The 114,877-nt window shown below is 55.9% G+C and carries 110 protein-coding genes, 5 tRNA genes, 1 pseudogene and 1 riboswitch (2 of these 117 cut by a window edge); of the genes and pseudogenes, 73 read left to right on the forward strand and 43 right to left on the reverse strand.

The features are described from left to right. The 5 genes in view from KW829_RS06755 to nei are tightly spaced (at most 18 nt apart) and all read left to right on the forward strand, a layout consistent with a single transcriptional unit that may run on beyond the window. Positions 1–527: the 3' portion of a type 2 GTP cyclohydrolase I gene (locus KW829_RS06755; RefSeq protein ID WP_010428682.1), read on the forward strand. It extends 217 nt beyond the left edge of the window; 527 of the gene's 744 nt are visible here — the last part of the coding sequence; its start codon lies off the left edge, out of view; it ends in the stop codon at positions 525–527. Between the two features lie 14 nt (positions 528–541). Beyond that, positions 542–1,198 (forward strand): 5-oxoprolinase subunit PxpB, encoded by a 657-nt coding sequence (pxpB, locus tag KW829_RS06760; protein ID WP_010428688.1) that lies wholly within the window; start codon positions 542–544, stop codon positions 1,196–1,198. Further along, complete coding sequence (pxpC, locus tag KW829_RS06765) at positions 1,192–2,124, forward strand: 5-oxoprolinase subunit PxpC (protein WP_218307886.1); 933 nt, start codon at positions 1,192–1,194, stop codon at positions 2,122–2,124. The genes pxpB and pxpC overlap by 7 nt, the downstream gene beginning before the upstream one ends. Further along, positions 2,111–2,851: a 5-oxoprolinase subunit PxpA gene (gene pxpA, locus KW829_RS06770; protein WP_010428694.1), complete on the forward strand. Its 741-nt coding sequence runs from the start codon at positions 2,111–2,113 to the stop codon at positions 2,849–2,851. Before pxpC ends, pxpA begins: the two co-directional genes overlap by 14 nt. Before the next feature lie 18 nt (positions 2,852–2,869). Next, positions 2,870–3,661 carry an endonuclease VIII gene (gene nei / locus KW829_RS06775; RefSeq protein ID WP_010428696.1) on the forward strand — a complete coding sequence of 264 codons (792 nt, stop codon included), beginning with the start codon at positions 2,870–2,872 and terminating at the stop codon, positions 3,659–3,661. A 99-nt stretch (positions 3,662–3,760) separates the two neighbouring features. Here the strand turns inward: nei and KW829_RS06780 are convergent, their stop codons facing one another. Next, positions 3,761–5,044 (reverse strand): citrate synthase, encoded by a 1,284-nt coding sequence (locus KW829_RS06780; protein WP_010428698.1) that lies wholly within the window; start codon positions 5,042–5,044, stop codon positions 3,761–3,763. Positions 5,045–5,683: 639 nt separating this feature from the next. On the opposite strand from KW829_RS06780, the gene sdhC reads away from it, so the two are divergent. The 8 genes from sdhC (at position 5,684) to sucD (ending at position 15,346) form a co-directional block, all read left to right on the forward strand. After that, positions 5,684–6,088: a succinate dehydrogenase cytochrome b556 subunit gene (gene sdhC / locus KW829_RS06785; RefSeq protein WP_020684965.1), complete on the forward strand. Its 405-nt coding sequence runs from the start codon at positions 5,684–5,686 to the stop codon at positions 6,086–6,088. Continuing rightward, positions 6,082–6,429, forward strand: coding sequence for a succinate dehydrogenase membrane anchor subunit (gene sdhD, locus KW829_RS06790; RefSeq protein ID WP_010428702.1), 348 nt, complete (start codon positions 6,082–6,084; stop codon positions 6,427–6,429). Before sdhC ends, sdhD begins: the two co-directional genes overlap by 7 nt. Then, on the forward strand, positions 6,429–8,195 hold the full coding sequence (sdhA, locus tag KW829_RS06795; protein WP_089598911.1) for a succinate dehydrogenase flavoprotein subunit: 1,767 nt from the start codon (positions 6,429–6,431) through the stop codon (positions 8,193–8,195). The genes sdhD and sdhA overlap by 1 nt, the downstream gene beginning before the upstream one ends. Before the next feature lie 15 nt (positions 8,196–8,210). Next, a complete protein-coding gene (gene sdhB, locus KW829_RS06800; RefSeq protein WP_010428707.1) occupies positions 8,211–8,927 on the forward strand; it encodes a succinate dehydrogenase iron-sulfur subunit SdhB in 717 nt (238 codons plus the stop codon). A gap of 223 nt (positions 8,928–9,150) precedes the next feature. Then, entirely contained in the window at positions 9,151–11,958 is a 2,808-nt protein-coding gene (gene sucA, locus KW829_RS06805; RefSeq protein ID WP_089598912.1) for a 2-oxoglutarate dehydrogenase E1 component, read from the forward strand. A 14-nt stretch (positions 11,959–11,972) separates the two neighbouring features. Then, a complete protein-coding gene (odhB, locus tag KW829_RS06810) occupies positions 11,973–13,193 on the forward strand; it encodes a 2-oxoglutarate dehydrogenase complex dihydrolipoyllysine-residue succinyltransferase (protein WP_089598913.1) in 1,221 nt (406 codons plus the stop codon). Positions 13,194–13,310: 117 nt separating this feature from the next. Continuing rightward, a complete protein-coding gene (gene sucC, locus KW829_RS06815; RefSeq protein ID WP_047347067.1) occupies positions 13,311–14,477 on the forward strand; it encodes an ADP-forming succinate--CoA ligase subunit beta in 1,167 nt (388 codons plus the stop codon). Further along, on the forward strand, positions 14,477–15,346 hold the full coding sequence (gene sucD / locus KW829_RS06820; RefSeq protein WP_008501094.1) for a succinate--CoA ligase subunit alpha: 870 nt from the start codon (positions 14,477–14,479) through the stop codon (positions 15,344–15,346). Before sucC ends, sucD begins: the two co-directional genes overlap by 1 nt. A gap of 83 nt (positions 15,347–15,429) precedes the next feature. Here the strand turns inward: sucD and KW829_RS06825 are convergent, their stop codons facing one another. Then, a complete protein-coding gene (locus KW829_RS06825) occupies positions 15,430–16,146 on the reverse strand; it encodes a GntR family transcriptional regulator (RefSeq protein ID WP_218307887.1) in 717 nt (238 codons plus the stop codon). A 170-nt stretch (positions 16,147–16,316) separates the two neighbouring features. Between KW829_RS06825 and mngA the strand changes: the two are divergent. The 20 genes and pseudogenes from mngA to pnuC all read left to right on the forward strand — a co-directional run bounded on the left by mngA (position 16,317) and on the right by pnuC (position 33,214). Beyond that, a pseudogene (gene mngA, locus KW829_RS06830) lies at positions 16,317–18,224 on the forward strand (PTS 2-O-a-mannosyl-D-glycerate transporter subunit IIABC). Positions 18,225–18,247: 23 nt separating this feature from the next. Then, positions 18,248–20,878 (forward strand): mannosylglycerate hydrolase, encoded by a 2,631-nt coding sequence (gene mngB, locus KW829_RS06835; protein WP_218307888.1) that lies wholly within the window; start codon positions 18,248–18,250, stop codon positions 20,876–20,878. Positions 20,879–21,553: 675 nt separating this feature from the next. Continuing rightward, positions 21,554–23,122, forward strand: coding sequence for a cytochrome ubiquinol oxidase subunit I (gene cydA / locus KW829_RS06840; protein WP_089598917.1), 1,569 nt, complete (start codon positions 21,554–21,556; stop codon positions 23,120–23,122). Positions 23,123–23,137: 15 nt separating this feature from the next. Continuing rightward, entirely contained in the window at positions 23,138–24,277 is a 1,140-nt protein-coding gene (gene cydB / locus KW829_RS06845; protein ID WP_010428732.1) for a cytochrome d ubiquinol oxidase subunit II, read from the forward strand. A 14-nt stretch (positions 24,278–24,291) separates the two neighbouring features. Further along, positions 24,292–24,405, forward strand: coding sequence for a cytochrome bd-I oxidase subunit CydX (gene cydX, locus KW829_RS06850; protein ID WP_003858598.1), 114 nt, complete (start codon positions 24,292–24,294; stop codon positions 24,403–24,405). Further along, positions 24,405–24,695, forward strand: coding sequence for a cyd operon protein YbgE (ybgE, locus tag KW829_RS06855; RefSeq protein ID WP_010428735.1), 291 nt, complete (start codon positions 24,405–24,407; stop codon positions 24,693–24,695). Before cydX ends, ybgE begins: the two co-directional genes overlap by 1 nt. A gap of 148 nt (positions 24,696–24,843) precedes the next feature. Then, positions 24,844–25,248: a tol-pal system-associated acyl-CoA thioesterase gene (ybgC, locus tag KW829_RS06860; RefSeq protein WP_003858593.1), complete on the forward strand. Its 405-nt coding sequence runs from the start codon at positions 24,844–24,846 to the stop codon at positions 25,246–25,248. After that, the gene (tolQ, locus tag KW829_RS06865) at positions 25,245–25,937 is read left to right on the forward strand and encodes a Tol-Pal system protein TolQ (RefSeq protein ID WP_089598919.1); all 693 of its coding nucleotides are present in this window, start codon (positions 25,245–25,247) and stop codon (positions 25,935–25,937) included. The genes ybgC and tolQ overlap by 4 nt, the downstream gene beginning before the upstream one ends. Before the next feature lie 3 nt (positions 25,938–25,940). After that, positions 25,941–26,369: a colicin uptake protein TolR gene (tolR, locus tag KW829_RS06870; RefSeq protein WP_003858589.1), complete on the forward strand. Its 429-nt coding sequence runs from the start codon at positions 25,941–25,943 to the stop codon at positions 26,367–26,369. 28 nt (positions 26,370–26,397) lie between these two features. Next, positions 26,398–27,624 carry a cell envelope integrity protein TolA gene (gene tolA / locus KW829_RS06875; RefSeq protein ID WP_089598920.1) on the forward strand — a complete coding sequence of 409 codons (1,227 nt, stop codon included), beginning with the start codon at positions 26,398–26,400 and terminating at the stop codon, positions 27,622–27,624. Positions 27,625–27,759: 135 nt separating this feature from the next. Continuing rightward, positions 27,760–29,052, forward strand: coding sequence for a Tol-Pal system beta propeller repeat protein TolB (tolB, locus tag KW829_RS06880; protein WP_089598921.1), 1,293 nt, complete (start codon positions 27,760–27,762; stop codon positions 29,050–29,052). Positions 29,053–29,087: 35 nt separating this feature from the next. Continuing rightward, positions 29,088–29,609 carry a peptidoglycan-associated lipoprotein Pal gene (gene pal / locus KW829_RS06885; protein WP_003858578.1) on the forward strand — a complete coding sequence of 174 codons (522 nt, stop codon included), beginning with the start codon at positions 29,088–29,090 and terminating at the stop codon, positions 29,607–29,609. Positions 29,610–29,618: 9 nt separating this feature from the next. Continuing rightward, complete coding sequence (cpoB, locus tag KW829_RS06890) at positions 29,619–30,413, forward strand: cell division protein CpoB (RefSeq protein WP_010428743.1); 795 nt, start codon at positions 29,619–29,621, stop codon at positions 30,411–30,413. A 161-nt stretch (positions 30,414–30,574) separates the two neighbouring features. Beyond that, positions 30,575–30,650: transfer RNA gene (locus KW829_RS06895), tRNA-Lys, on the forward strand. Positions 30,651–30,676: 26 nt separating this feature from the next. Next, positions 30,677–30,752: transfer RNA gene (locus tag KW829_RS06900), tRNA-Val, on the forward strand. Positions 30,753–30,755: 3 nt separating this feature from the next. Next, positions 30,756–30,831 (forward strand) — tRNA-Lys (locus KW829_RS06905). A gap of 147 nt (positions 30,832–30,978) precedes the next feature. Beyond that, positions 30,979–31,054, forward strand: a tRNA-Lys gene (locus KW829_RS06910). Between the two features lie 23 nt (positions 31,055–31,077). Then, positions 31,078–31,153, forward strand: a tRNA-Lys gene (locus tag KW829_RS06915). 275 nt (positions 31,154–31,428) lie between these two features. Beyond that, a complete protein-coding gene (nadA, locus tag KW829_RS06920) occupies positions 31,429–32,472 on the forward strand; it encodes a quinolinate synthase NadA (RefSeq protein ID WP_182402593.1) in 1,044 nt (347 codons plus the stop codon). 22 nt (positions 32,473–32,494) lie between these two features. After that, positions 32,495–33,214, forward strand: a complete 720-nt coding sequence (gene pnuC / locus KW829_RS06925) for a nicotinamide riboside transporter PnuC (RefSeq protein ID WP_010428749.1) — start codon at positions 32,495–32,497, stop codon at positions 33,212–33,214. On the opposite strand, the gene zitB is transcribed toward pnuC, so the two are convergent. Together zitB and KW829_RS06935 are read right to left on the reverse strand one after the other, a co-directional pair. Further along, positions 33,211–34,146, reverse strand: a complete 936-nt coding sequence (zitB, locus tag KW829_RS06930; RefSeq protein WP_089598925.1) for a CDF family zinc transporter ZitB — start codon at positions 34,144–34,146, stop codon at positions 33,211–33,213. The two genes, pnuC and zitB, sit on opposite strands and share 4 nt — an antisense overlap. Positions 34,147–34,245: 99 nt before the next feature. After that, positions 34,246–34,626, reverse strand: a complete 381-nt coding sequence (locus tag KW829_RS06935; RefSeq protein WP_029485008.1) for a YbgS-like family protein — start codon at positions 34,624–34,626, stop codon at positions 34,246–34,248. 304 nt (positions 34,627–34,930) lie between these two features. Between KW829_RS06935 and aroG the strand changes: the two genes are divergently transcribed. After that, entirely contained in the window at positions 34,931–35,983 is a 1,053-nt protein-coding gene (aroG, locus tag KW829_RS06940) for a 3-deoxy-7-phosphoheptulonate synthase AroG (protein ID WP_010428756.1), read from the forward strand. A 61-nt stretch (positions 35,984–36,044) separates the two neighbouring features. On the opposite strand, the gene gpmA is transcribed toward aroG, so the two are convergent. The 7 genes from gpmA to modE form a co-directional block, all read right to left on the reverse strand. After that, entirely contained in the window at positions 36,045–36,797 is a 753-nt protein-coding gene (gene gpmA, locus KW829_RS06945; RefSeq protein ID WP_089598926.1) for a 2,3-diphosphoglycerate-dependent phosphoglycerate mutase, read from the reverse strand. 275 nt (positions 36,798–37,072) lie between these two features. Further along, positions 37,073–38,116 (reverse strand): galactose-1-epimerase, encoded by a 1,044-nt coding sequence (gene galM, locus KW829_RS06950; protein WP_218307889.1) that lies wholly within the window; start codon positions 38,114–38,116, stop codon positions 37,073–37,075. Beyond that, complete coding sequence (gene galK, locus KW829_RS06955) at positions 38,110–39,258, reverse strand: galactokinase (RefSeq protein WP_089598928.1); 1,149 nt, start codon at positions 39,256–39,258, stop codon at positions 38,110–38,112. Before galK ends, galM begins: the two co-directional genes overlap by 7 nt. Positions 39,259–39,261: 3 nt before the next feature. Next, complete coding sequence (gene galT, locus KW829_RS06960; RefSeq protein WP_218307890.1) at positions 39,262–40,308, reverse strand: galactose-1-phosphate uridylyltransferase; 1,047 nt, start codon at positions 40,306–40,308, stop codon at positions 39,262–39,264. A 9-nt stretch (positions 40,309–40,317) separates the two neighbouring features. Then, positions 40,318–41,334 (reverse strand): UDP-glucose 4-epimerase GalE, encoded by a 1,017-nt coding sequence (galE, locus tag KW829_RS06965; RefSeq protein WP_218307891.1) that lies wholly within the window; start codon positions 41,332–41,334, stop codon positions 40,318–40,320. Positions 41,335–41,535: 201 nt separating this feature from the next. After that, entirely contained in the window at positions 41,536–43,008 is a 1,473-nt protein-coding gene (gene modF, locus KW829_RS06970; RefSeq protein ID WP_218307892.1) for a molybdate ABC transporter ATP-binding protein ModF, read from the reverse strand. Between the two features lie 67 nt (positions 43,009–43,075). After that, positions 43,076–43,864 (reverse strand): molybdenum-dependent transcriptional regulator, encoded by a 789-nt coding sequence (gene modE / locus KW829_RS06975; protein WP_218307893.1) that lies wholly within the window; start codon positions 43,862–43,864, stop codon positions 43,076–43,078. 127 nt (positions 43,865–43,991) lie between these two features. On the opposite strand from modE, the gene KW829_RS06980 reads away from it, so the two are divergent. The 4 genes from KW829_RS06980 (at position 43,992) to modC (ending at position 46,842) form a co-directional block, all read left to right on the forward strand. Further along, entirely contained in the window at positions 43,992–44,141 is a 150-nt protein-coding gene (locus KW829_RS06980) for an AcrZ family multidrug efflux pump-associated protein (RefSeq protein ID WP_218307894.1), read from the forward strand. A 177-nt stretch (positions 44,142–44,318) separates the two neighbouring features. Beyond that, positions 44,319–45,092 (forward strand): molybdate ABC transporter substrate-binding protein, encoded by a 774-nt coding sequence (modA, locus tag KW829_RS06985; RefSeq protein ID WP_218307895.1) that lies wholly within the window; start codon positions 44,319–44,321, stop codon positions 45,090–45,092. Beyond that, positions 45,092–45,781 carry a molybdate ABC transporter permease subunit gene (gene modB, locus KW829_RS06990; RefSeq protein ID WP_010428783.1) on the forward strand — a complete coding sequence of 230 codons (690 nt, stop codon included), beginning with the start codon at positions 45,092–45,094 and terminating at the stop codon, positions 45,779–45,781. Before modA ends, modB begins: the two co-directional genes overlap by 1 nt. A gap of 2 nt (positions 45,782–45,783) precedes the next feature. Further along, positions 45,784–46,842, forward strand: a complete 1,059-nt coding sequence (gene modC / locus KW829_RS06995) for a molybdenum ABC transporter ATP-binding protein ModC (RefSeq protein WP_218307896.1) — start codon at positions 45,784–45,786, stop codon at positions 46,840–46,842. On the opposite strand, the gene KW829_RS07000 is transcribed toward modC, so the two are convergent. Further along, complete coding sequence (locus KW829_RS07000) at positions 46,843–47,661, reverse strand: pyridoxal phosphatase (protein ID WP_218307897.1); 819 nt, start codon at positions 47,659–47,661, stop codon at positions 46,843–46,845. A gap of 140 nt (positions 47,662–47,801) precedes the next feature. Here KW829_RS07000 and pgl point away from each other — a divergent pair, with 140 nt between their 5' ends. Further along, a complete protein-coding gene (gene pgl, locus KW829_RS07005; protein WP_100165258.1) occupies positions 47,802–48,797 on the forward strand; it encodes a 6-phosphogluconolactonase in 996 nt (331 codons plus the stop codon). A 443-nt stretch (positions 48,798–49,240) separates the two neighbouring features. Next, on the forward strand, positions 49,241–49,330 hold the full coding sequence (gene tisB / locus KW829_RS07010; protein ID WP_023332440.1) for a type I toxin-antitoxin system toxin TisB: 90 nt from the start codon (positions 49,241–49,243) through the stop codon (positions 49,328–49,330). Positions 49,331–49,383: 53 nt separating this feature from the next. Here the strand turns inward: tisB and KW829_RS07015 are convergent, their stop codons facing one another. Further along, a complete protein-coding gene (locus KW829_RS07015) occupies positions 49,384–50,667 on the reverse strand; it encodes a putative acyl-CoA thioester hydrolase (protein ID WP_218307898.1) in 1,284 nt (427 codons plus the stop codon). Between the two features lie 223 nt (positions 50,668–50,890). Between KW829_RS07015 and hutI the strand changes: the two genes are divergently transcribed. The 5 genes from hutI to hutH all read left to right on the forward strand — a co-directional run bounded on the left by hutI (position 50,891) and on the right by hutH (position 57,136). Then, positions 50,891–52,114: an imidazolonepropionase gene (gene hutI / locus KW829_RS07020; protein WP_218307899.1), complete on the forward strand. Its 1,224-nt coding sequence runs from the start codon at positions 50,891–50,893 to the stop codon at positions 52,112–52,114. Continuing rightward, a complete protein-coding gene (hutG, locus tag KW829_RS07025; protein ID WP_218307900.1) occupies positions 52,111–53,049 on the forward strand; it encodes a formimidoylglutamase in 939 nt (312 codons plus the stop codon). The genes hutI and hutG overlap by 4 nt, the downstream gene beginning before the upstream one ends. Before the next feature lie 19 nt (positions 53,050–53,068). Further along, positions 53,069–53,803, forward strand: a complete 735-nt coding sequence (locus tag KW829_RS07030; protein WP_218307901.1) for a histidine utilization repressor — start codon at positions 53,069–53,071, stop codon at positions 53,801–53,803. A 127-nt stretch (positions 53,804–53,930) separates the two neighbouring features. Further along, entirely contained in the window at positions 53,931–55,616 is a 1,686-nt protein-coding gene (gene hutU, locus KW829_RS07035; protein WP_089598939.1) for a urocanate hydratase, read from the forward strand. Next, positions 55,616–57,136, forward strand: coding sequence for a histidine ammonia-lyase (hutH, locus tag KW829_RS07040; protein ID WP_218307902.1), 1,521 nt, complete (start codon positions 55,616–55,618; stop codon positions 57,134–57,136). The genes hutU and hutH overlap by 1 nt, the downstream gene beginning before the upstream one ends. Before the next feature lie 102 nt (positions 57,137–57,238). On the opposite strand, the gene KW829_RS07045 is transcribed toward hutH, so the two are convergent. Both KW829_RS07045 and bioA read right to left on the reverse strand, forming a co-directional pair. After that, on the reverse strand, positions 57,239–57,715 hold the full coding sequence (locus KW829_RS07045; protein WP_008501131.1) for a kinase inhibitor: 477 nt from the start codon (positions 57,713–57,715) through the stop codon (positions 57,239–57,241). A gap of 48 nt (positions 57,716–57,763) precedes the next feature. Beyond that, positions 57,764–59,071 carry an adenosylmethionine--8-amino-7-oxononanoate transaminase gene (bioA, locus tag KW829_RS07050; protein ID WP_218307903.1) on the reverse strand — a complete coding sequence of 436 codons (1,308 nt, stop codon included), beginning with the start codon at positions 59,069–59,071 and terminating at the stop codon, positions 57,764–57,766. A gap of 68 nt (positions 59,072–59,139) precedes the next feature. On the opposite strand from bioA, the gene bioB reads away from it, so the two are divergent. Genes bioB through bioD form a run of 4 tightly spaced genes read left to right on the forward strand, consistent with a single transcriptional unit; the run spans position 59,140 to position 62,767 of the window. Continuing rightward, positions 59,140–60,180, forward strand: coding sequence for a biotin synthase BioB (bioB, locus tag KW829_RS07055; RefSeq protein WP_218307904.1), 1,041 nt, complete (start codon positions 59,140–59,142; stop codon positions 60,178–60,180). Beyond that, on the forward strand, positions 60,177–61,334 hold the full coding sequence (gene bioF / locus KW829_RS07060) for an 8-amino-7-oxononanoate synthase (protein ID WP_218307905.1): 1,158 nt from the start codon (positions 60,177–60,179) through the stop codon (positions 61,332–61,334). Before bioB ends, bioF begins: the two co-directional genes overlap by 4 nt. Continuing rightward, complete coding sequence (bioC, locus tag KW829_RS07065; protein WP_218307906.1) at positions 61,318–62,073, forward strand: malonyl-ACP O-methyltransferase BioC; 756 nt, start codon at positions 61,318–61,320, stop codon at positions 62,071–62,073. The genes bioF and bioC overlap by 17 nt, the downstream gene beginning before the upstream one ends. Continuing rightward, positions 62,066–62,767 carry a dethiobiotin synthase gene (gene bioD / locus KW829_RS07070; RefSeq protein WP_218307907.1) on the forward strand — a complete coding sequence of 234 codons (702 nt, stop codon included), beginning with the start codon at positions 62,066–62,068 and terminating at the stop codon, positions 62,765–62,767. Before bioC ends, bioD begins: the two co-directional genes overlap by 8 nt. On the opposite strand, the gene KW829_RS07075 is transcribed toward bioD, so the two are convergent. Beyond that, positions 62,730–63,452: an ABC transporter ATP-binding protein gene (locus tag KW829_RS07075; RefSeq protein ID WP_010428831.1), complete on the reverse strand. Its 723-nt coding sequence runs from the start codon at positions 63,450–63,452 to the stop codon at positions 62,730–62,732. The two genes, bioD and KW829_RS07075, sit on opposite strands and share 38 nt — an antisense overlap. A 752-nt stretch (positions 63,453–64,204) precedes the next feature. Between KW829_RS07075 and uvrB the strand changes: the two genes are divergently transcribed. Beyond that, the gene (uvrB, locus tag KW829_RS07080) at positions 64,205–66,220 is read left to right on the forward strand and encodes an excinuclease ABC subunit UvrB (RefSeq protein WP_120158384.1); all 2,016 of its coding nucleotides are present in this window, start codon (positions 64,205–64,207) and stop codon (positions 66,218–66,220) included. Positions 66,221–66,294: 74 nt separating this feature from the next. On the opposite strand, the gene yvcK is transcribed toward uvrB, so the two are convergent. Beyond that, positions 66,295–67,203, reverse strand: a complete 909-nt coding sequence (gene yvcK / locus KW829_RS07085) for a uridine diphosphate-N-acetylglucosamine-binding protein YvcK (protein ID WP_010428835.1) — start codon at positions 67,201–67,203, stop codon at positions 66,295–66,297. Positions 67,204–67,428: 225 nt separating this feature from the next. Then, a riboswitch (molybdenum cofactor riboswitch) is annotated at positions 67,429–67,562 on the forward strand. Here yvcK and moaA point away from each other — a divergent pair. From moaA to KW829_RS07115, 6 genes are all read left to right on the forward strand, one after another. Further along, positions 67,550–68,539: a GTP 3',8-cyclase MoaA gene (moaA, locus tag KW829_RS07090; protein WP_100165247.1), complete on the forward strand. Its 990-nt coding sequence runs from the start codon at positions 67,550–67,552 to the stop codon at positions 68,537–68,539. Its footprint overlaps the riboswitch before it by 13 nt. Before the next feature lie 24 nt (positions 68,540–68,563). Further along, positions 68,564–69,076, forward strand: coding sequence for a molybdenum cofactor biosynthesis protein B (gene moaB / locus KW829_RS07095; protein WP_010428839.1), 513 nt, complete (start codon positions 68,564–68,566; stop codon positions 69,074–69,076). A 3-nt stretch (positions 69,077–69,079) separates the two neighbouring features. Beyond that, on the forward strand, positions 69,080–69,565 hold the full coding sequence (gene moaC / locus KW829_RS07100; RefSeq protein ID WP_089598948.1) for a cyclic pyranopterin monophosphate synthase MoaC: 486 nt from the start codon (positions 69,080–69,082) through the stop codon (positions 69,563–69,565). Then, entirely contained in the window at positions 69,558–69,803 is a 246-nt protein-coding gene (gene moaD, locus KW829_RS07105; RefSeq protein WP_218307908.1) for a molybdopterin synthase sulfur carrier subunit, read from the forward strand. Before moaC ends, moaD begins: the two co-directional genes overlap by 8 nt. Before the next feature lies 1 nt (position 69,804). Further along, positions 69,805–70,257, forward strand: coding sequence for a molybdopterin synthase catalytic subunit MoaE (gene moaE / locus KW829_RS07110; protein ID WP_010428844.1), 453 nt, complete (start codon positions 69,805–69,807; stop codon positions 70,255–70,257). Positions 70,258–70,321: 64 nt separating this feature from the next. Continuing rightward, on the forward strand, positions 70,322–71,029 hold the full coding sequence (locus KW829_RS07115) for a Bax inhibitor-1/YccA family protein (protein ID WP_010428846.1): 708 nt from the start codon (positions 70,322–70,324) through the stop codon (positions 71,027–71,029). 114 nt (positions 71,030–71,143) lie between these two features. Here the strand turns inward: KW829_RS07115 and KW829_RS07120 are convergent, their stop codons facing one another. From KW829_RS07120 to KW829_RS07130, 3 genes are read right to left on the reverse strand one after another with little or no spacing between them, the layout of a single operon-like run. Continuing rightward, positions 71,144–72,106, reverse strand: a complete 963-nt coding sequence (locus KW829_RS07120) for a YbhN family protein (protein WP_010428847.1) — start codon at positions 72,104–72,106, stop codon at positions 71,144–71,146. Continuing rightward, positions 72,106–73,344: a cardiolipin synthase ClsB gene (gene clsB, locus KW829_RS07125; RefSeq protein ID WP_010428848.1), complete on the reverse strand. Its 1,239-nt coding sequence runs from the start codon at positions 73,342–73,344 to the stop codon at positions 72,106–72,108. Before clsB ends, KW829_RS07120 begins: the two co-directional genes overlap by 1 nt. Further along, positions 73,341–74,102 carry an endonuclease/exonuclease/phosphatase family protein gene (locus KW829_RS07130; RefSeq protein ID WP_042715005.1) on the reverse strand — a complete coding sequence of 254 codons (762 nt, stop codon included), beginning with the start codon at positions 74,100–74,102 and terminating at the stop codon, positions 73,341–73,343. The genes clsB and KW829_RS07130 overlap by 4 nt, the downstream gene beginning before the upstream one ends. Positions 74,103–74,235: 133 nt before the next feature. Here KW829_RS07130 and KW829_RS07135 point away from each other — a divergent pair, with 133 nt between their 5' ends. Continuing rightward, the gene (locus tag KW829_RS07135; protein ID WP_089598953.1) at positions 74,236–74,646 is read left to right on the forward strand and encodes a YbhQ family protein; all 411 of its coding nucleotides are present in this window, start codon (positions 74,236–74,238) and stop codon (positions 74,644–74,646) included. On the opposite strand, the gene KW829_RS07140 is transcribed toward KW829_RS07135, so the two are convergent. Genes KW829_RS07140 through cecR form a run of 5 tightly spaced genes read right to left on the reverse strand, consistent with a single transcriptional unit; the run spans position 74,608 to position 80,248 of the window. After that, positions 74,608–75,714, reverse strand: a complete 1,107-nt coding sequence (locus tag KW829_RS07140) for an ABC transporter permease (RefSeq protein ID WP_218307909.1) — start codon at positions 75,712–75,714, stop codon at positions 74,608–74,610. The two genes, KW829_RS07135 and KW829_RS07140, sit on opposite strands and share 39 nt — an antisense overlap. A 9-nt stretch (positions 75,715–75,723) precedes the next feature. Continuing rightward, positions 75,724–76,857 (reverse strand): ABC transporter permease, encoded by a 1,134-nt coding sequence (locus KW829_RS07145; RefSeq protein ID WP_089598954.1) that lies wholly within the window; start codon positions 76,855–76,857, stop codon positions 75,724–75,726. After that, the gene (locus tag KW829_RS07150) at positions 76,847–78,586 is read right to left on the reverse strand and encodes an ATP-binding cassette domain-containing protein (protein ID WP_218307910.1); all 1,740 of its coding nucleotides are present in this window, start codon (positions 78,584–78,586) and stop codon (positions 76,847–76,849) included. The genes KW829_RS07145 and KW829_RS07150 overlap by 11 nt, the downstream gene beginning before the upstream one ends. Beyond that, a complete protein-coding gene (gene hlyD, locus KW829_RS07155) occupies positions 78,579–79,574 on the reverse strand; it encodes a secretion protein HlyD (protein WP_218307911.1) in 996 nt (331 codons plus the stop codon). Before hlyD ends, KW829_RS07150 begins: the two co-directional genes overlap by 8 nt. After that, positions 79,571–80,248: a transcriptional regulator CecR gene (gene cecR, locus KW829_RS07160; RefSeq protein ID WP_218307912.1), complete on the reverse strand. Its 678-nt coding sequence runs from the start codon at positions 80,246–80,248 to the stop codon at positions 79,571–79,573. Before cecR ends, hlyD begins: the two co-directional genes overlap by 4 nt. Before the next feature lie 207 nt (positions 80,249–80,455). On the opposite strand from cecR, the gene rhlE reads away from it, so the two are divergent. The 4 genes from rhlE to KW829_RS07180 all read left to right on the forward strand — a co-directional run bounded on the left by rhlE (position 80,456) and on the right by KW829_RS07180 (position 83,719). After that, on the forward strand, positions 80,456–81,841 hold the full coding sequence (rhlE, locus tag KW829_RS07165) for an ATP-dependent RNA helicase RhlE (protein ID WP_089598958.1): 1,386 nt from the start codon (positions 80,456–80,458) through the stop codon (positions 81,839–81,841). Positions 81,842–82,592: 751 nt separating this feature from the next. Then, positions 82,593–82,820 (forward strand): YoeB-YefM toxin-antitoxin system antitoxin YefM, encoded by a 228-nt coding sequence (yefM, locus tag KW829_RS07170; protein ID WP_010428866.1) that lies wholly within the window; start codon positions 82,593–82,595, stop codon positions 82,818–82,820. A gap of 129 nt (positions 82,821–82,949) precedes the next feature. Continuing rightward, positions 82,950–83,402: an STM2901 family protein gene (locus tag KW829_RS07175; RefSeq protein WP_010428868.1), complete on the forward strand. Its 453-nt coding sequence runs from the start codon at positions 82,950–82,952 to the stop codon at positions 83,400–83,402. Further along, positions 83,402–83,719, forward strand: a complete 318-nt coding sequence (locus KW829_RS07180; protein WP_010428870.1) for a DUF1493 family protein — start codon at positions 83,402–83,404, stop codon at positions 83,717–83,719. Before KW829_RS07175 ends, KW829_RS07180 begins: the two co-directional genes overlap by 1 nt. Before the next feature lie 24 nt (positions 83,720–83,743). Here the strand turns inward: KW829_RS07180 and KW829_RS07185 are convergent, their stop codons facing one another. Beyond that, positions 83,744–84,226 carry an Hcp family type VI secretion system effector gene (locus KW829_RS07185; RefSeq protein ID WP_010428872.1) on the reverse strand — a complete coding sequence of 161 codons (483 nt, stop codon included), beginning with the start codon at positions 84,224–84,226 and terminating at the stop codon, positions 83,744–83,746. A 306-nt stretch (positions 84,227–84,532) separates the two neighbouring features. Beyond that, positions 84,533–84,871, reverse strand: coding sequence for a hypothetical protein (locus KW829_RS07190; RefSeq protein ID WP_010428876.1), 339 nt, complete (start codon positions 84,869–84,871; stop codon positions 84,533–84,535). 391 nt (positions 84,872–85,262) lie between these two features. Between KW829_RS07190 and dinG the strand changes: the two genes are divergently transcribed. After that, positions 85,263–87,440 (forward strand): ATP-dependent DNA helicase DinG, encoded by a 2,178-nt coding sequence (gene dinG / locus KW829_RS07195; RefSeq protein WP_218307913.1) that lies wholly within the window; start codon positions 85,263–85,265, stop codon positions 87,438–87,440. Here dinG and KW829_RS07200 read toward each other — a convergent pair. The 5 genes from KW829_RS07200 to KW829_RS07220 are packed head-to-tail and all read right to left on the reverse strand — an operon-like array spanning position 87,427 to position 92,782. Next, positions 87,427–87,927: a fimbrial protein gene (locus tag KW829_RS07200; protein ID WP_218307914.1), complete on the reverse strand. Its 501-nt coding sequence runs from the start codon at positions 87,925–87,927 to the stop codon at positions 87,427–87,429. The genes dinG and KW829_RS07200 overlap by 14 nt on opposite strands. A 10-nt stretch (positions 87,928–87,937) precedes the next feature. Further along, complete coding sequence (locus tag KW829_RS07205) at positions 87,938–88,948, reverse strand: fimbrial protein (protein ID WP_218307915.1); 1,011 nt, start codon at positions 88,946–88,948, stop codon at positions 87,938–87,940. Then, positions 88,945–91,488 (reverse strand): fimbria/pilus outer membrane usher protein, encoded by a 2,544-nt coding sequence (locus tag KW829_RS07210; RefSeq protein WP_218307916.1) that lies wholly within the window; start codon positions 91,486–91,488, stop codon positions 88,945–88,947. Before KW829_RS07210 ends, KW829_RS07205 begins: the two co-directional genes overlap by 4 nt. 26 nt (positions 91,489–91,514) lie before the next feature. Next, positions 91,515–92,189: a molecular chaperone gene (locus KW829_RS07215; protein ID WP_218307917.1), complete on the reverse strand. Its 675-nt coding sequence runs from the start codon at positions 92,187–92,189 to the stop codon at positions 91,515–91,517. A 59-nt stretch (positions 92,190–92,248) separates the two neighbouring features. After that, on the reverse strand, positions 92,249–92,782 hold the full coding sequence (locus tag KW829_RS07220; RefSeq protein WP_218307918.1) for a fimbrial protein: 534 nt from the start codon (positions 92,780–92,782) through the stop codon (positions 92,249–92,251). A 220-nt stretch (positions 92,783–93,002) separates the two neighbouring features. Here KW829_RS07220 and ybiB point away from each other — a divergent pair, with 220 nt between their 5' ends. Continuing rightward, positions 93,003–93,965, forward strand: a complete 963-nt coding sequence (gene ybiB / locus KW829_RS07225; protein ID WP_089598964.1) for a DNA-binding protein YbiB — start codon at positions 93,003–93,005, stop codon at positions 93,963–93,965. Between the two features lie 114 nt (positions 93,966–94,079). Here ybiB and ybiJ read toward each other — a convergent pair whose 3' ends face one another. From ybiJ to mcbA, 3 genes are all read right to left on the reverse strand, one after another. Further along, entirely contained in the window at positions 94,080–94,340 is a 261-nt protein-coding gene (ybiJ, locus tag KW829_RS07230) for a DUF1471 family protein YbiJ (protein WP_029485014.1), read from the reverse strand. A 285-nt stretch (positions 94,341–94,625) separates the two neighbouring features. After that, on the reverse strand, positions 94,626–94,892 hold the full coding sequence (locus tag KW829_RS07235; protein WP_010428900.1) for a DksA/TraR family C4-type zinc finger protein: 267 nt from the start codon (positions 94,890–94,892) through the stop codon (positions 94,626–94,628). A gap of 126 nt (positions 94,893–95,018) precedes the next feature. After that, positions 95,019–95,282, reverse strand: coding sequence for a DUF1471 family periplasmic protein McbA (gene mcbA / locus KW829_RS07240; protein WP_010428903.1), 264 nt, complete (start codon positions 95,280–95,282; stop codon positions 95,019–95,021). A 243-nt stretch (positions 95,283–95,525) separates the two neighbouring features. Here mcbA and rlmF point away from each other — a divergent pair, with 243 nt between their 5' ends. Then, positions 95,526–96,437: a 23S rRNA (adenine(1618)-N(6))-methyltransferase RlmF gene (gene rlmF / locus KW829_RS07245; RefSeq protein ID WP_089598965.1), complete on the forward strand. Its 912-nt coding sequence runs from the start codon at positions 95,526–95,528 to the stop codon at positions 96,435–96,437. 45 nt (positions 96,438–96,482) lie between these two features. Here the strand turns inward: rlmF and ybiO are convergent, their stop codons facing one another. The 6 genes from ybiO to rhtA form a co-directional block, all read right to left on the reverse strand. Beyond that, the gene (gene ybiO / locus KW829_RS07250) at positions 96,483–98,696 is read right to left on the reverse strand and encodes a mechanosensitive channel protein (protein WP_218307919.1); all 2,214 of its coding nucleotides are present in this window, start codon (positions 98,694–98,696) and stop codon (positions 96,483–96,485) included. 125 nt (positions 98,697–98,821) lie between these two features. Then, positions 98,822–99,544 (reverse strand): glutamine ABC transporter ATP-binding protein GlnQ, encoded by a 723-nt coding sequence (gene glnQ, locus KW829_RS07255; protein ID WP_089598967.1) that lies wholly within the window; start codon positions 99,542–99,544, stop codon positions 98,822–98,824. Further along, positions 99,541–100,200 carry a glutamine ABC transporter permease GlnP gene (gene glnP, locus KW829_RS07260; protein WP_010428919.1) on the reverse strand — a complete coding sequence of 220 codons (660 nt, stop codon included), beginning with the start codon at positions 100,198–100,200 and terminating at the stop codon, positions 99,541–99,543. The genes glnQ and glnP overlap by 4 nt, the downstream gene beginning before the upstream one ends. Before the next feature lie 92 nt (positions 100,201–100,292). Next, positions 100,293–101,036, reverse strand: coding sequence for a glutamine ABC transporter substrate-binding protein GlnH (glnH, locus tag KW829_RS07265; protein WP_010428921.1), 744 nt, complete (start codon positions 101,034–101,036; stop codon positions 100,293–100,295). A 361-nt stretch (positions 101,037–101,397) separates the two neighbouring features. Beyond that, positions 101,398–101,901, reverse strand: a complete 504-nt coding sequence (dps, locus tag KW829_RS07270) for a DNA starvation/stationary phase protection protein Dps (RefSeq protein WP_010428924.1) — start codon at positions 101,899–101,901, stop codon at positions 101,398–101,400. 300 nt (positions 101,902–102,201) lie between these two features. Further along, the gene (rhtA, locus tag KW829_RS07275) at positions 102,202–103,089 is read right to left on the reverse strand and encodes a threonine/homoserine exporter RhtA (protein WP_010428927.1); all 888 of its coding nucleotides are present in this window, start codon (positions 103,087–103,089) and stop codon (positions 102,202–102,204) included. Positions 103,090–103,442: 353 nt separating this feature from the next. On the opposite strand from rhtA, the gene ompX reads away from it, so the two are divergent. Then, complete coding sequence (gene ompX / locus KW829_RS07280) at positions 103,443–103,961, forward strand: outer membrane protein OmpX (protein WP_010428930.1); 519 nt, start codon at positions 103,443–103,445, stop codon at positions 103,959–103,961. A gap of 120 nt (positions 103,962–104,081) precedes the next feature. Here ompX and KW829_RS07285 read toward each other — a convergent pair whose 3' ends face one another. Then, positions 104,082–105,665 carry a phosphoethanolamine transferase gene (locus KW829_RS07285; protein WP_010428932.1) on the reverse strand — a complete coding sequence of 528 codons (1,584 nt, stop codon included), beginning with the start codon at positions 105,663–105,665 and terminating at the stop codon, positions 104,082–104,084. A 279-nt stretch (positions 105,666–105,944) separates the two neighbouring features. Then, a complete protein-coding gene (mntS, locus tag KW829_RS07290; protein WP_042718971.1) occupies positions 105,945–106,073 on the reverse strand; it encodes a manganase accumulation protein MntS in 129 nt (42 codons plus the stop codon). Positions 106,074–106,256: 183 nt separating this feature from the next. On the opposite strand from mntS, the gene mntR reads away from it, so the two are divergent. From mntR to KW829_RS07330, 8 genes are all read left to right on the forward strand, one after another. Next, a complete protein-coding gene (gene mntR / locus KW829_RS07295) occupies positions 106,257–106,730 on the forward strand; it encodes a manganese-binding transcriptional regulator MntR (RefSeq protein WP_010428939.1) in 474 nt (157 codons plus the stop codon). Further along, positions 106,727–107,836 carry an anion transporter gene (locus KW829_RS07300; protein WP_218307920.1) on the forward strand — a complete coding sequence of 370 codons (1,110 nt, stop codon included), beginning with the start codon at positions 106,727–106,729 and terminating at the stop codon, positions 107,834–107,836. The genes mntR and KW829_RS07300 overlap by 4 nt, the downstream gene beginning before the upstream one ends. Positions 107,837–107,937: 101 nt before the next feature. Beyond that, positions 107,938–109,032, forward strand: a complete 1,095-nt coding sequence (locus KW829_RS07305) for an HlyD family secretion protein (protein ID WP_010428945.1) — start codon at positions 107,938–107,940, stop codon at positions 109,030–109,032. Beyond that, a complete protein-coding gene (locus tag KW829_RS07310) occupies positions 109,029–110,600 on the forward strand; it encodes a DHA2 family efflux MFS transporter permease subunit (protein ID WP_042718973.1) in 1,572 nt (523 codons plus the stop codon). Before KW829_RS07305 ends, KW829_RS07310 begins: the two co-directional genes overlap by 4 nt. Then, entirely contained in the window at positions 110,600–112,123 is a 1,524-nt protein-coding gene (locus tag KW829_RS07315) for an efflux transporter outer membrane subunit (RefSeq protein WP_218307921.1), read from the forward strand. Before KW829_RS07310 ends, KW829_RS07315 begins: the two co-directional genes overlap by 1 nt. Before the next feature lie 102 nt (positions 112,124–112,225). Next, the gene (locus KW829_RS07320) at positions 112,226–113,266 is read left to right on the forward strand and encodes an aldo/keto reductase (protein ID WP_218307922.1); all 1,041 of its coding nucleotides are present in this window, start codon (positions 112,226–112,228) and stop codon (positions 113,264–113,266) included. 149 nt (positions 113,267–113,415) lie between these two features. Next, positions 113,416–114,792 carry a glycoside hydrolase family 1 protein gene (locus tag KW829_RS07325; RefSeq protein ID WP_218307923.1) on the forward strand — a complete coding sequence of 459 codons (1,377 nt, stop codon included), beginning with the start codon at positions 113,416–113,418 and terminating at the stop codon, positions 114,790–114,792. Positions 114,793–114,843: 51 nt separating this feature from the next. After that, positions 114,844–114,877, forward strand: partial view of a PTS sugar transporter subunit IIC gene (locus tag KW829_RS07330; RefSeq protein ID WP_218307924.1) — the beginning only. The gene runs 1,289 nt beyond the window's last position; 34 of the gene's 1,323 nt are visible here — the first part of the coding sequence; its start codon is at positions 114,844–114,846; its stop codon lies beyond the right edge, outside the window.

Below are 114,877 nucleotides of genomic sequence, written 5' to 3' on the forward strand. Positions count from 1 at the left end.
CTATTATTCGCGGCATGAAGCGCAACCGCCTGAAAACATTGCTGGCAAATGACATCAACCTGTACGGTTATCACCTGCCGCTGGATGCGCACCCGGAACTGGGTAACAACGTGCAGTTAGCGCAATTGCTGGGTATTACCGTGATGGGGGAAATCGAACCGCTGGTGCCGTGGGGCGAACTGGCGATGCCGGTTCCGGGTCTCGAGCTGGCGTCGTGGATCGAAGCGCGCCTCGGACGTCGTCCGCTGTGGTGTGGCGACACGGGACCCGATACCGTGAAGCGTGTGGCCTGGTGCACCGGGGGCGGGCAGGGCTTTATCGATAGCGCCGCGCGTTTCGGCGTTGATGCCTTTATCACGGGGGAAGTGTCTGAGCAGACGGTTCACTCCGCCCGCGAGCAAGGGCTCCATTTTTACGCGGCAGGTCACCATGCAACGGAACGAGGCGGCATTCGCGCCCTCAGCGAGTGGCTGACGGAAAATACCGATCTGGATGTGACCTTTATTGATATTCCCAATCCGGCCTGATGAGAGGTGCCCGAGTGCAGAGAGCGCGTTGTTATCTTTTGGGTGAAACCGCCGTCGTACTGGAGCTTGAACCCCCGGTCACGCTTGCCACGCAAAAGCGTATCTGGCGGCTGACGCAGCGTCTGGCCGATATACCTGAAGTGGTTGAAACCATTCCGGGCATGAACAATATCACCGTCGTGCTGCGCAACCCGCACACGAAAGCCCTGGATGCCATCGAACGCCTGCAGCGCTGGTGGGAAGAGAGCGAAGCGCTGGAGCCAGAATCACGTGCCATTGAGATCCCGGTCGTCTATGGCGGCACGGGGGGGCCGGATCTTGGCGTTGTGGCAGCACACTGCGGCTTAACAGAAAAGCAGGTGGTTGAGTTGCACAGTTCGGTTAACTACGTGGTCTGGTTCCTGGGGTTTCAGCCCGGCTTCCCGTATCTGGGCGGATTGCCTCCCCAACTGCATACGCCGCGTCGTGCCGAACCGCGTCTGAGCGTACCGGCGGGGACGGTGGCTATCGGCGGCGAGCAAACTGGCGTTTATCCGCTGGCATCGCCCGGCGGCTGGCAGCTTATTGGGCACACGGCTACGCCGTTATTTGAACCCGGACGGGAGACGCCAATACTCCTGCGTCCCGGCGATACCCTTCGCTTTATCCCGCAAAAGGAGGGGGTATGTTAACGCTTATTCGCGCAGGGCTTTACACCTCTGTGCAGGATGCAGGCCGATTTGGCCTGCGTCAGTCCGGCGTGAGCTATTGTGGTGCGCTGGACAGGCCTGCGCTGGAGATTGCTAACGTGCTGGTGGGCAACCCCGGCAGTACGGCCGCGCTCGAAATTACGCTCGGCCAGTGTGTGATTGAGTTTGGTCAGGAGACCTGGTTTGCCTTAACCGGCGCAGGCTGTGAGGCCACGCTGGATGGTAAAGCGGTGTGGACCGGCTGGCGGCTGCGGGCGAAAGCCGGACAGCGTCTGACGCTCAAGCGTCCGCTACACGGTGTGCGTAGCTATCTCGCGGTGGCTGGCGGCATTGACGTGCCGGAGGTGCTGGGCTCATCCAGTACCGATCAGAAGGCGGGCATCGGCGGGCATGAAGGGCGTCTGCTGCGCGACGGCGACCGGCTGGCAATCAAGCCCTCCGCGCGCCATTTCTCGACCACGCAGGGCGTAAAGCAGTTGCTGTGGGGAAACCAGATCCGCGCCTTACCGGGGCCGGAATATCATGAGTTTGACGAGGCTTCCAAAGAGTCCTTCTGGCGCTCGCCGTGGAAGCTCAGCCCGCAGAGTAACCGTATGGGCTACCGCCTGCAGGGGCAGCCGCTGACCCGCACGACGGTCCGGGAACTGCTCTCCCACGGGTTATTGCCGGGGGTCATTCAGGTGCCGGGCAACGGTCAGCCCATCGTGTTAATGAACGATGCGCAAACCACGGGTGGATACCCGCGAATTGCCTGCATCATTGAAGCGGATCGCTACCATCTGGCGCAAATTCCTCTCGGGCAGCCGATTCACTTCGTGCAGTGTTCACTGGAGGAGGCGCTTAAGGCGCGGCAGGATCAGCAGCGTTATCTCGAACAGCTGGCGTGGAGGCTTGATGGTAAAGATTGATTTAAATGCCGATCTGGGCGAGGGCGGAAGCGCAGATGCTCAACTGATGATGCTGGTCTCCTCGGTCAATATCGCCTGTGGCTTTCACGCGGGCGATGCGCAAACCATGCTGGAGAGCGTGCGTAATGCCATCAAAAACGGCGTCGCGATTGGCGCTCACCCCAGCTTCCCTGACCGGGAGAACTTTGGCCGCACGGCGATGGATCTGCCGCCGGAGACGGTCTACGCTCAGGTGCTCTACCAGATTGGTGCGCTGGAGGCGATGGTGCGCGCTGAGAACGGTGTTATGCGCCACGTGAAGCCGCACGGCATGCTCTACAACCAGGCGGCGAAAGCCCCGGCGCTGGCGGACGCTATTGCCCGCGCGGTGCGGGACAGTAATCCGCAGCTTATCCTTGTAGGTCTGGCCGGTAGCGAACTGATTCGCGCCGGGAAGCGGCTGGGGCTGACTACGCGTCAGGAAGTCTTTGCCGACCGCGGTTATCAGCCCGATGGCAGTCTGGTCCCTCGCACGCAGGCTGGCGCGCTGATAACCGATGAAGGTAAAGCGCTGGCGCAGACGCTGGAGATGGTGTGTGCCGGGCGGGTGACCGCCGTGGACGGAACACTGGCAAACGTTCAGGCCGATACGGTGTGTTTACACGGCGACGGCGAGCATGCGCTTCAGTTCGCGCGCCGCTTGCGGGCGGCGTTCTCTGAAGAGGGCATTCTGGTCAGCGCAGAATAATCATGAAAGGACAATAACATGCCAGAAGGTCCGGAGATCCGCCGCGCGGCGGATAGCCTGGAGGCGGCGATAAAGGGCAAACCGTTGACGAATGTGTGGTTTGCTTTTCCTCAGCTAAAACCGTTTGAATCACAGCTGGTGGGGCAGACGGTGACCCATATTGAAACGCGCGGCAAGGCCTTACTTACGCACTTTTCCCATAACCTGACGTTATATAGCCATAACCAGCTGTACGGCGTCTGGCGAGTGGTGGAGGCGGACGAGCAGCCGCAAACCACCCGCGTACTGCGCGTCAGGCTGCAAACGGCGGATAAAGCAATCCTGCTTTACAGCGCGTCGGATATCGAAATGTTAACGCCGGAGCAACTGCTCACTCACCCGTTTCTGCAGCGGGTTGGGCCGGACGTGCTGGACATGCGCCTGACGGCAAACGATGTTAAAGCCCGCTTGTTATCCCCCAAATTCCGCAACCGGCAATTTTCCGGGTTATTGCTCGATCAGGCGTTCCTGGCAGGGTTAGGTAACTATCTGCGGGTGGAAATTCTGTGGGAAGTGGGGCTGGCGGCGCAGCATAAAGCGTCTCAGCTGAATGATGAACAGCTGGAGGCGTTATCCCACGCGCTGCTGGATATTCCGCGGCTGTCGTACAACACGCGCGGCGTGGTGGATGAGAACACGCATCACGGGGCGCTGTTCCGGTTCAAGGTGTTTCATCGGGCGGGAAAGAAATGCGAAAGGTGTGGTGGCATTATTGAGAGAACCACGCTCTCTTCACGACCGTTTTACTGGTGTCCCGGGTGCCAGATGTAAAAGTAAAACGGTAACCCTTAGGTTACCGTTTTTAGTGTTTTCACCCTCTCCCTGTGGGAGAGGGCCGGGGTGAGGGCATCAGGCCGCACCCAACGTCTTTTAGCGCTTAATATCAGACTTAAAATCACGCTGCTCGTAGCCGGTATACAGCTGACGAGGACGGGCGATTTTCATGCCTTCGCTGTGCATTTCGTTCCAGTGCGCAATCCAGCCTACGGTACGGGCCATGGCGAAGATCACGGTGAACATGGAAGACGGAATGCCCATCGCTTTCAGGATAATGCCAGAGTAGAAATCGACGTTCGGGTAGAGTTTCTTCTCGATGAAGTACGGGTCGTTCAGCGCGATGTGTTCCAGCTCCATCGCCACTTCCAGCAGGTCATCTTTGGTACCCAGCTCTTTCAGCACTTCATGGCAGGTCTCACGCATGACGGTCGCGCGTGGGTCGTAGTTTTTGTAAACACGGTGACCGAAGCCCATCAGGCGGAAGGAGTCATTCTTGTCTTTCGCGCGACGCACGAACTCAGGAATGTGCTCAACGGTGCTGATCTCTTCCAGCATCTTAAGTGCCGCTTCGTTCGCGCCGCCGTGCGCCGGTCCCCACAGGGAGGCGATGCCCGCAGCGATACAGGCGAACGGGTTCGCGCCTGAAGAGCCTGCGGTACGGACGGTGGAGGTCGAAGCGTTTTGTTCGTGGTCAGCGTGCAGGATCAGAATACGATCCATCGCGCGTTCCAGTACCGGGTTCACTTCGTACTCTTCGCACGGCGTGGAGAACATCATGCGCAGGAAGTTACCCGCGTAGGAGAGGTCGTTACGTGGATACACAAACGGTTGGCCGATGGAGTATTTGTAGCACATCGCCGCCATGGTAGGCATTTTGGACAGCAGACGGAACGCCGCGATATCGCGGTGACGCGGGTTATTCACGTCAAGGGAGTCGTGGTAGAACGCCGCCAGCGCACCGGTAATCCCACACATCACCGCCATCGGGTGAGAGTCACGACGGAACGCATGGAACAGACGGGTAATCTGCTCATGGATCATAGTGTGACGGGTCACGGTGGTTTTGAATTCATCGTACTGCGCCTGCGTTGGTTTTTCGCCGTTCAGCAGGATGTAGCACACTTCCAGATAGTTGGATTCGGTGGCTAACTGATCGATGGGGAAGCCGCGATGGAGCAGGATACCTTCGTCACCGTCAATGTAGGTGATTTTGGATTCGCAAGATGCGGTAGAGGTAAATCCAGGGTCAAAGGTGAAAACTCCTTTGGAACCCAGCGTACGGATATCAATAACATCCTGACCGAGCGTGCCTTTTAGCACATCCAGTTCAATAGCAGTGTCACCACCCAGGGTGAGCTTTGCCTTTGTATCAGCCATTTACGGTCTCCTTAGCGCCTTATGCTTAAGACTGCGCTTTACCGGATTTGCTTTCAGCTGTTAATCACCGTTACCAGATTGTTATTTGGCTTACCGCTCAGCTCACGAGGACAAACCAGGGTACAGAGCTATGGCGCCTTGCAGGTAAACGAATGAAATATCAGTGAAACAACAGCAAATCAGCGTTTTTGCAGTCCGAATTATTCAAACCTGTATATCACTAATAACTGTCCTGATAACTTCGGTCAATACCATCACACTGTTACATAACTATTTGTCAGGTGAAAGTGAGACCTCATAACTTTTGCGCATTATATGCCTTTTCTGCTGACGTTTGTAACAATATTGTTTAACATTTGTCAAATCAGATGATTAAAAATTAAAAAGATGTTGTTATCGTGACCCTGATCACTGTTCCAGAGAAAACCCGACAAACTGTATGTAGGTTAATTGTAATGATTTTGTGAACGGCCTATACTGCCGCCAGGTCTCCGGAACACCCTGCAATCCCGAGCCACCCAGCGTTGTAACGTGTCGTTTTAGCATTTGGAAGCAATGTTTTGCATGACGCGCAGTTATAGAAAAGGAACGCTGCTTGACCCGCATCGCAGTCCGGAGGAAGGAAACAATAAGAACAGCATGTGGGCGTTATTCATGATAAGAAATGTGAAAAAACAAAGACCTGTCAATCTGGATCTCAAAACGATCCGGTTCCCTGTAACAGCAATAGCGTCCATTCTGCACCGTGTATCCGGTGTGATTACGTTTGTGGCGGTCGGTATTCTGCTGTGGTTGCTGGGCACCAGCCTCTCTTCTCCTGAAGGATTCCTCCAGGCCTCTGCCATCATGAACAGCTTCTTCGTGAAATTCATCATGTGGGGCATTCTGACCGCGCTGGCGTACCACGTTGTGGTGGGTGTTCGCCATATGCTGATGGACTTCGGCTACCTGGAAGAGACATTCGAAGCCGGGAAACGCTCCGCTAACATTTCATTTGTGATCACTGTCGTGCTTTCACTTCTCGCAGGAGTTCTCGTATGGTAAGCAACGCCTCCGCATTAGGACGCAACGGCGTACATGACTTCATCCTGGTCCGTGCTACCGCCATCGTTCTCACCCTTTACATCATCTATATGATCGGTTTCTTCGCGACCAGCGGCACGCTGACGTGGGAAATCTGGAGCGGGTTCTTCGGATCTGCCTTCACCAAAGTGTTCACCCTGCTGGCGCTGTTCTCCATCCTTATTCATGCCTGGATCGGCATGTGGCAGGTGTTGACCGATTACGTTAAACCACTGGCGATTCGCCTTCCTCTGCAGCTGGTTATTGTTGTTGCCCTGGTGGTTTACGTTATTTATGGATTCGTTGTGGTGTGGGGTGTGTAATGAAACTGCCAGTCAGAGAATTTGATGCTGTAGTGATTGGTGCGGGTGGCGCAGGTATGCGTGCCGCACTGCAAATTTCCCAGAGCGGCCAAACCTGTGCGCTGCTCTCTAAAGTGTTCCCAACCCGTTCGCACACCGTGTCTGCTCAGGGCGGTATCACCGTTGCGCTGGGTAATACCCATGAAGATAACTGGGAATGGCACATGTACGACACGGTAAAAGGTTCCGATTACATCGGTGACCAGGACGCCATCGAATATATGTGTAAAACCGGCCCGGAAGCGATTCTGGAGCTGGACCATATGGGTCTGCCGTTCTCCCGTCTGGAAAATGGCACCATCTATCAACGTCCGTTTGGCGGCCAGTCGAAAGATTTCGGCGGCGAGCAGGCGGCACGTACTGCGGCAGCGGCTGACCGTACCGGTCACGCACTGCTGCACACGCTCTATCAGCAAAACCTCAAAAACCACACCACTATCTTCTCCGAGTGGTATGCGCTGGATCTGGTGAAAAACGCCGATGGCGCAATCGTCGGTTGTACCGCACTGTGCATCGAAACCGGTGAAGTGGTTTACTTCAAAGCCCGCGCTACCGTGCTGGCGACCGGCGGCGCAGGCCGTATTTATCAGTCCACCACCAACGCCCACATCAACACCGGTGACGGTGTCGGTATGGCTATCCGCGCGGGCGTGCCGGTGCAGGATATGGAAATGTGGCAGTTCCACCCAACCGGTATCGCCGGTGCAGGTGTTCTGGTAACAGAAGGCTGCCGCGGTGAAGGCGGTTATCTGCTGAACAAGCACGGCGAGCGCTTCATGGAGCGTTATGCTCCGAATGCGAAGGACCTGGCGGGTCGTGATGTGGTGGCGCGTTCCATCATGATCGAAATCCGTGAAGGCCGCGGCTGTGACGGCCCATGGGGTCCACACGCGAAGCTGAAACTCGACCATCTGGGTAAAGAGGTGCTGGAATCCCGTCTGCCGGGTATCCTGGAACTGTCCCGCACCTTCGCACATGTCGACCCGGTGAAAGAACCGATTCCGGTTATCCCAACCTGCCACTACATGATGGGCGGTATTCCGACCAAAGTGACCGGTCAGGCGCTGACCGTGAACGAGCAGGGCGAAGACGTGGTTATTCCTGGCCTGTTCGCGGTAGGCGAAATTGCCTGCGTATCCGTACACGGCGCAAACCGTCTGGGCGGCAACTCCCTGCTGGACCTGGTGGTGTTTGGTCGTGCAGTGGGTCTGCATCTGCAGGAATCCATTGCCGAGCAGGGCGCACTGCGTGATGCAACCGATGACGAAATTGATGCCTCTCTTGCGCGCCTCAACCGCTGGAACGGTAACCGTAACGGCGAAGATCCGGTGGAAATCCGTAAAGCGCTGCAGGAATGCATGCAGCATAACTTCTCGGTATTCCGCGAAGGTGACGCGATGGCCAAAGGCCTTGAACAGCTGAAAGCGATCCGCGAGCGTCTGAAAAATGCCCGTCTGGACGATACCTCAAGCGAGTTCAACACCCAGCGCGTAGAGTGCCTGGAGCTGGATAACCTGATGGAAACCGCTTACGCCACTGCGGTGTCGGCAAACTTCCGTACCGAAAGCCGTGGCGCGCATAGCCGCTTCGACTTCCCGGATCGTGATGACGAAAACTGGCTGTGCCATTCCCTGTATCTGCCAGAGTCGGAATCCATGACGCGTCGTAGCGTCAACATGGAACCGAAACTGCGTCCGGCGTTCCCGCCGAAGATTCGTACTTACTAATGCGGAGACAGGATAATGAAACTCGAATTCTCAGTTTATCGTTATAACCCGGATGTAGACGACGCTCCGCGTATGCAGGATTACACCCTGGAAGCGGAAGAAGGTCGCGACATGATGCTGCTGGATGCCTTAATGCAGCTGAAAGAAAAAGATCCAACGCTGTCGTTCCGCCGCTCCTGCCGTGAAGGGGTCTGTGGCTCTGACGGTGTGAACATGAACGGCAAAAATGGTCTGGCCTGCATCACGCCAATTTCAGCGTTGCAGCGTCCTGGTCAGAAAATTGTTATCCGTCCTCTGCCAGGCCTGCCGGTCGTGCGTGATTTGGTGGTAGACATGGGGCAATTCTATGCACAATATGAGAAGATTAAGCCTTACTTATTGAATAATGGGCAAAATCCACCCGCTCGTGAGCACCTGCAGTCTCCTGAGCAGCGTGAAAAACTCGATGGGCTGTACGAGTGTATTCTCTGCGCATGTTGTTCTACGTCCTGCCCGTCGTTCTGGTGGAACCCGGACAAGTTTATCGGCCCGGCCGGTCTGCTGGCTGCCTATCGCTTCCTGATCGATAGCCGCGACACCGAAACCGATAACCGTCTGGAAGGACTGAGTGACGCTTTCAGCGTATTCCGCTGCCATAGCATCATGAACTGCGTCAGTGTGTGTCCTAAGGGGCTAAACCCGACGCGCGCCATCGGCCATATTAAGTCGATGCTGCTGCAGCGCAGTGCGTAAGTAGTGAGAGGGGAGCGCTGTTCCCCTCACCCTAACCCTCTCCCACAGGGAGAGGGAACAGATTGCAGAAACCTTTAAAAACTGCCCTGAAGTTTAGACAGTTTCTAAAGGTTCCTTCGCGGGCCAAATGAAAAGAGCTCGCAGGTGAACCCCGGCACGTACACGTGGTGTGCGTGGTAGTTTCTACGGCGAAAGTAAGCATAAAAATGCTTAAGGGATCACGATGCAGAACGGCGCAATGAAAGCCTGGCTGGACTCTTCTTTCCTTTCTGGTGCGAACCAGAGCTGGATTGAACAGCTCTATGAAGACTTCTTAACCGATCCTGACTCAGTGGACGCAAACTGGCGTTCCATGTTCCAGGAGTTGCCTGGCACGGGAGTCAAACCGGATCAATTCCACTCCAAAACACGTGATTATTTCCGCCGTCTGGCGAAGGATGCCTCACGTTACTCTTCTGCGATTTCCGACCCTGACACCAATGCGAAGCAGGTTAAAGTCCTGCAGCTCATCAACGCTTATCGCTTCCGCGGTCACCAGCATGCGAATCTCGATCCGCTGGGACTGTGGCAGCAGGAACGTGTGGCCGATCTCGATCCGGCGTATCACGATCTGACCGAGGCCGATTTCCAGGAAAGCTTTAACGTAGGTTCCTTTGCCATCGGCAAAGACACGATGAAGCTGGGCGAACTGATTAACGCGCTCAAGCAAACCTACTGCGGCTCCATCGGCGCGGAATACATGCACATCACCTCTACAGAAGAGAAACGCTGGATCCAGCAGCGTATCGAATCCGTGGCGGGCCACGCGACATTCTCCGCTGACGAGAAAAAACGTTTCCTCAGCGAACTGACTGCAGCAGAAGGCCTTGAGCGCTATCTGGGCGCGAAATTCCCGGGTGCAAAACGCTTCTCGCTGGAAGGTGGTGACGCGTTAGTGCCAATGCTGAAAGAGCTGATTCGCCACGCGGGCAACAGCGGTACCCGTGAAGTGGTACTGGGCATGGCGCACCGCGGTCGTCTGAACGTGCTGGTCAACGTGCTGGGTAAAAAGCCGCAGGACCTGTTCGACGAATTCGCGGGCAAACACAAAGAACACCTCGGCACCGGCGACGTGAAGTACCACATGGGCTTCTCGTCTGATATCGAAACCGAAGGCGGTCTGGTACACCTGGCGCTGGCGTTTAACCCGTCGCACCTTGAGATCGTTAGCCCGGTGGTGATCGGTTCCGTGCGTGCGCGTCTGGATCGTCTGGACGAGCCGAGCAGCAACAAAGTTCTGCCAATCACCATTCACGGTGATGCGGCGATTACCGGTCAGGGCGTGGTTCAGGAAACCCTGAACATGTCGAAAGCGCGTGGTTACGAAGTGGGCGGTACCGTTCGCATTGTGATCAACAACCAGGTGGGCTTCACAACCTCTAACCCGCTGGACGCGCGTTCTACCCCATACTGCACCGACATCGGTAAGATGGTGCAGGCGCCAATCTTCCACGTGAATGCGGATGACCCGGAAGCGGTCGCTTTCGTCACCCGTCTGGCGCTCGACTTCCGTAACACCTTTAAACGCGACGTGCTGATCGACCTGTTCTGCTACCGCCGTCACGGCCACAACGAAGCTGACGAGCCAAGTGCAACCCAGCCGTTGATGTATCAGAAAATCAAAAAACACCCGACCCCGCGCAAAATCTATGCTGACAAGCTGGAAGCGGACAAAGTGGCGACGCTGGAAGATGCGACCGAGCTGGTCAATCTTTACCGCGACGCGCTGGATGCGGGTGAATGCGTAGTGAAAGAGCTGCGCCCAATGAACATGCACTCCTTTACCTGGTCGCCGTACCTCAACCACGAGTGGGATGAGAGCTACCCGAACAAGGTCGAGATGAAGCGCCTGCAGGAGCTGGCTAAACGCATCAGCACCGTACCGGACGCTATCGAAATGCAGTCTCGCGTAGCGAAAATCTACGGTGACCGTCAGGCCATGGCGGCAGGCGAGAAGCTGTTCGACTGGGGCGGTGCAGAAACCCTGGCCTATGCGACCCTGGTTGACGAAGGTATTCCTGTTCGTCTGTCCGGTGAAGATGCGGGCCGTGGTACCTTCTTCCACCGTCACGCTGTTGTTCACAACCAGTCCAACGGTTCAACTTACACCCCGCTGCAGCACGTGCACAACGGTCAGGGCCAGTTCAAGGTCTGGGACTCCGTGCTGTCTGAAGAAGCGGTACTGGCCTTCGAATACGGCTACGCCACCGCAGAACCCCGCACCCTGACCATCTGGGAAGCGCAGTTCGGTGACTTCGCCAACGGTGCGCAGGTGGTTATCGACCAGTTCATCTCCTCCGGCGAGCAGAAGTGGGGCCGCATGTGTGGTCTGGTGATGCTGCTGCCGCACGGTTATGAAGGACAGGGTCCGGAGCACTCTTCCGCGCGTCTGGAACGTTATCTGCAGCTCTGTGCCGAGCAGAACATGCAGGTTTGCGTGCCGTCTACCCCGGCTCAGGTGTACCACATGCTGCGTCGTCAGGCGCTGCGCGGTATGCGCCGTCCGCTGGTGGTGATGTCACCAAAATCTCTGCTGCGTCATCCGCTGGCTGTTTCAAGCCTGGATGAACTGGCCAACGGCACCTTCCTGCCAGCCATCGGCGAGATTGACGAACTGGATCCGAAGGGCGTGAAGCGTGTCGTGATGTGTTCTGGTAAGGTTTATTACGACCTGCTGGAACAGCGCCGCAAGAACGATCAGAAAGATGTCGCCATCGTGCGTATCGAGCAGCTTTATCCGTTCCCGCATCAGGCGATGCAGGATGTGCTGAAACAGTACGCTCACGTACATGATTTTGTCTGGTGCCAGGAAGAGCCGCTCAACCAGGGCGCATGGTACTGCAGCCAGCATCATTTCCGTGAAGTGATTCCATTTGGGTCTGCTCTGCGTTATGCAGGTCGCCCGGCCTCCGCCTCTCCGGCGGTAGGGTATATGTCCGTTCACCAGAAGCAGCAACAAGATCTGGTCAATGACGCGCTGAACGTCGATTAATTAAAGGATACATAATGAGTAGCGTAGATATTCTTGTTCCCGACCTGCCTGAATCCGTAGCAGATGCGACCGTCGCCACCTGGCACAAAAAACCGGGCGATGCCGTTAAGCGCGATGAAGTGCTGGTAGAAATCGAAACTGACAAAGTGGTACTGGAAGTACCGGCTTCGGCGGATGGCGTTCTGGACGCGGTGCTGGAAGATGAAGGTACCACCGTCACCTCTCGTCAGATCCTGGGTCGCCTGCGTGAAGGCAACAGCGCGGGCAAAGAGTCCAGCGCCAAGTCTGATGAGAAAGCCTCTACCCCAGCGCAGCGCCAGCAGGCGTCTCTGGAAGAGCAAACCAACGACGCACTGAGCCCGGCGATCCGTCGTCTGCTGGCTGAGCACAACCTGGACGCGGCAGCCATTAAAGGCACCGGTGTGGGTGGACGTCTGACGCGCGAAGATATCGAAAAGCACCTGGCGAAAGCGCCTGCGAAAGCAGAAGCCAAAGCCCCTGCGGCAGCACCGGCAGCGCAGCCTGCTCTGGGCGCACGCAGCGAAAAACGCGTGCCGATGACTCGCCTGCGTAAGCGTGTGGCCGAGCGTCTGCTGGAAGCAAAAAACTCCACCGCGATGCTGACTACCTTCAACGAAGTAAACATGAAGCCAATCATGGACCTGCGTAAGCAGTACGGCGACGCGTTTGAAAAACGTCACGGTATCCGTCTGGGCTTTATGTCCTTCTACGTGAAGGCGGTGGTTGAAGCGCTGAAACGCTACCCGGAAGTGAACGCCTCTATCGACGGCGATGACGTGGTTTACCACAACTACTTCGACGTCAGCATGGCGGTTTCTACCCCGCGTGGCCTGGTGACCCCGGTTCTGCGTGACGTAGATACCCTGGGCATGGCTGATATCGAGAAAAACATCAAAGAGCTGGCTGTGAAAGGCCGCGACGGCAAGCTGACCGTAGACGATCTGACCGGCGGTAACTTCACCATTACCAACGGCGGCGTATTTGGTTCGCTGATGTCTACCCCGATCATTAACCCGCCGCAGAGCGCGATCCTGGGTATGCATGCCATTAAAGATCGCCCTATGGCGGTAGACGGTAAAGTTGAGATCCTGCCGATGATGTACCTGGCGCTCTCTTACGATCACCGCCTGATCGACGGCCGCGAGTCCGTGGGCTTCCTGGTAGCGATTAAAGAGCTGCTGGAAGATCCAACGCGTCTGCTGCTGGACGTCTAGTCACGTTTTAGCGTCACCTGCCCTGTAGGCCGGATAAGCGTAGCGCCTTCCGGCACACACACCGCGCCGGTCTACAGGTTTGAAGATAACGATTACCCTGAAGGATGGATAGAACACATGAACTTACATGAATATCAGGCCAAACAGCTGTTTGCCCGGTATGGCTTACCGGCTCCGGTGGGTTATGCCTGTACTACCCCGCGTGAAGCAGAAGAAGCCGCATCTAAAATCGGTGCCGGCCCGTGGGTAGTTAAATGTCAGGTTCACGCTGGTGGCCGTGGTAAAGCGGGCGGTGTGAAGGTTGTTAAGAGCAAAGAAGAAATTCGTGCGTTTGCTGAACATTGGCTCGGCAAACGTCTGGTGACGTACCAGACAGATGCAAACGGCCAGCCGGTTAACCAGATCCTGGTTGAAGCGGCGACCGACATCGCGAAAGAGCTGTACCTGGGCGCGGTTGTTGACCGTAGCTCCCGTCGCGTAGTGTTCATGGCGTCTACCGAAGGCGGCGTGGAAATCGAAAAAGTGGCGGAAGAAACCCCGCACCTGATCCACAAAGTGGCTATCGATCCGCTGGCGGGCCCAATGCCTTACCAGGGTCGCGAGCTGGCGTTCAAACTGGGCCTGGAAGGCAAGCTGGTTCAGCAGTTCACCAAAATCTTCATGGGTCTGGCGAACATCTTCCTGGAGCGCGATCTGGCGCTGATCGAGATCAACCCGCTGGTGATCACCACCCAGGGCGACCTGATCTGCCTCGATGGCAAGCTGGGCGCTGACGGCAACGCGCTGTTCCGCCAGTCCGATCTGCGTGAAATGCGCGACCAGTCTCAGGAAGACCCGCGTGAAGCACAGGCTGCACAGTGGGAGCTGAACTACGTCGCGCTGGATGGCAACATCGGCTGCATGGTTAACGGTGCGGGCCTGGCAATGGGCACCATGGACATCGTTAAGCTGCACGGCGGTGAGCCAGCAAACTTCCTCGACGTAGGCGGTGGCGCAACCAAAGAGCGCGTAACCGAAGCGTTCAAAATCATCCTCTCTGACGACAACGTGAAAGCTGTTCTGGTGAACATCTTCGGCGGTATCGTACGTTGCGACCTGATTGCCGACGGCATCATCGGTGCGGTAGAAGAAGTGGGTGTTAACGTACCGGTTGTTGTGCGTCTGGAAGGTAACAACGCTGAACTCGGCGCGAAAAAACTGGCTGACAGCGGCCTGAATATTATTGCAGCGAAAAGTCTGACGGATGCAGCTCAGCAGGTTGTTGCCGCAGTGGAGGGGAAATAATGTCAGTTTTAATTAATAAAGATACCAAGGTTATCTGCCAGGGCTTCACCGGTAGCCAGGGGACATTCCACTCCGAACAGGCGATTGCCTACGGTACGCAGATGGTTGGCGGCGTAACGCCAGGCAAAGGCGGCACCACGCACCTGGGCCTGCCGGTGTTCAACACCGTGCGTGAAGCGGTAGAAGCGACGGGCGCAACCGCGACCGTGATCTACGTTCCAGCGCCGTTCTGCAAAGACTCCATTCTGGAAGCGATCGACGCAGGCATCAAACTGATCATCACCATCACCGAAGGTATCCCGACGCTGGATATGCTGACCGTGAAGGTGAAGCTGGATGAAGCGGGCGTGCGCATGATCGGCCCGAACTGCCCAGGCGTGATCACCCCGGGCGAATGCAAAATCGGCATCATGCCGGGTCACATTCATAAGCCGGGCAAAGTGGGCATCGTTTCCCGTTCCGGTACGCTGACCTATGAAGCGGTTAAGCAGACTACCGATTACGGCTTCGGCCAGTCCACCTGTGTGGGCATCGGCGGTGACCCAATCCCGGGTTCTAACTTCATCGACATCCTGAAGCTGTTCCAGGAAGATCCGCAGACCGAAGCGATCGTGATGATCGGTGAGATCGGCGGTAGCGCTGAAGAAGAAGCGGCTGCGTACATCAAAGAGCACGTGACCAAGCCTGTTGTGGGTTACATCGCGGGTGTGACCGCTCCGAAAGGCAAGCGTATGGGTCACGCAGGCGCAATCATCGCCGGTGGTAAAGGTACGGCTGATGAGAAATTCGCAGCGCTGGAAGCCGCAGGCGTGAAGACCGTTCGCAGCCTGGCGGATATCGGCGAAGCACTGAAATCCATCATTAAGTAAATCCTCTCTGCGCCCTGAATGGGGCGCGTTGAAATAAAAAAATGTCCGTTTCGACATGGTTGGCCGCTGTAAAGCGGCCTTTTTTATTGCCTGCGTTTGGCGACAAGCGTGAACTTGTAATCGTCGGTATTGAACACGTTGCGGCTGTATTCAAATACCCGTCCGTCCTTCAGAAACCCGCGCGAGACTTTTTCCAGGATCGGTTTCGCCGGATCGAGCGACAGCGCGACAATCGCCTCTTCTGACGGCATGATCGGCACCAGTTCCTGCTCGCTGCGATCGATAACCAGCTTTTTGATCTGCTCAACGTAGTGGTATTTCGAATTCTCCATCACTTCCCAGGTGAGGTCGGGGAACATCGCCAGCGGCATCCACGTTTCTTCCAGATTCACCGGTTTGTGTTTGATAAAGCGGACGCGTTTGACGTGCCAGACTTTATCGTCCGGGTTGATCGCCAGCCTTGCTGCGAGCCTCTCATCGGCTTTCACCACTTCGAAGACGCTGACGTCGCTGTGCGTATCGACGTTTCGGTCCGCCAGCTTTTCGTAAAAGCCGGTGAGCTGGTAAATGTCGTAGTTAACGCGCTCTTCTTTTACGTAGGTGCCGCTGCCCTGAATGCTCTCGACGATCTGCTCTTCCGTAAGCAGTTTCAGCGCCTGTCTCACCGTTACACGGCTCACGTTGAACGCCTCCTGAAGGCTGGATTCCGTCGGTAACGCATCGCCAGGTTTTAACTCACCCGTATTGATTTTCTCGCGAAGCGCATCGGCTATCTGCCGGTACATCGGTTTGTTACCCATAGAATCTGCCTTTCTAATACCTTTTCACGGAATTATGCCTTCAGCGTAAAATTTGTAAATAATACAATTTAAATACAAATTTGCATTGTTAGTGAAAGTGATCACATAAATGTATTGCATTGCCTGCCACAATTGCCGCCAGACAATAACAAGTTACGTGTGAGGATCTTATGAACCTGACGACTCTGACCCACTCCAGCGCTGTCTGCGTGCAGGCGCACTATGCCAGCCCTGATGAGGCAATTCGCCAGCTTACGATGCGACTGGTGGCGCTGGGCAAAATTACCGATGGTGATGCATTTCTGGCGGAGGTCTACCGTCGTGAATCTCAGGGGCCGACCGCACTGGGAGAAGGGCTGGCTGTCCCGCATGGTAAATCGAGCGCGGTGAACGAAGCGGCTTTTGCAGTTGCTACGCTGAGCGAACCGCTGGAGTGGGAGGGGGTGGACGGCCCTGAAAACGTTGAGCTGATCGTCCTGCTTGCCATCCCGCCTGCTGAAGCCGGATCCACGCATATCCAGGTACTGACGGCGCTGACGTCTCGCCTGGCAGATGATGCACTCCGGGAACGCGTTATGGCTGCAGCGACGGCGGAGGATCTGCTTGATGCGCTGAACGGTGGCTCGCAGGAAGACGAGGTTGCCACATTGTTGAATGCACCAACCGTCATCTGCGTCACCGCCTGTCCAGCCGGGATTGCCCATACCTAAATGGCAGCCGAGTACCTGGAAAAAGCGGGACGTAAGCTGGGCGTCAACGTTGTGGTCGAAAAGCAGGGGGCGAATGGCATTGAGGGGCGCATCACCGCGCAGCAGTTGCAGGAGGCCAAAGCGTGTATCTTTGCCGCAGAAGTGGCGATCAAAGAGAGAGAGCGTTTTCAGGGGATCCCCGCCATTTCCGTGCCCGTCGCGGAACCCCTGCGCCATGCTGAAGCGCTCATTGAGCGCGCGCTGGCATTACCGTCTTCGTCTGAAGCACTTCCCGGACAGGCAGAAAAAAAGAGCGTTAAGACGGAGCTCAAGCAGGCGCTCCTTAGCGGTATCTCCTTTGCGGTGCCGCTGATCGTCGCCGGCGGGACGGTGCTCGCCGTGTCGGTACTGCTGGCACAAATCCTTGGCCTGCAGCACCTGTTCGACCAGGAAAACTCATGGCTGTGGATGTACCGCAAGCTTGGCGGCGGCATGCTCGGCATTTTGATGGTCCCTGTTCTGGCAGCCTATACCGCTTACTCGCTGGCGGATAAACCCGCGCTGACGCCGGGCTTTGCGGCCGGTCTTGCGGCCAATATGATCGGCTCCGGTTTTCTGGGGGCTATCATCGGCGGGCTGATTGCGGGTTACCTGATGCGCTGGGTGAAAAATCACATTCGCCTGAGTAGCCGCTTCAACGGTTTTTTAACCTTTTATCTCTATCCGGTTATTGGCGTACTGGGGGCGGGCAGCCTGATGCTGTTTGTGATCGGTGAGCCGGTGGCTTGGCTTAATACTACGCTCACCGCCTGGCTTAACGGTTTGTCCGGCGCGAATGCGCTGCTCCTGGGGGCGATCCTCGGGTTTATGTGCTCATTCGATTTGGGTGGCCCGGTCAACAAAGCCTCTTACGCGTTCTGCCTGGGCGCGATGGCTAACGGGGTATACGGTCCCTATGCCATCTTTGCCTCCGTCAAAATGGTGTCGGCCTTCACCGTCACGGCGTCAACGTTGCTGGCACCGAAACTGTTTAAACCGTTTGAAATTGAAACCGGTAAATCCACCTGGCTGCTTGGCCTCGCGGGCATCACCGAAGGGGCGATTCCGATGGCGATTGAGGATCCGCTTCGCGTCATTGGTTCATTTGTGCTCGGCTCCATGGTAACAGGCGCGATTGTCGGCGCGATGGGGATCGGGTTGTCCACGCCGGGGGCCGGTATTTTCTCTCTCTTTTTACTTCACGATGCCGGGTTGAGCGGTGTGGTTGCGGCGGCGGGCTGGTTTGGCGCGGCGCTGGTGGGTACCGCAATCTCCACCTTTATTCTGCTGCTCTGGCGACGCCAGGCGGTGAAAAAGGGCAACTACGTCACTGAAGACGCCATACCGTAACAACGCACAAACAGGAAACGAAGATGAAAGCTGTATCTCGCGTTCATATCACGCCGCATATGCACTGGGACCGTGAGTGGTACTTCACCACCGAAGAGTCGCGTATTCTTCTGGTCAATAATATGGAAGAGATCCTGACCCGTCTGGAGCAGGATGACGAGTATAAATATTATGTCCTCGATGGACAGACGGCGGTGCTGGAGGATTATTTTGCCGTCGTGCCTGAAAACCGCTCGCGGGTGAAAGCGCTTGTGGAGCGCGGAAAGCTGATTATCGGCCCCTGGTATACCCAGACCGATACCACAATTGTCAGCGGTGAGTCGATTGTCCGCAATCTTATGTACGGCATGCGCGACTGTATGGCGTTCGGCGAGCCGATGAGGATCGGCTATCTACCGGATTCGTTTGGTATGTCCGGCCAGCTACCGCATATTTATAACGGGTTTGGCATTACCCGCACGATGTTCTGGCGCGGCTGCTCGGAACGACACGGGACCGACAAAACCGAGTTTCTCTGGCAGAGCCAGGACGGCAGTGAAGTGACGGCGCAGGTACTGCCGCTGGGCTACGCGATTGGTAAGTACTTACCGGAGGACGAAGCAGGGCTGAGAAAACGGCTCGACAGCTATTTCGAGGTACTGGAAAACGCCTCCGTTACCAAAGAGATTTTACTGCCCAACGGTCACGACCAGATGCCGCTGCAGCAGAATATTTTCGCGGTGATGGATAAGCTTCGTGAAATCTATCCCCAGCGTCAGTTCGTGATGAGTCGGTTTGAAGAGGTGTTTGATTATATCGACGCGCACCGCGACGAACTGGCGACGCTGAAAGGAGAGTTTATCGACGGGAAATACATGCGTGTACACCGCACTATCGGCTCCACGCGCATGGACATTAAAATCGCCCATGCGCGTATCGAGAACAAAATCGTCAATATCCTCGAGCCGCTGGCGGCGCTTGCCTGGACGCTGGGCTTCGACTACCACCACGGCCTGCTGGAGAAGATGTGGAAAGAGATCCTCAAAAACCATGCTCACGACAGCATCGGCTGCTGCTGCAGCGATAAGGTGCACCGCGAGATTGTCTCCCGCTTTGAGCTGGCTGAGGACATGGCGGACAACCTGGTGCGCTTCTATATGCGCAAGATTGTCGACAACATGCCGCAAAGCGACGCCGATAAGCTGGTGATGTTCAACCTGATGCCCTGGCCGCGTGAAGAGGTGATGAACACCACGATCCGGCTGCGGGCCAGCCAGTTCAGACTGCGGGATGAAAAAGGCAACGAGATCCCCTATTTCATTCGCAGCGCGCGCGAACTCGACCCCGGCCTTATTGACCGGCAGATTGTCCATTACGGCAATTACGACCCGTTTATAGAGTTTGATATTCAGCTCAGCCAGATACTGCCATCGATGGGCTACCGTACGCTGTATATCGAGCCGAACGTGGCCGGAAAGGTGCTCCCGGCGGTGAAAAATGCCGAATCCTTACTTGAAAATGCCTTCTGGCAAATTGACTTAAACGATGACGGTACGCTGCGCTTGCGCGATAAAGAAAGCGGGCTTATTTATGACCGCGTACTGGAAATCGAAGAGAGTTCGGACGATGGGGATGAGTACGACTACTCGCCTTCCCGGGAAGAGTGGAGGCTCACGTCAGCGCAGGGCGAGCATGAGGTTAAGGTCACGCACGAAGGCTGGCAGAGCAGGGCGGCTATCCGCCATCGGATCGCCGTTCCGGCAAATCTGGATGAACGCGCGGCGCGCCAGCGAAACGGCTCACTCAATGTAGAGTTTGACGTCACGCTTAGCCATAACAGCAGGCGTATCGATGTGGCCGTGCGTCTGGAAAACCAGGCTAACGACCACCGCGTTCGCGTACTGATCCCAACGCCGTTTATGACAGAGGACGTGTTAGCGGATACGCAGTTTGGCTCGCTCATTCGGCCGGTGCAGGACGCGGCGATGGCAACCTGGCATGAGGAGGGCTGGAAAGAAGCGCCGGTTCCCGTCTGGAATTTACTCAACTATGCCGTCCTGCAGGAAAAGCGCAACGGGCTGGCGCTCTTCACCGAGGGACTGCGCGAGTTTGAAGTGGTGGGCGATGACAAAAAAGCATTCGCCTTAACCTTGTTGCGCGGCGTGGGGCTGCTCGGGAAAGAAGATTTGCTGTTGCGTCCAGGCAGACCTTCGGGGATCAAAATGCCTGTTCCTGACTCTCAGGTTCGCGGGCCGTTAACCTGTCGCTTTAGCCTCTTCAGCTTTAGCGGTACGCCAGAAAACGCGGGCGTCGCACAGCAGGCTAAATCGTGGTTAACACCGGTGCAGTGCTATAACAAAATTCCCTGGGATGCGATGAAACTGAATCGCGCGTCGTTTATCACGCCGGAAAGTTACAGTCTGTTAGCGCTTTCGCCAACGGGATGCGTGCTCAGTGCGCTCAAAAAGGCTGAAGATCGTGATGAGCTCATTCTCCGCCTGTTCAACCCTTCGGCGTCCAGCGTATGTGACACGACGTTATCCATGAATCCAACGGTGAAACGGTGGCGCGAAACGGACATGAACGAACGGATAATGGATCGGTGTGAAGAAGAGGGTATTGTCGGGGGATTCAGGCCGGGGCAGTCGCGAACCTTTAGTATTCTATTCGCCTGAACCAGCGAGACAAAAAGGCTGCAGAGAAGGCGGCCTTTTTTCATTAAATAGTCACACTGCGGTGTTAACTTATGGGGTGTCAAAAGTAAATTAAATGTAATTTCGGAGGGTTGCGTAAATGCAATGGAAAAATAACCTGGCCCGACTACGCTTTATTGTTTGTCCCCCGTTGAAATCTTGTTTTCTTTCGCGTTAATTAAAATCACTTCTGTTTATATTTTTTCCCGTCTTCGATAACCAATCTCATCTTTGCATGCACATATCATTAACATGGTTTTTACCATTCTCACCATGATTAAACATGGTTAACATCAATGGTTGTTTTTGATTTAAATCAAAGTTTAATCCTTGGAAAATCTCATCAAAAGGCGCTAAATTGTCCCGGATCAAAATGGCCGAAAAGTGGTAATTTTGCTATAAATTGATCGTCGTCGAAAAACGTAAATGTGATTCAATAAAAACCTGTTTATTGTAAGGGTTTTGCAGCGTATTATATTTGCGGGATCAATTTGAGTTTTTTATTAACCTATTTGTAACCTGACGTCATCGTTTTTATCCTTCTCCAGGGTAATAACGACGACAAGGATGCGAATAATTTGTATTGGGGCATGCGTGTGGATCTCTCTCTGACGGGGTTCACTCTCGGAGTCTTCATGCGATGAGCAAGGAGTCATAATGTTAGACGTAGTCGAACTGTCGCGCTTACAGTTTGCCTTGACCGCGATGTACCACTTCCTGTTTGTGCCACTGACGCTCGGTATGGCGTTCCTGCTGGCCATCATGGAAACGGTTTACGTCCTCTCCGGCAAACAGATTTATAAAGATATGACCAAGTTCTGGGGCAAGTTGTTTGGTATCAACTTTGCACTGGGCGTGGCAACCGGTCTGACCATGGAGTTCCAGTTCGGGACTAACTGGTCTTACTATTCCCACTATGTAGGGGATATCTTCGGTGCGCCGCTGGCCATTGAAGGTCTGATGGCCTTCTTCCTCGAATCCACCTTTGTAGGTCTGTTCTTCTTCGGTTGGGACCGTCTGGGTAAAGTCCAGCATATGGCGGTAACCTGGCTGGTGGCATTAGGCTCTAACCTGTCCGCGCTGTGGATCCTGGTGGCGAACGGCTGGATGCAGAACCCAATCGCATCCGATTTCAACTTCGAAACCATGCGCATGGAGATGGTCAGCTTTGCTGAGCTGGTCCTGAACCCGGTTGCTCAGGTTAAATTCGTTCACACCGTGGCTTCTGGCTATGTGTGCGGTGCGATGTTCGTACTGGGCATCAGCTCTTACTACATGCTGCGCGGTCGCGACTTCGCTTTCGCAAAACGCTCCTTTGCTATCGCAGCAAGCTTCGGTATGGCGGCAATTCTGTCTGTTATTGTTCTGGGTGATGAATCCGGTTACGAAATGGGCGACGTGCAGAAAACCAAGCTGGCCGCTATTGAAGCAGAATGGGAAACACAACCGGCTCCGGCGGCATTTACCCTGTTCGGTATTCCCGATCAGGAAGCGCAGGAAAACCGCTTCGCCATTCAGATTCCTTATGCGTTGGGCATCATCGCCACTCGCTCCGTCGACAAACAGGTGACTGGCCTGAAAGATCTGATGGTGCAGCACGAAGAGCGTATCCGTAACGGGATGAAAGCCTACTCGCTGCTGGAGCAACTGCGCGCCGGTTCAACCGATCAGGCCGTTCGCGATCAGTTTAACGACGTGAAGAAAGACCTGGGTTACGGCCTGCTGCTGAAACGCTATACCCCGAACGTCTCCGACGCAACGGAAGCGCAAATCCAGATGGCAACCAAAGACTCAATTCCACGCGTTGCACCGCTGTACTTCGCGTTCCGTATCATGGTGGGCTGCGGCATCATCATGCTGCTGATTATCGCGGCATCCTTCTGGTCCGTGATTCGCAACCGTATCGGTGAGAAAAAATGGCTGCTGCGCACCGCGCTGTACGGTATTCCTCTGCCATGGATCGCTATCGAATCCGGTTGGTTTGTTGCGGAGTATGGCCGTCAGCCATGGGCAATCGGTGAGGTGCTGCCAACGGCAGTCGCGAACTCGTCCCTGACTGCGGGTGACCTGATCTTCTCCATGCTGCTGATTTGCGGTCTGTACACCCTGTTCCTGGTGGCTGAACTGTTCCTGATGTTCAAGTTCGCGCGCCTTGGCCCAAGCAGCCTGAAAACCGGTCGCTATCACTACGAGCAGTCTACCGCGACTACTCAGCCGGCACGCTAAGACAGGAGTCATCAAATGATCGATTATGAAGTATTGCGTTTTATCTGGTGGCTGTTGATTGGCGTTCTGCTGATCGGTTTTGCGGTCACTGATGGTTTCGACATGGGTGTAGGGATGCTTACCCGTTTCCTCGGTCGTAATGACACCGAGCGTCGAATTATGATCAACTCCATCGCCCCTCACTGGGACGGTAACCAGGTGTGGCTGATCACCGCGGGTGGCGCGCTGTTCGCTGCCTGGCCGATGGTCTACGCGGCTGCGTTCTCTGGCTTCTACGTGGCGATGATTCTGGTGCTGGCGTCTTTATTCTTCCGTCCGGTAGGCTTCGACTACCGTTCCAAGATTGAAGATACCCGCTGGCGTAACATGTGGGACTGGGGCATCTTCATCGGTAGCTTTGTTCCGCCGCTGGTGATTGGCGTGGCATTCGGTAACCTGCTGCAGGGCGTACCGTTCCACATCGATGAATATATGCGTCTTTACTACACCGGTAACTTCTTCCAGCTGCTGAATCCGTTTGGTCTGCTGGCAGGTGTTGTTAGCGTGGCGATGATCATTACTCAGGGCGCGACCTATCTGCAGATGCGTACTGTGGGTGAACTGCACCTGCGTTCCCGTGCAACGGCTCAGGTTGCGGCGCTGGTCACTCTGGTTTGCTTCGCTCTGGCCGGTGTGTGGGTGGTGTATGGTATCGATGGTTACGTGGTGACGTCTGCGATCAACCATGTTGCGCCGTCTAACCCGCTGACTAAAGAAGTCGCGCGTCAGGCGGGTGCCTGGATGGTGAACTTCAACAATACCCCTGCTCTGTGGGCTATCCCGGCGCTGGGCGTACTGTTGCCACTGTTGACCGTGCTGACCTCTCGTCTGGAAAAAGGCGCTCTGGCGTTCGTGTTCTCTTCACTGACACTGGCGTGCATCATCCTGACGGCAGGTATTGCGATGTTCCCGTTCGTCATGCCATCCAGCACTATGATGAATGCTAGCCTGACCATGTGGGATGCAACCTCCAGCCAGCTGACGCTGAACCTGATGACCTATGTTGCCTGCGTGTTCGTACCGATTATTCTGCTCTACACCGCCTGGTGTTACTGGAAAATGTTCGGTCGTATCACCAAAGAACATATCGAAAGTAACACCCACTCTATGTACTAAGTAAGGAGCTGAATATGTGGTATTTCGCATGGATTTTAGGGACGCTTCTTGCCTGCGCATTTGGTGTCATCACTGCCCTGGCGCTTGAGCACGTCGAAGCGACCAAAGCGGGTGAAGAAAAACACTAATGAATATTATCGCAACGTTATATGCGGTAATGGACAAGCGCCCGTTACGGGCGCTTTCTTTAGTGATGGCATTACTGCTGGCGGGCTGCATCTTCTGGGACCCGTCGCGCTTCGCGGCAAAGACCAGCGAACTTGAGATCTGGCACGGCTTCCTCATCATGTGGGCGGTGTGCGCAGGGGTCATTCACGGCGTGGGCTTTCGTCCGAAAGCCGTTCACTGGCAGGGAATTTTCTGCCCGCTGATTGCCGATTTGGTTCTCCTTGCTGGTCTGATTTTCTTCTTCTTCTGAATAAGAAATGTCCTATAACGATATGGGCTTACCCGAGCCCATAAAAATTTACTCTCCGTTTACTTTCTCCCATTCCAAACCATCATTCCCGCGCGTATAGTAGCGAAGTTTAAAAGCTCTAACTTTTGTTGCATTACTGGGATGTAAAGTGAATACAACGCTGTTTCGATGGCCGGTTCGTGTCTACTACGAAGATACCGATGCCGGTGGTGTGGTCTACCACGCCAGCTACGTTGCTTTTTATGAACGGGCACGCACAGAGATGCTGCGCCATCATCACTTTAGTCAACAGGTGCTGTTGGCTGAGCGAGTTGCCTTCGTGGTACGCAAGATGACGCTTGAGTATTTTGCGCCTGCCAGACTCGACGATATGCTCGAAGTCCAAACTGAAATTACATCAATGCGCGGAACCTCACTGGTTTTCACGCAGCGGATAGTCAATGCAGAGAACACCGTACTGAACTCAGCTGAAGTACTGATTGTTTGTGTTGATCCAACCATAATGAAGCCTCGTGCGCTTCCTAAGTCTATTGTCGCGGAGTTTAAGCAGTGACTGACATGAATATCCTTGATTTGTTCCTGAAGGCTAGCCTTCTGGTTAAACTTATCATGTTGATTTTGATTGGTTTTTCAATCGCATCCTGGGCCATCATTATCCAGAGAACGCGTATTCTTAATGCCGCTGGCCGTGAAGCCGAAGCGTTTGAAGACAAGTTCTGGTCGGGTATCGAACTTTCTCGTCTGTACCAGGAAAGCCAGGGGCGCCGTGATAATCTTTCAGGCTCCGAACAAATTTTCTATAGCGGATTCAAAGAGTTTGCCCGCTTACATCGCGCGAATAACCACGCGCCCGAAGCGGTAGTAGAAGGTGCGTCGCGTGCGATGCGCATTTCCATGAATCGCGAACTGGAAACCCTTGAGACGCACATTCCGTTCCTTGGCACTGTGGGTTCCATCAGTCCGTATATCGGTCTGTTTGGTACCGTGTGGGGGATTATGCACGCCTTTATCGCATTAGGCGCGGTGAAGCAGGCGACGTTGCAGATGGTTGCGCCGGGTATCGCTGAAGCACTGATTGCGACCGCTATCGGTCTGTTTGCGGCAATCCCGGCGGTTATGGCTTACAACCGTCTGAACCAGCGCGTGAACAAACTGGAACTGAACTACGACAACTTTATGGAAGAGTTCACCGCGATTCTGCACCGTCAGGCGTTTACCAGTACCGAGAGCAACAAGGGGTAAACCATGGCCAGATCGCGTGGACGAGGTCGTCGCGAGCTCAAGTCCGAAATCAATATCGTTCCACTGCTGGACGTACTGCTGGTACTGCTGCTGATCTTTATGGCGACAGCGCCCATCATTACCCAGAGCGTGGAAGTTGATCTGCCGGATGCGACAGAATCACAGGCGGTAAGCACCAATGACGATCCTCCGGTCATCATTGAGGTTTCCGGTGTAGGGCAGTACAGCGTAGTGGTCGAGAAAGATCGTATGGATCAACTGCCGCCCGAGCAGGTTATTGCTGAAGCGCAACGACGCCTGGAGTCAAATCCGAAAACGGTCTTCTTAATCGGTGGCGCAAAAGACGTGCCTTACGATGAAATTATTAAAGCGCTGAACTTGCTACATAGTGCGGGCGTTAAGTCTGTTGGCTTAATGACTCAGCCTATTTGATCATCTGCGTAGTTTTTGGGAACCGATAGTGTCAAAGGCAACCGAACAGAACGACAAGCTTAAGCGAGCGATAATCGTCTCCGCAGTACTGCACGTTATTCTTTTTGCAGCGCTGATCTGGAGTTCGTTCGACGAGCACATTGATGCATCAGCTGGCGGCGGTGGGGGGGCTTCCATCGATGCCGTCATGGTGGATCCCGGTGCGGTAGTGCAGAACTATAATCGTCAGCAACAGCAGCAGGCGAGCGCAAAACGTGCTGAAGAGCAGCGTGAAAAACAGGCGCAACAGCAAGCGGAAGAACTGCGTGAAAAGCAGGCCGCGGAGCAGGAGCGTCTGAAGCAGCTTGAGAAAGAGCGTTTGCAGGCGCAGGACGCGGCGAAAGAGCAGGCTGAGCAGCAGAAACAGGCTGAAGCCGCAGCGAAGAAAGCGCAAGAACAGCAGAAACAGGCGGAGGAGGCTGCGGCCAAAGCCGCTGCGGATGCGAAAGCACAGGCAGATGCGCAGGCTAAATTAGCCGCAGACGCTGCGAAGAAAGCCGCTGCTGACGCTCAGAAGAAAGCTGAAGCGGAAGCCGCGAAGAAAGCCGCTGCCGATGCTCAGAAGAAAGCTGAAGCGGAAGCCGCGAAGAAAGCCGCTGCTGATGCTCAGAAGAAAGCCGAAGCGGAAGCCGCGAAGAAAGCCGCTCAGGAAGCAGAGAAGAAAGCTGCTGCCGAGAAAGCCGCAGCTGAAAAAGCGGCCGCCGCAGAAAAAGCCGCAGCCGATAAAAAAGCTGCAGCCGCGAAGGCCGCTGCCGATAAGAAAGCAGCCGCCGAAAAAGCCGCTGCGAAAAAGGCTGCTGCCGCTGAAAAAGCTGCCGCTGCTGCAGGCGTTGACGATCTGCTGGGCGATCTCAGTTCAGGTAAGAATGCACCGAAAACGGGTGGCGGAGCGAAAGGAAACAACGCAGCGCCGTCTGGAAGTGGTAACACTAAGAGTAACGGTGCATCAGGCGCTGAAATCAACGGTTATGCCGCGCAGATTAAATCCGCTATCGAAAGCCGATTTTATGATGCGTCTTCCTACACCGGTAAAACGTGTACGCTGCGTATAAAACTGGCGCCGGATGGGATGCTGCTCGATATTCAGTCTGAAGGTGGCGATCCAGCCTTATGTACTGCTGCACTGGCTGCAGCGCGTCAGGCGAAGATGCCAAAACCGCCTTCTCAGGCCGTGTATGAAGTCTTTAAAAATGCGCCACTGGACTTCAAACCTTAAGTTACATTTTCCCCCGTGCAAACGGGGGAAAATAGACCAGGTTTAGTCACAGGGTTCAGGTAGTTTTGTCTATTTGAGTTTGTTAACATTCTGCTAAATTATCGTGGGTAAGGTTACCCAGATAAGGGAGATATGATGAAGCAGGCATTACGTGTAGCATTTAGTTTTTTAATGCTGTGGGCAGCTGTGCTGCATGCAGAAGTACGTATCGAGATCACCCAGGGGGTGGACTCGGCGCGCCCAATCGGCGTTGTTCCGTTCCAGTGGGCTGGCCCGGGTGCGGCGCCTGAAGACATCGGCGGCATTGTAGCCGCTGACCTGCGTAACAGCGGCAAATTCAACCCATTAGATCGTTCTCGCCTGCCACAGCAGCCGGGCACCGCGCAGGAAGTACAGCCTGCGGCGTGGTCTGCGCTGGGTATTGATGCGGTCGTGGTCGGTCAGGTAACGCCTGCCCCAGACGGTGGCTACAACGTGGCTTATCAGCTGGTCGATACCGGCGGTGCGCCAGGTACCGTTTTGGCTCAGAACACTTATAAAGTGAACAAGCAGTGGCTGCGCTATGCGGGCCACACCGCAAGTGACGAAGTGTTTGAGAAGCTGACCGGTATTAAAGGTGCATTCCGTACTCGTATCGCTTACGTGGTTCAGACCAACGGCGGTCAGTTCCCGTATGAGCTGCGCGTTTCTGACTACGATGGCTACAACCAGTTCACCGTTCACCGTTCTCCACAGCCGCTGATGTCACCGGCGTGGTCTCCTGATGGTTCCAAACTGGCCTACGTAACCTTCGAAAGCGGTCGTTCTGCGCTGGTTATCCAGACGCTGTCTAACGGTGCCGTGCGTCAGGTTGCGTCGTTCCCACGTCACAACGGTGCGCCTGCGTTCTCTCCGGATGGCTCAAAACTGGCCTTTGCCCTGTCTAAAACCGGTAGTCTGAACCTGTACGTGATGGACATCGGTTCTGGTCAGATTCGTCAGGTGACGGATGGCCGTAGCAACAACACCGAACCAACCTGGTTCCCGGACAGCCAGAACCTGGCCTTCACGTCCGACCAGGCCGGTCGTCCACAAGTTTATAAAGTGAATATCAACGGCGGAGCGCCGCAGCGTATTACCTGGGAAGGTTCTCAGAACCAGGATGCTGACGTCAGTGCCGATGGTAAAACGATGGTAATGGTTAGTTCTGCGGGTGGTCAGCAGCACATTGCCAAACAAGATCTGGTAACGGGTGGCGTGCAAGTTCTCTCGTCAACGTTCCTGGATGAAACGCCAAGTCTGGCACCTAACGGCACGATGGTAATCTACAGCTCTTCTCAGGGGATGGGATCTGTGCTGAATCTGGTTTCTACAGATGGGCGTTTCAAAGCGCGTATTCCGGCAACTGATGGACAGGTAAAATCACCTGCCTGGTCGCCGTATCTGTAAATAATAATTAATTGATTACTAAAGGAATCTTAGAAATGCAACTGAACAAAGTGCTGAAGGGGCTGATGATCGCTCTGCCTGTAATGGCAATCGCAGCGTGTTCTTCTAACAAGAACGCAAGCAATGACCAGAGCGGTGAAGGCATGATGGGTGCCGGCACCGGTATGGACGCTAACGGCAATGGCAACATGTCTTCTGAAGAGCAAGCGCGTCTTCAGATGCAGCAGCTGCAGCAGAACAACATCGTTTACTTCGATCTGGATAAATACGACATCCGTTCTGATTTCGCTGCGATGCTGGATGCTCACGCTAACTTCCTGCGTAGCAACCCGTCTTACAAAGTCACCGTAGAAGGTCACGCGGACGAACGTGGTACTCCAGAGTACAACATCTCCCTGGGTGAACGTCGTGCTAACGCTGTTAAAATGTACCTGCAGGGTAAAGGCGTTTCTGCTGACCAGATCTCCATCGTTTCTTACGGTAAAGAAAAACCTGCAGTACTGGGTCACGACGAAGCGGCTTACTCCAAAAACCGTCGTGCCGTACTGGTTTACTAAGAGAATGGCATGAGCAGTAACTTCAGACATCATCTCATGAGTCTGTCGTTACTGGTTGGAATAGCGGCCCCCTGGGCCGCTTTTGCTCAGGCACCAATCAGTAGTGTCGGCTCAGGCTCGGTAGAAGACCGGGTCACTCAACTCGAGCGTATTTCTAACGCTCACAGTCAGCTTTTAACCCAACTCCAGCAGCAGCTTTCCGATAACCAAAATGATATTGACTCCCTTCGCGGCCAGATCCAGGAAAGCCAGTATCAGTTGAACCAGGTTGTGGAACGCCAGAAGCAGATCTTGCTGCAGATGGATAGCCTGAGTAGCGGTGGTGCAGCAGCACAGCCTGCAGCGGGCGACCAAAGCGGTGCAGCAACAGCGACACCTGCTCCGACAGGAGATGCGTCAGCCTCTTCAGGCGCGCCTGTACAGAGCGGTGACGCGAATACTGACTACAACGCGGCTATCGCCCTGGTACAGGACAAATCTCGCCAGGACGACGCTATCGTTGCGTTTCAGAACTTCGTGAAGAAGTACCCTGATTCCACTTACCAGCCAAATGCGAACTACTGGCTCGGTCAGCTGAATTACAACAAGGGTAAAAAGGACGATGCGGCGTTTTATTTTGCCTCAGTGGTGAAAAATTACCCGAAATCGCCAAAAGCGCCGGATGCGATGTATAAGGTCGGCGTGATCATGCAGGACAAAGGTGACACTGCGAAGGCCAAAGCAGTGTATCAGCAGGTTGTCACAAAATTCCCGGGTACCGAAGGTGCCAAACAGGCGCAAAAACGTCTGAGTTCGATGGGATGATTATCGCATGACCAGAAATCGTGTTATTTCTGGTCGTGCCGCATGATTCGTAAGCAGTTAAGTGATCTTCATCGAAATTTTTGTTGCGCAGAATTCTTAAATCAGTAATATATGCCGCCGTTGCCACGGGATATCAAACAACGTGAAAACAGCGTAAAAGTGGGTCGTTAGCTCAGTTGGTAGAGCAGTTGACTTTTAATCAATTGGTCGCAGGTTCGAATCCTGCACGACCCACCACTTAACGCAAACCAGTAGTACAGAGTGGGTGATTAGCTCAGTTGGTAGAGCATCTCCTTTACACGGAGGGGGTCGGCGGTTCGAGCCCGTCATCACCCACCACTCGGGTCGTTAGCTCAGTTGGTAGAGCAGTTGACTTTTAATCAATTGGTCGCAGGTTCGAATCCTGCACGACCCACCAATTTTAATGTCTTACTCGAGACATTAAACGTGAAGGATAACGTTGCTTCAGCAACGGCCCGTAGGGCGAGGCGAAGCCGAGTCATCCTGCACGACCCACCACTTTCCGGTGGTACCGAGTAAAAATCTTCGAAGTCAGCACCCGAATGGGTCGTTAGCTCAGTTGGTAGAGCAGTTGACTTTTAATCAATTGGTCGCAGGTTCGAATCCTGCACGACCCACCACTTCGAAGAAAAAATCCCGCAAGGGGTCGTTAGCTCAGTTGGTAGAGCAGTTGACTTTTAATCAATTGGTCGCAGGTTCGAATCCTGCACGACCCACCAGTGTAGAAAGGCGCCCTAAAGGCGCCTTTTTGCTATCTGCAGATCCTGAGCCTAAAACACACTGCCTGATGGCGCTGCGCTTATCAGGCCTACGAACAAAGTAGGTCGGGTAAGGCGAAGCCGCCACCCGACAAATGCTATGTGCACCTATACCCGGTGACTTTTCTTCTCAAATTCGCTATCTTGTTTAGTATATAAAACACAATTGCCGACCGTTTTGCTATGTTGCGCAAAATAAAGGCAATATTGTTAAGCCAGTAAAACGAGAAGCCATAATGAGTGTGATGTTTGATCCCGAAGCCGCAATCTATCCGTTTCCGCCAAAGCCTGTCCCGCTGAGTCTGGATGAAAAGCAGTTCTACCGCGAGAAGATCAAGCGTCTTCTCAAAGAACGAGATGCGGTAATGGTGGCCCATTACTACACCGACCCGGAAATCCAGCAGCTGGCGGAAGAGACCGGCGGATGTATTTCTGACTCACTGGAGATGGCACGCTTCGGGGCAAAACATCCCGCTTCCACGCTGCTGGTCGCTGGCGTGCGCTTTATGGGTGAAACGGCAAAAATTCTCAGCCCGGAAAAAACTATTCTGATGCCGACGCTCAACGCAGAGTGTTCTCTCGATCTCGGCTGCCCTGTTGAGGAATTCACCGCGTTCTGCGATGCCCATCCTGACCGCACCGTGGTGGTCTATGCCAATACGTCTGCGGCGGTAAAAGCCCGCGCAGACTGGGTGGTGACCTCCAGCATCGCCGTTGAACTGATTGAACATCTGGATAGCCTGGGCGAGAAAATTATCTGGGCGCCTGACCGCCATCTCGGTAATTACGTTCAGAAGCAAACAGGCGCAGATGTTCTCTGCTGGCAGGGCGCGTGTATCGTTCACGACGAATTTAAGACTCAGGCGCTGACGCGTATGAAGGCGCTGTACCCGGAAGCGGCCATTCTGGTGCATCCAGAGTCGCCTCAGTCGATTGTCGATATGGCCGATGCGGTTGGCTCAACCAGCCAGCTTATCAACGCGGCCAGGACGCTGCCGCATAAGCAGCTTATCGTGGCTACCGATCGCGGTATCTTTTACAAAATGCAGCAGGCGGTGCCGGAAAAAGAGCTACTCGAAGCGCCAACCGCAGGCGAGGGGGCAACGTGCCGCAGCTGTGCGCACTGCCCGTGGATGGCGATGAACGGCCTGAAAGCGATTGCCGAAGGGCTCGAGACGGGCGGGGCAGCGCATGAAATTCATGTTGATGCGGCGTTGCGGGAAGGTGCGTTAATTCCGCTTAACCGCATGCTGGATTTTGCGGCTACACTACGTACTTAACTTATTCAGAACCGGGGAAAAGATGGATTTTTTTAGCACGCAGAACATTTTGGTTCATATACCGATTGGTGCGGGTGGCTATGACCTGTCATGGATTGAAGCCGTTGGCACGCTGGCGGGGTTACTCTGTATTTGGCTGGCGAGCCTGGAGAAGATCAGCAATTACGCGTTCGGGCTGATTAACGTCACGCTGTTTGCGATTATCTTCTTCCAGATCCAGCTCTACGCCAGCCTGCTTTTGCAGCTTTTTTTCTTTGCCGCCAATATTTACGGCTGGTACGCGTGGTCGCGTCAAAACAGCCAGCAGGAAGCCGAGTTGCAGATCCGCTGGCTGCCGCTGCCGAAAGCCATCGCCTGGCTTGTCGCCTGCGTGGCGGCCATTGGTCTGATGACCGTTTATATCAACCCGGTGTTTGCGTTTCTGACGCGCGTTGCCGTTTCGGTCATGTCCGGACTCGGTTTGAGTGTCACGATGCCTGAACTCCAGCCGGATGCCTTCCCGTTCTGGGATTCTTGCATGATGGTGCTGTCGATTGCGGCGATGATCCTGATGACCCGAAAATATGTCGAGAACTGGCTGCTGTGGGTCATCATCAACGTCATTAGCGTGGTGATTTTCGCCCTGCAGGGCGTCTATGCCATGTCGCTGGAATATCTGCTGCTAACCTTCATTGCCCTGAACGGCAGCCGTATGTGGATTAACAGCGCGCGTGAGCGAGGCTCTCGCGCGCTTTCCCACTAATGGTGATGATGTGAATGGCCGGACTGCGCCTCGTTCAGGTGGCAGTCTGGCCCACTACAGGGCTGATACTCCATCTGGATCGTTGAATGCGCAATCTCATAGTGATGCTCCAGAAAATGCTGGATACGTTCAAGCAGCGCGTCGTGATCGTGGGGTGGGATCACCTGAACGTGCAGCGTCATCACCGGCTTTTCGCCGACCAGCCACACGTGAACGTGGTGGACGTTTCGCACCTCCGGAATCGAGCGGCTCAGATTTCGTCTCAGCTCACCAATGTCAATTGACGTGGGGGCACCTTCCAGCAACTCATTGACGCTCTCTTTCAACAGCCGCCAGGCGCTGCGTAGCACCAGACAGGAGACGAGCACCGAAAGAATCGGGTCGATGGGTGTCCATCCCGTCCCGAGAATAATCAGCGCAGCCACAATCGCCCCAACGGAGCCGAGCAGATCCCCCAGAACATGCAATGCCGCGGCACGCACATTGAGATTCTTTTCCCCGCTGCCGCGATGCAAAATCCAGAACGCCAGAATATTGGCTATCAGACCCGCTATTGCGATCACCATCATGGTGATTCCGGCGACGGGCTGCGGGTGTCTGAAGCGCTGAACGGCTTCCCAGACGATCAGGATGGTAATTACCACCAGCGCAATTGCGTTAACGAAAGCGGCAAGCGTAGTGAGCCTGAGCCAGCCAAACGTGTGGCGAGCATTGGGTGGACGGCGTGAGAACTGGACGGCGAGCAGAGCAAACAGCAGGGCAGCCGCATCGGTAAGCATGTGTCCCGCATCTGCCAGCAGGGCCAGAGAACCTGAGATTATCCCCCCAATGACCTCGATAACCATAAACGTTGCCGTGACGCCAAACGCCAACAGCAGCCGTTTGGCATTCTCATCGCCGGAGGTGGGGGAAGGGGAGTGTGTGTGTGCCATGTCATCTTTCCTGATTTGTTATTATTTTTAGTGTAGCGTTTTTAAGAGCTTAAATAAAAAAGGAGAGCACGCGCTCTCCTTTATTCAGATTACTCAGCGTTACTGCGTGGTACCGTCAGTTTTGGTATCCGCATCACTGCCAACTTTGTCATTTGGATCCGGACAGCGGCCGTCTTTACACATGGAGTTTTTGTGCACTTCATCTTTGGTCATGCCGTCGTGATTCATCGTGCCAGAGTCCGTACCATTGGGATGTAGCATGGTGCCGCCGGTTTGGGTATTTCCGGAATTGATTTGGCTGTTATCGACATTATTTGGTGCGATGTTTTGTTTAGCATCAGGGGCGACCTGGCCAGCAGCGGCGGCTGCATTAGCATCGCCGTTGCTGTCTGATGAGCCCGTGTCCGCGGCCAGGACGCTCCCGCTTGCCAGGGTGAGTGTGGCGGTCAGAAAGAGAGTTGCCAGTTTCGTCATTTTCATCATGCTGCTCCTGTTCTTTTCGTTATGCTGGATAACATTCTCCAACAGTGCATCGTGTTCAAAGGCGAAAGATTCCAGCATACGGACTTACGTCAGTATGGAATCGTGTTTAATCACACAAAAATGGTTGTTACAGTTAAAAAGCTTAGGTTAGATCTCATTTTTCGCTATTTTGTGGCGATTTTTAGGCGAATTCCAGGAATTATCTGCGTGAAGTGTAAAAGCCCGTTTACACTTCCTGGCCGACAAGTTAGATTGAAAGCATTGCTTTCACTACTAAAGATATGGCAAAGCCGGAAAGAAGATGAATTATCAGAACGACGATTTACGCATTAAAGAGATCAATGAGTTATTACCTCCAGTAGCACTCCTTGAAAAATTCCCCGCCACTGAAAATGCTGCCAATACGGTGTCTCATGCCCGCAAAGCGATCCACAAGATCCTGAAAGGCAGCGACGATCGTCTTCTGGTGGTGATTGGCCCGTGCTCTATTCACGACCCTGCGGCCGCGAAAGAGTATGCTGCCCGCCTGCTCACCCTGCGTGAAGAGCTGAAAGGCGAGCTGGAAATCGTGATGCGCGTCTATTTTGAAAAACCGCGCACCACCGTGGGCTGGAAAGGGCTGATTAACGATCCGCATATGGATAACAGCTTCCAGATCAACGACGGGCTGCGCATTGCCCGCAAGCTGCTGCTGGAAATCAACGACAGCGGCCTGCCTGCCGCGGGTGAGTTCCTGGACATGATTACGCCACAATACCTGGCAGACCTGATGAGCTGGGGCGCAATTGGTGCCCGCACCACGGAATCTCAGGTTCACCGCGAGCTGGCGTCCGGCCTCTCTTGCCCGGTTGGCTTTAAAAACGGCACTGACGGCACCATTAAGGTGGCTATCGACGCCATAAACGCAGCGGGCGCGCCGCACTGCTTCCTCTCCGTGACGAAATGGGGTCATTCCGCAATTGTGAACACCAGCGGTAACGGCGACTGCCATATCATTCTGCGCGGCGGCAAAGAGCCGAACTACAGCGCAAAACACGTGGCAGAAGTGAAAGTGGGGCTGGAAAAAGCCGGACTGTCGCCGCAGGTGATGATCGACTTCAGTCACGCCAACTCCAGTAAGCAGTTTAAAAAGCAGATGGAAGTGGGGGCAGACGTTTGCCAGCAGATCGCCAGCGGTGAGAAAGCGGTGATCGGGGTGATGATTGAAAGCCATCTGGTTGAAGGTAACCAGAATCTGGAAGGCAGTGAACCGCTGGTTTACGGTAAGAGCGTCACCGATGCCTGCATTGGCTGGGACGATACCGACGCCATCCTGCGTCAGCTGGCGAATGCGGTAAAAGCGCGTCGCGGCTGAGTCCTCAGGCACAAATAAAAAAGCGCGGAAGGCTCCGCGCTTTTTTTATGCCTTGCGAAAATTACTTCGCTTTACCCTGGTTCGCGACAGCCGCTGCTTTCGCTGCGATCTCGTCCGCGTTACCCAGATAGTAATGTTTGATTGGTTTGAAGTTTTCGTCGAACTCATACACCAGCGGTACGCCGGTTGGGATGTTCAGCTCGAGGATTTCGTCTTCACCCATGTTGTCCAGGTATTTCACCAGCGCACGCAGGGAGTTACCGTGAGCGGCGATGATCACGCGCTCACCGCTTTTCAGGCGTGGCAGAATGGTTTCATTCCAGTAAGGCACAACGCGGTCGATGGTTAGCGCCAGGCTTTCAGTTTGTGGCAGTTCTGCGTCGGTCAGTTTAGCGTAACGTGGGTCGTGACCCGGGTAGCGCTCGTCATCTTTGGTCAGCTCAGGCGGGGTTACCGCGAAGCCGCGACGCCACTGTTTAACCTGCTCGTCGCCATATTTCTCAGCGGTTTCCGCTTTGTTCAGACCCTGCAGCGCACCGTAGTGACGCTCGTTCAGTTTCCAGGATTTCTCAACCGGCAGCCAGGCCTGATCCAGTTCGTCCAGCACGTTCCACAGGGTGTGGATGGCACGTTTCAGCACAGAGGTGTAAGCAAAATCAAAGGTGAAGCCTTCATCCTTCAGCAGTTTACCTGCCGCTTTGGCTTCGCTTACGCCTTTCTCAGACAGATCAACGTCGTACCAACCGGTGAAGCGGTTTTCGTTGTTCCACTGGCTTTCGCCGTGGCGCACCAGAACCAGCTTAGTTACAGCCATATCGTACTCCTCATAAGCTTTATTGAATGATAACAATTCTCATTATATTGCCGTGGACGTGCCAGCAGCAACGCTTAACCCTAACCATAGCGAAAATAGTCTCTGAGTGTAAGATGCTTGTGAATCCAGGGTTATGATTTTGTCTGCGATCGGCGGTATTTTCAGCAAGACGAGCAGAAAAAAGCCCTCGCTGTGAGGGCTGACATTTTTTGCCGAATGGTGCTTCGCTTATCCGGCCTACCCGTAGGCCCGTGCAAGCGTAGCGCCGCCGGGCATTAAGCGCGCGGAGTGAAATGATACTCTGTGACGCTAACGTACTCTTCGCCGGGGCGCAGCACGCTGTCCGGCTGCGGCCATTCCGGATGATTCGGGCTGTCGGGCAGAAACTCGCTTTCCAGCGCCAGCCCTTGCCAGTCGCTGTACTCCTCGTGCTCGCGCGCCGTCGTGCCGCCGAGGTAGTTGCCTGAATAGAACTGCAGGGCAGGGGCGGTGGTATAGACCGTCATCTGCAGTTTCTCATCCGCAGACCAGACCTGTGCGGCAGGTTGTTTCACATCACCTTTGGCCTGCAGCAGGAAAGCGTGGTCGTAACCTTTCACCTTGCACTGATCGTCATCGCTCAGGAAATCCTGGGCGATAGTTTTCACGCTGCGGAAGTCAAAGCTGGTCCCGCTCACCTCTTTCAGCCCCTGATAAGGAATACCCATCTCATCAACCGGCAGATATTCATCCGCCAGGATCTGTAGCCTGTGGTTACGCACGTCGCACTGGTTACCGTCCAGGTTGAAGTACGCATGGTTAGTCAGGTTGACCGGACATGGCTTGTCGATCGTCGCACGGTATTCAATGGCGATACGGTTGTCGTCGGTCAGCGTAAAGCGCGCAGAAGCGATAAGGTTCCCCGGGAAGCCCTGATCGCCATCAGGTGAATCCAGCGAGAGCAGCACTTCCCCGTCGTTTTGACGAACAATCTTCCAGCGGCGTTTATCAAACCCGTCCGGTCCGCCGTGCAGCTGGTTCTCACCCTGGCTTGGCAGCAGGGTGTACTGCACGCCGTCGAGTTCAAAACGGCTCTTCGCGATACGGTTAGCATAGCGCCCAACGGACGCGCCCAGATAGGCGGACTGATTAATATACTGCTCAGGCGAGGCGCAGCCGAGCAGAGTCTCGCGTACGCTGCCGTCCGGCATCGGTACGCGGGCAGAAAGCAGGGTGGCACCCCAGTCCATCAGCGTAACGACCATCCCCGCGCTGTTGCGCAGGGTTAACAGGCGATACGGCAGACCATCCGGTGCAAGGGTAGGTGTTTCGTTTAGCACTGTCCGGCTCCTTGTGATGCTTTACAAACATAGAAGGTTTCTTTGATACCCGTTTTTGCTTCGTACTGCTTCGCCACGGCGTCCTGTACGGCAGGGACCAGCTCTTCAGGCACCAGCGCAACGATGCAGCCGCCAAAACCGCCGCCCGTCATGCGCACGCCGCCTTTGTCGCCAATGGTGGCTTTGACGATGTCCACCAGGGTGTCGATCTGCGGAACGGTGATTTCAAAATCATCGCGCATGGAGGCGTGAGATTCCGCCATCAGCTCACCCATGCGTTTCAGATCGCCTTTCGCCAGTGCGGACGCGGCTTCAACGGTACGGGCATTTTCCGTCAGCACGTGACGAACGCGTTTGGCGACAATCGGATCCAGCTCATGCGCCACTTTGTTAAATTCATTGAGCGTGACGTCGCGCAGGGCAGGCTGCTGGAAGAAGCGGGCGCCGGTTTCGCACTGTTCGCGGCGGGTGTTGTACTCGCTGCCCACCAGCGTGCGTTTGAAGTTGCTGTTGATAATTACCACGGCCGCGCCTTTTGGCAGGGGAACGGCTTTGGTGCCAAGCGAACGGCAGTCGATCAGCAGAGCGTGTTCTTTTTTGCCCAGCGCGGAGATCAGCTGGTCCATGATGCCGCAGTTACAGCCCACGAACTGGTTTTCCGCTTCCTGACCGTTCAGGGCGATTTGCGCGCCATCCAGCGGCAGATGATAAAGCTGCTGGAACACGGTTCCCACGGCGACTTCCAAAGACGCAGAGGAGCTTAAGCCCGCACCCTGCGGCACGTTGCCGCTGATCACTAAATCCGCACCGCCAACGTTTTTGTTACGCTTCTGCAGATGCTTCACCACGCCGCGCACGTAATTAGACCACTGCTGGCTGTCGTGCGTCACAATCGGGGCATCGAGGGAAAATTCGTCCGTCTCATTACCGTAATCTGCCGCAATCACGCGGACTTTACGGTCGTCGCGCTTCGCGCAGCTGATGACGGTCTGGTAATCGATGGCGCACGGCAGCACGAAACCGTCGTTATAGTCGGTGTGTTCACCGATCAGGTTAACGCGGCCAGGCGCCTGGATAACGTGGGTGGCAGGGTAGCCAAATTTCTCAGCAAACAGGGATTGTGTTTTATCTTTCAGACTCATTTTTTAGACTCCTGATTCGCGATAATGGACGTCGCTAACGGCACACAGACGTTCTGCCGCCTGTTCCGCCGTCAGGTCACGCTGGGTTTCCGCCAGCATTTCATAGCCCACCATAAATTTACGCACCGTCGCAGAGCGCAGCAGCGGCGGATAGAAATGGGCGTGGAGCTGCCAGTGTTGATTCTCTTCGCCGTTAAACGGGGCGCCGTGCCAGCCCATGGAGTACGGGAAGGAGCACTGGAAGAGGTTGTCGTAACGGCTGGTCAGCTTTTTCAGCGCCAGGGCAAGGTCGTCACGCTGCGCCTCGCTGAGATCGGTAATGCGCTTCACGTGCGCTTTCGGCAGCAGCAGCGTTTCAAACGGCCAGGCGGCCCAGTAAGGGACGACGGCCAGCCAGTGTTCGGTTTCCACCACGGTGCGGCTACCGTCGGCCAGCTCGCGCTGCGTGTAATCCACCAGCATCGGGGAACCGTTTTCCGCGTAATACGCTTTCTGCAGACGGTCTTCACGCTCGGCTTCGTTGGGCAGGAAGCTGTTCGCCCAGATCTGGCCGTGCGGGTGCGGGTTAGAGCAGCCCATCGCCGCGCCTTTGTTTTCAAACACCTGCACCCATGGATAGCTCTGCCCCAGCTCTGCGGTTTGCGCCTGCCAGGTGCTGACCACCTCTTTCAGCGCGTCCACGCTCAGCTCCGGCAGCGTTTTGCTGTGATCGGGCGAGAAGCAGATCACGCGGCTGGTCCCGCGCGCGCTTTCGCAGCGCATCAGCGAATCGTGGCTTTCCGGCGCGTCCGGGGTGTCGGTCATCAGGGCGGCAAAATCGTTGGTGAACACGAAGGTGCCTTTGTAGTCCGGGTTTTTATCCCCGGTGACGCGCGTGTTGCCCGGACAGAGGAAGCAGTCCGGGTCGTGCTGTGGCAGCGTCTGTTTTGCAGGCGTCTCCTGCGCCCCCTGCCAGGGGCGCTTGGCGCGATGCGGAGAGACCAAAATCCATTGCCCGCTTAGCGGGTTAAAACGACGATGCGGGTGATCGACGGGATTAAATTGCGTCATGACGGATCCTTAGTCCGGATAGCCCTGCGGATGGCGTGACTGCCAGTGCCAGGTATCCTGTGCCATTTCATCAAGCGTGCGGGTAACACGCCAGTTAAGCTCTTTATCGGCTTTGGTGGCATCGGCCCAGTAAGCAGGCAGGTCGCCATCACGACGCGGGGCGAAGTGGTAGCTCACCGGCTTACCGGAGGCTTTGCTGAAGGCGTTAACCACGTCCAGCACGCTGCTGCCGACTCCGGCGCCGAGGTTGTAAATATGCACGCCCGGTTTGTCAGCCAGCTGCTGCATCGCCGTCACGTGGCCGTCTGCCAGATCCATCACGTGGATGTAGTCACGCACGCCGGTGCCGTCTTCGGTAGGGTAGTCATTGCCAAAAATCGCCAGCGAGTCGCGGCGGCCTACGGCGACCTGGGCGATGTACGGCATCAGGTTATTCGGGATGCCCTGCGGATCTTCACCCATATCTCCCGACGGATGCGCGCCGACCGGGTTGAAGTAACGCAGTAGCGCGATGCTCCACTCCGGCTGTGCTTTTTGCAGGTCGGTCAGGATCTGCTCCACCATCAGCTTGCTTTTGCCGTACGGGCTTTGCGGGGTGCCGGTCGGGAAGCTTTCAACGTAAGGGATTTTGGGCTGATCGCCGTAGACGGTGGCGGAGGAGCTAAAGATAAAGTTTTTGACGTTCGCTGCGCGCATGGCGGAAATGAGACGCAGGGTACCGTTGACGTTGTTATCGTAATACTCGAGTGGTTTCGCAACGGATTCACCGACGGCTTTCAGACCCGCGAAGTGGATCACTGCTTCGATGGCGTGGTCGTGAAGGATCTCGGTCATCAGCGCTTCGTTGCGGATGTCGCCTTCCACGAAGGTCGGCTGTTTTCCACCAAGACGTTCAATCACCGGCAGCACGCTGCGCTTACTATTGCACAGGTTATCGAGGACGATCACATCGTGACCATTTTGCAGCAGCTGCACACAGGTATGACTTCCTATGTAACCGCTACCACCTGTTACCAGAACTCGCATAATTCGCTCCATTGGGCTTATGGTATGTAATAACCATAGCATAACAGAGACGCGAAAAGTGTGACATGGGATAAAATAGTGGAATCGTTTACACTCAGTTTTACACTCGCTTTTTCAATGACTGATGACATTCTAGATCAAAGGGATAGCGATGTATTGATGCAAGTTATCTGAAAAAGCGGAGGGCAGTGCCCTCCACGATTAATCGATTTTGCTGAGAAGGTAGCGATAGCGCTCGCCGTCGGGGACAAACTCAAGGCGATGCGTGATACAGGAGGGCGCATCTTCGGCATGGTGTGAAACGAACAGCAATTGCGTTTCGCCCTCACTAATGAGGATATCGACAAAGCGACGGACCAGCTGGCGGTTTAGCGGATCCAGCCCCTGAAGCGGTTCGTCGAGAATCAACAGCGTCGGGTGTTTTACCAGCGCGCGAACAATGAGTGCCAGGCGCTGCTGTCCCCACGACAGGCTATGGAACGGCGCGTCAGCAACCTGGCTGTCCATGCCCAGAATATCCAGCCACTGCTGAACCAGCTTGTGCTGTCTGTCCGACACCGCCTGATAAATGCCGATGGAGTCGAAATACCCGGAGAGGATCGCGTTGCGCACCGTGGTACTGACGCGGTAATCCAGATGCAGGCTGCTGCTGACGTAGCCAATGTGCTTTTTGATATCCCAGATGGTTTCACCGCTGCCGCGACGTCGGCCAAACAGCGTCAGATCGTTGCTGTAGCCCTGCGGGTGATCGCCGGTTACCAGGCTCAGCAGCGTCGATTTCCCCGCGCCGTTAGGGCCGACGATCTGCCAGTGTTCGGCGGGATTAACCGTCCAGCTAAGGTGGTTCAGGATCGGCCGATCATCATAGGAGACCACGCCGTCGCGCAAAACGATAAGGGGCTGGTGAGGATCGAGCCCGTGGCGTGCCGCCGGGGCGTCGGGCTCCGGAAGCGCGATACCGTCCAGTTTTTCGCTGTGCGCTAGCTGAGCAATCAGCGCCTGCCTGAGCAATGCGGATTTTTCCCCGGTTTCGGCCAGATTGCAGTCTGCCAGCACGCCCGCGTTCTGCACGAAATCCGGAATTTCATCAAAGCGGTTAAGCACCAGTACGATGGTGTAACCATCCTGATTAAGCGTTCCTAACAGGGCGGCCAGCTGGGCACGGGAGTGCACATCCAGCCCGTCGAACGGCTCATCCAGAATCAGCAGTTCCGGCTGGCTCATCAATGCCTGGCACAGCAGCGTTTTGCGCGTCTCGCCGGTGGAAAGGTATTTGAAGCGCCGGTTCAGCAGGGCGGAAATGCCAAACTGCTCCGCCAGCTGTTGGCAGCGCTCTGGGTTTTTGACCTCGTCCTGAATAATTTCTGCTGTGGTGCGACCGGTATCATCTTCACCCGGGCTGAGCAGGTCGGTGTTGTTGCGCTGCCACTCATCGCTCACCAGCTTCTGGAGCTGTTCAAACGACAGGCGCGTCAGGCGGGTGAAGGTGTTCTGGCGTTCGCCTTTAAGCTGGGTTAGCTCTCCGGCCAGAGCTCGCGCCAGCGCTGATTTGCCGCTGCCGTTGGTTCCCACAAACGCCCAGCTTTCGCCTGCGCGCAGCGTTAAATCAGGAAGGGTCAGCGTTCGGGTATCGCTAAGACGAAACGTGCCTTGCGAAATATGCAATGATGACATGATGTATCCCATTTTTTGCAGCGATAGATGTCAGGGATACTGGCTGTCGGCGCGATTGTCAATGCACTCAGCACAATGTGGCGATAATCACCCGGTCAGCGTTGAAATATGCGGTAACGACAGCACCTTCTTCTAAACCGTTCGCCTCCGCAGCGGGGAGCGTCGCGCAGAGAGGTTGCCCATCCGACAGCGTCATCAGTACTTCGCACTGTTCTTCGCCGCGTTCGATATGGCTGATGGTGCCCTGCAGCTGGTTATCTGCACCACTGGCCTGCTCCGGGTTGCGCGTAATGCTGACCCACGGCGCTTTGAGCAGCACCAGTACCTCTTTGCCTTCGTCCAGACCAAGGCGCTGCCCGCTCTGCGCGGTGATCGCGGCTTTCAGACGAGTAGTCCCATCCGCAAGCAGGATGTCGATATGCTGCTGCACCTGAGCGTCGTCACGAGCCGTGACCTTGCCAAACCACTGATTGCGGGCGCTGGTCTGCAGTGAAAAACGTGAAATGGCGGCCAGCAGACTGTCCAGCGGGACGTTGTCATCATCGCTCAGTACATCGAAGGCTTTTTGCTGGATCTGCGCCAGAAGATCGTAGAGCTGGATCAGACGCTGCCCGTAACGCGTCAGGACGGCTCCACCGCCGCCTTTGCCGCCTGTTGCACGGTCGACCAGCGTTTGCTCGCTCAGGGTGTTCATCTCATTGATGGCATCCCAGGCGCTTTTGTAGCTGATGCCCGCGTTTTTGGCACCCTGGCTAATCGAGCCTGTTTGTTCTATTTGTTTAAGCAGGGCGATACGTCGCGGGTCGGCAAAAAGCTTTTGCTGAAGTCGTAAGGTGAGGAGAATTTCGGCCTGCATAACAGTGTCCTGGCAAAAAGTGTATTGTGACCCAAATGGCGCAGGGCGCAAAGTGCACCGCACAAAAGGGGATGTTTTTCTCACTTGAAAGGGTAGAATAAGCCGTTCACAATAACTGGAGAAAACCATGTTAGAGTTGTTGAAAAGTCTGGTATTCGCGGTAATCATGGTACCAGTAGTGATGGCCATCATCCTCGGTGCCATCTACGGCCTGGGTGAAGTGTTCAACTTCTTTTCGAACATTGGTCACCGAGACCAGGCAAAAAAGCAGCATTGATTCCCTCCAAAACGCCCGGTTAACCCGGGCGTTTTGCTCTCAAGTATTTCTTTCCATCGCCGATATCTTTCTTAGCAACAGGCCGTTTACTCATTAATCGGTACCATTTAACGCTGGGATCTCCCTGACGATACCGTTATATTGGTATGTATATAACGATACTCACAGGAGCTACAAATGGCACGTACATGGGTACGCCTTTTCGCAGGGGCAACGCTGACGCTTTCACTTACCGGACACGCGCTGGCGGACGACGGTAAAATTACGGTCTTTGCGGCGGCGTCGTTGACCAATGCGATGCAGGACATCGCCGCTGAGTATAAAAAAGAGAAGAACGTTGATGTGGTCTCGTCGTTTGCTTCCTCTTCGACGCTGGCGCGCCAGATAGAAGCGGGTGCACCGGCCGATCTGTTCATCTCTGCCGACCAGAAGTGGATGGACTACGCGGCTGAGAAAAAATCGATTGATACAGCAACCCGCGAAACGCTGCTGGGGAATAGCCTGGTGGTCGTTGCGCCGAAAGCCAGCGCTCAGGGCGATCTCACCATCAACAAGGCGACCAACTGGACCCGCTTGTTGAACGGGGGGCGTCTGGCGGTGGGCGATCCGGAACATGTGCCTGCCGGGATTTACGCCAAAGAAGCGCTGCAAAAGCTGGGTGCGTGGGAAAGCCTGTCTCCGAAACTGGCCCCGGCGGAGGATGTTCGCGGCGCGCTGGCGCTGGTAGAGCGTAACGAGGCCCCGCTGGGGATCGTTTATGGCTCTGATGCCGTTGCCAGCAAAGGGGTGAAAGTGGTTGGTACGTTCCCGGAAGACTCGCACAAGAAAGTGGAATATCCTGTTGCGATTGTTGATGGACATAAAAATGCGACCGTGACGGCCTTCTATGACTATCTGAAGGGGCCAGACGCGTCTGCGATCTTTAAACGTTATGGATTTACGACTCACTGATGATATTGACCGATCCTGAATGGCAGGCTGTGCTGCTGAGCCTTAAAGTCTCTTCCCTCGCGGTTGCGCTGAGTTTGCCCTTTGGGATCTTCTTTGCCTGGTTACTGGTTCGCACCCGGTTTCCGGGCAAAGCCCTGCTTGATAGCGTTCTTCATCTTCCCCTTGTGTTACCACCCGTGGTGGTCGGTTATCTTCTGCTCGTCTCGATGGGGCGACGCGGTTTTATCGGCGAGAAGCTCTACGACTGGTTTGGGCTGACGTTTGCTTTTAGCTGGCGCGGCGCGGTGCTGGCGGCGGCGGTGATGTCATTCCCGCTGATGGTGAGGGCTATCCGCCTCGCGCTTGAAGGCGTGGACATGAAGCTCGAACAGGCGGCACGCACGCTGGGAGCCGGGCGTTTACGCGTCTTCTTTACCATCACGCTTCCGCTCACGCTGCCGGGAATTATTGTCGGAACGGTGCTCGCGTTTGCCCGTTCGCTCGGCGAGTTCGGCGCGACCATCACCTTTGTCTCGAACATTCCCGGCGAAACGCGAACCATCCCGTCCGCAATGTATACCCTGATTCAAACCCCTGGCGGTGAGGGAGCGGCGGCGCGTTTGTGCATCATCTCGATAGTTCTGGCGCTGGCTTCTCTACTGGTATCTGAATGGCTGGCCCGGCTTAGCCGCGAGCGAATGGGGAAATAAGCATGCTTGAACTCAATTTCACCCAGACGCTGGGAAACCATACCCTGACGCTTAACGAGACGCTACCGGCTAGCGGCATTACCGCCATATTTGGCGTTTCCGGTGCGGGGAAAACGTCGCTGATTAATGCCATCAGCGGCCTGACGCGCCCGCAGTCCGGGCGTATTGTCCTGAATAACCGCGTTTTAAATGACGTAGAAAGTAAGGTCTACCTCTCTCCGGACAAACGCCGCATTGGTTACGTTTTTCAGGATGCGCGACTATTCCCGCACTACAGCGTGCGCGGCAACTTGCGCTACGGTATGGCGAAAAGCATGGCTACGCAGTTTGATAAGCTGGTGGCTCTGTTAGGCATTGAACCGCTGCTGGACAGGCTACCTTCCTCGCTCTCGGGCGGTGAGAAGCAGCGCGTGGCGATAGGGCGTGCCATTTTGACCGCGCCGGAGCTGCTGCTGCTGGACGAACCGCTTGCCTCGCTGGATATCCCGCGCAAGCGTGAGCTGCTGCCGTATCTGCAACGTCTGGCGCGGGAAATCAATATTCCGATGCTCTACGTGAGCCATTCCCTGGATGAGATTTTGCATCTGGCAGACAAGGTGCTGGTGCTGGAGGAGGGCTGCGTGAAGACCTTCGGCAGCCTGGAAGAGGTGTGGGGCAGCAGCGTGATGCACCCGTGGCTCCCGAAAGAGCAGCAGAGCAGTATCCTGAAAGTGAGCGTACTGGAACACCATCCGCACTACGCGATGACTGCGCTGGCGCTGGGCGATCAGCATCTTTGGGTCAATAAGATCGACAAACCGTTACAGTCCGCGCTGAGAATTCGCATCCAGGCGTCGGACGTCTCGCTGGTGCTGCAGCCGCCGCTGCAAACCAGTATCCGAAATATTCTGCGCGCCAAAGTGGCCGAGTGTTTTGACGATAACGGGCAGGTGGAAGTGAAGCTTGAGGTTGGCAGCAGGACGCTCTGGGCGCGCATCAGCCCGTGGGCCAGGGATGAGTTAGGCATCAAGCCCGGCCTGTGGCTTTACGCGCAAATCAAGAGCGTCTCGATCACCGCCTGATTACAGCAGGTGGGTATAAATGTACTGCGCGATGCTGTCGGTGGTGTTATCGCCGATCACCACGTTAGCGCGCGCTTTGACCGCGTCGTCGGCATTGCCCATCGCCACGCCCGTTCCTGCGGCTTCCAGCATGCTGATGTCGTTGTAGTTATCGCCAAAGGCGATCACATCCTGCATCGACCAGCCCTGAGATTCCACAAACTGCGTCAGGCGTTTGCCTTTGCTGTTACCTTTGCGGGCAATATCCACCTGATCGTGCCAGGACCATTCGCACTCCAGACCCAGCGTCTCCTCGACGTGCTTCGCGAACGCATTCAGTTTGGTGGTGTCTTCATCCGTCAGGGCGAATTTCCAGATAGCCTCAACGTCCTGTGCCGCCTGACGCAGAGAGGAAACCTGCGTAAAGACGGGGCGCTGCGCTTCTGGCAGGGAAAGCGCCCAGTTGCTGGTGCGTACCACATGGCCGGTCGGGCGCTCGTACATCATCGCGTTATCCACGTACATCAGGCCGTGAATGGCGTGCTCATCCAGCAGATCAATTAATTGCAGCGCCTGAGGAACCGGCAGCGGATCGGATGCCAAAACCTTTTTTGCATGATAATCATACAAATAGGTGCCGTTACAACAAATTGCAGGTGTATCTAACGTCAGTGCCTGATAAAAAGGATGAATGGCAACGTGATGTCGACCCGTTACGATAAGGAGTTGATATCCCACTTCCTGCGCGCGCTTAAGCGCTTCAAGAGAAGAGGGGAGCAGGGTTTTCTGAGGGGTAAGTAATGTTCCGTCTAAATCCAGTGCAATCACACGCGAGGTCATTTGTTCTTCCGGGTTAATGTTGAATTTTAGGTCTCAGGGGATGTTACACCGAGAGTAAATCGCTGCAAAATTCCTGGCTAAAATTCAGCATTCACCGTTAAAAATAATCACTTTCACGTGCAGTGAGGAAAGGAGTATTCATGAAACAAACCGTTTATACCGCCAGTCCTGAAAGTCAGCAGATCCACGTCTGGCGTTTGAATGCAGAAGGTTCGCTCACGCTGGTTCAGGTTGTTGATGTTCCGGGGCAAGTACAGCCAATGGTCGTCAGCCCGGATAAACGTTTTCTCTATGTTGGCGTGCGCCCCGAGTTCCGCGTGCTGGCGTACCGTATCTCCCCCGATGATGGCGCACTGACCTACACCGCCGAAGCACCGCTGCCGGGTAGTCCTACCCATATCTCTACCGATCGCAAAGGGCGCTTCATCTTCAGCGGTTCCTATAATGCGGGCTGCGTCAGCGTGACCCGTCTTGAGGAGGGTATTCCGGTGGATACTGTCGAGGTGGTGGAAGGGCTGGAAGGCTGCCACTCGGCGAATATCTCCCCGGACAACCGTACGCTGTGGGTGCCTGCCCTGAAGCAGGATCGCATCTGCCTGTTTACCCTGAGCGATGACGGGCATCTGGTGGCACAAAACCCTGCCGAAGTGACGACAGTAGAAGGCGCGGGTCCGCGCCATATGGTCTTCCACCCGAATCAGCAATATGCGTATGTGGTTAACGAACTGAACAGCTCAGTAGACGTGTGGGAATTGAAAGATCCACACGGTCAGATTGAGTGCGTGCAAACGCTGGATATGATGCCGTCTGACTTCTCCGACACCCGCTGGGCGGCCGATATCCACATTACGCCGGATGGTCGTCATCTGTACGCGTGCGATCGTACCTCCAGTCTGATTACCGTCTTTAGCGTCTCTGAAGATGGCAGCGTGTTGGCGATTGAGGGCTTCCAGCCAACGGAAACCCAGCCGCGCGGGTTTAATATCGATCACAGCGGCAAATACCTGATTGCGGCGGGGCAGAAATCCCACCATATCGCGCTGTATGAAATCAAAGGCGAGCAGGGGCTGCTGGAAGAGAAAGGGCGTTATGCCGTCGGCCAGGGGCCAATGTGGGTAGTGGTAAACGCTCACTAAGCGGCTAAAAACAAAAAACCTCGCGAATGCGAGGTTTTTTTATGCCCGGTGGTAGCCGGGTGAGCACATCAAAACATAACCAACCTGATCATCATAATATTGGCTTAAGGCGATGTAAATTCATCGTCAACAAAGAAAAGAGAATACGGAATGATCAGAAATTAGTAATTATAGAATAATCATTTGCTTAGGTGATATTACTTTATAAATTCCTAAACTGATTTTATCTGTTTTTATGTACAGTGGTGATTTGATATCATTCTGTCCGTTGGTTTGATGTGCTGCAGTTCCGCAATTCAGGCTCCTTTTTAAGTCCTGGCTGTCGGGTGGTGCCGACGGTGCCTAAACTGCGGAGCACCTCAAAACATAACCAACACACCTCTGGTGACAGGCAGCGGAAAGGTAAATCAGAGGAGAAGTGCTCTATACCAAAGGAGTGGCGTATGAGCGGTGTGGAATGGGCAATTCTGTTCCTGCAACTCATGGTTGCGATTATGCAACTATTGGATGCGTATCTTAAGTTTGGTGCCTGACGCATTCAGTCGCAGTAAAAAGGGGGATTAAAACTCCCCCTTTTACTCTCATCTTACTGCTTCTGTTCAGCAACCACTTTGCTACCCACACCGCGGTTGTTGTATTCCCACATGCGGTTGAAGCTAGCGTCGTTCAGGTTGCGCTGCACGTTCCCTTTATCATCCACCGCACCGGTATTGCCGGAGAACGGACGTTTGGAGATCGCGGCATCAGCCCACGGCTTCGCCATATTGAAGCCTTCATTGATCACGCTGTCGCGGATCACGACCTGGCCGTTAGTGGCAGAGTCCACATCCAGAGAGCGGCCCAGCTGCGCCACGCCGTCACCGGCAGCATTAAAGCGGCTGTTCACGGCCAGGAAGCCGAAGAAGAGGTTCGACTGGGTTGCCGGCGCAAACACATAACCTTCCTGCTGCGTACGCGAGTTCACCACGCGGAAGTCGGTGTTATCAAACACCACTGCGCCACGACCAGAGACCAGATCCACGTCGCCTTCAACGTAGCTGTTGGTCACCAGGGTACGGGTCAGGCGGTTATTTTGCAGGGTGTTCTGCACACCGCTATTGGTCACGAAGAAGGTGTTCTGGCGACCCAGAATATTCACGTTATTAATCTGTACCTTGTCGCCATCGCTGCGCAGAGCAACGGCCTGATGATTACCCGCGTCAACGCTGTCACCCAGGGTATTTTGAATGGTCAGGTTCTGCAATTGCAGACCGTTATTCTGCGACCAGACCACCGCTGAGCACATCACGCCAATGGTGGCGGCGCGCTTGCTCTGGCAGTTATCAAACATATACCACGCAGGTTTACCCGGCATGTATTTACCGGCCGGGTTCACAAGGTGACGCCAGGTGGTGGTGTCGATTTCGGAATCAATCGCCAGGCCAATTTTCACGTCGAGCGCTTTTTCGCCCAGACCATAAATCGTAATGCTGCCCGGCGCCGCTGGTACGTAAACGGTACCTTCATATTCACCTGGCAGGATCGCAATGTACTGACGCGATGCGCTGTGTTTAGTGATAGCCGCGTCAACTGCCGCCTGGATAGAGGTATGGGTCACGCCCTGCGCCCCAGCCGGCCCTACAACGAAGTTTGGCTGTTTTGGCAGAGTAATAGAAGACGGCGTCCACGGTGCTGCATTGGGATCCATCGCCGTGAAGTAACGCGCCTGGGTGAAGTTTTTCGCTTCATCGGCGGACAGAATCGGACGAGATGAGGTCCCCGGCGCAACCTGCTCAGAAGGTCGCTGATCCGGCGGGGTTGAGCTGCAAGCGGATAAAGTCACGCCAAAGGCAAGTGCTAACGCCAGACGGGAAATCCTGGAAATGTTCAAGGTGAAGCTCCTGGGTATGCAAGTCTTAACGGGATAGACGAAATAGCCTGCTTTTTTATACTAAGTTGAGCGAAACGGGAAGATAAAAAGGGTAAAAGTTGCGTTTTTACCCTCAGGGGGCGGGGAAGTCATCACAAATAAATAACATTTTCCATGAATGCGGTTGACACCAGACAGCAGATGAAAATAAATGTCTATACAACCCATGACAAGTGGAATCCCCATGCAGCAGCTTCATCCCGACGATGTGATATGGCGAAATGCGCGGCTGGCAACAATGGTTGCTGGCGAGCCGGAACCTTATGGCCTGAAAGAACAACACGCTCTGGTGGTCAGGGGCCAAACCCTTCTGGCCGTTGTTCCAGAGTCTGAACTGCCTTCCGGACACCGTCACAGCGTCGATCTTCAGGGACGTCTGGTCACGCCAGGCCTGATTGACTGCCATACCCATCTGGTGTTTGGCGGCGACCGCGCGGCGGAGTGGGAGAAGCGTCTGAACGGTGTCTCTTACCAGGCCATCAGCGCGCAGGGAGGCGGGATTAACGCCACCGTGACGGCGACGCGCAGCAGCTCGCCGGAAACCCTGCTAGAACTGGCGCAACAGCGGCTCCAGCGTCTGATGAATGAAGGTGTGACGACGGTAGAAATCAAATCGGGATACGGGCTAAACGCCGAAGCCGAAGAGAAGATGCTGCAGGTCGCGCGCCAGCTGAGCCTCAATAATCCAATTGATATCAGCCCAACGCTGCTGGCGGCCCATGCGGTTCCGGCGGAATACCGGCAGGATCCGGATGCGTACCTCACACTGGTCTGCGAGCAGATCCTGCCCACGCTGTGGCAAAAAGAGTTATATGAAGCAGTCGATGTGTTTTGTGAAAACGTCGGCTTTACCCCGTCGCAAACCGAGCGCCTCTTCCAGGCTGCTACCGCGCTCGGTATCCCGGTGAAAGGGCACGTCGAGCAGCTGTCGAATCAGGGCGGCGCGGCGCTGGTCAGCCGATACAAGGGGCTTTCTGCCGATCACATTGAGTATCTCGATGACGCAGGCGTACAGGCGATGGCGGAAAGCGGCACGGTTGCCGTCCTGTTGCCGGGTGCGTTCTATTTCCTTCAGGAGCGTCAGCGTCCGCCGGTTGAAAAGCTCAGAAAACAGGGGGTCCCGATGGCTGTCGCCACAGACTACAACCCCGGCACCAGCCCGTTCGCCAGCCTGCACCTGGCGATGAACATGGCCTGCGTCCAGTTCGGCCTCACGCCGGAAGAGGCCTGGGCTGGCGTAACGCGACACGCGGCGCAGGCGCTGGGGCGCGGCGCCACGCACGGGCAATTAAAGGCCGGATACGTGGCGGATTTTATCGTCTGGGATGCAAAAAATCCGGTAGAAATGGTTTATGAACCGGGACGTAATCCTTTGTATCAACGCATCTTCCGGGGGAAAACACGATGACACTGTGGCGGTCCACATCACCGCAGATCTGGCAGGGGCGCGACGACAGCGCTGAAGCCACTCATGCAAAACGCATTTTCCAGACTATTCAGCAACGTGAAGCGTTTTCACCTGCCCCTTCAGGCATTGGCCTGATAGGTTTTGAATGTGATGAAGGGGTGAAGCGCAATCACGGCAGACCCGGCGCGGTGCAGGCACCCGATACACTTCGCCGGGCGCTCGCGAACATGACAAGCCATCAGGGACATGAGCGGCTTGTGGATATGGGCTCAATTTATCTCGAGGGCACAGATCTTGAAGCCGCGCAGCGGGCATTAAGCGATGCGGTGGTGCAATGCCAGCAGTCCGGGATGCGCACGCTGGTGTTCGGTGGCGGGCATGAAACCGCGTGGGCGCACGGCCGCGGCGTGCTGGACGCTTTCCCGGACGCGCGGGTTGCCATTATCAACCTTGATGCCCATCTCGATCTGCGCAAAGCCGATCAGGCCACGTCAGGCACGCCGTTTCGCCAGTTGGCGAATTACTGCGATGAGCGCGGGCGGGAATTTCAGTACGCCTGCTTTGGCGTGAGCCGGGCGGCGAACACGCTGGCGCTGTGGGATGAGGCGGAACGTCTTAACGTCACGCTGGTGGAGGATCTGCATTTCAGGCGTGATGCGCTCTCCATACTGGAAAAGGTGCTGGCGCAGGCCGATCGCGTTTATCTCACGATTGACCTGGACGTTCTCCCTGCTGGAGAAATGCCCGCCGTCTCAGCCCCTGCGGCACTGGGCATACCGGCGCTGGATCTTATGCCGGTCATCGAACGCATCTGCTGTAGTGGAAAACTGCAGGCCGCCGATCTGGTAGAATTTAACCCGCAGTACGACCGCGATGGGCAAGGCGCAAAACTTGCCGCCCGTCTGGCCTGGCAAATTGCTCACTGGTGGGCATAACACTATTCAAGGAGTCACGATGTTTTCACGCTCACCTCTGCCGCCGTCGAGCCCTCCCGCGCCTTTCTACGAAAAGGTGAAGCAGGCCATTAGCGAAAAAATTGCCACCGGCGTCTGGCGGCCGCACGACCGCATTCCCTCGGAGGCCAATCTGGTGGCGCAGTTTGGTTTTAGCCGCATGACCGTCAACCGGGCGCTGCGTGAACTGACCGACGAAGGGCTTCTGGTACGCCTTCAGGGCGTGGGGACGTTTGTGGCGGAACCAAAAGGGCAGTCAGCCCTGTTTGAGATCCGTAGTATTGCCGATGAGATAACCTCGCGAAATCACCAGCACCGCTGTGAGGTGCTGGTGCTCGAAGAGACTCAGGCCAGCGCCGAGCAGGCCGTAGAGCTGAATGTGAAAGAGGGAAGCCGCATTTTCCATTCGGTGATGGTGCATTTTGAGAACGACATTCCGGTGCAGATCGAAGATCGCTGCGTGAACGCTGAACGGATCCCGGACTATCTGAACCAGGATTACACCCACACCACGCCGCATGCGTATCTCTCGCTCGTCGCCCCGCTGACGGAAGGGGAGCACATTGTGGAGGCGGTTCGCGCCACGCCGCAGGAGTGTGAGTTGTTGCGCATCAAAGAGCACGATCCTTGCCTGCTTATTCGCCGCCGCACCTGGTCATCCTCGCAGATTGTGTCGCATGCCAGACTGCTGTTTCCCGGTAACCGTTACCGGCTGCAGGGCCACTTTATGTCATAAGTTTTATAAGCGTGATCGCTAACGCAATATAACAAAATTGTATCTTTTTTGTTAAATCCGACCTTGTGTGTGCTTGTCTATACAAGTATATCTTAATGCATCATCTGTCCCGTATGAGGAGCACACAATGTCGTCAGGTAAATACCGCCAGCAGGACGTTCGCGCGCCGCGCGGCACCACGCTTACCGCCAAAAGCTGGCTCACCGAAGCACCGCTGCGCATGTTAATGAACAACCTTGATCCTGAGGTGGCGGAAAATCCCCACGAGCTGGTGGTCTACGGCGGCATTGGCCGCGCCGCGCGCAACTGGGAGTGCTATGACGCCATTGTCGAGTCCCTCACCAACCTTGAAACTGACGAAACTCTGCTGGTGCAGTCCGGCAAGCCGGTTGGCGTATTCAAAACCCACAAAAACGCGCCGCGCGTGCTGATTGCCAACTCTAACCTGGTGCCGCACTGGGCCACCTGGGAACACTTCAACGAGCTTGATGCGAAAGGGCTGGCGATGTATGGCCAGATGACCGCCGGGAGCTGGATCTACATCGGCAGCCAGGGGATAGTGCAGGGCACATACGAAACCTTCGTGGAAGCCGGTCGCCAGCACTATAACGGCTCGCTGAAAGGCCGCTGGGTGCTAACCGCCGGTCTCGGCGGCATGGGCGGCGCACAGCCGCTGGCTGCCACGCTTGCCGGTGCGTGCTCACTGAACATTGAGTGCCAGCAGAGCCGCATTGATTTCCGTCTGCGTACCCGTTACGTCGATGAACAGGCAACCGATCTGGACGACGCGCTGGCACGCATCAAAAAATACACTTCCGAAGGCAAAGCGGTGTCGATTGCCCTGTGCGGCAACGCGGCGGATATTCTCCCGCAGCTCGTCGCCCGCGGCGTGCGCCCGGATCTGGTCACCGACCAGACCAGCGCCCATGACCCGCTGCACGGTTACCTGCCAAAAGACTGGACGTGGGAAGAATATCAGCAGAAAGCAGAAACCGACCCGGAAGGCACAGTACTTGCGGCTAAACGCGCCATGGCGGAACACGTTTCCGCGATGCTGGCCTTTAGCCAGATGGGCATTCCGACCTTTGATTACGGCAACAACATCCGCCAGATGGCGAAAGAGATGGGCGTAAGCAACGCCTTCGACTTCCCGGGATTCGTTCCGGCCTATATCCGCCCGCTGTTCTGCCGCGGCATCGGTCCGTTCCGCTGGGTTGCCCTGTCCGGCGACCCGGAGGACATCTACAAAACTGATGCCAAAGTGAAGGAGATCGTCGCCGACGACGAACACCTGCATCGCTGGCTGGACATGGCTCGCGAGCGCATTAACTTCCAGGGCCTGCCGGCGCGTATCTGCTGGGTAGGGCTAGAGTGGCGGCAAAAACTCGGCCTCGCCTTTAACGAAATGGTGCGCAGCGGTGAAGTCTCTGCGCCGATTGTCATTGGCCGCGACCATCTGGACTCCGGCTCCGTCGCCAGCCCGAACCGCGAAACCGAAGCCATGCGCGACGGTTCGGATGCGGTCTCCGACTGGCCATTGCTGAACGCCCTGCTGAATACCGCCAGCGGCGCGACCTGGGTGTCGCTGCACCACGGCGGCGGCGTTGGGATGGGCTTCTCCCAGCATTCCGGGATGGTCATAGTCTGTGACGGAACTGACGAAGCCGCCGCGCGTATCGCTCGCGTGCTGCACAACGACCCGGCCACCGGCGTGATGCGTCACGCGGATGCGGGTTATGAGATTGCCATTGACTGTGCCAAAGAGCAGGGGCTGAACCTGCCGATGATCCCTGCCACACAAGGAAAGCAATAATGAATGCATTAACACTCACTCCCGGATCGCTGACGCTCAAACAGCTGCGTAGCGTCTGGCGCCAGCCGGTTACGCTCTCGCTGGATGACAGCGCGCACGCGGCCATTAACGACAGCGTGGCCTGCGTGGAGGCGATTGTTGCCGAAGGGCGCACCGCCTACGGGATTAACACCGGCTTTGGGCTGCTGGCACAGACCCGTATCGCGACGCACGATCTGGAAAACTTACAGCGTTCGCTGGTGCTGTCGCATGCGGCGGGCGTGGGTCAGCCGCTGGACGATGAAATTGTCCGTCTGATGATGGTCCTCAAAATTAACAGCCTGGCGCGCGGTTTCTCCGGCATTCGCCTGAGCGTCATTCAGGCGCTGATGGCGCTGGTCAACGCGGAAGTCTATCCGTGGATCCCGGCGAAAGGTTCAGTTGGGGCATCTGGCGATCTCGCGCCGCTGGCGCACATGTCGCTGCTGTTGCTGGGTGAAGGCAAAGCGCGCTGGCAGGGCGAGTGGCTTCCTGCGAAAGAGGCGCTGAAAAAAGCCGGATTAACACCCATTACGCTGGCGGCGAAAGAGGGGCTGGCGCTGCTGAACGGCACCCAGGCATCGACCGCTTTCGCGCTGCGCGGCCTGTTTGAAGCGGAAGATCTGTTTGCCTCGGCGGTGGTGTGCGGTGCACTGACCACTGAAGCCGTGCTGGGCTCGCGTCGTCCGTTTGATGCCCGCATCCACGAGGTGCGCGGTCAGCGCGGGCAGATTGATGCCGCCGCGATGTACCGTCACGTGCTTACCGACACCAGCGAAATTGCCGATTCACACCATAACTGCGAAAAGGTGCAGGATCCGTATTCCCTGCGCTGCCAGCCGCAGGTGATGGGTGCGTGCCTGACGCAGCTGCGCCAGGCGGCAGAGGTGCTGCTGGTCGAAGCCAACGCGGTGTCCGATAACCCGCTGGTGTTCGCCGAGGAAAACGAGGTTATTTCCGGAGGCAACTTCCACGCCGAGCCGGTGGCGATGGCGGCGGATAATATCGCCCTTGCGATTGCCGAAGTCGGCGCGTTGTCTGAGCGCCGCATTGCGCTGATGATGGATAAACATATGTCCCAGCTGCCACCGTTCCTGGTGCGTAACGGCGGGGTCAACTCGGGCTTTATGATTGCCCAGGTGACGGCCGCAGCGCTGGCAAGCGAGAACAAAGCGCTGTCGCACCCGCACAGCGTGGACAGCCTGCCAACGTCAGCGAACCAGGAAGATCATGTCTCGATGGCACCGGCTGCCGGGCGTCGTCTCTGGGAAATGGCCTCCAACACCCGCGGCGTGCTGGCGGTGGAATGGCTGGCGGCAAGTCAGGGTATCGATCTGCGAGAAGGTCTAAAATCCAGCCCGCTGCTGGAGCAGGCGCGTCATGCGCTGCGCGAGCACGTTACGCATTACGATGACGACCGCTTCTTTGCGCCGGATATTGATAAGGCGATGCAGCTTCTGGAAGAGGGAAGGCTTGTAGGTCTGCTACCTTCGGTGCTGTGATTTTCCCCTCACCCTAACCCTCTCCCACAGGGAGAGGGAATAGTCAGGTTTTCTCCCTCTCCCTGTGGGAGAGGGCCGGGGTGAGGGCATCAGCTCGCACGATTATGAATACATCGCCGTAATCGACGCGCTCCCAAGCGAATGGAAATGCACGTTAAACCCTACCATCGCGCCGCTCGCGCCTTCATCGACCTCAATTTTCTCCACATCCAGCGCGTGCACCGTAAAGATATAGCGGTGAGTTTCCCCTTTTGGCGGCGCCGCACCGCCGTAGCCCGCTTTACCAAAATCGGTGCGCGTCTGAATGGCACCTTCAGGCAGGGCAACCAGGTCAGAGCCGGAACCCTGCGGCAGCACGCGCGTGTCGGCAGGCAGGTTCGCCACGATCCAGTGCCACCAGCCGGAGCCGGTCGGCGCGTCCGGGTCGTAGCAGGTCACGACAAAGCTTTTGGTTCCGGCCGGAACCTCGTCCCACGCCAGGTGCGGGGAGATATTGTCTCCCTGATACCCCATGCCGTTGAATACGTGGCGTTCCGGGAGCTTTTCGCCGTCGCGCAGATCTTTACTGATGATTTTCATACGATTTACCCTCGTTAATCACTCGTTCAGGAAGTGTAACGCATGGGGTCAAATCGTGAAATGCGCGGGAATGTTAACGGCTGTAACGACCGCGTCGGTTAATTTACGCAGCTGCTCTGGCGTGATGCTGTACGGCGGCATCAGATAGATAAGCTTGCCGAACGGACGCACCCAGACGCCCTGCTCAACGAAGAAGCGCTGCAGCGCCGCCATGTTTACCGGATGGGTGGTTTCAATCACCCCGATGGCACCCAGCACGCGAACGTCCGCCACAAAATTTGCACCTGAAGCCACGCTCAGCTCCTCTTTCAGCTGTGCTTCAATCGCCGCCACCTGCGTTTGCCACTCGCCGCTATCCAGAATGGCAAGGCTTTCACTCGCGACTGCGCAGGCCAGCGGGTTGCCCATAAACGTCGGGCCGTGCATAAAGCAGCCCGCCTCGCCGTCACTGATGGTATCAGCAACGTGACGGGTGGTTAGCGTGGCGGAGAGCGTCATGGTGCCGCCGGTCAGCGCTTTACCCAGGCACAGAATATCCGGGGCGATACCCGCATGCTCGCAGGCAAACAGCTTGCCGGTGCGGCCAAAACCGGTGGCGATTTCATCGGCAATCAGCAGAATGCCCTCGCGGTCGCACATCTTGCGAATACGCTTCAGCCACTCCGGATGGTACATCCGCATTCCGCCTGCGCCCTGCACAATCGGCTCAAGGATCACGGCGGCGATGTCATGGCGGTGCGCCGCCATCAGCCGCGCGAAGCCGACCATGTCCATCTCGTTCCACTCGCCGTCGAAGCGGCTCTGCGGGGCCGGGGCAAACAGGTTTTCCGGCAGATAGCCTTTCCACAGGCTGTGCATGGAGTTGTCCGGATCGCACACCGACATCGCCCCGAAGGTATCCCCGTGATAGCCGTTGCGGAAGGTGAGGAACCGCTGGCGCGTTTCGCCCAACGCATGCCAGTACTGCAGCGCCATTTTCATCGCCACTTCCACCGCCACGGAGCCGGAATCGGCCAGGAACACGCACTCCAGCGATTCAGGCGTCATCGCCACCAGGCGACGGCATAAATCCACCGCGGGCTGATGGGTGATTCCGCCAAACATCACGTGCGACATCTGGTCAATCTGCGCCTTCATCGCTGCATTCAGGCGCGGGTGATTGTACCCGTGAATGGCCGCCCACCAGGAAGACATGCCGTCAACGAGCCGCTCGCCGCTGGCGAGATGCAGCTCGCAGCCGTGGGCCGAGGCCACCGGATAGACGGGAAGGGGGCGGGTGGTGGAGGTGTAAGGGTGCCAGATATGCTGCTTGTCGAAGGCGAGATCGTCCTGGGTCATAATCGACTTGTAAACCATTTTGAAAAGTTTTAGGTTTACGAGTATAAACCGAACCGAAAATTAACAAAACCCTTTGGAGAAGCCCAATGGCTCACCACGCACGCTGGACGATGTCGCAAGTTACTGAATTATTCAACAAACCTTTCCTTGAGCTGATGTTCGAAGCGCAGCAGGTGCATCGTCAGCACTTCGATCCACGTCATGTTCAGGTCAGCACGCTGCTGTCGATCAAGACCGGTGCCTGTCCTGAAGACTGCAAATATTGCCCGCAGAGCGCGCGCTACAAAACTGGCCTGGAATCCGAACGGCTGATGGAAGTTGAGCAGGTGCTCGACTCGGCGCGCAAGGCGAAAAACGCCGGTTCAACCCGCTTCTGCATGGGCGCGGCGTGGAAGAATCCGCACGATCGCGACATGCCGTATCTGGAGCAGATGGTAAAGGGCGTGAAGGAGATGGGCCTCGAAGCCTGTATGACGCTCGGCACGCTGAACGACGAGCAGGCGCAGCGCCTCTCCGCGGCGGGGCTGGACTATTACAACCACAACCTCGACACCTCGCCGGAGTTTTACGGCAACGTCATCACCACCCGTACCTATCAGGAGCGTCTGGATACGCTGGATAAAGTCCGTGACGCGGGGATCAAGGTCTGCTCCGGCGGTATCGTGGGCTTAGGCGAAACGGTGAAAGACCGCGCGGGCCTGCTGCTGCAACTGGCGAACCTGCCGACGCCGCCGGAAAGCGTGCCGATCAACATGCTGGTGAAGGTTAAGGGCACGCCGATGGCGGACAACGACGACGTGGATGCGTTTGATTTTATCCGCACCATCGCGGTGGCGCGCATCATGATGCCGACCTCTTACGTTCGCCTCTCCGCCGGTCGCGAGCAGATGAGTGAGCAAACTCAGGCCATGTGCTTTATGGCCGGGGCCAATTCCATCTTCTACGGCTGCAAGCTGCTGACCACGCCGAACCCGGAAGAGGACAAAGACGTTCAGCTGTTCCGCAAGCTGGGGCTGAACCCGCACCAGACCGAGGTGCTGACGGGCGATAACGAGCAACAGCAGCAGCTGGAGCAGCAGATTTTCAACGCCGACACCGACCAGTTCTACAACGCGGCAGCCGTATGACCTGGCAGGCACGAATACATACCGCGCTGAACGAACGCCGGGCGGCAGAGGCGTTTCGCGTTCGCAGGGTGGTGGAAAACGGCGCGGGCCGTTTTCTTACCCGCGAGGGGCGGCAGTTTTGTAATTTCTCCAGCAACGACTATCTCGGGCTGAGCCAGCATCCGGCCATCATTCGCGCCTGGCAGCAGGGCGCAGAGCGGTTTGGCGTGGGCAGCGGCGGCTCGGGACACGTCAGCGGCTACACCACGGCGCATCAGGCGCTGGAAGAGACGCTTGCCGACTGGCTCGGCTACCCGCGCGCGCTGCTGTTTATCTCCGGCTTTGCCGCGAATCAGGCGGTTATTACCGCGCTGATGGAAAAAGAGGACCGCATTGTCGCTGACCGCCTGAGCCACGCCTCGCTGCTCGAGGCGGCAAATTTAAGCCCGGCACAGCTGCGCCGCTTTGCTCATAACGATGCGGGGCAGCTCGCCGCGCTGCTGGATAAACCCTGCGACGGACAGCAGTTGGCAGTGACGGAAGGGGTGTTCAGCATGGACGGCGACAGCGCGCCGCTTGCCGCGCTGCACGAGGCCGCAAAACGGCAAAACGCCTGGCTGCTGGTGGACGATGCCCACGGTATTGGCGTGATGGGCGACGAAGGGCGCGGCAGCGCGCATCAGCAAAACGTGAAGCCGGAACTGCTGATTGTCACCTTCGGCAAAGGCTTTGGCGTGAGCGGGGCCGCCGTGCTGTGCAGCGATTCGGTCGCTGACTATCTGCTGCAGTTTGCCCGACACCTGATCTACAGCACCAGCATGCCTCCGGCGCAGGCCGTGGCGCTGTCTGCGTCGCTGGCGGTGATCCGCAGCGCAGAAGGAGATGAACGTCGCCAGCGGCTGGCAGAGCATATCTCCCGCTTCCGCCAGGGGTTAGCGGCGCTGCCCTTCCACAGTCCCGATTCGCAGAGCGCTATCCAGCCGGTGATTGTCGGCGAAAACGGCCGCGCGCTGGCGCTGGCACAGGCGCTACGCGAGCGCGGCATGTGGGTGACCGCCATCCGCCCGCCAACGGTCCCGCCGGGCACCGCGCGGCTGCGCTTAACCCTGACGGCGGCACATGAGGCACGGGATATCCAGACGCTGCTGGAGGTGCTCCATGATGCAGGTGAATAAACAGGCCGTTGCGGCGGCATTTGGTCGGGCCGCGCAGAGCTATTCGCAGCACGATGAACTGCAGCGTCAGAGCGCGGAGGGGCTTCTGGCCGCGCTTGGCGAGAATCGTTTTCCGAAGGTGCTGGACGCGGGCTGTGGTCCCGGCAGCAACAGCCGCTACTGGCGCGGGACGGGAAGCCTGGTCACGGCTATCGACCTCTCAGACCAGATGCTCGACGAGGCGCGTCAGAGGCAGGCAGCGGATCGCTATTTGCTGGCCGATATCGAGGCTATCCCGCTGGCGGATGCGCAGTTCGATCTGGTCTGGAGTCATCTGGCGGTCCAGTGGTGCAGCAGCCTGCCACAGGCCTTACGCGAGCTTTATCGCATGGCGCGACCGGGCGGGAAGGTGGCCTTTACCACCTTGCTGGAAAGCTCGTTGCCTGAGCTGAACCAGGCGTGGAAAGCGGTGGATGAGCAGCCGCACGCTAACCGCTTTTTATCGCATGAACAGGTGACGCAGGCGCTGGCAGGCTGGCGCTATCGCAGCACGGTACAGACCATCACCCTCAATTTTAGTGATGCGTTCAGCGCCATGCGCTCGCTGAAGGGCATCGGGGCCACGCATCTGCATGCCGGGCGGGAGAGAAAACTGCTCACCCGCGGACAACTGCAGCGTCTGGAGCTGGCCTGGCCGCAGCAGCGGGGGCATTTCCCGCTCTCTTATCAACTTTTTCATGGGATTATCGAACGTGACTGAACGTTATTTTGTGACCGGCACGGACACGGAAGTGGGCAAAACGGTTGCCAGCTCGGCGCTGCTGCAGGCAGCGCAAAAGCTTGGGAAAAACACCGCCGGCTATAAGCCCGTTGCTTCCGGCAGCGAGATGACGGCGGAAGGGTTACGCAACACCGACGCGCTGGCGCTCCAGCGCAACAGCACGCTTGAGCTTGCCTATGCAGCGGTGAATCCGTACACCTTTGCCGAGCCGACCTCGCCGCACATAATCAGCGCCGATGAAGGCCGTCCGATTGATTTCGCCGTGCTGTCTGCCGGATTACGGGCGCTGGAAAGCCAGGCCGACTGGGTGCTGGTGGAGGGGGCTGGCGGCTGGTTTACGCCGCTTTGCGAAGAAAACACCTTTGCTGACTGGGTGCAGGCCGAGCAGCTTCCGGTCATTCTTGTCGTCGGCGTCAAGCTGGGCTGCATCAATCACGCCATGTTGACGGCGCAGGCCGTACAGCAGGCCGGGCTGCGTCTGGCGGGCTGGATAGCCAACGACGTGGTCGCGCCAGGGAAACGACACCAGGAGTATCTGGCGACCCTCAAACGCGTGCTCCCCGCGCCGTGCCTAGGGGAAATCCCCTGGCTTGCGGACGGCGCGGAAAATGCCGAAACCGGGTGTTATCTCGACCTCAGCGTCTTGCTTCCCGCGACATCCAGTGGGCGATAAGCTCGTCATCCAGTTCGTTAACGTGGCCCTGCGCCACGTTACGCCCGCGATAGAGCATGCAGAAACGCTCCGCAACCCGGCGGATAAACGACAGCTGTTGCTCCGCTAATAACACCGTCATACCCAGCTCCCGATTTAAGCGCACCAGCAGCTGCCCCAGCTTCTGGGCGAAGCTGTGTCCTGCGCCGTGCAGGGGTTCATCGAGGATCAGCAGGCGCGGGCGGTTCACCAGCGCGTTGGCCAGCGCCAGCTGATACTGGTCGTCCGGAGAGAGCGTGTTGGCGCGGGCCTGCCGCAGCGCATAGAGTGCCGGAAACAGGTCGTAAACGTCTCTTTTCGCCTCAGGATCGGGTTTCCCCACGGCCTGCATCGCAATATGCAAATTCTCATCGATGGTCAGCTGGGAAAAGATCCGTCTGTCCTGCGGGACATAGCCTATGCCCGGCATGGAACGGTGCTCTGACGCCTGGTTGAGCAAATCGCGCGGCGGCGCACCGGCTTCATGCCAGATAATGGTGCCGCTTTCGACGGGCACTTTTCCGGTAATGCAGTTCATCAGGGTCGTTTTGCCCATCCCCGGCAGGCCAACGACGCCTGTACACATGCCTTGCGGAAAATCTAAATCCAGGTTCCATAGCGTATGTTGGCTTCCGTAAAACTGATTCACAGCACGCAGACTCAACATCTTTCTCTCCTTAAAAATGTTTATTGATGACGCTCGTAGTGGACTGTGCAAAACGCCTGCCAGAAACCATAAAGTGATTAAAAAAGGGGCTTTTTTAGGAATAAGTCTCTGCGGATCGTCGTGCGGATCCTTAAATTGCACATCAACGGTGCCGGAAGCGGTGAATTATGGTGCAGGGCGCGAAATGGCGGTTTTGTGAGCGAGATCGCATGCGTTGGTTATGAATGACTCAACTGTTTATCATCAAAAAATAGCTATAAAAATTTTTTGTTACCGCCTCGTGGGAAAAACCGGGAATTTGCCGAGTGGCGGTCTGTACGGGCTGGACGCAGTTATCCACTATTCCTGTGGATAACCATGTGCATTAGAGTTAGAAAACACGCGATAAGCGAGAGAATACGCGGGTTACGCCCGAATTGATGCGAAACACGGCTTTAGAAAATATCGCTTAGTAATTAACTGGTTAGATAAAATCAATTGCCGTCATGAAACTGTCACCCGTTGCCACAAAACTATCATTACCTGGCTTGACAAATGTTAAAAAAGGAAAAGTTCTGGGGATAACCGAGTCAGGCTGGTGTTTTATTTTGTCACAGTCTACATTTCAACCGGGATCGCGCTCATTCCCCGGGCGCTACTCTAAATATCCTGCCACGCTACTGGTTTTTCATCCAGTGTTTTTTACTGGCATTCCTGGCAACAACGAGTAAAATTACTCACCTGCCGCTTATAACGTCATCAGGTTGTCGCCCATGAGTAAACCGTTCAAATTGAATTCTGCTTTCCGTCCTTCGGGGGATCAGCCCGAGGCCATCCGCCGTCTGGAAGAGGGGCTGGAAGATGGGCTGGCGCATCAGACGCTATTAGGTGTGACGGGGTCAGGTAAAACCTTCACCGTCGCCAACGTGATTGCGGATCTCCAGCGCCCCACGATGGTGCTGGCACCCAATAAAACCCTGGCGGCGCAGCTTTATGGTGAGATGAAAGAGTTCTTCCCGGACAACGCGGTGGAGTATTTCGTCTCCTACTACGATTACTACCAGCCAGAAGCCTATGTGCCGAGCTCTGACACCTTCATCGAGAAGGATGCCTCAGTGAACGAACACATTGAGCAGATGCGTCTGTCGGCCACTAAGGCGCTTCTGGAGCGTCGCGATGTTGTGGTTGTCGCATCGGTTTCCGCGATCTACGGCCTGGGCGATCCGGATCTCTATCTCAAGATGATGCTGCACCTGACGCAGGGGATGATCATCGACCAGCGCGCCATCGTCCGTCGTCTGGCGGAGCTGCAGTATGCCCGTAACGATCAGGCTTTCCAGCGCGGGACGTTCCGCGTACGCGGTGAGGTGATCGACATCTTCCCGGCGGAATCAGACGATATGGCGCTGCGCGTCGAGCTGTTTGACGAAGAGGTTGAACGCCTGTCGCTCTTCGATCCGCTGACCGGACACATTGAATCGGTGATCCAGCGCTTCACCATCTACCCGAAAACGCACTACGTGACGCCGCGCGAGCGTATTGTGCAGGCGATGGAAGAGATCAAAGTGGAGCTGGCCGAGCGCCGTAAGGTGCTGCTGGCCAACAACAAGCTGCTGGAAGAACAGCGCCTGAGCCAGCGTACCCAGTTTGACCTTGAGATGATGAACGAGCTGGGCTACTGCTCCGGTATTGAAAACTACTCGCGCTTCCTCTCCGGGCGCGGGCCGGGCGAGCCGCCACCGACGCTTTTTGACTACCTTCCGGCAGACGGTTTGCTGGTGATCGACGAATCTCACGTTACGATCCCGCAGATCGGCGGGATGTACCGCGGTGACCGCGCGCGTAAAGAGACGCTGGTGGAATACGGCTTCCGCCTGCCGTCGGCGCTGGATAACCGCCCGATGAAGTTTGAAGAGTTTGAGGCGCTCGCGCCGCAAACCATTTACGTCTCGGCCACGCCGGGCAACTACGAGCTGGAGAAATCCGGTGAAGACGTTGTCGATCAGGTTGTGCGTCCAACGGGTCTGCTCGACCCGATTATTGAAGTTCGTCCGGTGGCGACTCAGGTGGACGATCTGCTCTCGGAAATTCGCGCTCGTTCCGCCATCAACGAGCGCGTGCTGGTGACCACGCTCACCAAACGCATGGCGGAAGACCTGACCGAGTATCTGGAAGAGCACGGCGAGAAGGTGCGTTATCTGCACTCGGATATCGATACCGTGGAGCGCATGGAAATTATTCGCGATCTGCGTCTGGGCGAGTTTGACGTGCTGGTGGGGATCAACCTGCTGCGAGAAGGTCTGGATATGCCGGAAGTCTCACTGGTGGCGATTCTGGATGCGGATAAAGAGGGTTTCCTGCGTTCCGAGCGTTCGCTGATCCAGACCATTGGCCGCGCCGCGCGTAACGTTAACGGTAAAGCGATTCTGTACGGTGACAAAATCACCCCATCGATGGCGAAAGCTATTGGTGAAACGGAGCGCCGCCGCGAGAAACAGCAGCGCTACAACGAAGAGCACGGCATTACGCCGCAGGGTCTGAACAAGAAGGTGGTGGATATCCTGGCGCTGGGCCAGAACATTGCCAAAACCAAAGCGAAAGGTCGCGGCAAGGCGCGCTCAGTGGTGGAAGAAGATACCGTCGTGCTGACGCCGAAAGCGCTACAGCAGAAAATCCACGAGCTGGAAGGACAGATGATGCAGCACGCGCAGAACCTGGAGTTCGAAGAGGCAGCGCAGATCCGCGACCAGCTTCATCAGCTGCGGGATCTTTTCATTGCCGCATCCTAGTTAAAGCGGCGTGTTTTCTCCCTCTCCCTGTGGGAGAGGGCCGGGGTGAGGGCATCAGGCCGCACAAAACGAGCCTAACCCAGTGCCTGAATCGCCTTCTCCAGCGCCTCGCGCAGCAGGTGACGGTCATGGCGATATTTAATATCACTCGCCTCTAGCGGCTCCTGCACCACCACGCGGTCGCCAATACCCGATACGTCCACCTTCGGCCCCACCACGACACCGTCGATAATTTTTTTACCGACGTACTGCTCCATTAAATCAAGCTTGTCCGCCAGCGACAGGCTCGCCGCCGCCGGGCTCAGTTCACGTCCCAGGTTACCGATGTAGACCATCGGGGCGGGGGTGCGGCGCAGCGCCTGCGCTAGCTCTTTCACCAGCAGAATCGGCATCAGGCTGGTGTAAAAACTACCAGGGCCAATCAGGATCAGATCCGCTTCACCGATGGCTTCTACCGCTTCGCGCGTGGCGGGGACGCTTGGATAGGTCATTAGCTCCGTTGGCGGCAGGATAAGCTGATCAATATTCACCTCACCGTAAACTTCATGCCCTTCAGCGTCGATAGCCATTAAATCGACCGGTTGTTCAGACATGGGGATCAGAAATGCATCCACTTTAAGCAGATTACGGATCAGGTTGATGGCTTCGAGAGGCCGCACACTTAGGTGATCTAAGGCCTTTAACATCAGATTTCCGAGGTTATGCCCGGAAAGTTCGCCATTACCGCCAAAACGGTACTCAAACATCGCCGATGCGACGCTCGGTTCGGTAATTAACTGGTTCAGACAGTTGCGCATATCTCCCCAGGCAATCCCGCCTTCGGCACGTCGGATCCGCCCCGTTGAGCCGCCGTTATCGGTGGTGGTCACTATCCCTGTCAGCCTTGACCCGAGTGACGACAATGAGGACATGACGCGGCCCAGGCCGTGGCCTCCGCCAAGAGCGACCACTCGGTCAAGATCCGCAAAAGTGCGATTGCGCATAGGTATTCCTTATCACGTTCGATCGCGTAACAGTAACCTAACTACCCCTAAAAGACGATGCCTCAGCCGATGCAAAATGACGTATATCAATGTGAAAGTGCAGTTTTTGGGTATCCTGTAGCGAAAATGCACGATTAAGTCGCTATGTATATAATTATATAGCGAAATGCGAGAATGGCGAAGTGATGATTTCCGCGTTACTATCGCTATAACCACGTTTTCATTTTTGAAAACATACACTCTAGCCCTGGCGCCTGTGTCGAACGATATGGCGCCCTGGCCGTGGCAAATTAGCCACCAGGGTACAGAAAGAAATGACTGTGCCTCCCGATCTGGAAAGGTGTACATGGCTTCACAACTTACTGATGCTTTCGCGCGTAAGTTTTATTACTTACGTCTGTCGATTACCGATGTGTGTAACTTCCGTTGCACCTACTGCCTGCCCGATGGCTACAAGCCGGGTAAGGTCACCAATAACGGCTTTCTCTCCGTGGATGAAGTGCGCCGCGTTACGCGCGCCTTCTCTGAACTCGGCACGGAAAAGGTGCGTCTGACCGGTGGCGAACCCTCTTTACGTCGTGATTTCCCCGACATCATTGCCGCCGTGCGTGAAAACGAACGTATCCGCCAGATAGCGGTGACCACTAACGGTTACCGCATGGCGCGCGACGTGGCGAACTGGCGCGATGCGGGCCTGACGGCGATCAACGTCAGCGTAGATAGCCTCGATGCCCGTCAGTTCCACGCCATTACCGGACAGGACAAATTCCATCAGGTGATGGAAGGCATCGACGCCGCATTCACTGCGGGGTTCGACAAAGTCAAAGTGAATACCGTGCTGATGCGTGATGTAAACCATCATCAGCTGGACACCTTCCTGGCGTGGATCAAACCACGCCGCATTCAACTGCGTTTTATTGAGCTGATGGAAACCGGCGAGGGCAGCGAGCTGTTCCGTCGTCATCACATCTCTGGCATGGTGCTGCGCGACGCGCTGCTGAGACGCGGCTGGATCCACCAGATCCGCCAGCGCAGCGACGGCCCGGCGCAGGTCTTTTGTCATCCGGATTACGAAGGTGAGATAGGGCTTATCATGCCCTATGAGAAAGACTTCTGCGCCAGCTGCAACCGCCTGCGCGTCTCCTCCGTTGGCAAGCTTCATCTCTGCCTGTTTGGCGACGGCGGCGTAGATCTTCGCGATTTGCTGGAAGACGATGCGCAGCAGGACGCGCTTGAAGCACGCATTTCTGAAGCGCTGACGCATAAAAAACAGACCCACTTCCTGCATCAGGGCAATACCGGCATTACTCAGAACCTGTCTTACATCGGCGGGTAATCAGTCTTAAGAAGGAATCAGAAGATGAGTCAGGTAAGCGCAGAATTTATCCCGACACGCATTGCTATCCTTACCGTTTCCGACCGCCGTGGCGAAGAGGATGATACCTCCGGTCACTGGCTGCGTGATGAGGCGCATGACGCGGGGCATCACATCGTCGATAAAGCGATCGTAAAAGAGAACCGCTACGCCATTCGTGCTCAGGTCTCTCAGTGGATCGCCAGCGATGAGGTGCAGGTGGTGTTGATTACCGGCGGCACCGGCTTTACCGCAGGCGATCAGACTCCCGAAGCGCTGATCCCGCTGTTCGACCGCGAAGTGGAAGGCTTCGGCGAAGTGTTCCGCATGCTCTCCTTTGAAGAGATTGGTACCTCCACGCTCCAGTCACGCGCCGTGGCGGGCGTGGCGAACAACACGCTGATTTTCGCTATGCCGGGCTCGACCAAAGCCTGCCGTACCGCGTGGGAAAACATCATCGCCCCGCAGCTGGATGCCCGTACCCGTCCGTGTAATTTCCACCCCCATTTAAAGAAATAAGCTATGTCACAACTGACCCACATTAACGCCGCCGGTGAAGCGCATATGGTGGATGTTTCCGCCAAAGCGGAAACGGTGCGCGAGGCGCGCGCGGAAGCGTTCGTCACTATGCTGCCAGAAACCCTGGCGATGATTCTCGACGGCAGCCACCACAAAGGTGATGTCTTTGCGACCGCGCGCATCGCCGGTATTCAGGCCGCGAAACGCACCTGGGACTTAATTCCGCTGTGCCATCCGCTGATGCTGAGCAAGGTGGAAGTGAACCTGCAGGCGCAGCCTGAGCACAGCCGCGTACGCATTGAGTCACTCTGCCGCTTAACCGGGAAGACCGGCGTTGAGATGGAAGCGCTGACGGCGGCCTCCGTCGCCGCGCTGACCATCTACGATATGTGCAAAGCAGTGCAGAAAGATATGGTCATTGGCCCGGTGCGCCTGCTGGCGAAAAGCGGCGGCAAATCCGGTGATTTTAAGGTGGACAGCCATGATTAAGGTGCTCTTTTTTGCCCAGGTGCGCGAGCTGGTCAATACCGACAGCCTGACGCTGGATGCGTCCTTCGAAAACGTCGCTGCCCTGCGCACGCATCTGGCGGCACAAAGCGACCGCTGGGCGCTGGCGCTCGAGGAAGGCAAGCTGCTGGCCGCCGTGAATCAGACGCTGGTTGAATTCACCCATCCGCTGAAAGCGGGGGATGAGGTGGCCTTCTTCCCGCCGGTGACAGGGGGCTAAGATGGCTGAAACCCGAATTCTGGTCGGTCACGAGCGCTTTAATGTTGGTACAGAATATGACTGGTTGGCCGAGCGCGATGAAGATGGTGCGGTCGTCACCTTTACCGGTAAAGTGCGCAACCACAACCTCGGCGACAGCGTGAAGGCGCTGACGCTGGAGCACTATCCGGGGATGACCGAGAAATCGCTGGCGGCGATTGTCGACGAGGCGCGGGGCCGCTGGCCGCTTGGCCGCATCACGGTGATTCACCGCATCGGCGAGATGTGGCCTGGCGAGGAGATTGTCTTCGTCGGGGTGACCAGCGCGCACCGCGGCAGTGCGTTTGCGGCAGGGGAGTTCATTATGGACTATCTCAAAACCAAAGCCCCGTTCTGGAAGCGTGAAGCCACGCCGGAAGGTGACCGCTGGGTGGAATCGCGCGACAGCGATAAACAAGCCGCCAGCCGTTGGTAGTCGGTTTACGTGGATGTGTTAATCTTAACGTGTGTGTCTACTTAATCTTAATCAGGAGTGAATCATGGACCGATTTCCGCGTTCCGATTCAATAGTACAGCAGACCCGTAGCGGCCTGCAGACGTATATGGCTCAGGTGTACGGCTGGATGACGGTCGGCCTGCTGCTTACCGCGTTTATCGCGTGGTATGCGGCGAACACGCCTGAACTGATGATGTTTATCTTTTCCAGCAAAATCACCTTCTTTGGGCTGATTATCGCGCAGCTGGCGCTGGTGTTTGTGCTTTCTGGCCTGGTGCAAAAGCTGAGTGCCGGAATGGCGACCACGCTGTTTATGCTCTATTCAGCGCTAACCGGACTGACGCTTTCCAGTATTTTCATCGTTTACACCTACTCCTCCATCGCCAGCACCTTTGTGGTGACCGGCGGGATGTTCGGCGTGATGAGCCTGTATGGCTACACCACCAAACGTGACCTGAGTGGATTAGGCAACATGCTGTTTATGGGGCTGATTGGGATCGTGCTGGCGTCGCTGGTGAACCTGTGGCTGAAGAGTGACGCGCTGATGTGGGCTGTGACCTACATCGGGGTGGTGGTCTTCGTTGGCTTGACGGCCTACGACACCCAGAAGCTGAAAAACATCGGCGAGCAGATTGACGTGCGCGACAGTTCTAACCTGCGCAAATACTCGATTCTGGGGGCGTTGACGCTGTACCTGGACTTCATCAACCTGTTCCTGATGCTGCTGCGTATTTTCGGCAACCGTCGCTAGTTATTTCCCCCTCACCCTAACCCTCTCCCTCAGGGAGAGGGGATTACACGGTGCGGGCTTTTCTCCCTCTCCCAGTGGGAGAGGGCATCAGACCGCAGCGCTACCCGACACAACTCACTTCGCCAACATCCTCTCGTTCTTCGCTCGCAGCTTCTTCGCCCGACTCTCCAGCACCAGATAACAGACCGTTGCCAGCGCCAGCGGCAGGAAGTAATAGATCATGCGGTACGCCAGCAGGGCGGCGATAATCGTTCCCTGAGAGACATGCTCCCCCGCAAGCAACGCGATAAATACCGCCTCCAGCACGCCGATCCCCGCCGGGATATGCACAATGACGCCTGCAATACTGCTCACCAGCAGCACGCCCAGCACGAAGAAGTAATTTACGTCCTCGCCAATCAACAGCCAGATAATCGCCCCCATCGCCATCCAGTTGGCGCTGGAGACCACCATTTGCAGCACCGCGAACTTCCATGAGGGCAACACCAGCTTTTGCCCCTTGATGGTCATATGGCGGCGTTTAGCAAAGGCACAGGCCCACAGATATACGGCGATGATCAGCAGCAGCACGATGCCCAGAATGCGCAGCGTGGCCTCGTCGATATACCAGTGCGCGGGCAGCTGCACCACGCCGATGGTGAAGATCACCCCGCCGAGCAGAATATAGCCCAGCCAGTTCGTGGTGATGCTTAACGAGAAAATGCGCGTGATGGTCCCGCCCGGCAGGCCAAGGCGCGAGTAAAGGCGATAGCGCATGCCAATGCCGCCGACCCAGGTGCTCAGCGTCAGGTTAAAGGCGTAGCAGATAAACGACACCAGCATCACCTGGCGCTTTGCCAGCTTGTGTCCGCAGTAGGCGCGGCCCAGCAGGTCGTAGCAGCCGTATATCAGGTAGCTGACGATGACCAGCCCAACGGCGCTCAGGAGCACCATCCGGTTATAGTTTCGGATGACCTTCCACACCTCTTCCCAGTCGACTTTTTGCGCGTATACCACCAGCAGTACCGCGACGGCGATGAAGAACAGCCAGGTGAGGATTTTTTTTGCCAGCTTCCAGCGAGGATGCGATTTCGACATCAGGTTTTCCCTCCGTCTTCCGCTTCAATGCGGTCCTGAGTTTCCATTTCGGGTTGAACCGGCGGGTCCACCTGCGCAAGCTTTGGCGTATGCGCGGGCAGCCAGCCGACCATCGCCGGGAAATGACGCAGGAAGTGGAACACCACCACGCCAATGCCAAGGTTCCACCAGGTGCGTTTCGGCACCATCGACTCATCCACGCGCACGCAGTCATTGACGATCAGCCCCTGAAGGTTATCCCGCAGAGTTTGATTAAACTGCCGATCGTGAATGATCAGATTCGCTTCCAGATTCAGCGACAGGCTCAGCGGATCGAGATTGCTGGAGCCGACGGTTGCCCAGTGATCGTCCATCAGCGCCACTTTGCCGTGCAGCGGTCGGCGGCGATATTCGTAGATCTGCACACCGCCTTTCACCAGATAGTTATAGAGCAGGCGTGCGCCCACTTTGACAATCGGCATATCCGGCTCGCCCTGCACAATCAGCTTCACGCGCACGCCGCGTCGGGCCGCATTGCGCATGGCATGCAGAATACGGTAGCCGGGGAAGAAGTAAGCGTTGGCGATAATCACCTCGCGCTTCGCGTTCGCCAGCATCTTCAGGTAATGACGTTCAATGTCATCCCGGTGCTCGCCGTTGTCGCGCCAGACGAAAAGCGCCTGCGCTTCGCCGGGCTGTCGGTTTTCCTCCGGGCGATGGCGACGTCGCCACCAGTGGCGAACGGCCTCTTTACCCGGCAGGTTCTCCAGTTCAAACAGTAAAATATCCTGAACCACCGGGCCTTCAATGCGGATCGCGTAGTCCTGCTTGGCTTCCGGGCCATAGTCGGACATATGTTCAGCGGAGTAATTAATGCCGCCGACGAACGCCACCGTCTCATCCACCACCACAATTTTGCGGTGCATCCGACGAAAAAGGTTCGTGCGCATGCCGAACAGGCGGGGGCCGGGATCGTAGTAGCGGAAGACCACGCCTGCGGCGGTCAGTTCGTTGACGAACTCATCGCTCAGGTCCGGTGAGCCATAGCCGTCGAGCAGCGCTTCAATTTTGACCCCACGCCGGGCAGCACGCAGCAGCACGCTGTGCAGCTGCTTACCAACCTCATCTTCGAACCAGATAAAGGTTTCGAGGATCACTTTCTGCTGTGCGTTATCAATCGCTTTAAACACGGCCGGATAATATTGATCGCCATTCTCCAGCAGCGTAATGCGGTTTCCTTCCTGCCATGTACATTTCATAAGTGGATCTCCGCGCTGAGCGGGGCATGGTCTGATAAATGTCGCCAGTTGAGTAACGCCAGCGCGGTAGGGCTGCTGGCATGGGCGTTTTTGACGTAGATGCGGTCAAGGCGCAGCAGGGGGAAGCGCACCGGGAACGTGCGTGCGGGGCGTCCGTTGGCGCGGGTGAAAATTTCCTCCAGCCCGGCGTTCACCTTAAGCGGATGGTTGGCGCGCTGCCGCCAGTCGTTGAAATCACCGGCGATAACCACGGGCTCGCCTTCCGGCAGCGCATTGCTCCATTCGGCGAGCATCTGCAGCTGAGCCTGACGGTGGGCTTCACGCAGACCAAGATGCACGCAGCCTACGTGAACGGGAAATTCCAGATCGGGTGGCGTGATCCGACAGTAAAGCAGGCCGCGTTTTTCACTTTCGCCCACCGACACGTCGCGGTTTTCATAGTGCTCAATCGGAAAACGCGACAGCACCGCATTACCGTGGTGCCCTTCGGGGTAAACTGCGTTGCGTCCGTAGGCGTAATCGCTCCACATGGTATCGGCCAGAAACTCGTAGTGGGGGGCATCCGGCCAGTTTTCGACATGCATTGGATGCACTTCGTGCGCGCCCATCACTTCCTGCAGGCAAACAATGTCCGCGCTGACGGTGCGAACGGCGTCGCGCAGCTCCGGTAAAATGAAGCGGCGGTTAAATGCTGTGAAGCCCTTATGAATGTTTATCGTCAGCACCTTAAGCGAGAAATGCTGCGTTTTAATGGTCATAAACACCTTCCTGGGTGACTATCCCGATGAAAATAAAGTGTAGTCGGCGTCACAAAAAGATGCGGCGTTACGGAATTTTCCGTAAAGTGCGGTAGTCTGAACTAGCAGAGAAAAATCCTTCAGGAGAGAAGCCATGAAGTGGCAACAACGTGTTCGTGTCGCAACGGGTTTGAGTTGCTGGCAGATAATGTTGCATTTACTGGTCGTGGCCGTACTGGTGATGGGCTGGATGAGCGGCACGCTGGTGCATGTTGGTCTGGGGCTATGCGTGCTTTACGGCGTCACCGTGCTGTCTATGCTGTTTTTACAGCGTCACCACGAGGCGCGCTGGCGTGAAGTGGGTGATGTGCTCGAAGAGCTCACCACCACCTGGTATTTTGGTGCCGCGATGATTGTGCTCTGGCTGCTGTCGCGCGTGCTGCAAAACAACCTGCTGCTGGCCCTGGCGGGTCTGGCAATCCTCGCAGGGCCTGCGGTTGTCTCTTTACTCACCAAAGAGAAAAAGCTACGCAATGTTGCGTCTAAACATCGCGTACGCCACTGATCCCGTCGTGGCCGCGATGACCAGTAGCGGCCACAAACTTCCCCAGACAATGTCCAGACTCGCATCCTTCAGATAGATTTGCTTGGTGATATCCGTAAAGTGTCGAATCGGGTTTACCCACGTCAGATCCTGTAACCACACCGGCATATTCTCGACGGGTGAAACATAACCCGAGAGCAAAATTGCGGGCATCATAAAGACGAATACCCCGATAAACGCCTGCTGCTGCGTCGAGCAGAGCGCCGAGATCAGCAGTCCAAACCCCACCAGCGACAGCCCGTAAATCACCATCGTGAAGTAAAACAGCGCCAGCGAACCGGCGAACGGGATCTGGTAGGCCCAAATACCTACTCCCAGCACGATGGTGGCCTGGAAGGTCGCGACAATCAGCGCCGGAACCGCTTTGCCGACGAAAATCTGCCAGGTGGCGAGCGGGGAGACCAACAGCTGGTCCAGCGTGCCCTGTTCGCGCTCGCGGGCGACGGACAGGGAGGTCACGATCATCACCCCGATGGTCGTGATCATGGCGATCAGCGACGGCACCACGAACCACTTATAGTCCAGATTCGGGTTGTACCAGTTGCGTACCACCAGCTCGCTGTTATTGGGCTTCGGTTTGCCCTCCATCAGATCCTGCTGGTAATCCTTCACCACCTGCTGCAGATAGTTCGCTGCGATCTGGGCGCTGTTGGAGTTACGCCCGTCGAGGATCAGCTGCATCGGCGCGGTCTGGAAGGTATCCAGATTGCGGGAGAAATCCGCCGGGAACCGCACCAGCAGCAGCGCTTTTTGCGTGTCGATGGTGGGCTGGATTTCCTGCGGGCTTTTCAGCTGCAGGATGTGAGTAAAGGCCTTCGCGCGGGCAAAGCGCTGCGTTAGCTCAACGGAATGTTTGCCGTTATCTTCGTTGTAAATGGCAATGGTGGCGTTGGTCACCTCAAGGGTGGCGGCAAACGGGAACAGTAAAACCTGGATCAGCACCGGCAAAACCAGAATGGCGCGGGTTTGCGGCTCGCGCAGCAGGGATTGCAGTTCTTTGCGGATCAATGTCCATAAACGGTGAAACATGCGCGCTCCTTAATCTAACCGCCGTTTGGTTTTCATCCACGTCAACCCGATAAACATCACCGCCGACGCCATCAAAAACAGGGTGTTGATAATCAGCACCACTGGAATATTCCCCGCCAGGAACAGGCTTTGCAGCGTGCTCACAAAGTAGCGAGCCGGAATAACATAGGTCACGGCGCGGATCACCGCAGGCATACTGTCTATCTGAAAGATAAACCCGGACAGCATAATCGATGGTAAAAAGGCGGCGTTGAGGGCCACCTGCGCGGCGTTAAACTGGTTACGGGTGATGGTGGAGATGAGCAGCCCCATGCCCAGCGTGCTGAGTAAAAACAGGCTGGTGATAAAGAACAGCACGACAAGCGAGCCGCGATAGGGCACGCCGAGGATAAAGACGGCGACAAGCATACAGAGCAGCATCGCCAGCATGCCGAGGAAGTAGTAGGGGATGAGCTTGCACAGTAGCAACTCGACGCGCGTGACTTCGGTAGAGAGCAGCGCCTCCATGGTGCCGCGCTCCCACTCGCGGGCGATCACCAGCGAGGTCAGTATCGCGCCGATTACCGTCATGATGATGGTCACGGCGCCCGGAATAATAAAGTGCTGGCTGATGGCGGCGGGGTTAAACCAGTAGCGCGTCTGCACATCGATCAGCGGTTCAAACTCCTCACCCCGGTCTTCGGCGCGCTGCATCTGCCAGAGCTGCCAGATCCCCTCCGCGTAGCCCTGCACGAAGTTCGCGGTGTTCGGCTCGCTGCCGTCGGTGATCACCTGAATCGGCGCATCGGTTTCAGCGCGCGCCATATTGGCGGCGAAATCCACCGGAATGACGATCAGACCGCGAATTTTCCCGGCCTGCATTTTCTGGATCAATTCCTGCCGGTTGTCGCTGATGGTGGCGTCAATGTAGGGCGAACCGGTCATGGCGTGAGTGAAGTCCAGCGCCTCTTCGCTCTGCTGCTCCAGCAGAATCCCGACCCGCAGCTTGCTGGAGTCCAGGTTAATGCCGTAGCCAAAGATAAACAGCAGCAGCAGGGGGATCACCACCGCAATCAGCCAACTGCTGGGGTCACGCACGATCTGCCGCGTCTCTTTAATGCATAGCGCGCGCACCCTGCGCCACGAAATCGCATTACTGTGCATGGGCATTCTCCTTATCCCAGTCGTGGATGAGGGTGATAAACGCCTGCTCCATGGTCGGGTCTGGCTGTGCGTCGTCGGCGGCCTGGTTTTTCAGGTCGTCCGGCGTGCCGTGGGCAATCAGCTTGCCGCGATACACCAGCCCGATGCGGTCGCAGTACTCCGCCTCGTCCATGAAGTGGGTGGTCACCATCACGGTCACCCCTTTTTCCACCATGCTGTTGATGTGCAACCAGAACTCGCGGCGGGTAATGGGATCCACGCCGGATGTCGGTTCATCCAGAAACAGAATATCCGGCTCGTGCATCAGCGAGCAGGCCAGTGCCAGCCGCTGCTTAAAGCCGAGCGGCAGCTCGTCGGTGGCGTGGGACGCAATGTTGGTTAACGCGAAGGCGTCGCTCATACGGCGGATTTTTTCGTTCTGCGCCCGCCCGCGCAGGCCGTACACGCCGGAGAAAAAGCGCAGATTCTGCTCGACCGTCAGGTTGCCATACAGCGAAAACTTCTGCGCCATATACCCGAGATGCTGGCGCGCCTTGCCGGAGCTGACTTTCAGATCCATATCCAGCACCAGTGCCTTGCCGGATGTCGGCACCAGCAGGCCGCACATCATCTTAAAGGTTGTCGATTTTCCCGCGCCGTTTGGTCCAAGCAGGCCAAAAATCTCGCCGCGTTTAACCGCGAAATTGACGTTATCGGTGGCGGCGAAATCCCCGAACTTTTTGGTGAGCGATTTGGCTTCGATCACCGTTTCGCCCGGCGTGCCTTCCACCGTATGCAGAATGGCGGCAAGTGGCGACTCTGACGTACCCGCGCCGCCCAGTAGGTCGATAAACGCGTCCTCAAAGCGCGGCGCGGTCTCTTCTATCTCGATCTCAGGCATGCCTTGCGCCTGGCGAATGTCGTCGGCTGTGGCCTCTTTTTTGAGAATAATGCGCACCGAGCGGCCCTGGATCATACCGTCGCTCACCTGTGGCAGCCTGAGCACCCGCTGCAGCAGCCTGCGGTTGGACTCCTGCGGGCTATGCAGCAGGAAGCTGCGCCCGGCCATGCTCTGCGTCAGCGTCGTCGGCTCGCCCTGATAAAGCAGTTCGCCTTCGTTCATCAGCAGCACATCCCGGCACTGTTCCGCTTCGTCGAGATAGGAGGTGCTCCAGAGGATCAGCATCCCGTCGCCCGCCAGTTCGTGCACCATCTGCCACAATTCACGGCGAGAAATCGGGTCAACGCCCACGCCGGGCTCATCCAGCAGCAGCACCTTTGGCTCGCCGACCAACGTACAGGCCAGGCCCAGCTTCTGCTTCATCCCGCCGGAGAGCTTGCCAGCCAACCGGTCGGTGAACGGGCCTAGGGAGGTAAACTCCAGCAGGCGGGCGAAGGTTTTCTGCCGCGTTTCGCCGGTGACGCTGCGCAGATCGGCGTACAGGTTCAGGTTTTCCATCACCGTCAGGTCTTCATACAGGCCAAACTTCTGCGGCATATAGCCGAGCATGGCGTGGAGCGCTCCGTCGTCTTTTATCGGGTCAAGACCGAGTACGCTGGCCGTACCTTCATCCGGCTTGAGCAACCCCGCCAGCATCCGCATCAGCGTAGTTTTCCCCGCGCCGTCCGGACCGACCAGCCCGGTCACGTAGCCTTTCTGGATGGTGCAGTTCAGCGGCGCGACGGCCGGTTTGTCCATTCCCTTAAAGCGTTTGACCAGATTGTGGAGCTGGATAACCGCGTCATTCATGTCGTTCCCCGTCGCCGACTGTTACGGTTACGGGCATACCCTGACGCAGCGCGTCGTCCGCATCGGTGACGATGATGCGCAGGCGATACACCAGGTCGGTTCGCAGGTCCGGTGTTTCAACAGTTTTCGGGGTGAATTCGGCGGTAGGGGAGACAAAGCCCACTTTGCCGTGATACGGCTTGTCCGGGCGACCATCGGTATAGAGCAGCAATTCGCGGCCCGGCTGCATCTGCCCGAGGTTCGGCTCGTCAATGTAAGCGCGCACCCACACCGGGCGGGTCAGGGAGAGCGTTAAGACGGTGCTGCCCGCGCTGAGCATGCTGCCCGGCTCTACGGCGCGGGTCATCAGCGTGCCGTCGGACGGGGCGATTAACGTGGTGTCGCGCAGGTCCAGCTCCGCCTGGGCCAGCTGGGCCTGTGCCTGTTCAAGGCTGGCTTTCGCCTGGGCAATATCCTGTGCGCGGTTACCGGTGCGGTACTGACTTAATTTATCCTGTGCGGATTTCAGCGTCGCCTGCGCCTGGTCGCGGGACGAGCGCGCATTTTCCAGATCGTTAGCGGAAATGGTGCGGCTTTTCCACAGCCCCTGCTGGCGCGAGTAGAAGTTCTGCGCGTAGTCATAGGCGGCTTTCGCCTGCTTAACGGCGGCGGCAGCCTGGGCGATCTCTTCATCGCGATAGCCTGCCAGCATCAGGTCATACTGCGCCTGAGCCACGGATACGCCCGCTTTGGCCTGCATCAGCGCGTTCTCGTAGGGCGCTTTATCCAGCATCCCCAGCGTCTGTCCGCTTTTGATGGCATCGCCTTCGTCAACGCTCAGCGAGGCGAGACGTCCGCCGACGCGGAAGCTCATGTTCACCGTGCGAATATCCACGTTACCGTACAGCGTCAGACCTTTATCCTGCTGGCTCTGATACCACAGCCAGCCACCTATTCCAGCAGCAAGCAGCACAACAACCACCAGAACGATGGCGACAGGTTTTTTCATGACTTCAGGCTCCTTTGCGTTAAGCCTTGCAGGATCAGATCGACGTGACAGGCGATCACCTTGCTAATCTGCTCGGCTTTATCCTCATCAAATTGTGTCCAGCCCGTACGTAACAGGATGGTCTCCCGCCCCAGACGGAAGGCGAGCACTTCGCCCAACAGGGCATGGGTATGCAAAATCATTTCGGTGTCGAGTGCATCGCGTCCGGTATAGGCCGCGATAAGCCGGGTCAGGTGCGAGTGCATCGGCGCGATCACCCGATCGTGTACCCGCTGGTAGGCAGCCGTAGGGGAGAGCTGCTCGCGGGAAATAAACTTGCTCAGGTTCAGCGTATCGTCGTGCGTCAGCAGGCGGATCATATTATGACAGGCGTTGAGAATAAGCTGGCGAACGGCGGCGCGATCGGGCGACGGCTGGCCGAGCAGCACGGTGGCCTCTTCCACCTGCGGGTGAAACTGCGTGCCGATAAAATCGGCGATCCACTCGGCGCAGGCGAGATATAAATCCTCTTTTGAGCCAAAATAGTAGGTGATGGCCGCAATGTTCTGCCCGGCCTGCGCCGCGATATCCCGCGTGGTCGCGTGCAGCCCGTACTCACCAAACTGCGCCAGCGCGGCGGCGATAAGCTGGCTTTTGGCCTGTTCACCTTTGGTTGTTGTGGGTGTCGTATTCATGACGGCATTAAAAATTAATCAATCGATTGATTAAGATTATGTCTGATTCACTCTCCCGTCGAGGGAATGTTGAGGGATATTTTATGCGCCACGTCACAAAAGCTGCTACACTCCGCCCCTTCGCGACATTGTGGTTTTTGTCCTCCCCTATTCGTTATATCTCCCTGAAAACTACACCTGTGATGGTCGGGGCGGTTCGGAGTTTTTATGTCTTTTGATTCCCTTGGCCTGAACCCGGAAATTCTGCGCGCGATCGCAGAACAGGGCTACGTTGAGCCAACCCCAATCCAGCAGCAGGCGATCCCCGCCGTGCTTCAGGGTCGTGACCTGATGGCCAGCGCCCAGACCGGCACCGGTAAAACCGCGGGCTTTACCCTGCCGCTGCTGGAACTGCTGGTAAAAAACCAGCCGCACGCCAAAAGCCGTCGTCCGGTTCGTGCCCTGATCCTGACACCTACTCGTGAGCTGGCCGCGCAGATTGGTGAGAACGTGCGTGACTACAGCCGCTATCTCAACATTCGCTCGCTGGTGGTTTTCGGTGGCGTCAGCATCAACCCACAGATGATGAAGCTGCGCGGCGGCGTGGACGTGCTGGTGGCAACGCCGGGCCGCCTGCTGGATCTGGAACACCAGAACGCGGTTAAGCTGGATCAGGTTGAAATTCTGGTGCTGGACGAAGCCGACCGCATGCTCGACATGGGCTTCATCCACGATATTCGTCGCGTGCTGGCCAAGCTGCCTGCGCGCCGTCAGAACCTGCTCTTCTCCGCGACCTTCTCCGACGAGATCAAGGCGCTGGCGGAAAAGCTGCTGCATAACCCACTGGAAGTGGAAGTGGCGCGTCGCAACACCGCCTCTGAGCAGGTGACGCAGCACGTTCACTTTGTTGATAAAAAGCGCAAGCGGGAACTGCTCTCCCAGATGATCGGTCAGGGCAACTGGCAGCAGGTGCTGGTCTTTACCCGCACCAAGCACGGCGCTAACCACCTGGCGGAACAGCTGAATAAAGACGGTATCCGCAGCGCGGCGATCCACGGTAACAAGAGCCAGGGTGCGCGTACCCGTGCGCTGGCGGACTTCAAATCCGGCGACATCCGCGTGCTGGTGGCGACCGATATCGCCGCCCGTGGCCTGGATATCGAAGAGCTGCCGCACGTGGTGAACTACGAGCTGCCAAACGTGCCGGAAGACTACGTTCACCGTATCGGTCGTACCGGCCGCGCGGCGGCAACCGGTGAAGCGCTTTCTCTGGTCTGCGTGGATGAACACAAGCTGCTGCGCGACATCGAACGTCTGCTGAAGAAAGAGATCCCGCGCATCGAAACCCCGGGCTACGAAGTGGACCCGTCGATCAAAGCCGAGCCGATTCAGAACGGTCGTCAGGGCGGCGGTGGACGTGGTCAGGGTGGTGGCGGTCGCGGTCAGCAGCCGCGTCGTGCAGAAGGTGGCGCACCGAAATCCTCCGGCAAACCGCCGCGTCGTAACAACGACAGCAAACCGGCGGGTGAAAACCCGTGGCGCAGCGGCGAAGGGAAACCGGCAGGGGAAGGGCAGCGTCGACGCCGCCCGCGTAAACCTGCCAACCCGCAGTAATCTGGAAGCCCGGTCGTAAAGCCTAATGCCGTTCACTTAAGCCTCACGTGACTTAAAGCTGAACGGATATTTAGGCGGAACATAAAGCACCGAACGATCATATCTTCGGTGCTTTTTTTTCCGGCAAAATAAAGGATTTTACATTTTCCCTTATTCCTTTCAGATGCTTAGGTATATTTCCTGCTGCACCTTTACCGCCGATCCGCCCCCCCAGGCGCTGTCGTGCAGCAGTAAGCACGCTGGGGGCGAGGCTCTGATAGCGGGGTTAACGGGATCGCCGGCAAGCTCAACCAGGGGTTCCTAATCCCTGACCATTGACCGTGAATTTAAAGCACATCTAAGCGATTCTTTCTCGCCTTCAGCAGGGGGGATTAAAACTCATTCCCACAAGCTATAGACAGACCATGCTGCTCACTGGTAATTCGATCTCTCTATCGAGACCTAAACGGTCTCAAAGTTGCTTTAAAAACGTCCGCCCAAACTCGGAAATTGACGAACCGAGGATATAAAAAAGGGTATGTGTAACAAGGAGTAGTTGAGAATAATCTGCATACAACTACGGTTATATTGATAAATGGCGATTGTTCGTACACAATGAGGGTGTCAACTTACGAGTCTTTATGGCTTGCCCGCGCTGCTCCTAACAGCTCGGGGGAAGAAACCGCCTCCCTAAGGCGGTTTCTTTTTGTCTGATCCCCTCCAGTATTTTCTCTTCATTCCGACTGTATGTTCTGATCATCCGGAGTTCTCAATGCGAGTTATTAGCTATACCGAAGCCAGCCAAAACTTGTCGGCGACTATGCGGCAAACAATAGAGGATCATGCACCGGTTCTCATCGTTAACCAGAACAGCGTGTCATGCATACTGATGTCGCTGACAGAGTACAAATCGCTGGAGGAAACTGCATACCTGATGCGCTCCCCGGCGAACGCCAAACGCCTGTTGAGCTCTATCGAGAGCCTGAAAGCTGGTGGCTAAAGTCAGTTCTGACCCGATAGAGTACTCAACGCGGGCTATTTTCTGATTTTTTAGAAAGTGGTACCTATCCGTTATCCCTGGCAACAATAAGTGTTTAACCTTGCCCTTATTTGATTAAGGGATTATGCAATGGATACTGTAGAGGAACTTGGCGGGACGTATTTCTATCACGGGAATGCGAACGTAACCCCACAGGAGCTATTTTTGCTGATATTCGTGGAGGGTTTGGCGAACCATCTGGGCGTAACGGTAGAGACTGCTGCAACAATCCTGGCAGGGCAACCTATTCTACCCAAGCGTAAGGTGCTGGGTGCGTCTGGTTCGCGTACAAGTATCGCCTCCAAGTTAGCGCGGCGCATTTTAAAGGGAGTCCGCTTTCCTGAAGGCGTGAGGGTTGAGACCATTATCGGTATGGGAAAAAAACGATACACAAATAAGGTTGGAGCGGTAGTAGGAAGGGCCGTTCCCTATATTGGCTATGCTCAGGCAGTCATCATCTTTGCCCTTGTGGCCAGAGAGACAAGAAACAAATACAACCTCATAGCCCGGCCTAAAGATCGGATTGAATGGACTTACTTCTAATGCTGCTGCCTGATGAGCAAGAGTTTTTGGATTACATCACTGAGAACTACAGTGAGCGTAAGCGTCCCGCCAGAAAGGATTGGACCTTTCAGGAGCATTTCAACCTCGTTCCAGAAGATCTGGAAGACATGCTGCTCGACCTTTTCACTCGGTATGGAATAGAGCACAGTAACTTTGTCATGGACAACTACGTTGAGCCGGAGCTCTTTTGGTTTCAGTTCGGGCTTAGAAAGAAGTTTTGCGACCGTCAGTACAAGCCGCTAACGCTCGAAATGTTTATCGAGTCAGCCAAAGCTGGGCGCTGGTTGTATGATTAAGGGGCTGAGCGCCCCTCACGATTGTTACGCTGACTGGCGTTCGTTCCAGGCGTCGCTGAAGATAATGTTCCCATCGCTATGCTTCCAGGTAATCTTCTCGTAACGCAGCTCCACCGTTTCCATATGGTTTTCGTTGGGGTTATCCCCTGGTGCCATTGCTGGGGAGATAGAAACGATCCGTACACCTTCAAGCAGCATGTTGAAGTATTCTTCCTCCTGTCCAGAGTAGTTGATCCGGTACCATTTTATTTCTGCTGATACCAGACTTTGACCGGTGGCCACTGCCTTATAGAGGTATGGGCTTGAGCAGTCGAATTCTTTGATGATCAGCATAGGCGAGTGCATGCGGGTACCGGTTATTTTGCCGGTGGCGTTATCTGTTGGAATCATGAGGTTGTGGTGGAAGCCCTTAACCTCGATGCTGCACTCTCTTTGCTGAACATCAACCCCGCCTTTGATTAATGCATCGCCGTCGTCTTTAAGCCATAAGTAAGCTGGTATAGACATTTTTTATTTCCTTATTTTGCTGAACAATTTCATTGTTAAGAGATAAATCACCGTCGTAATGAGAAGAATGGCTATCAGTCCTATGTATGTATAAAGCTCGTATAAATTGTCCTGACCTCTCTCATCGTGCCCATACAATATTTCGCCAATACGGCTCGCCCAGGCATAGTTAAACCACCTTTCAGCGCGGCCCAGTGCTCGTCCTACAGGGAGGGATAACGCGATAAAGTAGACTGTCTTCATCGCTCTACGGACAAGTGCTGGTATTACCACCTCTAACCACCTCGGTCCAAACTCGGGCCACATTTACCAGCCTCGCATTTCACCGATAGATTGGATGTTCGGCATGGTCTGCATCCTCTCGACGGATTTCGAACATTCGTAAGAGATTACTGGCCTCATTGGCTGGTCATCGGCATTCAGCCACTCAGAGGTGAGAACGGCAGGCTGACCGTCATCGTACGTATACAGGTTGTATAAGCCATAAGTTCCGCCCATTTCGGGGTAGGCAACGAATCGAGTCTTGATAACGGGCGAGCCCATCATTTCTATACGTTCAATTTTTATGTGATCCATCTTTGACGGACCGCCCTTAGTCGGGATGTTATCGATAAAGATCTCCCCTTTTTTATCGAAGACAGTCACCTTCAACTTCTCGCACTTCAGCTCAATCGAGATCTTTCGCTGCGTTCCCTGCTACCGGCACCAGCAGCGCTAATACCATTACTGCGCTTGAAAACCTCATTCCTATTCCTTTCATCACTGTGTCAATTTGCTCCAGCGTATGCCCACAACTGGTATGGAAGTTCAAACAAGATCATGTTTACGACCTGTCGCTGTCACTTTCAGACAATGACCAGGCAATTTTTAACCAAATTAAGGAGTCAGCTCATGAAAGTTCCAGAAAAGTATCGTGTTAAATCCGGCCCTCTCAGCACCACTGTAGAAGATGGAAATAAGCCGGGCTTTTCTTTTTGCGGCAGCGAAGAGAAAGTGTCACAATAGTGGCTGTTTATACAGTGTTTCAGGTTTTCCAATGGCTTTAACCGCTGCGCTCAAGGCGCAAATTGGCGCATGGTATAAGGCGCTACAACAGCAGATCCCCGACTTTATCCCCCGAGCTCCGCAGCGGCAGATGATTGCTGACGTGGCCAAAACGCTCGCCGGGGACGACGGGCGACATCTGGCGATTGAAGCCCCAACCGGCGTCGGGAAAACCCTCTCGTATCTCATTCCCGGCATCGCGATTGCGCGGGAAGAGGACAAAACGCTGGTGGTCAGCACCGCCAACGTGGCGCTGCAGGATCAGATCTTCAGCAAAGATTTACCGCTACTGCGCAAAATCATCCCCGACCTGCGGTTTACGGCGGCCTTTGGGCGCGGGCGTTACGTGTGCCCGCGTAACCTGGCGGGGCTGGCCAGCAGCGAGGCGACGCAGCAGGATCTGCTGGCCTTCCTCGACGACGATCTCACGCCGAACAATAAAGCCGAGCAGGAACTCTGCGCCACGCTCAAGATCGATCTTGACGGCTATAAGTGGGATGGCCTGCGCGATCATACTGATAAGGCCATCAGCGACGATTTATGGCGCAGGCTCAGCACCGACAAAGCGAGCTGCCTGAACCGCAACTGCCACTACTACCGCGAGTGCCCGTTCTTCGTCGCCCGGCGTGAAATTCAGGAGGCGGAAGTGGTGGTGGCTAACCACGCGCTGGTGATGGCCGCGCTGGAGAGCGAAGCGGTGCTGCCGGAGCCCAAAAACCTGCTGCTGGTGCTCGATGAAGGCCACCATCTGCCGGATGTGGCGCGGGACGCGCTGGAGATGAGCGCCGAAATTACCGCCCCCTGGTTCCGTCTTCAGCTCGATCTCTTCTGCAAGCTGATTGCCACCTGCATGGAGCAATTTCGTCCGAAAACCACGCCGCCGCTGGCGGTGCCGGAGCGGCTGAGCGACCACTGTGAAGAGGTCTACAGCCTGATTGCCTCGCTCAACAACATTTTGAATCTTTATCTTCCGCAAACGCAGGAAGCCGAACACCGCTTTGCGATGGGTGAGCTACCTGAAGAGGTGATGGAGATTTGCCAGCAGTTGGCGAAGCATCTGGAAAAACTGCGCGGGCTGGCGGAGATGTTTCTGAACGATCTTAGCGAGAAAACCGGCACTCACGACGTGGTGCGGCTGCACCGCATTCTGCTGCAGATGAACCGTGCGCTGGGGATGTTTGAAGCGCAGAGCAAGCTCTGGCGGCTGGCCTCGATGGCGCAGGCGTCCGGCGCGCCGGTCACCAAATGGGCCACTCGCGAAGAGCGGGACGGGCAGGTGCATCTCTTTTTCCACTGCGTGGGCATCCGCGTGGCCGATCAGCTGGAAAAGCTGATCTGGCGCAGCGTGCCGCACGTAGTGGTCACCTCTGCCACGCTGCGCTCCCTGAACAGCTTTTCTCGTTTGCAGGAGATGAGCGGGCTAAAAGAGAAAGCGAGCGACCGTTTTGTGGCGCTGGACTCGCCGTTTAACCACTGCGAGCAGGGCAAGCTGGTGATCCCGCGGATGAAGTATGAGCCGCTGATGGAAAACGAAGAGCAGCACATTGCGGAAATGGCGGCCTACTTCCGCGAACAGGTCGAGAGCAGAAAATACCCCGGCATGCTGGTGCTGTTTGCCAGCGGGCGGGCGATGCAGCGCTTCCTGGAACACGTCACCGATCTGCGTTTACTCCTGCTGGTGCAGGGCGATCAGCCGCGCTACCGGCTGGTGGAAACGCACCGCAAGCGCATTGATAACGGCGAGCGCAGCGTGCTGGTGGGGTTGCAGTCGTTTGCCGAAGGTCTGGATCTGAAGGGCGACTACCTGACGCAGGTGCATATCCATAAAATCGCCTTTCCGCCCATCGACAGCCCTGTGGTGATCACCGAGGGCGAGTGGCTAAAGAGCCTCAACCGCTATCCGTTCGAGGTGCAAAGCCTGCCTGCGGCGTCGTTTAACCTGATCCAGCAGGTCGGGCGTCTGATCCGTAGCCACGGCTGCTGGGGCGAGATTGTGATTTATGACAAGCGTTTGCTGACGAAGAACTACGGTCAGCGGCTGCTGAATGCGTTACCGGTGTTCCCGATTGAACAGCCCGAGGTGCCGGAAGTGAAAAAACGCCCGGCAAAACTGACCGCCGGGCGTAAAAAAAGCATCCATGCTAAGGGGCGCGGTCCTACTGGTAAGTAAAGGTGGCCTGCACAACGCTGCTGAACGTGCCGGCCGTCACGGGGATGGCGGTAGCGTAATAGCGTGCGGCCATGGGGAAGTCCGCGGTGTGGGTGTTGGCATCAATTATCACGCTGAATCGGGCTTCAGGGGCAAGCACGATATAATCCAGGCGATCGGCCAGCTCCAGTGCCACCCCTTTAGCGGTGCCACTATTGGCAAATTTAAAGGGGTGTTCCGTATCGCGCGGGCCGTCAACGGAGATGGTGGTCACCGTCAGCGTGGGCGGACAGTTCGTGAGCTTTAAGTCGAAATTTTTCCACGGGCCGGTATCGCCGATATCCTTGAAATCACTGGCGACGGCCTGCCCCAGATCCACCACCATATTCTGGCTGGCGCTGTCTACCTGGCAGGTGGTGTCGTAAATATTCCCTTCGATATTGAGCGTAACGTCGGTCGCGCCCGCAGAGAGGCTCACCAGCGCGAGTAAAAAGGGTAACTTATTCATCATCGCTCCGTTACTGGTATTCCATATCGATGGTGGCAATCGTGTTGGCTTTGCCGGCCGTGACGATGTTGTCCGTCTGGTAATACCGTACGGCAAAATTAATCGCGTCAGGGACGTTAGGTTCGGTTGTTCCGCCGATAGGGATAGGGTAGTTGTATTTTAGATCGACGCCGTCAAGCAGCATCCCTACGCCGACGCCCGTGGCGCTGTCGCTGCCTGGCGTCAGGTTAAGAACATCATCAAACTGGCTGTTAACGCCATTGGCGCTGGTCACCGATGCCGTGAGGTTGACCGCTTCCGTACAGATGGCGGTGAGACTGAAATTCTTCCAGGCCGTATAGCTGCCCACGTGGGTAAATTGCGAAACCGGGAAATCGCCGAGTGTGACCGTCAGATTCAGCGGGTCAATGGAGCAGGTGGCTGTTCTTTCCGCAACCGTGGCGGAATAACGGCTGTTATTTCGATCGCCAGAAATACCGACAGACTGAAAAACACCAAATCCAAAGGGATCTTGCGCACTTGAAATAGTTCCGCTCCCGATGTGTGTCGCCGTTTTGATTAACCGTTCGGTATAGCTGAAAGAAAACGTCTGTCCGCCGTCGCTGCTGACTGTCCCCATGGGCGTCGCGGTGGTGTCGCATGAATAACCTTTTCCGCGAACGATCTGCCCGCTACTGTTCAGAAGTTGAATCCCTACGCCGTCCACATCAGTGGAGTAAACGCCCGGCATGCCTGAAACTTCCGTTCCCGTTCCGTAGTAACAGGAAATAATGGTGTGACTGGAAATCGTTCCGGAACAGCTTCCGTTGATGGTATGTGTCTTTGCCGAGCCTGGGATGACGCCGCCGATATCAAGGGTCGTGGGTACGGAAAGCGTGCCGGCATCAAGGGTATAGGGCAGATCGGTGCTATCACAGGTTGTCGCTGCATGAGCATGCGGTATCAGGCACGCGCTTGTAAGGAACACAATCAGCGCAAAGGCATATTTAAACATGTTCATTTTTTCCTCGGAAAGGGTCATACGCACTGCGCCGTGATGTTAAGCACTGCACCATCGTCTTTTGCTGGCAGGTGGTAGGCTGCGGTGCAGTGGCTGTCGGCGGTTTTCCCCCAGCTGACGTCAATCGTCCCTTTTTCGTGCATGCCGGTCAGATAAACCTGCCCACCGTCACCCACGATAAACTCGCCGTCCTGATGGGCCTGAGATGCCGTCGCACCAAACGGGATCGCACGTCCATCGGCGCGTTTCAGGGTCATTAATACCCGGCTGCCAACGTGCGTTTCGTAATGGGCGCGCACGATGGCGCCGCGCGTTGGCGTCACGGTTATGGCTGCCCGATCGACGTCCGCATTTCCCGGCAGCGTCTCCGTGTTGAGCGCAAGGGTGTTATGACGGTACGGCGACACGTAAGGCACAATGGCATAGCCGCGGAAGTCAGTATTCACGCCGGTCTGATTGCTGATGTTCGTGTCGTCCGCACCCGGCGCTTCGACCAGCGCGGCCGTCTCGCCCATCGGCTGACCCAGCGTGACGCCGTGGGCATGGGCGATCATGCTCCCCTGAAGGCCGACGTTGAGCTGCTGCTGCTGGTTATCCTGCGAATAGCCCGCGTTCACTTCACCGTAGGTACCTTTGTAATCGGCATTCAGGCTGGTGCTGTCGCCGCTGCTCTGACTGTGGCCCTGCTGAACGCCCCAGCTGAGGTTATTGCCAGCAAGCGCGGTGCCGTTCAGGCCCACGCTTTGGGTGGTATCGTGTTTCGTGCTGTTCAGGTTGTAGTTCACCCAGGTGTTGCTGAGCCAACGATCGAGCGGTACAGAGACGTTGAAGGCGATGGTCTGCTCGCTGGTTTTTTCGTTGTCGTCGTCGCTGCCGTCACGGGTGTTTTTATCCAGCCCGTAGCTCAGGCCGTAGCTGATGCCGTGCCACGAGTTGTTGTAACCCAGGTTCATTGAGGTCATTCCCTGGTTTGAGTTCCAGTAGTTCTCTTTGACCAGACTTAAGGTCAGCGAACCAAATGAACCACCCAGAGACTGATCGACAGTGGCCTCTTCGCGGCTGCGTCGGGTGTCCGGCGTTTGCCAGTCGTCATTGCGGGTATGGGAATCCAGGGTGTCCTGCAGGGTGTAAAATCCCTTGCTGTTATAGCGATAGCCAGCCATGGAAAAATGGGTGCCGGTGGTGGCAAAATCTTTGCTGTAGCGGATGCGCCAGGAGCGGCCGTGAGTCGGATCCTGGTCCTGCATCTCCGATTTCGCGTCGGTAAGGTCCACCGAAAACGCGCCGAAATCCCCGATGTTCTTACCGAACCCCAGCGCCAGGGCATCGTAGTACTGGCTGGCCTGCACGCCGCCGTAGGCCGTAAAGCCGTAAGGCAACCCGTAGATTGCCGTACCCTGCATGAAAGGCGTTTTTTCGACGTCGCTGTCGTAGCTGCGATAGCGACCTGCGGTGAGGCTGTATTTAAAGCGGCCTTCACGCTGCAATACCGGCACCGACGCGTAGGGCACCACGAAATGTTGTTCGCTGCCGTCCGTCTCTTTTACGGTGACGTTCAAATCGCCGCTGCCGCCGGTGGGGTAGAGATCGTTAATCTCAAACGCGCCGGGAGCAACATAGTTCTGATAAATGACGTAACCGTTCTGGCGGACGATGACCTGGGCGTTACTGTGCGCTGTTCCGCGGATCACCGGTGCAAAGCCTTTCATGCTGTCCGGGAGCATGTCGTCGTCCGACGCGATCTGCGCCCCGGTGTATGAGATGCTGTCGAATACATCGGAGGGGGACGAGCTTTGTCCGAGTTTGACGTTGCTGCCAAGGGCGATGATATCGCGCTGGGCATAGGTGTAGACCGACGAAAACTCACTTTCTGCATCACTGTCACCGCTGGTTTTGCTCCAGGTGGAGTAGTTACGCAAGCGCCACGCCCCAAGGTTAAGACCCGGGCGCAGGTTAAGAAACTCGCTGCGCTGGTCGGTACCGTTTTCGCCCTTACCGTGGTTGTCCCCGGCGGTGAAACTGTAATTCAGCAGCAGGGCATTTATCCCTTCGTCGTACTCCTGCGGGTCGACGTAATCGCGCGGCACCTGGGTGATGGCGGTCTGAGGAATGCTTAACAGCAACTGCTGCGGATTAACGTGAAACGTGGCGCTGGCGGAAGGGATAACGCCCAGGTCAATGCACTGGGCCTTTTCATCCTGCACGAATTTATCAATGTTAACGCCGAAGCTTTTTAGCTGGGCCGCGCTCAGGCACGGTTGCAGGATCGATTTTCCGCTGGCATCTTTTTTCAGCGTAAACGTAATTTCTTTGCTTGCCACTTTATTATTGTTCACGAAGACGTCGACGTGATATTTACCCGGCGCCTGGCCGGGGCCGATCTCATAAATACTGAGATCCGTCTTCTCCTGACTGGGGTTGTCGATATCCAACAGTGCCGGGTTGAAATAATCTTCGGCCAGAACTTTTTGCACGCAAACGCCCAGCAGGGTACATCCCAGTGCAATAAGCATTGAGCGTCCATGTTGTTTGGGCGGTTTGGTGGTGTATTCCCAGCTCATAATTATTTCCAGCTATCCCTGGATGATTATTTAATTTGCGCGGTATATGACTGGCTGATGCCGCCGTAGTCATTAATGATTTTCCAGCTTACCGAGTGCGCGGTGATATTTCCCGGCGTGGTGAAATGCGTTTCACTTTTAGGAGCGGCATAGGTGGCTTTGTCTACTTTTTTACCGTCCAGCTTTATTTCCTGGAAGTTCATATAAAACGGTGTGGGGTTTTCGACAATAAGCTGGTTACCCTGCGCGTGCCAGGATAATTGTGTGGTAACATCTTCCGGTTTCCCGGTAATACTCGTCGGGCGATAGATGAGCTTAATTCGGGTTTTAATCGCGATCTGCAGTGTGTTGGTGTTTTCATTGCGCGCGGAAGAGGGAATAGATTTAATATTCAACCAGAACAGGGATTCACGATCGCCAGGTAAATTCCCCCCGGTTCTGATGATGCGCAGAACGTTGTCCTGCTTCGCATCAAGGCGGAACAGAGGTGGTGTAATCAGGAACGGTGCTTTTTCGCGTGCTTTATCCTCCGTTTCGACCCATGACTGAACCAGATAATCGAGATTGTCCGGATTTTCGATCCCAATGGAGGATTCTTTTTTATTTTCCGGGTAAACCACGCGCGTGCCGCCGATGGTAATACCCGCATGAGCGACAGAAGCGATGAATAAAAAGGAGGAGGCCAGAAGATATTTTCGCATAGTGAAACCATAATAAAAATAACAGATATTAACTACCGGGGTAGCTAATATCTGTTTTATTAGTTGTAAACAATGGTGAAGGTTGATGCGGCATTCGCCAGTCCGGCAGAAATAGTCTGTCCGGTCTGAATATAGCGTGCACCAAACTGCAGATCGTTCGTTGTTGTCCCTGAAGTGAGGGTATATGCGGCGGAAGCCGTATATAAACTCAGTGGGTTTTCTGTTTTATCCAGCAACTGAATACCCACACCCGATGCAGCACCGGTACCGGACGTCACAGCAAGGATATCCTTATTGCCACTATCCGGCGTCCCACCGAACGTCACTGAAGCGCTGGTAACGGTTTCGGGACAATCTTTAAGCTGAATACTAAAACGGGTTGTCGACGTCGTCGAACCACTCCCGGTAAATGCAGATTTAGCCACCTTACCTAATGAAACATCAAGTGGGTTACTTAAACCATTTACGACCGTGCATGCAGAGTCAATAATTTCACCTGTGAAATTAATTTGCCCTTCACCACTGGATGCGAATGCAGAAACCGAAGCACACGCCATCCCGGCAGCGATGCCCGCAATAATAAATTTTTTCATTTTAATCCTCTGAATGAAAGTGTGACACTTCTGACATTAATCATCACGTGGCTGATTAATTCGGTGTGCACTATCGCTGAGAATTATTTTTCGCTCAATTTATCTTCAGACCACTTTTATCCTCAAAGCATTTTCGCAGGCTTGCGGGAGAGGAAAATGATTACCCAGCAGGCATTTATCAGGGCTATAGTAACTGCAAAGAGTCGCAAGGAGAGATGTTGTGGATTATCGCAAAATTATCAAAGAGGTAGGGCGAGGGAAAAATCACGCCCGTGACCTGGATCAGGAAACGGCCCGTGCCCTGTACACCCATATGCTCAACGGTGATGTTCCCGAGCTGGAGATGGGCGGTATCCTGATTGCCCTGCGTATTAAGGGCGAAGGCGAAGCCGAAATGCGCGGTTTCTATGATGCGATGCAGTCGCAAACGCTGCGCTTAACGCCGCCCGTCGCTAAACCGATGCCGATTGTTATTCCCAGCTATAACGGCGCGCGTAAGCAGGCTAACCTCACGCCGCTGCTGGCGATTTTGCTGCATAAGCTTGGATTCCCGGTCGTGGTGCACGGCGTGAGTGAAGATCCCACTCGGGTGCTGACGGAAACGATCTTTGAACTGCTGGGGATTGAGCCAACGCTGCACGCCGGGCAGGCACAGGCGAAGCTGGACGGGCATCAGCCAGTCTATATTCCGGTACGCGCGCTCTGCCCGCCGCTGGAAAAACAGCTTGAAATGCGCTGGCGTATGGGGGTGCGTAACAGTGCTCACACGCTGGCGAAACTGGCCACGCCGTTTAATGAAGACGCGGCCCTGCGTCTTTCCAGCGTGTCGCACCCGGAATACGTGACGCGTGTTGGCAAGTTCTTTGAGGACATTGGCGGACGGGCGTTATTGATGCACGGAACGGAAGGAGAGGTGTATGCCAACCCACTGCGCTGCCCGCAAATCATGTTGATTGATTCTGCTGGTTCGCGTGCAGTGCTTGAACGAGGGGAAGAGAACAGGGATGTGGCCCTGCCACAGGCAAAAGATCCGCACACCACCGCGCACTGGATCGTTGAGTGTCTGGCGGGCAATGCCCCCGTTCCGCACTCCATCAGGTTGCAAATGGCCTGCTGTTTACTGGCTACGGGCGAGGTAGAAACCGTCGAAGCCGGGCTGCAGCGCGTGGCGCAGTCGTTTTAAGCAAAAAAAAAGCCCGTCCAGTGGCGGACGGGCAAACAAAGGGTAACAACAGGGTCAATGAGGGTGGAGCATCTCACCGGAGGGTACGGTGAGGGTGGAGCATAATTCGTTCGATTATTTGTAGATAACCGCAGTGCCGCTCAGTTTGTTATTGCCGTTAGCGGAGGTGATGGTGTATCCGCTTGCGCCTGCAGCAGCAGCTTTCTCAGCCAGTTTGGCTTCAAGACCGTCCAGCGTGGTCGCGCCTTCAGCACTTACCACACCCACTTTATTCATGTTCTGTGCCTGAGTAGAAGACACTGGCTCTACAGCGAAAGCGCCGAAAGACAGAGCAGACAGGGCAACAGCAGCTACAGCATATTTGATGGTTTTCATAATTAATCTCTCGCAGGTTATTCTGATAAAGGGACGATGTTCCGTCGATGTGATAAGTATCACGGTTTTTCTTAAGAGATAAAATCGAAGAGAATTGACGTGGTCAATCAAAAAAATTGAATGACAAATAAGTTATTGAATATTAATAAATTCAGAAGGGCGCTTTACAGTTCTTATCGATGCGCTTTACAGAGAGAAGATGAAGGGCACATTTTGCTACGCGACGTACGAAAATTCGTGAGCGTAAACGTATTCGCTTGCTCCGTTGACTTAGGTAAAGGAAAGTCAACGTAACTGGCTATCTTTCGATCCTCTGCGATTATATCCCGAATGTGAAGTGTTTTTTGAATCTTTCTCCTGCTGGCAGGTGATGCATAACCTTACCCCAGGGATGGCTTTTTGCCGCGCCTCGGGAATGGGGTCGCCACACTCCTCACATTCCTGCAGGCTTTCACCGCGCGGTAATTCACCGCGAGCACGGGCTACAGCATCTTCAATCGTACTGTTGATCTGTTCGTTTACTGCGTCGTCATTTGCCCAACCGGAAGCCATGGCGTTCTCCTGTTTGGTTTTATAAAACACATAACGCTAATGTGGGGTTAAAAATCGTACGGTCAAGACGGGAATAAAGAAACTGCATCTGTTGGGGCAGATGCAGTCGGGAGGAAGGTCGAACGGTTATTTGTAGATGGTTGCTGTGCCATACATGTGGTTATCGCCGCCAGCGGAATTCACCACGAAACCTTTGGCACCTTCCTGACGTGCTTTTTCAGCCAGCTTATCCTGGAGATCGTCAAGGTTACTCGCGCGACTGACGGAGACGGTACCGGCAGCACGCAGCTGGCTGGTGTCTGTGCTTTCATTCAGTGACTGAACGGACCAGGCAGAGAAAGATGCGGCTGCCAGTGCGCCCGCGACAACAAGGGTCATATATCTTTTCATAATCACATCCTCAGGGGGAAACAACAGGTGATTCCCTTTAAGTTTAGAAGCCTGACGAGTGTGATTTAGCGCAAAAATTTGATGATGATCTGCTTATTTTTTGAACGATGTAAATTGACAATTTGCTGACAGATCATAGACATAAAGGTGACTGATTTCCGGTGTGTTTTTGCGTTGGGCAGACAGTTATTTACCGTTGGGTCCGCAAAGGGTATCTTACGCCGCTGTTGAAAGGAGAATGCCATGACTGCCCAAAAGCCGGGATTGCACCCGCGTAACCGCCATAACAGCCGCTATGACATGAAAGCGCTGTGCCTGAGCTGCCCTCAGTTGCAGGACTTTATTGTACAGACGCCAGCGGGTGAACCCTCGGTCAACTTTGCCGATCCTCTGGCGGTCAAAACGCTGAACAAAGCGCTGCTGGCCCATTTTTATGGCGTGACGCACTGGGATATTCCCGAAGGCTTTCTTTGCCCACCCGTGCCTGGCCGCGCAGATTACGTCCATCACCTCGCCGATCTTCTTGCGGAAGGGAATGATGGCGTCGTTCCACAGCAGGCGACAATCCTGGATATTGGCACCGGGGCAAACCTGATTTACCCGCTCATTGGCGCGCATGAATATCAATGGCGTTTTACCGGCAGTGAAATTGGCACTGAGGCATTCGCCAGTGCGCAGGCGATTATTAACGCGAATCCAGGTTTAACCCGGGCGATCCGTTTACGTCGTCAGAAAGATGACAAATCCATCTTCAACGGCATTATTCATAAGAACGAACAGTACGATGCCACGATGTGTAATCCGCCGTTCCATGATTCTGCTGCCACAGCACGCGCAGGCAGCGAGCGTAAGCGCCGTAACCTGGGGCAGGCGGAAGATGCCGCACTGAACTTTGGCGGCCAGCAGCAGGAGCTCTGGTGTGAAGGGGGTGAAGTTGCGTTTATCCTGCGCATGATTGCAGAAAGTAAACAGTTCGGCCGTCAGGTGAAGTGGTTTACCTCGCTGGTGTCGCGCGGCGATAACCTGCCGCCGCTCTACCGCGCCTTGACCGAAGCCGGTGCGGTGAAAGTGGTGAAGAAAGAGATGTCGCAAGGCCAGAAACAGAGCCGCTTTATTGCCTGGACGTTTATGGACAATAACAAACGTCGCAAATAGTACCCCGTCGTAGGCCGGGTAAGGCGAAGCCGCCACCCGGCTCGGTTACAGCGTCGGCTCCTGCGGTGGCAGCGGCGATGCGGTCGGCGGCAATACCTGATACGTCTGCACCGGCATCCGCACATCCGCCAGATCAAAGTGCTTTTTCACCATGCTGTCGAGCGCAAAACGCACCGTCCACTGCTTCAGCGGCTGGGTGGTGAACGACACGCGCAGGGTGAATGCGGTATTCGTCAGCCCGACAATCCCGGCAAACGACGGCTCACCGATCACCAGCCCGCGAATATCGTCCATCTGCATCAACTCTTCTACCGCATCCCGCAGCGCCTGCTTCGCTTTGTCCGCATCCTCGTGGCGATCCACATCGTAGTTCGCCACAACGGAACCAATCCCGCGCACGAAGTTAGCGAAGGTGGTAATCGATGACCACGGAATAATGTGATACGCACCGGTGTCCTGACGCACGCCGACGGAGCGGATGGACATTCGCTCAACGGTGCCGGTCAGCGGCCCGATGGTCACCAGGTCGCCCGTGTTCATCCCGTTCTCAAACTGAATAAAGATACCGGTAATAATATCCTTCACCAGCGTTTGTGAGCCGAAGGAGATCGCCAGCCCCAGCGCCCCGGCACCCGCCAGCAGTGGGGCGATATTCACGCCGATCTCCGAGAGCACAATCATGATGGTGATGGTGCTGATGATCACCGCGAGCGCGTTGCGGAACAACGTTAACAGCGTTCTTGCCCGCGCGCTGGGCAGGGGCCTACCGTGAATATCGGACACCAGACGGTTTTCGATAAGGCTCGCCAGCAGCGTCCAGCCGACGGCGGAGAAGAACAGAATCAACGCGATACGAATCAGAATATCGACCGTTTTTTCACCCGCGCCGTTGTGCAGCCAGTTCCAGAAATCAAACAGTCCCCAGGCGTTCAGCAGCAGCATAATCGCCACGCAGACGGTCAAAATCCGCGCCACCTTAAGTGATACCGACATCCAGCCGTTCACGCGCTTTTGCAGTTCAGGGTAGTTCCGCTGTACCTGCGGTGAGAGGGTGATGGTTTTCGAGATCCAGCGGGACAGCAGGCCAGATACAAAAGCCGCAACGCCGATAATCGCCAGGCTTTTGAACGTCGCCCCCATCATAAATTTCAGGCTATTTCCCGGGTCAAACAGCGAGAAGAAGCAGAGCACAATAAAGTAGGCGCTCGCCAGCCAGTGCCACACCAGCGCGAAGGCGCGGATAAACAGGCTGAAGAAGGAGAGGGAACGGTCGGCCAAATGCAGCAGGCTTTCGGTGATCGCCTTTTTATTGTGAAAGATAAGATACAGCGACCAGACGGTAATACAGAGCATAATCAGCACGTTTGCCAGTGCGCCAAACTGCACGTTGACCTGGTTGGAGATGATTGGCACGGCCACCAGCAGGCCGTAGCCAATCAGGCCGCTGAGCACGCTTAACCGCACGGCCCAGTATTTCGCGCTCTCATCCTTAATATTAAACGGGCGAAGTTCAGGCACGCGCGGGCAAAAGATGACGCGCAGCACCGCTTTAAAAAATTCGATGAGTGCAAATGCATTGAGGAAGAGCGCCTGCTGGAAGGCAATGGTTTTGTTGCCCGTATTGAGGCGATCGGCCAGGATCTGACCGACAAACAGCGTCAGTGCCAGCAGCAGTAAATCGATGATAAAGGCTCCGGCGACCATCGCCGGGAGGTGCAGCCAGCTGCTTTTTTGCTGGTTTTTTTTCCGCCCCCAGATGCCCATTTTGCGGTACAGCGGCCAGGCACACAGGCGCACCAGCCAGTAAAAAATAAACACGCCGGCGGCCAGCATTAAAAACTGCGTGACGGCAGTGGAAAAGGTCTGAGGATTAAAGGGCTTATGCGGAGAGCCAATCAGGTTACGGTAAAGCTGCGCAAAACGAGAGGAGAGGGCATCCCCATAGTGGCGGCTCACGTCGGTGACGTTTTCCAGCACTGTTTTTTGCTCCTCCACCTGGGGCGGAGTGATGGCTGGAACGGCCTCCTGGGATGGCGTGGCGGCGACTTTACGAAGCTCACCGATTAACTCTTGCCGGGCGGCGTCGTTTTCCAGCACGTCGGCAAGGGCGCCGTAGGCGGCTTTTTTCTTTTCGACATCGGGCTCCGGTGGCGGCGTACTCTCCTTCGTCGCGGTGGTTCCGGTGGTGACGCCGGGGATTGCGACGGCGAACGATGGCGCACTAAACAGGCTAATCAACAGCAACAGGATCCACGGCACGGCGCCCTCCGGTGAAAATGTCGAACAAAATGATAAGTATAGAAGTCGAGGCGCGGAGGGGAATTTTTGGGAACAATCTGGCGTAAAAAAGCCGGGCAGGGCCCGGCTCGGTGTGACGCGAGGGATCAGGAGACGTGCTGGAGGAACTCCTGCAAACGCTGCCCAGGCGGGTTAGCAATAAGCTCTTGCGGGTTACCGTCCTGAGCAATACGGCCTTTATCAATAAAGATCAGGCGGGACGCTACTTTCTCAGCAAAGCCGATTTCGTGGGTCACGATCACCATTGTCATCCCTTCTTCGGCCAGATCCTGCATGACTTTCAGCACCTCGTGGCGCAGCTCCGGGTCGAGCGCGGAAGTCGGCTCATCAAACAGCATCATCTTCGGTTTCACCGCCAGCGCGCGGGCAATCGCTACGCGCTGCTGCTGGCCGCCGGACAGCTCGGAAGGGTAGTGGTGCGCACGTTCGGCCAGGCCGACCTTGGCCAGCAGATCTTTTGCCTGCGCTTCCGCCGCCGCTTTGCTCGCCCCGCGCACGCGCAGCGGGCCAAACATCACGTTTTCCAGCGCCGTGAGGTGCGGGAACAGGTAGAACTGCTGGAACACCATGCCCGCTTCCTGACGAATCAGACGCTCATCCACTTTCGGGTCATTGACCTTCAGGCCGTCGACGATCAGATCGCCGCTGGTGATCTCTTCCAGCTTGTTGATGCAGCGCAGCAGGGTGGATTTACCGGAGCCGGATGGCCCGATAATCACCACCACTTCGCCCTGTTTGATGCTCAAATCGATATTGTGCAGCACCTGGGTTGGGCCAAAGTGCTTGGAAACGTTTTTAAATTCAATCACAGGATTTTCATCCTTCTTTCAAGACGACGCAGAACGAAGCTCAGAACCAGAGTGATGATCAGATAGACAACGGCTACCGCACTCCAGATTTCCAGCGCGCGGAAGTTGCCCGCAATGATCTCCTGCCCCTGACGGGTCAGTTCAGCCACGCCGATAACAATAAACAGCGACGTGTCTTTAATGCTGATAATCCACTGGTTACCCAGTGGCGGCAGCATACGGCGCAGCGCCAGCGGCAGAATCACGTGGCGGATCGTTTCGCGACGGGAAAGCCCCAGTGCCAGACCGGCTTCACTGAAACCTTTATGAATCGACAGCACCGCACCGCGGGTGATTTCTGCGATGTAAGCACCTGAGTTGATCATAATGGTCACGACGGCGGCGCTGAACGGGTCAATGCGCAGATCGTTGAAAGCCATTGGCAGGGCGAAGTAGATAAACATGACCTGCACGACAATCGGGGTGCCGCGGATCACTTCGATGAAAACCAGTGCGATGTGGTTTGCAATCCAGCCGCCGTAGGTGCGGGCGAAACCGGCGACAAGACCGATAATCAACCCGCCAACCAGACCCAGGACCGAAATCCACAGGGTCATTTTAGCGCCTTCAAGCAAGAGAGGAATGGCAGGCCAGATGGCGCTCCAGTCAAACTGCATGATGTATTCCTGTATACCGTGGTAAAAAACGAAAAACGTAGGCCCGGCAAGCGTGAGCGCCACCGGGCGTTACAAACCTGAATTCAGGTAAATTATTTAGGCTCGGTACCGAACCATTTTTTGTAGATTTCGTTATAGGTGCCGTTCTCTTTCAGGGTTTTCAGCGCGCCGTTAACTTTCGTGCGCAGGTCGTCGCTGCCTTTCGGGAACGCGATACCGTACTGCTGTGCTTCCAGAGAATCACCGACCGCTTTGAACTTGCCGTTGCCCGCGGTTTTGATGAAGTACAGGATGTTAGGCGTGTCGTGCAGAACGGCGTCAGCACGGTTGGTACCCAGTTCCATGTAGGCATTGTCGATGTTCGGGAACTGGCGCAGATCTTTGGTTTTGATATTCGCTTTCGCGTAATCAACGGAACCCGTACCGCTCTTCACTGCCACCACTTTACCGTCGAGATCTTTTACGCTTTTTACGTCGTTATTGTCGGCTTTCACCATCACCAGCAGGCCGCTTTTGTAGTAGCCGTCGGAGAAGTCGATCGCTTTTTTACGCTCTTCGGTAATCGTGATACCCGCCAGTGCCAGGTCAACGTTTTTGGTCTGCAGCGCAGGGATGATGCCGCTGAAGTCCATCGGTTTCAGGGTGTAGTCCAGTTTGAGTTCTTTTGCGACCGCAGCCCACAGATCCACGTCAAAACCAACGTATTTGTCACCCTGTTTGAATTCAAACGGAACGAACGCCGTGTCGGTCGCCACAACGAGTTTGTCGGCAGCCTGAGAGGACACTGCAAATGCCAGGGTAAGTGCAGCCAGTGAAACTTTTAATACAGACTTCATAGCATTTCCTTTTATAACCACGGGGCGATCCCCTGCGAGAACGACAGGCACCATGAAAAAATCGTGCCAACTTTACAAGCTGTTGTTTTACAAAGGGGATGATGTCACGCATTGCACAAAAAATGGAGCAATGATGTCGTGTTGCACCAGTGTGAGGCACCATTTTGGTGCGACTCATTTGGCGTATCTGACGAGGTGATATTTAGCGCAGATTCTGACGGAAAAACAATCTTCCGTTAACGGTTGTGTGAGGTGATTATTACATTTCGTTCACTTTTGCAGGTGTGCAGTGCAAAAGTGTGCACCATAAATGTGCAAAACCCCCGCCAGAGGCGAGGGGGTCATTGGTAATTCGTATGGCTTATTCGATGTTAGATTCGATAAACCACAGGAATTGATCCAGGTCGCGAGAGGCGGCGGTGAAGATATCAGCCGTGTCTTCGTCTTTCGCTTCGCCGATGGCTTTACGCACGTCGTTCGCGACGATGGCATAACGGTCCGCCAGCTCTTTCAGGTGATCCTGAACGGTATGGATATCCAGCGGATAGCTTTTCAGTGGCGTTTTGCTGTTAATCACCTGCGTGGTCCCCAGCGCCACACCGCCTAACTGAACGGCACGTTCGGCCATCGTATCAAGGTGGGTAACCAGTGCTGTGCGGAAGCCATCCAGCATTTCATGAACGGCAATAAAGTTTGCACCGCGCATATTCCAGTGGGCCTGTTTGGTGATCAGCGAAAGATCGATGAACTGGATCACCTGGCGATTCAGCAACTCAATAGTCGCCTTTTTGTCGCTATCCGATACATCGTTACGGGTATAAAGCAGATTAGACGCTTTCGTTTTCACCAGTTTAGCGGTACTCATAATCTCATATCCTCTTGATGTTTGTGTCCCAGGTAATTACGGAATTAAGTATAGCACCGGATTTTTTGCCTGCGGTTTGGCTCTGCCTATCGGTTTAATAGCAAGAAGGATGTTGAGTTTGTATCATTATGAAAATAATAGGTTTTTATGAAATTGATACAGATCAATCTTAATTCTGAACGTCCGGTTCGTAGCCCTGTGGATTATTTCGTGACGATGACAGTTTGTGTAACGAAATATGATAAGCGTGGAAGGCGCCTATATTCTGCATGGCGAGAAAGCCATGCAGAATATAGAGCATTAATTGATGTCAACTTTCTTCACTTTGGGTTCAGGGCGCATTGTCAGCGTTGATCCCATAGAGGCCGCGATAATAGAGCACAGTGCCAGCGTCTGGGTAAACGTCAGCGTTTCGCCGAGGAAGACCATCCCAGAGATAGCCGCCAGCGCAGGCTCCATGCTCATTAACGTACCGAAAATGCGTGTCGGCAAACGCGTCAGGGCTATCATCTCCAGAGAATAGGGGAGTGCCGTAGAAAGAATAGCGACCGCCAGCCCCACGGGCAGAATGGACCATTGCCAGATGGATTCGGTGGCCTGCGCCATACCGAGGGGGACAAAGATGATGGCGGCAATCAGCGAGCCCAGCGCAACCGTGGCCGGACCGTGCTCCTCCCCGGCGCGTTGGCCGGTGAGGATATAGACAGCCCAGCAGGCACCCGCGCCCAGTGCCAGCGCGGCACCCGTCAGATCAATCTGCGCGACGCTCTGACCCAGCGGCAGCAGGAACCAGAGCCCCAGAACGGCTAACACGACCCAGATGAAATCCACCGGACGACGTGAAGAGAAGAGGGCAACCGCCAGCGGCCCCGTAAATTCAAGCGCGACGGCAATCCCCAGTGGAATGGTCTGAATAGAGAGGTAGAACATGTAGTTCATCGCGCCCAGCGCCAGCCCGTATAAAAGAAGCGGCAGTCGCTGCTCTTTTTTGAAACGCAGACGCCAGGGTTTAAAGATAACCACGAGGATCAGAGTCCCTAATGCAATACGCAGGGCCGTAACGCCCGGCGCGCCCACCAGAGGAAAGAGTGATTTTGCAAGCGACGCGCCACTCTGAATCGACAACATGGCGATCAGTATTACAGCGACCGGCATCCAGACCGATGACGTGCGGGATAACCCTGGCATCCTTTCTCCTGTCAATTTATGTCAAATAGGGTAAAAGCCGCAGTGTAATGGAAATATGCGCTCACGGTTGAGCTACTGTTGAAAAAAAACCAGGGAAAATCCGTAAAATAGTTAAGCGTTGCTGGTTTTATCGCCTGTCAGATTAGGAATAATCTGGATGAATGTAACGGCGATGGCGCGCACTATGACTATTTTGCGGCGAAAATTTAACGTAATTTTAATGAGATAGCTGATTCTGGAAACGTTCTGTTACAGGAAAGACCTCGTTAGACATTACGAATCACAAAGAGTTTCGCAAAATTTTTTGATATATTTAAAACTTACGGACTTACTTGAACACATTTGAGGTGGTTATGAAAAAAATTGCATGTCTTTCAGCACTGGCCGCAGTTCTGGCTGTTTCCGCAGGTACTGCTGTAGCTGCTACTTCTACCGTTACCGGTGGTTACGCTCAGAGCGATATGCAGGGCGTGATGAACAAAACTAACGGTTTCAACCTGAAGTATCGTTACGAGCAAGACAACAACCCGCTGGGCGTGATCGGTTCTTTCACTTACACCGAGAAAGATCGCACTGAAAACGGCACCTATAACAAAGGTCAGTACTACGGTATCACCGCTGGTCCTGCTTACCGCCTGAACGACTGGGCTAGCATCTACGGTGTTGTAGGTGTTGGTTACGGTAAATTCCAGCAGACTGAAAACGAAGGTCTGAACCGTACTGCAAGCAACAGCGACTACGGCTTCTCCTATGGCGCGGGTCTGCAGTTTAACCCAATCGAAAACGTTGCTCTGGACTTCTCCTATGAGCAGAGCCGTATCCGCAACGTTGACGTTGGCACCTGGATCGCAGGCGTAGGTTACCGCTTCTAATCACTTCGGTGAGCCAGTAAAAAATCCGCCCATTGTGGCGGATTTTTTTTGGGAGTTTGTACCCTCTCCCTGTGGGAGAGGGCCAGGGTGAGGGCATCAGACCGCACGAGACGGTAGAGATCACTTACTCTTAATATCAAAAATGTCCGTACCCAGATGGTTATAGTCAACTTTCTGTAACTTGAAGTTGGTAACGTAAACTGGGGGGGCCTTCTTGTTTGAGACAAACGGGTAAGAAATTTTTATCTGCTCTGCAGCAATCCCCGTCCATTGTGAAAAGAAAGCCAGGAAATCATTCGCCGAACGACGCGCTTTGATGATGCGATGCTTTTTGTCGTCACTCGACAGCACCATAAAGGGCACCTGGAAGTTCTGCTGAAATGCATCGTCGTGCGCCAGGTACTGCACCTCTTTACCGCGCTCTTTAAACGCCAGCCCGTGATCGGAGAAATAGACCATCGAGAAACTGTCGCCCGTATTGCGCAGCTGGGCATAGAGCTTGCTGAGCAGGTCGTCGGTTTGCGTCATGGTGTAGAGATAACATGATGTCTCTTTGGACTGCACAAACTCTGTGTACTTTCCGTTTGTACGATCGCACGCCTGAGGATGTGACCCCATCAGGTGCAGAACAATCAGCTGTGGCTGGGTGCGCTGAGTGGCAAAGACCTGCGCGGTCATTTTCAGCAATGCTTCATCTTTCGTGTTTTTGTCGGCTTCAAAATCACCGCTTTTCAGGAACTGAACCTCATCGGCACGCTTCGCAATACTGGCGATGGCGGTATCGTATTCGCCAATTTGCCCCTGGTTGGAGAACCACCATGTCTGGAACCCCGCGCGGTTTGCCAGCGTGACAAAGTTATCCTGATACTGCGGTTTGCCGTCGACCACACGGTTCAGGGTCAGGCCGAGTGATTTCTGCGTCGAGCCGCTGGCCGCGACGTAATCGGTAAACAGGGCACCGTTAACCGAACTGGCAAACGGCGTGTTATCCCAGTGACCGCCAAAAGCACCGAGCGCATCGCGGCGCGCACTTTCGCCAATCACCACCACGTAGGTATGGTACTTAGGCTTCACGGCCAGCACGTTCCAGGTGTCTTTCATGGTGGAGAGTTCAGCCATACGCGCCTGCTCGTCGAGAACCTCTTTATTATTAACCACGACGTCTTTCACGAAGCGGAAAACCGGATAGCCGATATTGATGAGCCGTAGCTTACCGTCCCAGGGAATATTCTGGATGGGGGCGACAAACGCCACGGCAATGCTGAACACCAGACAGAGTATTTCTATCTTACCCCAGGATTTTTTCTCGCCTGACTGACGGCGGATGGCGATAACGCCCAAAGCGAAGATAAAGAGCCCGACAACGTAGCTGTACCACGGGAAGATCGTCAGGATCTCCGTCGACTCTTCCATATTGGTCGAATGCAGCGCCAGCAGGGTATTGAAGTTTGGCGCGCCGTAGGCCTGGCCAAACGGGAAATACATCGCAGCAACCAGCGAACAGACCCCGACCAATGCTTTCTGCACGCGCGGGGCACTCCGCCACAGCACGTGGAGCACGCAGGTAAATGCCACGGCGTAGAGCAGGCTAAACGGGTAGCCAAGCGCAAAGTTAATCAGCAGCGATTGCAGAAAGTAGAATCCCGTCCACGGGCTTAAGGCCCGGCTGCGGGTAACAAGTGTTTCTTTCAGGGTTAAGTTCATAGATCACTATCATGAAAACGCCATGTGCTCACCCTGGCGCCAAGGGTCAAAGCCTGCCTGACAGTGCGTGGAGAGGGAATGAGGGTCCGCTTCAGCGAGCCGCAAATGGTGCAGGGCTGCAAGAAGATAGTGCGAGCGTGAAATAAGGTCAACAGTTGCTAAACAGATGTTTTGCGAGGGAGACTGCAAATCCGTAAAAAAGATCGGGATTAAGGCGGCCAGAGGCCAGTTTACATGGGGTTTGTGACGGAAAAATGAAGCGGCGTACCGCGACGCCGCTTAGTGAGAAGATTTGTCATCCTGCTGCGGTTTGTTGTTAAACATATCGCACAGCATGTTCAACAGCATTAAGCGCACTTTAAAAGGAGAGTGGGTAAACACGTTCATACACCTCTTGAATTCATTCATGTGACCTCCTGATTTCTGATCCCTTCGATCCGTGAAGGGTGACTGCATTACATACAGATATAGCACAGGCTATATTGTATAGCTATGGCTAATTCGTTAAATTTTTGTGCTTGTAGAGCTATGGTTTACAATGTGCGCTCCGTTACAGGACGCTGGAAGCGTCACCCCCATTGAGGAAGCACAATGAACCGTCGCGCAGGTAAGCCAACTACAAAAAAAACGACGCAACTGGTGAATGTTGAAGAGCACGTAGAAGGGTTCCGTCAGGTGCGTGAAGCGCATCGCCGGGAGCTGATTGATGACTATGTGGAACTGATCTCCGATTTGATCCGTGAGGTTGGCGAAGCACGTCAGGTCGATATGGCCGCGCGGCTGGGCGTTTCCCAGCCAACGGTAGCCAAAATGTTAAAACGTCTGGCGTCAGTGGGTTTGATCGAGATGATCCCGTGGCGCGGTGTGTTTCTGACGGCAGAAGGCGAAAAGCTGGCGCAGGAGAGCCGCGAGCGTCATCAGATCGTGGAGAACTTTTTACTGGTACTGGGCGTCAGCCCGGAAATTGCCCGCCGGGATGCGGAAGGGATGGAGCACCACGTCAGTGAAGAAACGCTGGTGAAGTTCCGTGAATTTACACTCAAATATGGTTCTTCTGCTGAATGAACATCCCCGGCCTGCAAGCCCTGACGCGTGACCGTTTCTTTCATCTCTTACTGATTATTGGTGCAGGCTTAAGCCTCTTTGTTCCCTTTACCCCTCACGCCTGGCCTGCGGCTATTGACTGGCGCACGATTATTACCCTGAGCGGCTTAATGATGCTCACCAAAGGGGTTGAGCTAAGCGGCTACTTTGATGTTCTGGGACGCAAAATGGTGCGCCGTTTTGCCACCGAGCGCCGGCTGTCTCTGTTCATGGTCTTTTCCGCAGCGGTGCTGTCGACGTTTCTGACCAACGATGTCGCACTGTTTATCATCGTGCCGCTCACGCTCACGCTGCGTAAGCTCTGTGAAATTCCGGTCAGCCGTCTGATTATCTTTGAAGCACTGGCCGTGAACACTGGCTCGCTGTTAACGCCCATCGGGAATCCACAAAATATCCTGCTCTGGGGCCGTTCGGGCCTGTCGTTTGCCGCCTTTACCTGGCAGATGGCTCCGCTGGCGCTGGTGATGATGCTTTCCCTGCTGGCGGTCTGCTGGTTTGCCTTCCCGGATAAAAAACTGCAGTACCACAGCGGGACGACGGGCCCGCAGTGGCAGCCGCGGCTGGTCTGGAGCTGTCTGGCGTTGTATATCGTCTTTTTGGTCGCGCTGGAGATGAAGGTTGAGCTGGCGGGCGTGCTGCTGGTTGCCTCCGGGTTTTTAGTGCTGTCGCGGCGGGTGCTGGTGAGCGTTGACTGGACGCTGCTGCTGGTCTTCATGGCGATGTTTATCGATGTCTATCTGCTCATCCAGCTGCCTGCACTGCAAAATGTGCTTCACGGCGTCAGCGGTCTGTCGCAGCCGGGACTGTGGCTGACGGCGATTGGCCTGTCGCAGTTTATCAGCAACGTGCCGTCGACCATTCTGCTGCTCAACTATGTTCCGCCTGACACCCTTCTGGCCTGGGCGGTAAACATCGGCGGGTTTGGGCTATTGCCCGGTTCCCTTGCCAACCTGATTGCCCTGCGCATGGCCAACGACCGCCGCATCTGGTGGCGCTTCCATTTATGGTCGGTCCCGATGCTGATGTGGGCAGCCGCGATCGGTTTCGGACTATTCCTTCTCATATAGTGCGCTATTTGTCAGTTTATCCTGGCAAATGTATAGCAACGTCCTAGCTTTAGTGAACGGCATAGTGTGATGCCGCTCACTGACAGGACCGTTGCTGACCTATGGCTGAAGATCAAAACCCGCCTGCTGACGAGCAGGAAAACAACAATAATGCGCGCAAGCGCCCGGGCAAAAAACCGTTAATTATCCTCGGCGTTGTCGTGGTGGTAATGGTCGTCGTGGCGCTGGTCTGGTGGTTTTTAACCCGTAACGAAGAGACGACCGACGACGCCTTTACCGACGGTGACGTGGTGACCATTGCCCCCAAAACGGCGGGATACGTCACCGAGCTTCGCGTGCGTGATAACCAGCGCGTGAAGAAAGGGGATCTGCTGGTGGTTATCGATCCTCGCGATACTACGGCTCAGCGCGATCAGGCTCAGGCGCAGCTTGGGCTGGCGCTTGCTCAGCTCCACCAGGCTCAGGCACAGCTGGCGCTCTCGAAGGTGCAATATCCTGCCCAGCGTGACGAAGCCAAAGCGCAGGTGCTAAAAGCGCAGGCCGATATGGCGAACGCCCAGGCGGAGTACCGCCGTCAGCGCGGCGTTGACCCGCGTGCGACCACGCAGCAAAGTATCGATTCTGCGAATGCCCAATTGCGCAGTGCGCAGGCCGGACTGGCCAGCGCCCAGGCGCAGCTGGAAGTGGCGGAGCAGGTACAGCTACAAATTCGTCAGCAGGAAACCAACGTTGAAGCCCGCGAACGTCAGGTCGATCAGGCCAAAGCGCAGCTGGAAAACGCGAACCTGAATCTCTCTTACACCGAAGTCCGCGCCCCGTTCGACGGCTTCGTCACCAAACGCAACGTACAGCCCGGCACGCTGGTGCAGGCGGGTACGGCGCTGTTCTCGCTGGTTTCCCCGAACGTGTGGGTGGTGGCGAACTTCAAAGAGTCGCAGCTGGAGCGCATGAAGCCCGGTGACAAGGTCAGCGTCTCTGTGGATGCCTGGCCGGATATGGAACTTGAAGGCCACATTGACAGCATCCAGCAGGGCAGCGGTTCGCGCTTCTCCGCGTTCCCGTCGGAAAACGCCACCGGTAACTTTGTCAAAATCGTCCAGCGCGTGCCGGTGAAAATCGTGATTGATAAGGGGTTGGATCCGAACAGGCCGCTGCCGCTGGGGCTGTCGGTCGAACCGAAGGTGACGGTGGAATGACGGACCACAGCCACGATAGCTGGAAGCCCGCCAGCAACCCGTGGGCGGTGGCAATTGTTGTCACCCTCGCGGTGTTTATGGAAATTCTGGACACCACCATCGTCAATGTGGCGCTGCCGCACGTGGCCGGGTCGCTCTCGGCCAGCTATGACGAATCCACCTGGGTGCTGACCAGCTACCTGGTGGCGAACGGCATCGTGCTGCCCATCTCTGCCTTCCTCAGTCGCCTGTTTGGCCGCAAGCAGTTCTTCTTAATCTGCATCGTGATGTTCACCATCTGCTCGTTTCTGTGCGGCATCGCCACCGAGCTGTGGCAAATCATCCTGTTCCGCGTGATGCAGGGCTTCTTTGGCGGCGGGCTGCAGCCCACGCAGCAGTCGGTGCTGCTCGACTACTTCAAGCCGGAGGACAGGGGTAAGGCCTTTGGTCTGTCGTCCATTGCCATCATCGTTGCGCCGGTGCTTGGCCCGACGCTGGGCGGCTGGATCACCGATAACTACTCCTGGCGCTGGGTGTTCTTTATCAACATTCCGGTGGGGATTGTGACGGTACTGGCGATCTACCAGCTGCTGGAAGATCCACCGTGGGAGAGCAAGTCAAAAGAGAAGCTGACCGTCGACTGGACGGGGATCGGCCTGATCGCCCTCGGCCTGGGCTGCCTGCAGGTGATGCTCGACCGGGGTGAAGATGACGACTGGTTCTACTCGAACTTTATCCGCACCTTCGCGGTGCTGACGCTCATCGGCATTATCGGCGCGATTTACTGGCTGCTGTATGCCAAAAAACCGGTGGTGGATCTGCACTGCATGAAGGACCGTAACTTCGCCATTTCCAGCCTGTTAATGGCAGGGATGGCGATGATCCTGTACGGCAGCTCGGTGGTGATCCCGCAGCTGGCGCAGCAGGACCTGGGCTATACCGCCACCTGGTCAGGGCTGGTGCTGTCGCCCGGCGCGGTGTTGATTGTGTTAACCATCCCGCTGGTGCTGAAGCTGATGCCGGTGGTGCAGACGCGCTGGATCATCGCCTTTGGCTTTACCTGCCTCGCGGTGTCGTTCTTCTGGTCGCGCACGCTGACGCCGGATATCGACTTCGAAACGCTGGTGCTGTTCCGCAGCGCCCAGTCGATTGGGCTGGGGTTCCTGTTTGTGCCGCTGACCACCATTGCCTTTATCTCGATACCGAGGCGGCTCAACGCCGACGCGGCGGCGCTGTTTACCATGTTCCGCAACGTGGCCGGTTCGATTGGGATTTCGCTCTCGACGGCGGCGATAACCGAACGCGCGCAGGCGCACAGCGCCCATCTGGCATACCACGCTTCGCCGTTTAACGAACAGTTTCAGCTGGCGATTCGCGAAAGCGCCCAGGCGATTCAAAACTTCACCACCCAGGTGGGCGACCCTACGGGAATTGCCACCGGACGCATGTACCAGACCATGATCGAACAGTCGCGCTTCCTGGCCTACATCGACGTTTTCACCCTCCTGAGCGCGGTGGCCTTTTTACTGATCCCATTTTGTTTGTTGCTCTCGCCGGTTAAGAGCGAGGGGAGTGCAGGAGCACATTGATGATACACAGACGTTTACACCCCCTGATGATAATGATGCTGCTGGTGGGCTGTGCCGTCGGGCCGGACTACCAGCAGCCTGCGCCGCCCGCCGTTACGCACTGGAACGATAAGGACGACGGCGGGGTGAAATCGCAAACCACCTCCGCCGCGACCAACCCGCGCTGGTGGAAGACCTTCGGTTCGCCGCAGCTCGACAGCCTGGTTGAACGCGCCATCGCGGGAAACCTGACGCTGCAGCAAACGGTGCTGCGCATTGCCGGCGCGCGTGAACAGATTAACCAGGCGGGCGGCGCGTTTTATCCGTCGGTGAACGGTAATCTGCAGGCGACGCGCCAGCAGCTCGGGCTGGAAGGGGAGCTAAAATCCCACGGCGTGTACGACCAGCTGGATAACGTCGATCCTGAACTTAGAGGCTCGCTGGGTCCGCTGACGCAGCCGGTTAACCTCTACCAGGGCAGCTTCGACGCCCAGTGGGAAATCGACCTTTGGGGCAAGGTGCGCCGTCAGGTGGAGGCCGCCGAAGCGCAGCAGAAAGCGGCGATAGAGCAGCGTAACGACGCGCTGGTGTCGCTGGAGGCCGAAGTGGCCCGGGCGTGGCTCCAGCTGCGCGGGGCGCAGAGCATTATCGTCACGCTGAACACACAGATTGAGAGCGCCCGGCAGACGCTGGATCTGACCGAAAGCCGCCAGCGCGGCGGGCTGTCTCCGCAGATGGATGTGGAAAATGCCCGGGCGCAGCTGGGGAATCTTGAAGCGCAGCTGCCGCAGTATCAGGCGCAGGAGCGGCAGGCGATGAACGGCCTGGCGATCCTGCTCGGCAAGCCACCGGGCGCGCTGGATGCGGAATTGCAAAGCGTGCAGCCGATGCCTGCCCTGCCTGATATCGTGCAAACGGGCATTCCGTCGACGCTGGCGCGCCGTCGTCCGGACGTGCGCGAAGCGGAGGCGAACCTTCACGCCGCCACGGCGCAAATCGGCGTCTCGGTGGCCGAGCTGTTTCCGAGCTTTACGCTTTCCGGCCAGTTTGGCCTGCGCAACAGCGAAACTAACTGGCTGACCGACTGGAGCAGCCACTTCTACAGCTTCGGTCCGCAGGTCTCCATTCCCATCTTCCAGGGCGGACGGCTGGTTTCCAGCGTCAAGGTGGCGCGTGCGCAGCAGGGCGCAGCGGTGCTGGACTATCGCCAGACGGTGCTCACCGCGCTCGGGGATGTGGAAAATGCGCTGGTGAGCTATCGCACCGACCAGCAGCGTGAAGCGGGCCTCGCGAAGACCATCGACGCGCTGCAAAACGCGTTCGACCTGGCAAGCGACAGCTACCGACAGGGGATCGCCAGCTTTATCGACGTGCTGGACGCCCAGCGTCAGCTTGCGCAGGCCCAGCAGCAGCGCGCACAGGCGCAGGTGCAGAGCGCGCTCGATCTGGTGGCGCTCTACAAAGCTCTGGGTGGCGGCTGGGAGCCGTATCAGCAGGTGCAATTACCGGACTACAACGTCTTTGGCGACGCCCCGCGCGGATAAATTCAGAGGATTGGGCAAGAAACGGACAGGAACGCCACATTCGCGATGGTTGAGGGGCGGGTATAACTATCGGGTACCCAATCGACATGCGAGGAATCACTTATGCGTTATCAAAAACTGGGCAACACCGGACTGTTTGTTTCTGAACTGTGCCTCGGCACCATGACCTTCGGCGGTGAAGACGGCATGTGGGGCAAGATTGGCCAGCTTAAGCAAAACGAAGCCGAGCAGCTGGTGGGCCGCGCGCTGGACGCGGGCATCAACTTCATCGATACCGCCGACGTCTATTCGGAAGGGCGCTCGGAGACGATACTCGGGCAGGCGCTGAAAAACCTGAACGTCCCGCGCGAAAATGTGGTGGTGGCCACCAAGGTGTTTGGCGAAACGGGCACCGCCGGGGTGAACTCGCGCGGCAGCTCGCGCTATCACATCATCAGCAGCGTGAAGGAGAGCCTGCGCCGCCTGCAGCTCGATCATATCGATCTCTACCAGCTTCACGGCTTTGACCCCGCAACACCGATTGAAGAGACGCTCTACGCGCTGGATAACCTGGTGCAGCATGGCCACGTGCGCTACATCGGCGTTTCTAACTGGGCGGCGTGGCAGATAGCCAAAGCGTTGGGCATTTCGGCGCGTCTGGGGCTGGCGCGTTTTGCGTCATTACAGGCGTACTACACCATCGCCGGGCGCGATCTGGAGCGTGAGCTGGTGCCGATGATGCAGAGCGAAGGCGTTGGGCTGATGGTCTGGAGCCCGCTGGCGGGCGGCCTGCTGAGCGGAAAATATGGCCGCGACGGGACGAGCGAAACCGGTGGCCGCCGTCTGGAGTTCGATTTCCCGCCGGTGGATAAAGATCGCGCCTTCGACTGCGTGGACGTGATGCGCACTATCGCCGAAAGCAAGGGTGTCTCCGTCGCGCAAATCGCGCTGGCGTGGCTGCTGCACCAGAAAGCGGTAACCAGCGTGATTATTGGCGCGAAACGCGTCGATCAGCTGGACGACAACATTGCCGCAACAGGGATCCGCTTAAGCGAAGACGAGCTTAAGCAACTGAATGCGGTGAGCGCGCTGCCGCGCGAGTATCCGGGCTGGATGCTGGAGCGCCAGGGAGAATATCGCCGTAACCAGCTCGCACAACAGTAACCTTCCTTTTCCCCGGTGGCGCTTCGCTTGCCGGGGCTTTTTTTCCCGCACTGCTCACAAAAAACGATCCTCCTCTTTGATCCAAATTTAATCTTCGCCTATATGACTAGTCATGAAATTCTAAATGACTAGTCATATGGGGAGAGACCATGAACAATTCACTGCCAGCCAACTTTTTATGGGGCAACTCGGTGTCCAGCATGCAGACGGAAGGGGCCTGGAACGAGGGTGGGAAAGGGATGTCGGTGTATGACATTCGCGAAGCCGGGGAAAACATTTCCGACTGGAAAGTGGCGACAGACTCCTACCATCGCTATCGGGAAGATTTCGATCTGATGCAGGATCTGGGCATGAACTGCTACCGCTTTCAGATCTCGTGGAGCCGCGTCTGCCCGCAGGGCGACGGCGATTTTAACGACGAGGGCATCGCGTTTTACGACTGTTTTATCGACGATCTGATCGCACGCGGCATCGAGCCAATGGTTTGTCTCTACCACTTCGATATGCCGCTGGCGCTGGCGCAGGAGTACAACGGCTTCAATGACCGCCGCGTAATGGACGCCTTTATCCGCTACGGTAAAAAGATGATCGACTGCTATGGCGACCGCGTGAAGTACTGGCTGACCTTCAACGAGCAGAACATCTTCCATATGCCGGAAGCGTTTCGTATTTCGGGCTATATGAAAGGCGAGCAAACCCTGCGCGAGCTGTATGAGCTGCAGCACCATACGATGGTGGCACACATGGCGCTGACCGAGTATTTGCACCAGACCAAACCGGGCCAGTTGATGGGCGGCATGCTGGCACACCAGCTCATCTACCCGGCCACCTGCAAACCGCGCGATATCTTCTGCGCCCAGCAGTATGACGAATTCCTCAACCAGAACTTGCTGCGCGTCTTCGCCGGGCAGGGCTACAGTCCGGCGGTGATGGCGGTGGTAGAACAAGAGGGCTTTGGTGATATCTACCGCGCCGAGGATTTAGCGCTGCTGGCGCGCACCAGAAACGACTATATGGCCTTTAGTTACTACGCCAGCAAAACGCTGGACAGCGATGCGATCCCGGAAGGCACGCCGGTGAACTATTACCTGCTTCACGGCGAGAAAAATAACCCGTACCTGAAGGCCACCGAGTGGAACTGGCAGATCGATCCGCTGGGCTTTCGCACCATCATCACCCGCTACGCCAACGACTGGCGGATGCCGGTCTTCCCGATTGAGAACGGCATTGGGGTGATTGAATCCTGGGACGGCGTGAACCCGATTGATGACACCTACCGCATCGACTACCACCGGGCGCATATCGATGCCATGAAGGAGGCGATGTTCGAGGACGGGGCGGAGGTCATTGGCTACCTTGGCTGGGGCTTAATCGACATTCTGAGTTCCCAGGGCGACATGCGTAAACGCTATGGCGTGGTCTATGTCAACCGGGAAAACCACGACCTGAAAGACCTGAAGCGCGTGCCGAAGAAGAGCTATGCGTGGTTAAAACAGGTTATCCATACCAACGGACGCGAGATGTAAGCCGTACGCTGCCGGGCCGTTTTTGTGACTGATTGATGGGAACTATCCGCTATGTCTGAAACAAAAATAACACCGCACATGCAGT

The organism is Enterobacter sp. ENT02, from assembly GCF_019219165.1.
GTDB lineage: Bacteria > Pseudomonadota > Gammaproteobacteria > Enterobacterales > Enterobacteriaceae > Enterobacter > Enterobacter mori.

Bases quoted from the DNA above. Each gene is read 5' to 3' on its own strand.
- KW829_RS06980 (WP_218307894.1), top strand. From the start codon at position 43,992: ATGTTAGAGTTGTTGAAAAGTCTGGTATTCGCGGTAATCATGGTACCA.
- KW829_RS07115 (WP_010428846.1), top strand. From the start codon at position 70,322: ATGGACCGATTTCCGCGTTCCGATTCAATAGTACAGCAGACCCGTAGC.
- rhlE (WP_089598958.1), top strand. From the start codon at position 80,456: ATGTCTTTTGATTCCCTTGGCCTGAACCCGGAAATTCTGCGCGCGATC.
- bioA (WP_218307903.1), bottom strand. From the start codon at position 59,071: ATGGTTTACAAGTCGATTATGACCCAGGACGATCTCGCCTTCGACAAG.
- galT (WP_218307890.1), bottom strand. From the start codon at position 40,308: ATGACGCAATTTAATCCCGTCGATCACCCGCATCGTCGTTTTAACCCG.
- galE (WP_218307891.1), bottom strand. From the start codon at position 41,334: ATGCGAGTTCTGGTAACAGGTGGTAGCGGTTACATAGGAAGTCATACC.
- KW829_RS07205 (WP_218307915.1), bottom strand. From the start codon at position 88,948: ATGACCCTTTCCGAGGAAAAAATGAACATGTTTAAATATGCCTTTGCG.
- glnP (WP_010428919.1), bottom strand. From the start codon at position 100,200: ATGCAGTTTGACTGGAGCGCCATCTGGCCTGCCATTCCTCTCTTGCTT.
- moaE (WP_010428844.1), top strand. From the start codon at position 69,805: ATGGCTGAAACCCGAATTCTGGTCGGTCACGAGCGCTTTAATGTTGGT.
- hutG (WP_218307900.1), top strand. From the start codon at position 52,111: ATGACACTGTGGCGGTCCACATCACCGCAGATCTGGCAGGGGCGCGAC.
- modA (WP_218307895.1), top strand. From the start codon at position 44,319: ATGGCACGTACATGGGTACGCCTTTTCGCAGGGGCAACGCTGACGCTT.
- gpmA (WP_089598926.1), bottom strand. From the start codon at position 36,797: ATGGCTGTAACTAAGCTGGTTCTGGTGCGCCACGGCGAAAGCCAGTGG.
- pal (WP_003858578.1), top strand. From the start codon at position 29,088: ATGCAACTGAACAAAGTGCTGAAGGGGCTGATGATCGCTCTGCCTGTA.
- moaB (WP_010428839.1), top strand. From the start codon at position 68,564: ATGAGTCAGGTAAGCGCAGAATTTATCCCGACACGCATTGCTATCCTT.
- uvrB (WP_120158384.1), top strand. From the start codon at position 64,205: ATGAGTAAACCGTTCAAATTGAATTCTGCTTTCCGTCCTTCGGGGGAT.
- pxpA (WP_010428694.1), top strand. From the start codon at position 2,111: ATGGTAAAGATTGATTTAAATGCCGATCTGGGCGAGGGCGGAAGCGCA.
- sdhD (WP_010428702.1), top strand. From the start codon at position 6,082: ATGGTAAGCAACGCCTCCGCATTAGGACGCAACGGCGTACATGACTTC.
- bioC (WP_218307906.1), top strand. From the start codon at position 61,318: ATGATGCAGGTGAATAAACAGGCCGTTGCGGCGGCATTTGGTCGGGCC.
- pxpC (WP_218307886.1), top strand. From the start codon at position 1,192: ATGTTAACGCTTATTCGCGCAGGGCTTTACACCTCTGTGCAGGATGCA.
- KW829_RS07135 (WP_089598953.1), top strand. From the start codon at position 74,236: ATGAAGTGGCAACAACGTGTTCGTGTCGCAACGGGTTTGAGTTGCTGG.
- hutI (WP_218307899.1), top strand. From the start codon at position 50,891: ATGCAGCAGCTTCATCCCGACGATGTGATATGGCGAAATGCGCGGCTG.
- yvcK (WP_010428835.1), bottom strand. From the start codon at position 67,203: ATGCGCAATCGCACTTTTGCGGATCTTGACCGAGTGGTCGCTCTTGGC.
- ompX (WP_010428930.1), top strand. From the start codon at position 103,443: ATGAAAAAAATTGCATGTCTTTCAGCACTGGCCGCAGTTCTGGCTGTT.
- KW829_RS07220 (WP_218307918.1), bottom strand. From the start codon at position 92,782: ATGAAAAAATTTATTATTGCGGGCATCGCTGCCGGGATGGCGTGTGCT.
- modB (WP_010428783.1), top strand. From the start codon at position 45,092: ATGATATTGACCGATCCTGAATGGCAGGCTGTGCTGCTGAGCCTTAAA.
- mntR (WP_010428939.1), top strand. From the start codon at position 106,257: ATGAACCGTCGCGCAGGTAAGCCAACTACAAAAAAAACGACGCAACTG.
- pgl (WP_100165258.1), top strand. From the start codon at position 47,802: ATGAAACAAACCGTTTATACCGCCAGTCCTGAAAGTCAGCAGATCCAC.
- KW829_RS07000 (WP_218307897.1), bottom strand. From the start codon at position 47,661: ATGACCTCGCGTGTGATTGCACTGGATTTAGACGGAACATTACTTACC.
- KW829_RS07180 (WP_010428870.1), top strand. From the start codon at position 83,402: ATGCTGCTGCCTGATGAGCAAGAGTTTTTGGATTACATCACTGAGAAC.
- KW829_RS07315 (WP_218307921.1), top strand. From the start codon at position 110,600: ATGATACACAGACGTTTACACCCCCTGATGATAATGATGCTGCTGGTG.
- dps (WP_010428924.1), bottom strand. From the start codon at position 101,901: ATGAGTACCGCTAAACTGGTGAAAACGAAAGCGTCTAATCTGCTTTAT.
- modF (WP_218307892.1), bottom strand. From the start codon at position 43,008: ATGTCATCATTGCATATTTCGCAAGGCACGTTTCGTCTTAGCGATACC.
- KW829_RS07310 (WP_042718973.1), top strand. From the start codon at position 109,029: ATGACGGACCACAGCCACGATAGCTGGAAGCCCGCCAGCAACCCGTGG.
- modE (WP_218307893.1), bottom strand. From the start codon at position 43,864: ATGCAGGCCGAAATTCTCCTCACCTTACGACTTCAGCAAAAGCTTTTT.
- bioF (WP_218307905.1), top strand. From the start codon at position 60,177: ATGACCTGGCAGGCACGAATACATACCGCGCTGAACGAACGCCGGGCG.
- KW829_RS06935 (WP_029485008.1), bottom strand. From the start codon at position 34,626: ATGAAAATGACGAAACTGGCAACTCTCTTTCTGACCGCCACACTCACC.
- cecR (WP_218307912.1), bottom strand. From the start codon at position 80,248: ATGAATACGACACCCACAACAACCAAAGGTGAACAGGCCAAAAGCCAG.
- tolB (WP_089598921.1), top strand. From the start codon at position 27,760: ATGAAGCAGGCATTACGTGTAGCATTTAGTTTTTTAATGCTGTGGGCA.
- pnuC (WP_010428749.1), top strand. From the start codon at position 32,495: ATGGATTTTTTTAGCACGCAGAACATTTTGGTTCATATACCGATTGGT.
- nadA (WP_182402593.1), top strand. From the start codon at position 31,429: ATGAGTGTGATGTTTGATCCCGAAGCCGCAATCTATCCGTTTCCGCCA.
- zitB (WP_089598925.1), bottom strand. From the start codon at position 34,146: ATGGCACACACACACTCCCCTTCCCCCACCTCCGGCGATGAGAATGCC.
- KW829_RS07185 (WP_010428872.1), bottom strand. From the start codon at position 84,226: ATGTCTATACCAGCTTACTTATGGCTTAAAGACGACGGCGATGCATTA.
- KW829_RS07200 (WP_218307914.1), bottom strand. From the start codon at position 87,927: ATGAATAAGTTACCCTTTTTACTCGCGCTGGTGAGCCTCTCTGCGGGC.
- KW829_RS06825 (WP_218307887.1), bottom strand. From the start codon at position 16,146: ATGGGTAACAAACCGATGTACCGGCAGATAGCCGATGCGCTTCGCGAG.
- sucD (WP_008501094.1), top strand. From the start codon at position 14,477: ATGTCAGTTTTAATTAATAAAGATACCAAGGTTATCTGCCAGGGCTTC.
- bioB (WP_218307904.1), top strand. From the start codon at position 59,140: ATGGCTCACCACGCACGCTGGACGATGTCGCAAGTTACTGAATTATTC.
- hlyD (WP_218307911.1), bottom strand. From the start codon at position 79,574: ATGAAAAAACCTGTCGCCATCGTTCTGGTGGTTGTTGTGCTGCTTGCT.
- KW829_RS07150 (WP_218307910.1), bottom strand. From the start codon at position 78,586: ATGAATGACGCGGTTATCCAGCTCCACAATCTGGTCAAACGCTTTAAG.
- glnH (WP_010428921.1), bottom strand. From the start codon at position 101,036: ATGAAGTCTGTATTAAAAGTTTCACTGGCTGCACTTACCCTGGCATTT.
- KW829_RS07030 (WP_218307901.1), top strand. From the start codon at position 53,069: ATGTTTTCACGCTCACCTCTGCCGCCGTCGAGCCCTCCCGCGCCTTTC.
- mntS (WP_042718971.1), bottom strand. From the start codon at position 106,073: ATGAATGAATTCAAGAGGTGTATGAACGTGTTTACCCACTCTCCTTTT.
- KW829_RS07130 (WP_042715005.1), bottom strand. From the start codon at position 74,102: ATGACCATTAAAACGCAGCATTTCTCGCTTAAGGTGCTGACGATAAAC.
- hutH (WP_218307902.1), top strand. From the start codon at position 55,616: ATGAATGCATTAACACTCACTCCCGGATCGCTGACGCTCAAACAGCTG.
- KW829_RS07145 (WP_089598954.1), bottom strand. From the start codon at position 76,857: ATGCACAGTAATGCGATTTCGTGGCGCAGGGTGCGCGCGCTATGCATT.
- yefM (WP_010428866.1), top strand. From the start codon at position 82,593: ATGCGAGTTATTAGCTATACCGAAGCCAGCCAAAACTTGTCGGCGACT.
- KW829_RS07120 (WP_010428847.1), bottom strand. From the start codon at position 72,106: ATGTCGAAATCGCATCCTCGCTGGAAGCTGGCAAAAAAAATCCTCACC.
- KW829_RS07075 (WP_010428831.1), bottom strand. From the start codon at position 63,452: ATGTTGAGTCTGCGTGCTGTGAATCAGTTTTACGGAAGCCAACATACG.
- moaA (WP_100165247.1), top strand. From the start codon at position 67,550: ATGGCTTCACAACTTACTGATGCTTTCGCGCGTAAGTTTTATTACTTA.
- ybiJ (WP_029485014.1), bottom strand. From the start codon at position 94,340: ATGAAAACCATCAAATATGCTGTAGCTGCTGTTGCCCTGTCTGCTCTG.
- cpoB (WP_010428743.1), top strand. From the start codon at position 29,619: ATGAGCAGTAACTTCAGACATCATCTCATGAGTCTGTCGTTACTGGTT.
- sdhA (WP_089598911.1), top strand. From the start codon at position 6,429: ATGAAACTGCCAGTCAGAGAATTTGATGCTGTAGTGATTGGTGCGGGT.
- KW829_RS07140 (WP_218307909.1), bottom strand. From the start codon at position 75,714: ATGTTTCACCGTTTATGGACATTGATCCGCAAAGAACTGCAATCCCTG.
- hutU (WP_089598939.1), top strand. From the start codon at position 53,931: ATGTCGTCAGGTAAATACCGCCAGCAGGACGTTCGCGCGCCGCGCGGC.
- KW829_RS07045 (WP_008501131.1), bottom strand. From the start codon at position 57,715: ATGAAAATCATCAGTAAAGATCTGCGCGACGGCGAAAAGCTCCCGGAA.
- KW829_RS07320 (WP_218307922.1), top strand. From the start codon at position 112,226: ATGCGTTATCAAAAACTGGGCAACACCGGACTGTTTGTTTCTGAACTG.
- sucC (WP_047347067.1), top strand. From the start codon at position 13,311: ATGAACTTACATGAATATCAGGCCAAACAGCTGTTTGCCCGGTATGGC.
- rlmF (WP_089598965.1), top strand. From the start codon at position 95,526: ATGACTGCCCAAAAGCCGGGATTGCACCCGCGTAACCGCCATAACAGC.
- aroG (WP_010428756.1), top strand. From the start codon at position 34,931: ATGAATTATCAGAACGACGATTTACGCATTAAAGAGATCAATGAGTTA.
- KW829_RS07215 (WP_218307917.1), bottom strand. From the start codon at position 92,189: ATGCGAAAATATCTTCTGGCCTCCTCCTTTTTATTCATCGCTTCTGTC.
- cydX (WP_003858598.1), top strand. From the start codon at position 24,292: ATGTGGTATTTCGCATGGATTTTAGGGACGCTTCTTGCCTGCGCATTT.
- KW829_RS07325 (WP_218307923.1), top strand. From the start codon at position 113,416: ATGAACAATTCACTGCCAGCCAACTTTTTATGGGGCAACTCGGTGTCC.
- modC (WP_218307896.1), top strand. From the start codon at position 45,784: ATGCTTGAACTCAATTTCACCCAGACGCTGGGAAACCATACCCTGACG.
- odhB (WP_089598913.1), top strand. From the start codon at position 11,973: ATGAGTAGCGTAGATATTCTTGTTCCCGACCTGCCTGAATCCGTAGCA.
- mngB (WP_218307888.1), top strand. From the start codon at position 18,248: ATGAAAGCTGTATCTCGCGTTCATATCACGCCGCATATGCACTGGGAC.
- moaD (WP_218307908.1), top strand. From the start codon at position 69,558: ATGATTAAGGTGCTCTTTTTTGCCCAGGTGCGCGAGCTGGTCAATACC.
- moaC (WP_089598948.1), top strand. From the start codon at position 69,080: ATGTCACAACTGACCCACATTAACGCCGCCGGTGAAGCGCATATGGTG.
- sdhC (WP_020684965.1), top strand. From the start codon at position 5,684: ATGTGGGCGTTATTCATGATAAGAAATGTGAAAAAACAAAGACCTGTC.
- KW829_RS06780 (WP_010428698.1), bottom strand. From the start codon at position 5,044: ATGGCTGATACAAAGGCAAAGCTCACCCTGGGTGGTGACACTGCTATT.
- KW829_RS07235 (WP_010428900.1), bottom strand. From the start codon at position 94,892: ATGGCTTCCGGTTGGGCAAATGACGACGCAGTAAACGAACAGATCAAC.
- clsB (WP_010428848.1), bottom strand. From the start codon at position 73,344: ATGAAATGTACATGGCAGGAAGGAAACCGCATTACGCTGCTGGAGAAT.
- tisB (WP_023332440.1), top strand. From the start codon at position 49,241: ATGAGCGGTGTGGAATGGGCAATTCTGTTCCTGCAACTCATGGTTGCG.
- tolR (WP_003858589.1), top strand. From the start codon at position 25,941: ATGGCCAGATCGCGTGGACGAGGTCGTCGCGAGCTCAAGTCCGAAATC.
- KW829_RS07210 (WP_218307916.1), bottom strand. From the start codon at position 91,488: ATGAGCTGGGAATACACCACCAAACCGCCCAAACAACATGGACGCTCA.
- galK (WP_089598928.1), bottom strand. From the start codon at position 39,258: ATGAGTCTGAAAGATAAAACACAATCCCTGTTTGCTGAGAAATTTGGC.
- KW829_RS07305 (WP_010428945.1), top strand. From the start codon at position 107,938: ATGGCTGAAGATCAAAACCCGCCTGCTGACGAGCAGGAAAACAACAAT.
- nei (WP_010428696.1), top strand. From the start codon at position 2,870: ATGCCAGAAGGTCCGGAGATCCGCCGCGCGGCGGATAGCCTGGAGGCG.
- rhtA (WP_010428927.1), bottom strand. From the start codon at position 103,089: ATGCCAGGGTTATCCCGCACGTCATCGGTCTGGATGCCGGTCGCTGTA.
- sdhB (WP_010428707.1), top strand. From the start codon at position 8,211: ATGAAACTCGAATTCTCAGTTTATCGTTATAACCCGGATGTAGACGAC.
- dinG (WP_218307913.1), top strand. From the start codon at position 85,263: ATGGCTTTAACCGCTGCGCTCAAGGCGCAAATTGGCGCATGGTATAAG.
- mcbA (WP_010428903.1), bottom strand. From the start codon at position 95,282: ATGAAAAGATATATGACCCTTGTTGTCGCGGGCGCACTGGCAGCCGCA.
- cydB (WP_010428732.1), top strand. From the start codon at position 23,138: ATGATCGATTATGAAGTATTGCGTTTTATCTGGTGGCTGTTGATTGGC.
- KW829_RS07300 (WP_218307920.1), top strand. From the start codon at position 106,727: ATGAACATCCCCGGCCTGCAAGCCCTGACGCGTGACCGTTTCTTTCAT.
- KW829_RS07285 (WP_010428932.1), bottom strand. From the start codon at position 105,665: ATGAACTTAACCCTGAAAGAAACACTTGTTACCCGCAGCCGGGCCTTA.
- sucA (WP_089598912.1), top strand. From the start codon at position 9,151: ATGCAGAACGGCGCAATGAAAGCCTGGCTGGACTCTTCTTTCCTTTCT.
- KW829_RS07175 (WP_010428868.1), top strand. From the start codon at position 82,950: ATGGATACTGTAGAGGAACTTGGCGGGACGTATTTCTATCACGGGAAT.
- cydA (WP_089598917.1), top strand. From the start codon at position 21,554: ATGTTAGACGTAGTCGAACTGTCGCGCTTACAGTTTGCCTTGACCGCG.
- ybgE (WP_010428735.1), top strand. From the start codon at position 24,405: ATGAATATTATCGCAACGTTATATGCGGTAATGGACAAGCGCCCGTTA.